The 110,445-nt window shown below is 64.8% G+C and carries 111 protein-coding genes, 2 tRNA genes and 2 pseudogenes (2 of these 115 cut by a window edge); 72 read left to right on the top strand and 43 right to left on the bottom strand.

The window, feature by feature from the left end; translation table 11 throughout:
- The 15 genes from bamA to ispD all read left to right on the top strand — a co-directional run.
- Nucleotides 1-1,950: the 3' portion of an outer membrane protein assembly factor BamA gene (bamA, locus tag E8F12_RS20575; RefSeq protein ID WP_280327029.1), read on the top strand. Its footprint begins 441 nt before the window's first position; the window shows 1,950 of its 2,391 coding nt (coding positions 442-2,391); its start codon lies off the left edge, out of view; it ends in the stop codon at nucleotides 1,948-1,950.
- Nucleotides 1,951-1,991: 41 nt separating this feature from the next.
- Nucleotides 1,992-2,495, top strand: a complete 504-nt coding sequence (locus E8F12_RS20570) for an OmpH family outer membrane protein (RefSeq protein WP_280287071.1) — start codon at nucleotides 1,992-1,994, stop codon at nucleotides 2,493-2,495.
- On the top strand, nucleotides 2,495-3,556 hold the full coding sequence (lpxD, locus tag E8F12_RS20565) for a UDP-3-O-(3-hydroxymyristoyl)glucosamine N-acyltransferase (protein ID WP_280327028.1): 1,062 nt from the start codon (nucleotides 2,495-2,497) through the stop codon (nucleotides 3,554-3,556). Before E8F12_RS20570 ends, lpxD begins: the two co-directional genes overlap by 1 nt.
- 48 nt (nucleotides 3,557-3,604) lie before the next feature.
- Nucleotides 3,605-4,045 (top strand): 3-hydroxyacyl-ACP dehydratase FabZ, encoded by a 441-nt coding sequence (gene fabZ, locus E8F12_RS20560; protein ID WP_280287073.1) that lies wholly within the window; start codon nucleotides 3,605-3,607, stop codon nucleotides 4,043-4,045.
- Nucleotides 4,042-4,818, top strand: coding sequence for an acyl-ACP--UDP-N-acetylglucosamine O-acyltransferase (lpxA, locus tag E8F12_RS20555; protein WP_280327027.1), 777 nt, complete (start codon nucleotides 4,042-4,044; stop codon nucleotides 4,816-4,818). Before fabZ ends, lpxA begins: the two co-directional genes overlap by 4 nt.
- Before the next feature lie 5 nt (nucleotides 4,819-4,823).
- Nucleotides 4,824-5,957: a lipid-A-disaccharide synthase gene (gene lpxB, locus E8F12_RS20550; protein ID WP_280327026.1), complete on the top strand. Its 1,134-nt coding sequence runs from the start codon at nucleotides 4,824-4,826 to the stop codon at nucleotides 5,955-5,957.
- Complete coding sequence (gene rnhB / locus E8F12_RS20545) at nucleotides 5,957-6,559, top strand: ribonuclease HII (RefSeq protein ID WP_280327025.1); 603 nt, start codon at nucleotides 5,957-5,959, stop codon at nucleotides 6,557-6,559. The genes lpxB and rnhB overlap by 1 nt, the downstream gene beginning before the upstream one ends.
- A gap of 136 nt (nucleotides 6,560-6,695) precedes the next feature.
- Nucleotides 6,696-10,220, top strand: coding sequence for a DNA polymerase III subunit alpha (dnaE, locus tag E8F12_RS20540; protein ID WP_280327024.1), 3,525 nt, complete (start codon nucleotides 6,696-6,698; stop codon nucleotides 10,218-10,220).
- Between the two features lie 127 nt (nucleotides 10,221-10,347).
- Nucleotides 10,348-11,298, top strand: a complete 951-nt coding sequence (gene accA / locus E8F12_RS20535; protein WP_280327023.1) for an acetyl-CoA carboxylase carboxyl transferase subunit alpha — start codon at nucleotides 10,348-10,350, stop codon at nucleotides 11,296-11,298.
- Nucleotides 11,299-11,372: 74 nt separating this feature from the next.
- Complete coding sequence (gene tilS / locus E8F12_RS20530; RefSeq protein WP_280327022.1) at nucleotides 11,373-12,689, top strand: tRNA lysidine(34) synthetase TilS; 1,317 nt, start codon at nucleotides 11,373-11,375, stop codon at nucleotides 12,687-12,689.
- Between the two features lie 171 nt (nucleotides 12,690-12,860).
- The gene (locus E8F12_RS20525; RefSeq protein ID WP_280327020.1) at nucleotides 12,861-14,492 is read left to right on the top strand and encodes a CTP synthase; all 1,632 of its coding nucleotides are present in this window, start codon (nucleotides 12,861-12,863) and stop codon (nucleotides 14,490-14,492) included.
- A gap of 3 nt (nucleotides 14,493-14,495) precedes the next feature.
- A complete protein-coding gene (kdsA, locus tag E8F12_RS20520; protein WP_280287081.1) occupies nucleotides 14,496-15,341 on the top strand; it encodes a 3-deoxy-8-phosphooctulonate synthase in 846 nt (281 codons plus the stop codon).
- Between the two features lie 145 nt (nucleotides 15,342-15,486).
- Complete coding sequence (eno, locus tag E8F12_RS20515; protein WP_280327018.1) at nucleotides 15,487-16,776, top strand: phosphopyruvate hydratase; 1,290 nt, start codon at nucleotides 15,487-15,489, stop codon at nucleotides 16,774-16,776.
- Nucleotides 16,777-16,959: 183 nt separating this feature from the next.
- Nucleotides 16,960-17,244: a cell division protein FtsB gene (gene ftsB / locus E8F12_RS20510; RefSeq protein WP_280327017.1), complete on the top strand. Its 285-nt coding sequence runs from the start codon at nucleotides 16,960-16,962 to the stop codon at nucleotides 17,242-17,244.
- Nucleotides 17,241-17,951 (top strand): 2-C-methyl-D-erythritol 4-phosphate cytidylyltransferase, encoded by a 711-nt coding sequence (gene ispD / locus E8F12_RS20505; RefSeq protein ID WP_280287084.1) that lies wholly within the window; start codon nucleotides 17,241-17,243, stop codon nucleotides 17,949-17,951. Before ftsB ends, ispD begins: the two co-directional genes overlap by 4 nt.
- Here the strand turns inward: ispD and E8F12_RS20500 are convergent.
- On the bottom strand, nucleotides 17,927-18,841 hold the full coding sequence (locus E8F12_RS20500) for a LysR substrate-binding domain-containing protein (RefSeq protein ID WP_280327016.1): 915 nt from the start codon (nucleotides 18,839-18,841) through the stop codon (nucleotides 17,927-17,929). The genes ispD and E8F12_RS20500 overlap by 25 nt on opposite strands.
- Before the next feature lie 102 nt (nucleotides 18,842-18,943).
- On the opposite strand from E8F12_RS20500, the gene E8F12_RS20495 reads away from it, so the two are divergent.
- The 8 genes from E8F12_RS20495 (at nucleotide 18,944) to rpoS (ending at nucleotide 26,150) form a co-directional block, all read left to right on the top strand.
- Nucleotides 18,944-20,056 carry an S-(hydroxymethyl)glutathione dehydrogenase/class III alcohol dehydrogenase gene (locus E8F12_RS20495; RefSeq protein ID WP_280327015.1) on the top strand — a complete coding sequence of 371 codons (1,113 nt, stop codon included), beginning with the start codon at nucleotides 18,944-18,946 and terminating at the stop codon, nucleotides 20,054-20,056.
- A gap of 106 nt (nucleotides 20,057-20,162) precedes the next feature.
- Nucleotides 20,163-21,008, top strand: coding sequence for an S-formylglutathione hydrolase (gene fghA, locus E8F12_RS20490; RefSeq protein WP_280327014.1), 846 nt, complete (start codon nucleotides 20,163-20,165; stop codon nucleotides 21,006-21,008).
- A gap of 55 nt (nucleotides 21,009-21,063) precedes the next feature.
- Entirely contained in the window at nucleotides 21,064-21,537 is a 474-nt protein-coding gene (gene ispF, locus E8F12_RS20485; protein ID WP_280327013.1) for a 2-C-methyl-D-erythritol 2,4-cyclodiphosphate synthase, read from the top strand.
- Nucleotides 21,534-22,592, top strand: coding sequence for a tRNA pseudouridine(13) synthase TruD (truD, locus tag E8F12_RS20480; protein ID WP_280327011.1), 1,059 nt, complete (start codon nucleotides 21,534-21,536; stop codon nucleotides 22,590-22,592). The genes ispF and truD overlap by 4 nt, the downstream gene beginning before the upstream one ends.
- Nucleotides 22,580-23,329, top strand: coding sequence for a 5'/3'-nucleotidase SurE (gene surE, locus E8F12_RS20475; RefSeq protein ID WP_280327010.1), 750 nt, complete (start codon nucleotides 22,580-22,582; stop codon nucleotides 23,327-23,329). The genes truD and surE overlap by 13 nt, the downstream gene beginning before the upstream one ends.
- A 41-nt stretch (nucleotides 23,330-23,370) precedes the next feature.
- Nucleotides 23,371-24,006 carry a protein-L-isoaspartate(D-aspartate) O-methyltransferase gene (locus E8F12_RS20470; RefSeq protein WP_280327111.1) on the top strand — a complete coding sequence of 212 codons (636 nt, stop codon included), beginning with the start codon at nucleotides 23,371-23,373 and terminating at the stop codon, nucleotides 24,004-24,006.
- Between the two features lie 160 nt (nucleotides 24,007-24,166).
- On the top strand, nucleotides 24,167-25,039 hold the full coding sequence (locus E8F12_RS20465; RefSeq protein ID WP_280327110.1) for a peptidoglycan DD-metalloendopeptidase family protein: 873 nt from the start codon (nucleotides 24,167-24,169) through the stop codon (nucleotides 25,037-25,039).
- A 106-nt stretch (nucleotides 25,040-25,145) separates the two neighbouring features.
- Nucleotides 25,146-26,150 (top strand): RNA polymerase sigma factor RpoS, encoded by a 1,005-nt coding sequence (gene rpoS / locus E8F12_RS20460; protein WP_120654884.1) that lies wholly within the window; start codon nucleotides 25,146-25,148, stop codon nucleotides 26,148-26,150.
- Nucleotides 26,151-26,591: 441 nt separating this feature from the next.
- Here rpoS and fdxA read toward each other — a convergent pair whose 3' ends face one another.
- Nucleotides 26,592-26,915 carry a ferredoxin FdxA gene (fdxA, locus tag E8F12_RS20455; RefSeq protein WP_069085297.1) on the bottom strand — a complete coding sequence of 108 codons (324 nt, stop codon included), beginning with the start codon at nucleotides 26,913-26,915 and terminating at the stop codon, nucleotides 26,592-26,594.
- Nucleotides 26,916-27,055: 140 nt separating this feature from the next.
- Nucleotides 27,056-29,623 carry a DNA mismatch repair protein MutS gene (gene mutS / locus E8F12_RS20450; RefSeq protein WP_280327009.1) on the bottom strand — a complete coding sequence of 856 codons (2,568 nt, stop codon included), beginning with the start codon at nucleotides 29,621-29,623 and terminating at the stop codon, nucleotides 27,056-27,058.
- Nucleotides 29,624-29,693: 70 nt separating this feature from the next.
- On the opposite strand from mutS, the gene E8F12_RS20445 reads away from it, so the two are divergent.
- From E8F12_RS20445 to recX, 3 genes are all read left to right on the top strand, one after another.
- Nucleotides 29,694-30,206, top strand: a complete 513-nt coding sequence (locus E8F12_RS20445; RefSeq protein ID WP_280327008.1) for a CinA family protein — start codon at nucleotides 29,694-29,696, stop codon at nucleotides 30,204-30,206.
- A gap of 87 nt (nucleotides 30,207-30,293) precedes the next feature.
- Entirely contained in the window at nucleotides 30,294-31,337 is a 1,044-nt protein-coding gene (gene recA, locus E8F12_RS20440) for a recombinase RecA (protein ID WP_280327007.1), read from the top strand.
- A gap of 7 nt (nucleotides 31,338-31,344) precedes the next feature.
- Nucleotides 31,345-31,809, top strand: coding sequence for a recombination regulator RecX (gene recX, locus E8F12_RS20435; RefSeq protein ID WP_280327006.1), 465 nt, complete (start codon nucleotides 31,345-31,347; stop codon nucleotides 31,807-31,809).
- Nucleotides 31,810-31,885: 76 nt separating this feature from the next.
- Here the strand turns inward: recX and E8F12_RS20430 are convergent, their stop codons facing one another.
- Complete coding sequence (locus E8F12_RS20430; protein WP_280327109.1) at nucleotides 31,886-32,965, bottom strand: LOG family protein; 1,080 nt, start codon at nucleotides 32,963-32,965, stop codon at nucleotides 31,886-31,888.
- Nucleotides 32,966-33,198: 233 nt separating this feature from the next.
- Between E8F12_RS20430 and E8F12_RS20425 the strand changes: the two genes are divergently transcribed.
- Nucleotides 33,199-33,381: a hypothetical protein gene (locus E8F12_RS20425; protein ID WP_280327005.1), complete on the top strand. Its 183-nt coding sequence runs from the start codon at nucleotides 33,199-33,201 to the stop codon at nucleotides 33,379-33,381.
- Between the two features lie 5 nt (nucleotides 33,382-33,386).
- Here E8F12_RS20425 and E8F12_RS20420 read toward each other — a convergent pair whose 3' ends face one another.
- Complete coding sequence (locus E8F12_RS20420; RefSeq protein ID WP_280327004.1) at nucleotides 33,387-33,800, bottom strand: quorum-sensing-regulated virulence factor family protein; 414 nt, start codon at nucleotides 33,798-33,800, stop codon at nucleotides 33,387-33,389.
- Between the two features lie 215 nt (nucleotides 33,801-34,015).
- Between E8F12_RS20420 and E8F12_RS20415 the strand changes: the two genes are divergently transcribed.
- A complete protein-coding gene (locus E8F12_RS20415) occupies nucleotides 34,016-34,726 on the top strand; it encodes a tRNA-uridine aminocarboxypropyltransferase (RefSeq protein ID WP_280327003.1) in 711 nt (236 codons plus the stop codon).
- On the opposite strand, the gene E8F12_RS20410 is transcribed toward E8F12_RS20415, so the two are convergent.
- Nucleotides 34,727-35,635, bottom strand: coding sequence for a DMT family transporter (locus tag E8F12_RS20410; RefSeq protein WP_280327002.1), 909 nt, complete (start codon nucleotides 35,633-35,635; stop codon nucleotides 34,727-34,729). It abuts the gene before it with no gap.
- 199 nt (nucleotides 35,636-35,834) lie between these two features.
- Between E8F12_RS20410 and erdR the strand changes: the two genes are divergently transcribed.
- Together erdR and E8F12_RS20400 are read left to right on the top strand one after the other, a co-directional pair.
- Nucleotides 35,835-36,485 carry a response regulator transcription factor ErdR gene (gene erdR / locus E8F12_RS20405; protein WP_280327000.1) on the top strand — a complete coding sequence of 217 codons (651 nt, stop codon included), beginning with the start codon at nucleotides 35,835-35,837 and terminating at the stop codon, nucleotides 36,483-36,485.
- A 72-nt stretch (nucleotides 36,486-36,557) separates the two neighbouring features.
- Nucleotides 36,558-36,923 (top strand): diacylglycerol kinase, encoded by a 366-nt coding sequence (locus E8F12_RS20400; RefSeq protein ID WP_280287101.1) that lies wholly within the window; start codon nucleotides 36,558-36,560, stop codon nucleotides 36,921-36,923.
- Between the two features lie 9 nt (nucleotides 36,924-36,932).
- Here the strand turns inward: E8F12_RS20400 and E8F12_RS20395 are convergent, their stop codons facing one another.
- Entirely contained in the window at nucleotides 36,933-37,859 is a 927-nt protein-coding gene (locus tag E8F12_RS20395) for a LysR family transcriptional regulator (protein WP_280287102.1), read from the bottom strand.
- A gap of 123 nt (nucleotides 37,860-37,982) precedes the next feature.
- Between E8F12_RS20395 and fpr the strand changes: the two genes are divergently transcribed.
- The gene (gene fpr, locus E8F12_RS20390; protein ID WP_280326999.1) at nucleotides 37,983-38,762 is read left to right on the top strand and encodes a ferredoxin-NADP reductase; all 780 of its coding nucleotides are present in this window, start codon (nucleotides 37,983-37,985) and stop codon (nucleotides 38,760-38,762) included.
- 47 nt (nucleotides 38,763-38,809) lie between these two features.
- On the opposite strand, the gene E8F12_RS20385 is transcribed toward fpr, so the two are convergent.
- A complete protein-coding gene (locus tag E8F12_RS20385) occupies nucleotides 38,810-39,223 on the bottom strand; it encodes a VOC family protein (RefSeq protein ID WP_280326998.1) in 414 nt (137 codons plus the stop codon).
- A gap of 60 nt (nucleotides 39,224-39,283) precedes the next feature.
- Between E8F12_RS20385 and E8F12_RS20380 the strand changes: the two genes are divergently transcribed.
- Nucleotides 39,284-39,586 (top strand): putative quinol monooxygenase, encoded by a 303-nt coding sequence (locus E8F12_RS20380; RefSeq protein WP_280326997.1) that lies wholly within the window; start codon nucleotides 39,284-39,286, stop codon nucleotides 39,584-39,586.
- A gap of 114 nt (nucleotides 39,587-39,700) precedes the next feature.
- On the opposite strand, the gene tsaA is transcribed toward E8F12_RS20380, so the two are convergent.
- The 8 genes from tsaA to rimO form a co-directional block, all read right to left on the bottom strand.
- Nucleotides 39,701-40,393, bottom strand: a complete 693-nt coding sequence (tsaA, locus tag E8F12_RS20375; RefSeq protein ID WP_280326996.1) for a tRNA (N6-threonylcarbamoyladenosine(37)-N6)-methyltransferase TrmO — start codon at nucleotides 40,391-40,393, stop codon at nucleotides 39,701-39,703.
- A 1-nt stretch (nucleotide 40,394) separates the two neighbouring features.
- Nucleotides 40,395-40,580, bottom strand: coding sequence for a hypothetical protein (locus E8F12_RS20370; RefSeq protein WP_280326995.1), 186 nt, complete (start codon nucleotides 40,578-40,580; stop codon nucleotides 40,395-40,397).
- 59 nt (nucleotides 40,581-40,639) lie between these two features.
- A complete protein-coding gene (locus tag E8F12_RS20365; protein ID WP_280326994.1) occupies nucleotides 40,640-41,440 on the bottom strand; it encodes a DUF2182 domain-containing protein in 801 nt (266 codons plus the stop codon).
- Entirely contained in the window at nucleotides 41,437-42,072 is a 636-nt protein-coding gene (locus E8F12_RS20360) for a DUF1326 domain-containing protein (protein ID WP_280326993.1), read from the bottom strand. Before E8F12_RS20360 ends, E8F12_RS20365 begins: the two co-directional genes overlap by 4 nt.
- 116 nt (nucleotides 42,073-42,188) lie before the next feature.
- Nucleotides 42,189-42,959, bottom strand: a complete 771-nt coding sequence (locus E8F12_RS20355; protein WP_280326992.1) for an SDR family oxidoreductase — start codon at nucleotides 42,957-42,959, stop codon at nucleotides 42,189-42,191.
- Nucleotides 42,960-43,054: 95 nt separating this feature from the next.
- On the bottom strand, nucleotides 43,055-43,687 hold the full coding sequence (locus E8F12_RS20350) for a glutathione S-transferase (RefSeq protein WP_280326991.1): 633 nt from the start codon (nucleotides 43,685-43,687) through the stop codon (nucleotides 43,055-43,057).
- A gap of 49 nt (nucleotides 43,688-43,736) precedes the next feature.
- On the bottom strand, nucleotides 43,737-44,087 hold the full coding sequence (locus E8F12_RS20345) for a DUF393 domain-containing protein (protein WP_280326990.1): 351 nt from the start codon (nucleotides 44,085-44,087) through the stop codon (nucleotides 43,737-43,739).
- 126 nt (nucleotides 44,088-44,213) lie between these two features.
- A complete protein-coding gene (rimO, locus tag E8F12_RS20340; protein WP_280326989.1) occupies nucleotides 44,214-45,536 on the bottom strand; it encodes a 30S ribosomal protein S12 methylthiotransferase RimO in 1,323 nt (440 codons plus the stop codon).
- Between the two features lie 208 nt (nucleotides 45,537-45,744).
- On the opposite strand from rimO, the gene E8F12_RS20335 reads away from it, so the two are divergent.
- Nucleotides 45,745-47,649 (top strand): potassium transporter Kup, encoded by a 1,905-nt coding sequence (locus E8F12_RS20335; RefSeq protein ID WP_280326988.1) that lies wholly within the window; start codon nucleotides 45,745-45,747, stop codon nucleotides 47,647-47,649.
- Between the two features lie 184 nt (nucleotides 47,650-47,833).
- Here E8F12_RS20335 and E8F12_RS20330 read toward each other — a convergent pair whose 3' ends face one another.
- From E8F12_RS20330 to mprF, 3 genes are all read right to left on the bottom strand, one after another.
- Entirely contained in the window at nucleotides 47,834-48,382 is a 549-nt protein-coding gene (locus tag E8F12_RS20330) for a cytochrome b (RefSeq protein ID WP_280326987.1), read from the bottom strand.
- A 79-nt stretch (nucleotides 48,383-48,461) separates the two neighbouring features.
- Entirely contained in the window at nucleotides 48,462-49,733 is a 1,272-nt protein-coding gene (locus tag E8F12_RS20325) for an AcvB/VirJ family lysyl-phosphatidylglycerol hydrolase (protein ID WP_280326986.1), read from the bottom strand.
- Nucleotides 49,734-49,740: 7 nt separating this feature from the next.
- Nucleotides 49,741-52,386 carry a bifunctional lysylphosphatidylglycerol flippase/synthetase MprF gene (gene mprF / locus E8F12_RS20320; RefSeq protein ID WP_280326985.1) on the bottom strand — a complete coding sequence of 882 codons (2,646 nt, stop codon included), beginning with the start codon at nucleotides 52,384-52,386 and terminating at the stop codon, nucleotides 49,741-49,743.
- 295 nt (nucleotides 52,387-52,681) lie between these two features.
- On the opposite strand from mprF, the gene E8F12_RS20315 reads away from it, so the two are divergent.
- From E8F12_RS20315 to E8F12_RS20305, 3 genes are all read left to right on the top strand, one after another.
- Nucleotides 52,682-54,004, top strand: a complete 1,323-nt coding sequence (locus E8F12_RS20315) for a C4-dicarboxylate transporter DctA (RefSeq protein ID WP_280326984.1) — start codon at nucleotides 52,682-52,684, stop codon at nucleotides 54,002-54,004.
- A 97-nt stretch (nucleotides 54,005-54,101) separates the two neighbouring features.
- A complete protein-coding gene (locus tag E8F12_RS20310; protein WP_280291813.1) occupies nucleotides 54,102-54,797 on the top strand; it encodes a FadR/GntR family transcriptional regulator in 696 nt (231 codons plus the stop codon).
- A gap of 20 nt (nucleotides 54,798-54,817) precedes the next feature.
- A complete protein-coding gene (locus tag E8F12_RS20305; RefSeq protein ID WP_280326983.1) occupies nucleotides 54,818-55,597 on the top strand; it encodes a GntR family transcriptional regulator in 780 nt (259 codons plus the stop codon).
- Here the strand turns inward: E8F12_RS20305 and E8F12_RS20300 are convergent.
- From E8F12_RS20300 to E8F12_RS20290, 3 genes are all read right to left on the bottom strand, one after another.
- Nucleotides 55,536-57,932, bottom strand: a complete 2,397-nt coding sequence (locus E8F12_RS20300) for an EAL domain-containing protein (RefSeq protein ID WP_280326982.1) — start codon at nucleotides 57,930-57,932, stop codon at nucleotides 55,536-55,538. The genes E8F12_RS20305 and E8F12_RS20300 overlap by 62 nt on opposite strands.
- A gap of 151 nt (nucleotides 57,933-58,083) precedes the next feature.
- A tRNA-Met gene (locus E8F12_RS20295) sits at nucleotides 58,084-58,160 on the bottom strand.
- 116 nt (nucleotides 58,161-58,276) lie between these two features.
- Nucleotides 58,277-58,353 (bottom strand) — tRNA-Met (locus tag E8F12_RS20290).
- A 219-nt stretch (nucleotides 58,354-58,572) separates the two neighbouring features.
- On the opposite strand from E8F12_RS20290, the gene dinB reads away from it, so the two are divergent.
- Nucleotides 58,573-59,628 carry a DNA polymerase IV gene (gene dinB, locus E8F12_RS20285; RefSeq protein WP_280326981.1) on the top strand — a complete coding sequence of 352 codons (1,056 nt, stop codon included), beginning with the start codon at nucleotides 58,573-58,575 and terminating at the stop codon, nucleotides 59,626-59,628.
- A gap of 132 nt (nucleotides 59,629-59,760) precedes the next feature.
- Here the strand turns inward: dinB and E8F12_RS20280 are convergent, their stop codons facing one another.
- From E8F12_RS20280 to E8F12_RS20265, 4 genes are read right to left on the bottom strand one after another with little or no spacing between them, the layout of a single operon-like run.
- Complete coding sequence (locus E8F12_RS20280; protein WP_280326980.1) at nucleotides 59,761-60,168, bottom strand: META domain-containing protein; 408 nt, start codon at nucleotides 60,166-60,168, stop codon at nucleotides 59,761-59,763.
- Nucleotides 60,165-60,605: a hypothetical protein gene (locus E8F12_RS20275; RefSeq protein ID WP_280326979.1), complete on the bottom strand. Its 441-nt coding sequence runs from the start codon at nucleotides 60,603-60,605 to the stop codon at nucleotides 60,165-60,167. Before E8F12_RS20275 ends, E8F12_RS20280 begins: the two co-directional genes overlap by 4 nt.
- 35 nt (nucleotides 60,606-60,640) lie before the next feature.
- Nucleotides 60,641-61,624: a 2-hydroxyacid dehydrogenase gene (locus E8F12_RS20270; RefSeq protein WP_280326978.1), complete on the bottom strand. Its 984-nt coding sequence runs from the start codon at nucleotides 61,622-61,624 to the stop codon at nucleotides 60,641-60,643.
- A gap of 60 nt (nucleotides 61,625-61,684) precedes the next feature.
- Nucleotides 61,685-64,447: a response regulator gene (locus tag E8F12_RS20265; RefSeq protein ID WP_280326977.1), complete on the bottom strand. Its 2,763-nt coding sequence runs from the start codon at nucleotides 64,445-64,447 to the stop codon at nucleotides 61,685-61,687.
- A 117-nt stretch (nucleotides 64,448-64,564) separates the two neighbouring features.
- Here E8F12_RS20265 and E8F12_RS20260 point away from each other — a divergent pair, with 117 nt between their 5' ends.
- The 11 genes and pseudogenes from E8F12_RS20260 to E8F12_RS20210 all read left to right on the top strand — a co-directional run bounded on the left by E8F12_RS20260 (nucleotide 64,565) and on the right by E8F12_RS20210 (nucleotide 77,484).
- Nucleotides 64,565-65,278 (top strand): response regulator transcription factor, encoded by a 714-nt coding sequence (locus E8F12_RS20260; RefSeq protein WP_280326976.1) that lies wholly within the window; start codon nucleotides 64,565-64,567, stop codon nucleotides 65,276-65,278.
- Nucleotides 65,275-66,627, top strand: coding sequence for a sensor histidine kinase (locus E8F12_RS20255; RefSeq protein ID WP_280326975.1), 1,353 nt, complete (start codon nucleotides 65,275-65,277; stop codon nucleotides 66,625-66,627). The genes E8F12_RS20260 and E8F12_RS20255 overlap by 4 nt, the downstream gene beginning before the upstream one ends.
- A gap of 189 nt (nucleotides 66,628-66,816) precedes the next feature.
- Nucleotides 66,817-69,074 (top strand): annotated as a pseudogene (locus E8F12_RS20250) (TonB-dependent siderophore receptor).
- Between the two features lie 13 nt (nucleotides 69,075-69,087).
- Nucleotides 69,088-69,393: an iron transporter gene (locus tag E8F12_RS20245; RefSeq protein WP_280326974.1), complete on the top strand. Its 306-nt coding sequence runs from the start codon at nucleotides 69,088-69,090 to the stop codon at nucleotides 69,391-69,393.
- A complete protein-coding gene (locus E8F12_RS20240) occupies nucleotides 69,390-70,922 on the top strand; it encodes a PepSY-associated TM helix domain-containing protein (protein WP_280326973.1) in 1,533 nt (510 codons plus the stop codon). Before E8F12_RS20245 ends, E8F12_RS20240 begins: the two co-directional genes overlap by 4 nt.
- A 1-nt stretch (nucleotide 70,923) precedes the next feature.
- Nucleotides 70,924-71,262, top strand: coding sequence for a DUF3325 domain-containing protein (locus E8F12_RS20235; protein ID WP_280326972.1), 339 nt, complete (start codon nucleotides 70,924-70,926; stop codon nucleotides 71,260-71,262).
- Between the two features lie 166 nt (nucleotides 71,263-71,428).
- Nucleotides 71,429-72,340, top strand: coding sequence for a cysteine synthase CysM (gene cysM / locus E8F12_RS20230; RefSeq protein ID WP_280326971.1), 912 nt, complete (start codon nucleotides 71,429-71,431; stop codon nucleotides 72,338-72,340).
- Nucleotides 72,327-73,679 (top strand): 23S rRNA (uracil(1939)-C(5))-methyltransferase RlmD, encoded by a 1,353-nt coding sequence (gene rlmD, locus E8F12_RS20225; protein ID WP_280326970.1) that lies wholly within the window; start codon nucleotides 72,327-72,329, stop codon nucleotides 73,677-73,679. The genes cysM and rlmD overlap by 14 nt, the downstream gene beginning before the upstream one ends.
- Nucleotides 73,680-73,762: 83 nt before the next feature.
- Entirely contained in the window at nucleotides 73,763-76,009 is a 2,247-nt protein-coding gene (gene relA / locus E8F12_RS20220) for a GTP diphosphokinase (RefSeq protein WP_280326969.1), read from the top strand.
- Between the two features lie 83 nt (nucleotides 76,010-76,092).
- Nucleotides 76,093-76,923 carry a nucleoside triphosphate pyrophosphohydrolase gene (mazG, locus tag E8F12_RS20215; protein ID WP_280326968.1) on the top strand — a complete coding sequence of 277 codons (831 nt, stop codon included), beginning with the start codon at nucleotides 76,093-76,095 and terminating at the stop codon, nucleotides 76,921-76,923.
- Nucleotides 76,924-76,944: 21 nt separating this feature from the next.
- Nucleotides 76,945-77,484: a DUF2058 domain-containing protein gene (locus E8F12_RS20210; RefSeq protein ID WP_280326967.1), complete on the top strand. Its 540-nt coding sequence runs from the start codon at nucleotides 76,945-76,947 to the stop codon at nucleotides 77,482-77,484.
- 198 nt (nucleotides 77,485-77,682) lie between these two features.
- Here the strand turns inward: E8F12_RS20210 and E8F12_RS20205 are convergent, their stop codons facing one another.
- The 4 genes from E8F12_RS20205 to purM form a co-directional block, all read right to left on the bottom strand.
- Nucleotides 77,683-77,958 carry a Rho-binding antiterminator gene (locus tag E8F12_RS20205; RefSeq protein ID WP_280326966.1) on the bottom strand — a complete coding sequence of 92 codons (276 nt, stop codon included), beginning with the start codon at nucleotides 77,956-77,958 and terminating at the stop codon, nucleotides 77,683-77,685.
- A 180-nt stretch (nucleotides 77,959-78,138) separates the two neighbouring features.
- Nucleotides 78,139-78,855 (bottom strand): DUF3108 domain-containing protein, encoded by a 717-nt coding sequence (locus tag E8F12_RS20200; protein WP_280326965.1) that lies wholly within the window; start codon nucleotides 78,853-78,855, stop codon nucleotides 78,139-78,141.
- Nucleotides 78,856-78,866: 11 nt separating this feature from the next.
- Complete coding sequence (gene purN, locus E8F12_RS20195; RefSeq protein ID WP_280326964.1) at nucleotides 78,867-79,517, bottom strand: phosphoribosylglycinamide formyltransferase; 651 nt, start codon at nucleotides 79,515-79,517, stop codon at nucleotides 78,867-78,869.
- On the bottom strand, nucleotides 79,517-80,575 hold the full coding sequence (gene purM, locus E8F12_RS20190; protein WP_280287938.1) for a phosphoribosylformylglycinamidine cyclo-ligase: 1,059 nt from the start codon (nucleotides 80,573-80,575) through the stop codon (nucleotides 79,517-79,519). The genes purN and purM overlap by 1 nt, the downstream gene beginning before the upstream one ends.
- A gap of 229 nt (nucleotides 80,576-80,804) precedes the next feature.
- Between purM and E8F12_RS20185 the strand changes: the two genes are divergently transcribed.
- Genes E8F12_RS20185 through hda form a run of 4 tightly spaced genes read left to right on the top strand, consistent with a single transcriptional unit; the run spans nucleotide 80,805 to nucleotide 84,226 of the window.
- The gene (locus E8F12_RS20185; protein WP_280326963.1) at nucleotides 80,805-81,842 is read left to right on the top strand and encodes a DUF2066 domain-containing protein; all 1,038 of its coding nucleotides are present in this window, start codon (nucleotides 80,805-80,807) and stop codon (nucleotides 81,840-81,842) included.
- A gap of 38 nt (nucleotides 81,843-81,880) precedes the next feature.
- Nucleotides 81,881-82,429 (top strand): CDP-diacylglycerol--glycerol-3-phosphate 3-phosphatidyltransferase, encoded by a 549-nt coding sequence (gene pgsA, locus E8F12_RS20180; RefSeq protein ID WP_280326962.1) that lies wholly within the window; start codon nucleotides 81,881-81,883, stop codon nucleotides 82,427-82,429.
- A 1-nt stretch (nucleotide 82,430) separates the two neighbouring features.
- Nucleotides 82,431-83,525, top strand: coding sequence for an AI-2E family transporter (locus E8F12_RS20175; RefSeq protein ID WP_280326961.1), 1,095 nt, complete (start codon nucleotides 82,431-82,433; stop codon nucleotides 83,523-83,525).
- A complete protein-coding gene (gene hda, locus E8F12_RS20170; protein ID WP_280287934.1) occupies nucleotides 83,522-84,226 on the top strand; it encodes a DnaA regulatory inactivator Hda in 705 nt (234 codons plus the stop codon). Before E8F12_RS20175 ends, hda begins: the two co-directional genes overlap by 4 nt.
- Before the next feature lie 136 nt (nucleotides 84,227-84,362).
- Here hda and E8F12_RS20165 read toward each other — a convergent pair whose 3' ends face one another.
- From E8F12_RS20165 to arsC, 3 genes are read right to left on the bottom strand one after another with little or no spacing between them, the layout of a single operon-like run.
- Nucleotides 84,363-84,770 carry a DUF2069 domain-containing protein gene (locus E8F12_RS20165; RefSeq protein ID WP_280326960.1) on the bottom strand — a complete coding sequence of 136 codons (408 nt, stop codon included), beginning with the start codon at nucleotides 84,768-84,770 and terminating at the stop codon, nucleotides 84,363-84,365.
- Nucleotides 84,763-85,368, bottom strand: coding sequence for an NAD(P)H:quinone oxidoreductase (gene wrbA / locus E8F12_RS20160; RefSeq protein WP_280326959.1), 606 nt, complete (start codon nucleotides 85,366-85,368; stop codon nucleotides 84,763-84,765). Before wrbA ends, E8F12_RS20165 begins: the two co-directional genes overlap by 8 nt.
- Nucleotides 85,365-85,718, bottom strand: coding sequence for an arsenate reductase (glutaredoxin) (gene arsC / locus E8F12_RS20155; protein WP_280326958.1), 354 nt, complete (start codon nucleotides 85,716-85,718; stop codon nucleotides 85,365-85,367). Before arsC ends, wrbA begins: the two co-directional genes overlap by 4 nt.
- A 124-nt stretch (nucleotides 85,719-85,842) precedes the next feature.
- On the opposite strand from arsC, the gene E8F12_RS20150 reads away from it, so the two are divergent.
- On the top strand, nucleotides 85,843-87,063 hold the full coding sequence (locus E8F12_RS20150) for a virulence factor BrkB family protein (RefSeq protein ID WP_280326957.1): 1,221 nt from the start codon (nucleotides 85,843-85,845) through the stop codon (nucleotides 87,061-87,063).
- A 136-nt stretch (nucleotides 87,064-87,199) separates the two neighbouring features.
- Nucleotides 87,200-87,394, top strand: a complete 195-nt coding sequence (locus E8F12_RS20145) for a hypothetical protein (protein ID WP_280326956.1) — start codon at nucleotides 87,200-87,202, stop codon at nucleotides 87,392-87,394.
- 5 nt (nucleotides 87,395-87,399) lie between these two features.
- Here E8F12_RS20145 and E8F12_RS20140 read toward each other — a convergent pair whose 3' ends face one another.
- Together E8F12_RS20140 and E8F12_RS20135 are read right to left on the bottom strand one after the other, a co-directional pair.
- Nucleotides 87,400-87,789 carry a hypothetical protein gene (locus E8F12_RS20140; protein ID WP_280326955.1) on the bottom strand — a complete coding sequence of 130 codons (390 nt, stop codon included), beginning with the start codon at nucleotides 87,787-87,789 and terminating at the stop codon, nucleotides 87,400-87,402.
- A 121-nt stretch (nucleotides 87,790-87,910) separates the two neighbouring features.
- Complete coding sequence (locus E8F12_RS20135; RefSeq protein ID WP_280326954.1) at nucleotides 87,911-89,317, bottom strand: PilZ domain-containing protein; 1,407 nt, start codon at nucleotides 89,315-89,317, stop codon at nucleotides 87,911-87,913.
- 30 nt (nucleotides 89,318-89,347) lie between these two features.
- Between E8F12_RS20135 and E8F12_RS20130 the strand changes: the two genes are divergently transcribed.
- Both E8F12_RS20130 and E8F12_RS20125 read left to right on the top strand, forming a co-directional pair.
- Nucleotides 89,348-89,827: a TlpA disulfide reductase family protein gene (locus E8F12_RS20130; protein ID WP_280326953.1), complete on the top strand. Its 480-nt coding sequence runs from the start codon at nucleotides 89,348-89,350 to the stop codon at nucleotides 89,825-89,827.
- A 4-nt stretch (nucleotides 89,828-89,831) separates the two neighbouring features.
- Nucleotides 89,832-90,107, top strand: coding sequence for an acylphosphatase (locus E8F12_RS20125; protein ID WP_280326952.1), 276 nt, complete (start codon nucleotides 89,832-89,834; stop codon nucleotides 90,105-90,107).
- Nucleotides 90,108-90,149: 42 nt separating this feature from the next.
- Here E8F12_RS20125 and E8F12_RS20120 read toward each other — a convergent pair whose 3' ends face one another.
- Both E8F12_RS20120 and E8F12_RS20115 read right to left on the bottom strand, forming a co-directional pair.
- Nucleotides 90,150-91,106 (bottom strand): hypothetical protein, encoded by a 957-nt coding sequence (locus E8F12_RS20120; protein WP_280326951.1) that lies wholly within the window; start codon nucleotides 91,104-91,106, stop codon nucleotides 90,150-90,152.
- Between the two features lie 7 nt (nucleotides 91,107-91,113).
- Complete coding sequence (locus tag E8F12_RS20115) at nucleotides 91,114-92,829, bottom strand: proline--tRNA ligase (protein ID WP_280326950.1); 1,716 nt, start codon at nucleotides 92,827-92,829, stop codon at nucleotides 91,114-91,116.
- 113 nt (nucleotides 92,830-92,942) lie between these two features.
- Between E8F12_RS20115 and E8F12_RS20110 the strand changes: the two genes are divergently transcribed.
- Nucleotides 92,943-93,356, top strand: a complete 414-nt coding sequence (locus E8F12_RS20110) for a PaaI family thioesterase (RefSeq protein ID WP_280327108.1) — start codon at nucleotides 92,943-92,945, stop codon at nucleotides 93,354-93,356.
- A 112-nt stretch (nucleotides 93,357-93,468) separates the two neighbouring features.
- Here the strand turns inward: E8F12_RS20110 and E8F12_RS20105 are convergent, their stop codons facing one another.
- The gene (locus E8F12_RS20105) at nucleotides 93,469-94,806 is read right to left on the bottom strand and encodes an OprD family porin (RefSeq protein WP_280326949.1); all 1,338 of its coding nucleotides are present in this window, start codon (nucleotides 94,804-94,806) and stop codon (nucleotides 93,469-93,471) included.
- Nucleotides 94,807-95,535: 729 nt separating this feature from the next.
- Between E8F12_RS20105 and E8F12_RS20100 the strand changes: the two genes are divergently transcribed.
- Entirely contained in the window at nucleotides 95,536-95,961 is a 426-nt protein-coding gene (locus E8F12_RS20100) for an HIT domain-containing protein (RefSeq protein ID WP_280326948.1), read from the top strand.
- A gap of 3 nt (nucleotides 95,962-95,964) precedes the next feature.
- Nucleotides 95,965-96,171 (top strand): SlyX family protein, encoded by a 207-nt coding sequence (locus E8F12_RS20095; protein WP_280326947.1) that lies wholly within the window; start codon nucleotides 95,965-95,967, stop codon nucleotides 96,169-96,171.
- A gap of 48 nt (nucleotides 96,172-96,219) precedes the next feature.
- Here the strand turns inward: E8F12_RS20095 and E8F12_RS20090 are convergent, their stop codons facing one another.
- From E8F12_RS20090 to E8F12_RS20070, 5 genes and pseudogenes are all read right to left on the bottom strand, one after another.
- Nucleotides 96,220-96,444 (bottom strand): cold-shock protein, encoded by a 225-nt coding sequence (locus E8F12_RS20090; protein WP_162945915.1) that lies wholly within the window; start codon nucleotides 96,442-96,444, stop codon nucleotides 96,220-96,222.
- A 54-nt stretch (nucleotides 96,445-96,498) separates the two neighbouring features.
- A pseudogene (locus E8F12_RS20085) lies at nucleotides 96,499-96,894 on the bottom strand (cold shock domain-containing protein membrane protein); the annotation flags it as partial.
- A 79-nt stretch (nucleotides 96,895-96,973) separates the two neighbouring features.
- Nucleotides 96,974-98,041 (bottom strand): GGDEF domain-containing protein, encoded by a 1,068-nt coding sequence (locus E8F12_RS20080; RefSeq protein ID WP_280326946.1) that lies wholly within the window; start codon nucleotides 98,039-98,041, stop codon nucleotides 96,974-96,976.
- Between the two features lie 106 nt (nucleotides 98,042-98,147).
- Nucleotides 98,148-98,618: a Dps family protein gene (locus E8F12_RS20075; RefSeq protein ID WP_280326945.1), complete on the bottom strand. Its 471-nt coding sequence runs from the start codon at nucleotides 98,616-98,618 to the stop codon at nucleotides 98,148-98,150.
- Between the two features lie 134 nt (nucleotides 98,619-98,752).
- Entirely contained in the window at nucleotides 98,753-99,571 is an 819-nt protein-coding gene (locus E8F12_RS20070; protein WP_280326944.1) for an SDR family oxidoreductase, read from the bottom strand.
- Nucleotides 99,572-99,840: 269 nt separating this feature from the next.
- Between E8F12_RS20070 and aspS the strand changes: the two genes are divergently transcribed.
- The 13 genes from aspS to queE form a co-directional block, all read left to right on the top strand.
- Nucleotides 99,841-101,616, top strand: coding sequence for an aspartate--tRNA ligase (gene aspS, locus E8F12_RS20065; RefSeq protein ID WP_280326943.1), 1,776 nt, complete (start codon nucleotides 99,841-99,843; stop codon nucleotides 101,614-101,616).
- A gap of 61 nt (nucleotides 101,617-101,677) precedes the next feature.
- On the top strand, nucleotides 101,678-102,427 hold the full coding sequence (locus E8F12_RS20060) for a YebC/PmpR family DNA-binding transcriptional regulator (protein WP_280326942.1): 750 nt from the start codon (nucleotides 101,678-101,680) through the stop codon (nucleotides 102,425-102,427).
- A 135-nt stretch (nucleotides 102,428-102,562) separates the two neighbouring features.
- Nucleotides 102,563-103,087, top strand: a complete 525-nt coding sequence (ruvC, locus tag E8F12_RS20055) for a crossover junction endodeoxyribonuclease RuvC (protein WP_280326941.1) — start codon at nucleotides 102,563-102,565, stop codon at nucleotides 103,085-103,087.
- Nucleotides 103,088-103,108: 21 nt separating this feature from the next.
- Nucleotides 103,109-103,714 carry a Holliday junction branch migration protein RuvA gene (gene ruvA / locus E8F12_RS20050; protein ID WP_280326940.1) on the top strand — a complete coding sequence of 202 codons (606 nt, stop codon included), beginning with the start codon at nucleotides 103,109-103,111 and terminating at the stop codon, nucleotides 103,712-103,714.
- 6 nt (nucleotides 103,715-103,720) lie between these two features.
- Nucleotides 103,721-104,773: a Holliday junction branch migration DNA helicase RuvB gene (gene ruvB, locus E8F12_RS20045; RefSeq protein ID WP_280326939.1), complete on the top strand. Its 1,053-nt coding sequence runs from the start codon at nucleotides 103,721-103,723 to the stop codon at nucleotides 104,771-104,773.
- A 92-nt stretch (nucleotides 104,774-104,865) separates the two neighbouring features.
- Nucleotides 104,866-105,312 (top strand): tol-pal system-associated acyl-CoA thioesterase, encoded by a 447-nt coding sequence (ybgC, locus tag E8F12_RS20040; protein WP_280287905.1) that lies wholly within the window; start codon nucleotides 104,866-104,868, stop codon nucleotides 105,310-105,312.
- Between the two features lie 2 nt (nucleotides 105,313-105,314).
- Nucleotides 105,315-106,010: a protein TolQ gene (gene tolQ, locus E8F12_RS20035; protein WP_280326938.1), complete on the top strand. Its 696-nt coding sequence runs from the start codon at nucleotides 105,315-105,317 to the stop codon at nucleotides 106,008-106,010.
- A gap of 34 nt (nucleotides 106,011-106,044) precedes the next feature.
- A complete protein-coding gene (tolR, locus tag E8F12_RS20030; RefSeq protein ID WP_280287903.1) occupies nucleotides 106,045-106,503 on the top strand; it encodes a protein TolR in 459 nt (152 codons plus the stop codon).
- Nucleotides 106,503-107,549, top strand: coding sequence for a cell envelope integrity protein TolA (gene tolA, locus E8F12_RS20025; protein ID WP_280326937.1), 1,047 nt, complete (start codon nucleotides 106,503-106,505; stop codon nucleotides 107,547-107,549). Before tolR ends, tolA begins: the two co-directional genes overlap by 1 nt.
- Nucleotides 107,546-108,850, top strand: a complete 1,305-nt coding sequence (gene tolB / locus E8F12_RS20020; RefSeq protein ID WP_280326936.1) for a Tol-Pal system beta propeller repeat protein TolB — start codon at nucleotides 107,546-107,548, stop codon at nucleotides 108,848-108,850. The genes tolA and tolB overlap by 4 nt, the downstream gene beginning before the upstream one ends.
- 57 nt (nucleotides 108,851-108,907) lie before the next feature.
- A complete protein-coding gene (pal, locus tag E8F12_RS20015; RefSeq protein ID WP_280326935.1) occupies nucleotides 108,908-109,405 on the top strand; it encodes a peptidoglycan-associated lipoprotein Pal in 498 nt (165 codons plus the stop codon).
- Nucleotides 109,406-109,411: 6 nt separating this feature from the next.
- The gene (gene ybgF, locus E8F12_RS20010) at nucleotides 109,412-110,236 is read left to right on the top strand and encodes a tol-pal system protein YbgF (protein ID WP_280326934.1); all 825 of its coding nucleotides are present in this window, start codon (nucleotides 109,412-109,414) and stop codon (nucleotides 110,234-110,236) included.
- Nucleotides 110,237-110,361: 125 nt separating this feature from the next.
- Nucleotides 110,362-110,445 carry the 5' portion of a 7-carboxy-7-deazaguanine synthase QueE gene (gene queE / locus E8F12_RS20005; protein WP_280326932.1) on the top strand. Its footprint extends 564 nt past the window's final position, so only the first 84 of its 648 coding nucleotides appear in the window; its start codon is at nucleotides 110,362-110,364; its stop codon lies off the right edge, out of view.

The following is a 110,445-nucleotide window of genomic DNA, read 5'->3' as shown; positions in this document are numbered from 1 at the left end:
GCCGAGATCGAAGCCGAAGTGATCCCGCAGCCGCGCAACCGCGTGGCGCTGAAGATCAACATCAACGAAGGTTCGGTTGCAGCCATCCAGCACATCAACGTGGTGGGCAACACCGTCTTCCCCGACGAAGACCTGATCGAGCTGTTCGAACTCAAGACCACCAATTGGCTGTCCTTCTTCAAGAACGACGACAAGTACGCCCGCGAGAAGCTCTCCGGTGACCTGGAGCGCCTGCGCTCCTACTACCTGGACCGCGGCTACATCAACATGGATATCTCGTCCACCCAGGTATCCATCACTCCGGACAAGAAGCACGTCTATATCACCGTCAACGTGGATGAAGGCGAGAAGTACACCGTCCGTGAAGTGAAACTCTCCGGTGACCTCAAGGTGCCCGAGGAGGACGTGAAGTCCCTGCTGCTGGTACAGGAAGGACAGGTCTTCTCGCGCAAGGTGATGACCACCACCTCCGAGCTGATCACCCGTCGCCTGGGCAACGAGGGCTACACCTTCGCCAACGTCAACGGCGTGCCGGAAGCCCATGACGAGGACAACACCGTTTCCATCACCTTCGTGGTGGACCCGGGCAAACGCGCCTACGTCAACCGCATCAACTTCCGCGGTAACACCAAGACCGAAGACGAAGTGCTGCGCCGCGAAATGCGCCAGATGGAAGGTGGCTGGGCCTCGACCTACCTGATCGACCAGTCCAAGACCCGACTGGAGCGCCTCGGCTTCTTCAAGGAAGTCAACGTCGAAACCCCGCAGGTGCCCGGCACCGACGACCAGGTGGACGTCAACTACAGCGTCGAAGAGCAGCCGTCCGGCTCTATCACCGCCAGCGTCGGCTTCGCCCAGAGCGCCGGCCTGATCCTCGGCGGCTCCATCAGCCAGAACAACTTCCTGGGTACCGGTAACAAGGTCAGCATCGGCCTGACCCGTTCCGAGTACCAGACCCGCTACAACTTCGGCTTCGTCGACCCCTACTGGACCGTCGACGGCGTCAGCCTGGGCTACAACGCCTTCTATCGCAGCACCGACTACGACGACCTCGACGTCGACGTATCCAGCTACGCGGTGGACAGCCTGGGCGCCGGCGTCAGCATCGGCTACCCGATCAGCGAGACCTCGCGCCTGACCTACGGTCTGACCCTGCAACAGGACAAGATCAACACCGGCATCTACACCGTCGACGAGATCTTCGACTTCATCGAAAACGAAGGCGACAACTACACCAACCTCAAGGCGTCCGTCGGCTGGTCCGATTCGACCCTGAACAAGGGTGTGCTGGCGACTCGCGGACACTCGCAGAGCCTGGTGCTGGAAAGCACCTTGCCGGGTAGCGACCTGTCGTTCTTCAAGCTCGACTACCGCGGCCAGCTGTTCACCCCGCTGACGCAGAACACCGCGCTGCGCTTCCACACCGAGCTGGGCTATGGCGACAGCTACGGCTCCACCTCCGAGCTGCCGTTCTACGAGCACTACTTCGCGGGCGGTTTCAACTCCGTACGCGGCTTCGAGGACAGCAGCCTCGGCCCGCGCAGTACGCCTAGTGTCGCGCGCGCTGCCGACGGCTCCGCGTTGCCGGCCGGCACCTGCGATGAAACCGGCCGCTGCACCGACCCGGACCAGGATCCGCTACCCTTCGGCGGCAACGTGTTGATCCAGGGCGGCGTCGAGCTGTTGTTCCCGCTGCCCTTCGTCAAGGACCAGCGCCAGCTGCGTACCGTGCTGTTCTGGGATGTGGGTAACGTGTTCGATACCAGCTGCGCCTCGTCGTCCCCGGACTGCAGCAGCATCAACGCCGGCGAACTGGCCAGCTCCGTTGGTGTGGGCCTGACCTGGATCACCGCGCTCGGGCCGTTGAGCTTCAGTCTGGGCATGCCGGTTAAGAAGCCGGACAATGCCGATACCCAGGTGTTCCAGTTCTCCCTGGGCCAGACTTTCTAATTGTTCACCAAGACAACAGTGTTTGTTGCAGGAGTTGCATCGTGCGTAAGTTGACTCAATTCGTTCTGGTTGCCGCTGCCATGCTGGCGACTCCGGCCTTCGCGGAAATGAAAATCGCGGTACTGAACTACCAGATGGCCCTGCTGGAATCCGACGCCGCCAAGAAGTACGCGGTCGACGCCGAGAAGAAGTTCGGTCCGCAGCTGAACAAGCTGAAGACCCTGGAAAGCGACGCCAAGCGCATCCAGGACCGCCTGGTCAAGGAAGGCGAGCGTATGCAGCAGGCCGAGCGTGAGCGCCTGGAACTCGAATTCAAGCAGAAGGCCCGCGACTTCCAGTTCCAGTCCAAGGAACTGAACGAAGCCAAGGCCGTTGCCGACCGCGACATGCTCAAGCAGCTCAAGCCGAAGCTGGACAAGGCGGTCGAGGAAGTCCTGAAGAAGGGTAGCTATGACCTGGTGCTGGAGCGTGGTGCGGTGGTCGACGTCAAGCCGCAGTACGACATCACCCGCCAGGTCATCGAGCGCATGAACCAGCAGCGTTGATGATGACTGCCCCGGTCTTCACCCTCGGCCAATTGGCCGAACGCCTCGGTGCCACCCTGCGTGGCGCCGAGGGCAAGGCGATCAGCGGCCTGGCCACCCTGCAGGAGGCCGGTCCCGGCCAGCTCAGCTTCCTGGCCAATCCGCAGTACCGCAAGTTCCTCGCCGACACCCGGGCCGCCGCCGTGCTGCTGACCCCGGCCGATGCCGAGGGCTATACCGGCGATGCCTTGGTGGTGGCCAATCCCTACCTGGCCTACGCCGAACTCTCCCATCTGTTCGATCGCAAGCCCAAGGCCCAGCCGGGCATTCATCAGACCGCCGTGGTCGCGGCCGACGCCAAGGTCGACCCGAGCGCCAGTGTCGGTGCCTATGTGGTGATCGAATCGGGCGCGCAGATCGGTCCCGGCGTGACCCTGGGTGCCCACTGCGTCGTCGGTGCGCGCACCTCGATCGGTGAAGGCGGCTGGCTGGCGCCCCGCGTGACCCTCTATCACGACGTGACGATCGGCAAGCGGGTAGTGATCCAGTCCGGCGCGGTAATCGGTGGCGAAGGCTTCGGCTTCGCCAACGAGAAGGGCGTCTGGCAGAAGATCGCGCAGATCGGTGGCGTGACCCTTGGCGACGACGTCGAAGTGGGGGCCAATACCACCATCGACCGTGGCGCCCTGGCCGACACCCAGATCGGCAACGGCGTGAAGCTGGACAATCAGATCATGATCGCGCACAACGTGCAGGTCGGCGACAACACCGCCATGGCCGGCTGCGTGGGCATTTCCGGTAGCACCAAGATTGGCCGCAACTGCATGATCGCAGGCGGCGTGGGCATGGTTGGCCATATCGAGGTGTGCGACAACGTGTTCGTCACCGGCATGACCATGGTGACCCGCAACATTACCGAACCGGGCGCCTATTCCTCCGGCACCGCGATGCAGACCGCCGCGGACTGGAAGAAGAGCGCTGCCCGGATCCGCCAGTTGGACGACATGGCGCGTCGTCTTCAGCAACTGGAAAAGCGCCTGGCGGCAGTGACCCCGGGCGGGGATGCTTCATCAGATGCGTGATTCACGCAGCGCCTTGCATCCCAAATCCTCTCAATAGGCTCCAGGAACATGATGGACATCAACGAGATTCGCGAATATCTGCCGCACCGCTACCCTTTCCTCCTGGTGGATCGCGTGGTGGACCTGGATGTTGAAGGCAAGCGCATTCGCGCCTACAAGAATGTCAGCATCAACGAGCCATTCTTCAACGGCCACTTCCCGCAGCATCCGATCATGCCGGGCGTGCTGATCATCGAAGCCATGGCCCAGGCGGCCGGCATCCTCGGCTTCAAGATGCTCGACGTGAAACCCGCTGACGGCACCCTCTACTACTTCGTGGGTTCCGACAAGCTGCGCTTCCGCCAGCCGGTCCTGCCGGGCGACCAACTGATCCTCAGTGCGCAGTTCCTCAGCGTCAAACGCGGTATCTGGAAGTTCGACTGCCACGCCAGCGTCGATGGCAAGGAAGTCTGCTCGGCCGAGATCATCTGTGCGGAACGCAAACTATGAGTTTGATTGACCCTCGCGCCATTATCGATCCGTCGGCAAAGCTGGTGGATGGTGTTCAGGTCGGCCCCTGGTCGATCATCGGACCCGATGTGGAAATTGGCGAGGGGACCGTGGTCGGACCCCATGTGGTCATCAAGGGGCCGACCCGTATCGGCAAGCACAACCGCATCTACCAGTTCTCTTCGGTTGGCGAGGACACGCCCGACCTGAAGTACAAGGGTGAACCCACCCGCCTGGTGATCGGCGACCACAATGTGATCCGCGAAGGCGTGACCATTCACCGTGGCACTGTGCAGGACCGCTCCGAGACCACCATTGGCGACCACAACCTGCTAATGGCCTATGTGCACATCGGTCATGACAGCGTGATCGCCAATCATTGCATCCTGGTGAACAACACCGCGCTGGCCGGCCATGTCCATGTAGACGATTGGGCCATTCTGTCCGGCTACACCCTGGTGCACCAGTTCTGCCGAATCGGCGCCCACAGCTTCTCCGGCATGGGCACCGCCATCGGCAAGGACGTGCCGGCTTATGTCACCGTCTTCGGCAACCCGGCCGAGGCCCGCAGCATGAACTTCGAGGGCATGCGCCGTCGCGGCTTCAGCGCCGAGGCGATCTCCGCCCTGCGACGCGCCTACAAAGTGGTCTACCGCCAGGGGCTGACCGTCGAGCAGGCCCTCGCCGATCTCGCCGAGTCCGCGGAACAGTTCCCTGAAGTGGCGGTTTTCCGCGACTCCATCCAGTCCTCGACCCGCGGCATTACTCGCTGATCCCCATGAATCGTCCTTTGCGCATCGCGCTGGTCGCCGGCGAGGCGTCCGGCGATATCCTCGGCTCCACCCTGATGCAGGCGCTCAAGGTGCGCCATCCCGACGCCGAATTCATCGGTGTCGGCGGCCCGCGCATGCAGGCCGAAGGGCTGAACCCCTACTTCCCCATGGAACGCCTGGCGGTCATGGGTCTGGTCGAAGTGCTAGGCCGCCTCCCCGAGCTGCTGGCCCGCCGCAAACGCCTGATCCAGACCCTGATAGCCGCGCGCCCGGATGTCTTCATCGGCATCGATGCGCCGGACTTCAACCTGGGCGTCGAACTCAAGCTCCGCCGTGCCGGGATCAAGACCGTGCACTACGTCAGCCCTTCGGTCTGGGCCTGGCGGCAGAAGCGCGTGCTGAAGATCCGCGAAGGCTGCGACCTGATGCTCACGCTCTTCCCCTTCGAAGCCCGCTTCTACGAGGAGCAGGGCGTGCCGGTGCGCTTCGTCGGCCATCCACTGGCCGATGCCATCCCGCTCGAGGCGGATCGGGCAGGCGCCCGCGCGGCGCTGGATCTCCCGCTCGATTCGCCTGTGGTGGCGCTGCTGCCGGGCAGCCGCGGCGGCGAAGTGGGCAAGTTGGGCGCGCTGTTCCTCGACGCTGCCGAACGCCTGCGCTCGGTTCGCCCCGGTATCCGCTTCGTCCTGCCCTGCGCCAGCCCGGAGCGACGGGTCCAGCTGGAGGCCATGCTGGCCGGCCGCGACCTGCCGCTGAAACTGCTCGACGGCCGCTCCCACGATGCCCTGGCAGCCTGCGATACGGTGCTGATCGCCTCCGGCACCGCCACTCTGGAGGCCTTGCTCTACAAGCGGCCGATGGTGGTGGCCTATAAGGTGGCGCCGCTTACCTATCGGATTCTCAAGCGTCTGGTGAAAAGTCCGTACGTGTCCCTGCCCAACCTGCTGGCCCAGCGCCTGCTGGTACCCGAGCTGCTGCAGGACGCCGCCACGCCCGATGCCCTGGCCCACGCCGTGGTGCCCTTGCTGGACGATGGCGAGATCCAGACCCACGGCTTCGACGTCATTCACCGCGCCTTGCGCCAGGACGCATCCGGCCAGGCGGCCGACGCCATCCTGCAATTGATCGGAGCACCTTGATGCAACTCGGCCTGGATTTCAGCCTGGTGGAAGAACTGGTGGCCGGCGTGGACGAAGTCGGTCGTGGCCCGCTTTGCGGTCCGGTGGTCACCGCCGCGGTGATCCTCGATCCCTCGCGGCCGATTCTCGGGCTGAACGACTCGAAGAAGCTCTCCGAAGCGCGCCGCGATGCGTTGTACGAGGAAATCCGCGAGAAGGCCTTGGCCTGGTGCATCGCCCGCGCCGACGTGCATGAGATCGACAGCCTCAATATCCTCCACGCCACCATGCTGGCCATGCAGCGCGCGGTGGAAGGGCTCAGCGTACAGCCCAGGCTGGCGCTGATCGACGGCAACCGCTGCCCCAAGCTCAACGTGCCCTGTGCTCCCGTGGTCAAGGGCGACAGCCAGGTGCCGGCCATCGCTGCAGCGTCCATCCTGGCCAAGGTCAGCCGCGACCGGGAGATGGCCGAACTCGATGCCGCCTATCCCGGCTACGGCATCGCCGGGCACAAGGGTTATCCCACCCCGGTGCACCTGGAAGCCCTGCGGCGTTTGGGGCCCACTCCCATCCATCGGCGCTCGTTCGGGCCGGTTCGGGCGCTCCTCGATAATTTTCGCTGAGGCGGCCGCCGGGTGATGAGCGGCTGCCGGCGCAGTCCGTTCTCCTGCGCGTTGGCGCTGCCTTCAGCCTGTAGCTTTGCACGAGGGCCCGGTACAATCCGGGCCTTGTCGTTTTCGCGTTTTGCATAGGACTTCCATGACCGCTTCTTTCGTCCATCTGCGTCTGCACACCGAATATTCCCTGGTAGACGGCCTGGTGCGGGTCAAGCCGCTGGTCAAGGCTGTCGCCGGGACGGGTATGCCGGCAGTGGCGGTCACTGACCAGAGCAACATGTGCTCGCTGGTGAAGTTCTACAAGACCGCCATGGGCGCAGGCATCAAGCCCATCTGCGGCGCTGATGTCTGGTTGTCCAGTCGCGATGAGGATGGCCCGCTGAGCCGCATGACCCTGCTGGCGATGAACGCCAAGGGCTACCGCAACCTCACCGAGCTGGTCTCCCGTGGCTGGTCCGAAGGTCAGAGCAACGACCTGGTGATCATCCAGCGTGACTGGGTGAAGCACGCCGCTGAAGGCCTGATCGCCCTGTCCGGCGCCAAAGAGGGCGAGATCGGCATGGCCCTGCTGAACGGCGACCAGGCCTCCGCCGAAGCGCTGCTGGCCGAGTGGCTGGCCGTGTTCCCCGACCGCTTCTACCTGGAGCTGCAGCGCACCGCCCGGGCCAACGACGAAGAGCACGTGCATGCCGCGGTCGCCCTGGCCGACCGTTGTGGCGCGCCGCTGGTGGCCACCAACGACGTGCGCTTCATCAAGCAGGGCGATTTTGAAGCCCACGAGACCCGCGTCTGCATCGGTGAGGGGCGTGTCCTCGATGACCCACGCCGGCCGCGCACCTATTCCGACCAGCAGTACCTCAAGTCCCCCGAGGAAATGGCGGAGCTGTTCAGCGACATTCCCGAGGCGCTGGAGAACACGGTCGAGATCGCCAAGCGTTGCAACATCGACGTGCAGCTGGGCAAGTACTTCCTCCCGGACTTCCCGACACCCAATGGCATGGGCATCGACGACTACCTGCGCCACGTTTCCCACGAGGGTCTCGAAGAGCGCCTGGCGGTGCTCTGGCCAAAAGAGACCACGCCGGACTACGAGGAAAAGCGCCAGATCTATCTGGACCGCTTGAAGTTCGAGCTGGATATCATCATCCAGATGGGTTTCCCCGGTTACTTCCTCATCGTGATGGACTTCATCAAGTGGGCGAAGAACAACGGCGTGCCCGTGGGCCCCGGCCGTGGATCGGGTGCCGGCTCGCTGGTCGCCTACGTGCTGAAGATCACCGACCTCGATCCGCTGGCCTATGACCTGCTGTTCGAGCGCTTCCTCAACCCCGAGCGGATCTCCATGCCCGACTTCGACGTCGACTTCTGCATGGACGGCCGCGACCGCGTCATCGACTACGTGGCCGACAAGTACGGGCGTAATGCGGTGAGCCAGATCATCACCTTCGGCTCCATGGCCGCCAAGGCGGTGGTGCGCGACGTGGCGCGGGTGCAGGGCAAGTCGTACGGCCTGGCCGATCGCCTGTCGAAGATGATCCCCTTCGAAGTGGGTATGACCCTGGAGAAGGCCTTCGAGCAGGAGGAAATGCTCCGCGACTTCCTCAAGGTCGACGAAGAGGCGGCGGAAATCTGGGACATGGCCCTCAAGCTCGAGGGCATCACCCGCGGTACCGGCAAACACGCCGGCGGCGTGGTGATCGCGCCGACCAAACTCACTGACTTCTCGCCCATCGCGTGCGACGAGGAGGGGGGCGGCCTGGTAACCCAGTTCGACAAGGACGACGTGGAAGCTGCCGGCCTGGTGAAGTTCGACTTCCTCGGCCTGCGTACGCTGACCATCATCAAGTGGGCGATGGAGACCATCAATCGCGAGCAGGCCAAGAAGGGCCTGCCCGACCTGAACATCGACTTCATCCCGCTGGACGACAAGAAGACCTACGACCTGCTGCAGAAGGCCGAGACCACTGCGGTGTTCCAGCTGGAATCCCGCGGCATGAAGGAGCTGATCAAGAAGCTCAAGCCCGACTGCCTGGAAGACCTCATCGCACTGGTGGCGCTGTTCCGTCCCGGCCCGCTGCAATCGGGCATGGTGGACGACTTCATCAACCGCAAACACGGCCGTGCGGAGCTGTCCTACCCGCACCCCGACTACCAGTACGCGGGCCTCGAGCCCGTGCTCAAGCCCACCTACGGCATCATCCTGTACCAGGAACAGGTGATGCAGATCGCCCAGGTCATGGCCGGTTACACCCTCGGTGGTGCCGACATGCTGCGTCGCGCCATGGGCAAGAAGAAGCCCGAGGAAATGGCCAAGCAGCGTGGTGGCTTCATCGAGGGCTGCGCCAACAACAATATCGACGCGAACCTCGCGGGCAACATCTTCGACCTGGTGGAAAAGTTCGCCGGCTACGGCTTCAACAAATCCCACTCGGCCGCCTATGGCCTGGTCTCCTACCAGACCGCCTGGCTCAAGACCCACTACCCGTCGCCCTTCATGGCCGCGGTGCTCTCGGCGGATATGCACAACACCGAGAAGGTCGTGACCCTGATCGAAGAGTGCCGCAGCATGAAGCTGCGCATCCTGGCCCCGGATGTGAACAACTCCGAGTTCATGTTCACCGTCGACGACGATGGCCGCATCGTCTACGGCCTGGGCGCCATCAAGGGCGTCGGCGAAGGCCCGGTCGAAGCCATCGTCGAATGCCGTGCCGAAGGCGGTCCCTTCAAGGACCTGTTCGACTTCTGCAACCGCGTCGACCTCAAGCGCATCAACAAACGCACCCTGGAAGCCCTGATCCGCGGTGGCGCCCTGGACCGCCTCGGCCCCTTCTTCAGCGACGAGGTCAAGGCCTACCAGGCCGGCGTCGATCGCAACCGAGCGGTGCTGCTGGCGGCCATGGAGGAAGCCATCCAGGCGGCCGAGCAGACCGCGCGCAGCCATGACAGCGGCCACATGGACCTCTTCGGCGGCCTGTTCGCCGAGCCCGAGGCGGACCTGTACGCGAACCATCGCAACGCCAAGGAAATGTCTCTCAAGGAACGCCTGAAGGGCGAGAAGGACACCCTGGGTCTCTACCTCACCGGTCACCCCATTGACGAGTACGAAGGCGAGGTCCGCCGCTTCGCCCGTCAGCGCATCGTCGAGCTGAAGCCTGCGCGGGACACCCAGATCATCGCCGGCCTGATCGTCAATCTGCGGGTGATGAAGAACAAGAAGGGCGACAAGATGGGCTTCATCACCCTGGACGACCGCTCCGGGCGCATCGAGGCCTCGCTTTTCGCCGATGCTTTCAACGCCGCACATGGCCTGCTGCAGACCGACACCCTGGTGGTGGTGGAAGGGGAGGTCAGCCACGACGACTTTTCCGGCGGCCTGCGCCTGCGCGCCAAGCGCGTGCTGAGCCTGGAGGAAGCGCGCACCGGCCTGGCGGAAAGTCTGCGCATGAAGGTCGATCACACGGCCCTGCACGGCGACCGGCTACGCTGGCTGGCCGAACTCTGCGGCCGCCACCGCGGCTCCTGCCCCCTGACCCTGGACTACAGCGGCAACGATGCGAAGGCCGTGCTGCAGTTCGGCGATCAGTGGCGAATCGCCCCGGCCGACGCATTGATTCAGGCATTGCGTGACCAGTTCGGGCGCGACAACGTCTTTCTGCACTACCGCTGATGCGAGCGTGATTTGGTAATTCGCATCGGCCCGACTCGTTTTGATCTCGACCCGAACGCGCCCGATCCCTTAAGGTAGGGCGCCAAATGGAACCAGCCGCCTGGCCCCAAGCGCACGACGGAAGCCTATGAACCCGAACTTTCTGGATTTCGAACAGCCCATCGCCGATCTGCAAGCCAAGATCGAGGAGCTGCGTCTGGTCGGTAACGACAACGCCCTGAACATCACCGACGAGATTTCTCGCCTGCAGGAGAAGAGCAGCACGCTCACCGAGAGCATCTTCGGCAACCTCTCCAGCTGGCAGATTGCTCAACTGGCGCGCCATCCGCGCCGGCCCTACACCCTCGACTACATCGAGCACATCTTCACCGAGTTCGACGAGCTGCATGGCGATCGCCACTTCTCCGACGACGCGGCCATCGTCGGTGGCGTCGCCCGCCTGAACGATGCACCGGTGATGGTCATCGGCCACCAGAAGGGTCGTGAGGTGCGCGAGAAGGTACGCCGCAACTTCGGCATGCCGCGCCCCGAGGGCTATCGCAAGGCCTGCCGCCTCATGGAAATGGCCGAGCGCTTCAAGATGCCGATCCTCACCTTCATCGACACCCCCGGCGCCTACCCGGGCATCGATGCCGAGGAGCGTGGCCAGAGCGAGGCAATCGCCTGGAACCTGCGCGTCATGGCACGGCTGAAGACCCCGATCATCGCCACCGTGATCGGCGAAGGCGGTTCCGGCGGCGCGTTGGCCATCGGCGTCTGCGATCGCCTGAACATGCTGCAGTACTCCACCTACGCGGTGATCTCGCCGGAAGGCTGCGCGTCCATCCTGTGGAAAACCGCCGAGAAGGCTCCGGACGCGGCCGAGGCCATGGGCATCACCGCCGAGCGCCTGAAGGGGCTGGGTATCGTCGACAAGGTGATCGCCGAGCCGTTGGGTGGCGCTCATCGCGACCCGGCGACTGCTGCCGAGTCCATCCGCAAGGAGCTCTCCGAGCAGCTGAAGTCGCTGCAGAAGCTCGGCACCGAGGACCTGCTGGCGCGCCGTTATGAGCGCCTGATGAGCTACGGCGTAGCCTGATCCTCCGCTCCAGGCTGCAGGTTTCGGGCCCCGGCTTTATGCTTGGGGTCCGAGCCAGCCGCCGAGCCCCCTTCATGTCCCTCGAAGCACGCCTGCTATCTGCCCTGGCCCCCTGGCGCCAAGCGCCAGCCTGGCATGTCGCTTTCTCCGGCGGGCTCGACTCCACCGTCCTGCTCCACCTGCTGGCTCACCTCGCTCGTCGCGAAGCCTTGCCGCCCCTCTCTGCCATCCACGTTCACCACGGCCTGCAGGCCGCGGCCGATGCCTGGCCGGCCCACTGCCAGAAGGTCTGTGGCGAGTTGGGAATTCCGCTGCGGGTGCTGCGGGTGAAGGTCGACTCCGGGCCCAGCCTGGAGCGGGCCGCTCGGGATGCGCGCTATGCCGCCTTCATCAGCCAGATGGCTGCCGGGGACGTGCTGTTCAGCGCTCAGCATCGAGACGACCAGGCCGAGACCCTGCTGTTCCGCTTGCTTCGCGGAGCTGGCGTGCGCGGGCTGACAGGCATGCCGGCAAGCCGGGCCTTGGGGCCGGGCACCCTGGTGCGGCCGCTGCTGCAGCTGTCCCGCGCCGAACTGGAAGCCTATGGCCGTGCCGAAGGGCTCTGCTGGGTGGAAGACCCGAGCAATGCTGACACTGCGCTGGCGCGCAATTTCCTGCGCCGCGACATACTGCCGGCCCTGCAGTCACGCTGGCCGCGGGCGGCAGAGAGCATGGCGCGCAGTGCCGCGCACCTGGCAGAGGCGGACGCCTTGCTGGGCGAGCTGGCCCAGAGCGATCTCCGGGACGCCAGGCGCTGCGACGAATATCCCTGGCTGCCGCTTCCCTCGCTGGATATGCACGCGCTCGGCGCCCTGAGCCCTGCCCGGCAGCGAAATGCCCTGCGCCACTGGCTGGCGCCGCTGACGCCGTTGCCGGACAGCGACCACTGGATCGGATGGGAGGACCTGCGCGATGCGGCGGTCGACGCGAAACCGGTCTGGCGCCTGGCCAATGGCGAGCTGCATCGCGCCGACGGACGGTTGTGGTGGCTGGCCGGTGACTGGCTCGCCGCACCCGCATCGAGCCCTGCGTGGACCGATCCGGGACAGCCGCTCGAACTGCCCGGCAATGGTCGGCTCGAACTGCTGGGTGCTCCCCCGGGTGGCCGGCTCGAAGTCCGCTACCGGCAGGGCGGGGAAGTGCTGGAAGTGCCGGGGCGGGGCCACCGTGACCTCAAGCGCTTGTTCAACGAGGCGCGCCTGCCGGCTTTCGTGCGCGGCCGATTGCCGCTTCTCGTGATCGACGGCAGGCTGTCGGCCCTGGCCAACCTGCCGGGGCTCGACGGCTCGCGGCAGGACGGCTGGCGGCTGCGCTGGACACCGCCGACGAATGACCAAGGTTTGAGCTGGTAGGGTCTTTCCGGTAGACTACGCTCCCGTCTTACATAGCTTCCGCTGATTCCTTCGGAATCGGCGGTTGTTGCTTTTGAAGCAGCGCCCTCGGCGCTCCATGGTTGAAGGCCTTTGCCCTTCATCGCTTTCCCCGGCGGCTTTCCGCCTAAACGCAGACTTCTAGGGTTTTTCATGACGCGCTACATCTTCGTCACGGGCGGTGTTGTTTCTTCATTGGGGAAAGGCATCGCCTCGGCATCCTTGGCCGCCATTCTGGAAGCGCGGGGACTGAAGGTCACCATGCTCAAGCTCGATCCGTACATCAACGTCGATCCGGGCACCATGAGTCCTTTCCAGCACGGTGAAGTCTTCGTGACCGAGGACGGCGCCGAAACCGACCTCGACCTGGGCCACTACGAGCGCTTCGTGCGCACCACCATGACCCAGAACAACAACTTCACCACCGGCCGCGTCTACGCCGATGTGCTGCGCAAGGAGCGCCGTGGTGACTATCTCGGCGCCACCATCCAGGTGATCCCGCACATCACCGACGAGATCAAGCACCGCATCATCAAGGGCGCCGCCGGCGCGGACGTGGCTCTGGTGGAAATCGGCGGCACCGTCGGTGACATCGAGTCCCAGCCCTTCCTCGAAGCCATCCGCCAGCTGCGCGTGGAAGTGGGCGCCAAGCGCGCCATGCTGATGCACCTGACCCTGGTGCCCTACATCGCCACCGCCGGCGAAACCAAGACCAAGCCGACCCAGCACTCGGTGAAGGAGCTGCGCTCCATCGGCCTGCAACCAGACGTGCTGATCTGCCGTTCCGACCATGAAGTCGACCTGTCCTCGCGCCGCAAGATCGCCCTCTTCACCAACGTGGAAGAGCGTGCGGTCATCGCCCTGCAGGATGTCGACACCATCTACAAGATCCCGTCCGTCCTGCATGCTCAGGGCCTGGACGACTTCGTCGTCGAGCGCTTCGGCCTGCAATGCGGCGGCGCCGATCTTTCCGAGTGGGACCGCGTGGTCGATGCCAAGCTGAACCCGACCGGTGAAGTCACCATCGCCATGGTCGGCAAGTACATGGAACTGCTGGATGCCTACAAGTCGCTGATCGAAGCGATGAGCCATGCCGGAATCCAGAACCGTACCAAGGTGAACCTGCGCTACATCGACTCCGAAGACATCGAAACCCAGGGCACCGGCCTGCTGGAAGGCGTCGACGCCATCCTGGTACCGGGCGGCTTCGGCTTGCGCGGCGTGGAAGGCAAGATCACCACCGTGCGCTACGCCCGCGAGAACAAGATCCCTTACCTTGGCATCTGCCTCGGCATGCAGGTGGCGGTGATCGAGTACGCCCGTAACGTGCTGGGCTGGAGCGACGCCAACTCCACCGAATTCGACAAGTCCAGCGGCCACCCCGTCGTGGGCCTGATCACCGAGTGGCAGGATTCCACCGGCGCCACCGAGCTCCGCACCGAAGCCTCCGACCTCGGCGGCACCATGCGCCTCGGCGCCCAGGCCTGCCAGCTGGAGAACGGTTCCCTGGTCCGCGGCTGCTACGGCAAGGACGAGATCGTCGAGCGTCACCGCCACCGCTACGAAGTGAACAACAACCTGCTGCCGCAACTGCAGGAAGCCGGCCTGAAGATCACCGGCCGCTCCGGCGACGGTGCCCTGGTGGAGGTGGTAGAGGCCCCGGACCATCCCTGGTTCGTCGCCTGCCAGTTCCATCCGGAGTTCACCTCCACCCCGCGTGACGGCCACCCGCTGTTCAGCGGCTTCGTCACTGCCGCCCTGGCGCAGAAAGCGAAGAAGGCCTGACCCATGGCGCAGAAGATCATCCGCGTCGGCAATATCGAGATCGCCAACGACAAGCCCTTCGTGCTGTTCGGCGGCATGAACGTGCTGGAATCCCGCGACCTGGCCCTGAAGGTCTGCGAAGAGTACGTACGGGTGACCGAGAAGCTCGGCATCCCCTACGTGTTCAAGGCCAGCTTCGACAAGGCCAACCGCTCCTCGATCAACTCCTTCCGCGGCCCGGGCCTGGAAGAGGGCATGAAGATCTTCGAGGAAGTGAAGAAGACCTTCGGCGTCCCGGTGATCACCGACGTCCACGAGCCGCACCAGGCGGCTCCCGTGGCCGAGGTCTGCGACATCATCCAGTTGCCGGCCTTCCTCTCGCGTCAGACCGACCTGGTCGTGGCGATGGCCAAGACCGGTGCGGTGATCAACATCAAGAAGGCCCAGTTCCTGGCACCCCAGGAGATGAAGCACATCCTCGCCAAGTGCGAGGAGGCCGGCAACGACCAACTGATCCTCTGCGAGCGCGGTTCGAGCTTCGGCTACAACAACCTGGTGGTGGACATGCTCGGCTTCGGCATCATGAAGCAGTTCCAGTACCCGGTGTTCTTCGACGTCACCCACGCCCTGCAGATGCCGGGCGGACGTGCCGACTCCGCCGGCGGCCGCCGCGCCCAGGTCACCGACCTGGCCAAGGCCGGCATGAGCCAGGGCCTGGCGGGCCTGTTCCTCGAGGCCCATCCGGACCCGGACAACGCCAAGTGCGATGGTCCCTGCGCCCTGCGCCTGAACAAACTCGAGCCCTTCCTGTCCCAGCTCAAGCAGCTGGATGACCTGGTCAAGAGTTTTCCGCCAATCGAGACTGCCTGAATCGGCCGTTCTCCGGTAAAGTGCCGCGTGGGCACAATCTGACTGATCGGTCAGGACATTCGCCGGGTCAGCCGACCCAGAGGCCCGGCGAGCCGCCTCACCTTCCGCTGCAGCGTTTTCGTCAACTTTTGGAGTGCTAACAACAATGGCAAAGATCGTCGACATCAAGGGCCGCGAGGTTCTGGACTCCCGTGGCAACCCCACCGTCGAAGCCGATGTGATCCTCGAGAACGGCATCATCGGCAGCGCTTGCGCGCCGTCCGGTGCATCCACCGGTTCCCGCGAGGCACTGGAGCTGCGTGATGGCGACAAGAGCCGTTACATGGGCAAGGGTGTGCTGAAAGCCGTGGCCAACATCAATGGCCCGATCCGCGACCTGCTGCTGGGCAAAGATGCTGCCGACCAGAAAGCCCTCGACCGCGCGATGATCGAACTGGACGGTACCGAGAACAAGGCCAAGCTGGGCGCCAACGCCATCCTCGCCGTGTCCCTGGCTGCCGCCAAGGCCGCTGCTCAGGCCAAGGGCATCCCGCTCTACGCCCACATCGCCGAACTGAACGGCACTCCGGGCCAGTACTCCATGCCGGTGCCGATGATGAATATCATCAACGGCGGCGAGCACGCCGATAACAACGTCGACATCCAGGAATTCATGGTGCAGCCGGTTGGCGCCAAGAACTTCGCCGATGCTCTGCGCATGGGCGCCGAGATCTTCCACCACCTGAAAGCCGTGCTGAAGGCCCGTGGCCTGAACACCGCCGTGGGCGACGAAGGTGGCTTCGCACCGAACCTGGCCTCCAACGAAGACGCCCTGGCCGCCATCGCCGAAGCCGTCGCCAATGCCGGCTACAAGCTGGGCACCGACGTGACCCTGGCCCTGGACTGCGCCTCCAGCGAATTCTTCAAGGACGGCAAGTACGACCTGTCCGGTGAAGGCAAGACCTTCGACGCCGCCGGTTTCGCCGACTACCTGGCCGGCCTGACCCAGCGCTACCCGATCATCTCCATCGAAGACGGCATGGACGAGTCCGACTGGGCCGGCTGGAAAGGCCTGACCGAGAAGATCGGCGCCAAGGTCCAACTGGTGGGCGACGACCTGTTCGTCACCAACACCAAGATCCTCAAGGAAGGCATCGAGAAGAGCATCGGCAACTCGATCCTGATCAAGTTCAACCAGATCGGCTCCCTGACCGAGACCCTGGAAGCCATCCAGATGGCCAAGGCCGCCGGCTACACCGCGGTGATCTCGCACCGTTCCGGTGAAACCGAGGACAACACCATCGCCGACCTGGCCGTAGGCACCGCCGCCGGCCAGATCAAGACCGGCTCCCTGTGCCGTTCCGACCGCGTGTCCAAGTACAACCAGCTGTTGCGTATCGAAGAGCAACTGGGCGAGAAGGCACCGTACCGCGGCCGCGCCGAGTTCCGCGGCTGATCGGAGGCGGTGGTCCATGTTGAAATCAGGCGCTGAATGCATCTTTACTTCATGTAAACTTCGCACCTTCACCTGATTTCTCCCGGCCGGTCGTCACCCGCCGCACGGCAGCGACGCAATCCGGTCAGGAATGGTAAAAGGGCAGCGCAAGCTGCCCTTTTCGCATGGATACTCCCAGGCAAAATGACTCGCCCAAACACTTACTGGTTGTTCGTCGTCCTGATCCTGCTGCTGGCTGGCCTGCAGTATCGTCTCTGGGTGGGTGACGGCAGCCTGGCGCAGGTCACCGAACTGCAGCAACAGATCGCCGAGCAGAAGGGCGAGAACGAGCGCCTGCTGGAGCGCAACCGCATCCTCGAGGCGGAAGTGCTGGAGCTGAAAAAAGGCATGGAAACCGTCGAAGAGCGTGCCCGCCACGAGCTGGGCATGGTCAAGGACGGCGAAACCCTCTACCAGATTGCCGAATGAACCACGCCGATACTCCCTTCTTCTGGGCGGTGATACCCGCCGCCGGCGTCGGTGCCCGCATGCGCGCCGACCGCCCCAAGCAGTACCTCGAACTGGCCGGTCGCAGCATCCTCGAACACAGCCTCGACTGCTTCCTCGACCACCCGCAACTGAAGCGGCTGGTGATCAGCCTGTCGGTGGATGATCCCTACTGGCCGGCACTGCCCTGCGCCGGCGACGAGCGCATCATCCGCGCTGATGGCGGCAAGGAGCGCGCCGACTCGGTGTTGAGTTCGCTGCTGCGCCTTGCCGAGCATGGCGCGCGGCCCAACGACTGGGTGCTTGTCCACGACGCGGCGCGGCCGAACCTGTCGCGCTTCGATCTCGACCTGCTGCTAGCCGAACTGGCGGATGATCCGGTTGGCGGCCTGCTCGCCGTGCCGGCTCGGGATACCTTGAAGCGCGTCGGCGCCGACGGCCGGGTGGCGGAAACCGTCGACCGGAGCCTGATCTGGCAGGCCTACACGCCGCAGATGTTCCGTTTCGGCGCCCTGCACCGGGCGCTGGCCGACGCCCTGGTGGCGGGCGTCGCCATCACCGACGAAGCCTCCGCCATGGAGTGGGCCGGTTATGCGCCCAAGCTGGTGGAAGGCCGCGCCGACAACCTCAAGATCACCCGCCCCGAAGACCTCGACTGGCTGCGTCAGCGCTGGTCGGCGCGCGGCTGAGTCGCGGCGTACTCCGGCCGCCCGGCCAGGCCTTCCTTCAGCAGGTCCACCAGCTGCCGTACCTTCGGTGAGAGATGTCGCTGCTGTGGATAAAGCGCCCAGACCGCGGTGTTCGGCGGCCTGTGCTGTTCCAGCAGGGAAACCAGGGCGCCGCTGCGCAGGTGTTCGAGCACGTAGTAGTCGGGCAGCTGGCACAGGCCGAAGCCACGGAGCGCCGCATCCAGCACCGCCTGGCCGCTGTTGCAGCGCCAGTTGCCCTGGACCCGGATGGCATGCTCGCGCCCCTGCTCCAGAAAGTCCCAATGGTCCGAGCTGCCGATCAGGCAGTTGTGTCGCGCCAGCTCCGACAGGCTATGGGGCCGGCCATAGCGTTCCAGGTAGCTGGGCGCCGCGCACAGGTACATGACCCGTGGCGCCAGGCGGGTGGCCACCAGCCGCGAGTCCTGCAGGCGGCCCAGGCGGATCGCCAGGTCCAACCCTTCGTGCACCAGGTCCAGGGCGCGGTTGCTGAGTTCGACATCCACCCGAAGCTGTGGATGACGAGCCATGAACTCATTGACCAGCGGCACGATGAAGCGCTCGCCGTAGGCCACGGCGCAGGTCATGCGCAGCAATCCCTTGGGCTCGCTGGTCAGGTCGCTCACCGCGCGCAAGGCTTCTTCGCGGGCGTCGAGCAGGCGCTGGCAATGCTGCAGGAAGGTCTGACCGGCTTCGGTCAGGGCCACCTTGCGCGTGCTGCGATAGAACAGCCGCGTTTGCAGGCGCTCTTCGAGCCGGGCGACCTGTCGGCTGACATGGGACGACGATACGCCCAGGCGCTCGGCGGCGGCAGTGAACTGGCCCGATTCGGCCACGGCAACGAATTCGTCCAGGCCTTCCCAGCGACTCATGGATTATCCCTCAACAGCAATAAATATTTGCGCTTAAGCGGATTATTTACCAAAAGCAGGTCAACTACACTCTCGGCCACTTAAATCCGCTGGAGAGTCACCATGATCAAGTCCCGTGCAGCGGTCGCCTTTGCGGCCAACCAACCCTTGGAAATCGTCGAAGTGGACGTGGCGCCGCCCAAGGCCGGCGAGGTGCTGGTGCGGATCGTGGCGACCGGCGTCTGCCACACCGACGCCTACACCCTGTCCGGCGCGGACTCCGAAGGCGTGTTTCCCTGCATCCTCGGCCACGAGGGCGGCGGCATCGTCGAAGCGGTGGGCGAGGGCGTTACCTCGGTGGCGGTGGGCGACCACGTGATTCCGCTCTATACCCCCGAATGCGGCGAGTGCAAGTTCTGCAAGTCCGGCAAGACCAACCTCTGCCAGAAGATCCGCGCCACCCAGGGCAAGGGCCTGATGCCCGACGGCACCACCCGTTTCTCCTACAAGGGCCAGCCGATCTACCACTACATGGGCACCTCGACTTTCTCCGAATACACCGTGCTGCCGGAAATCTCCCTGGCCAAGGTGCCCAAGGACGCGCCGCTGGAGAAGGTCTGCCTGCTCGGTTGCGGCGTGACCACCGGCATCGGCGCCGTGCTCAACACCGCCAAGGTGGAGGAGGGCGCCACCGTCGCCATCTTCGGCCTCGGCGGCATCGGCCTGGCAGCGATCATCGGCGCAAAGATGGCCAAGGCCAGCCGCATCATCGCCATCGACATCAACCCGGCCAAGTTCGAGATCGCCAAGCAGTTGGGTGCTACCGATTTCGTCAATCCCAAGGACCACGGCAAGCCTATCCAGGAGGTCATAGTCGAATTGACCGATGGCGGCGTGGACTACTCCTTCGAGTGCGTCGGCAATGTCCAGCTGATGCGTGCGGCGCTGGAATGCGCGCACAAGGGCTGGGGCGAGTCGGTGATCATCGGCGTCGCCGGTGCCGGCCAGGAGATCAGCACCCGTCCGTTCCAACTGGTGACCGGCCGCGTCTGGCGTGGTTCGGCCTTCGGTGGCGTCAAGGGCCGCAGCGAGCTGCCGAGCTATGTGGACAAGGCGCAGAAAGGCGAAATACCGCTGGATACCTTCATCACCCACACCATGGGTCTGGATGACATCAACAAGGCCTTCGACCTGATGCATGAAGGCAAGAGCATCCGTTCGGTCATTCACTACTGAGGCGAGGCCGGATGGATGCCGCGGCGCCATCCGGAATTCTCCTAGGGTGCGCCGTGCGCACCGCAAACCCATCGGTGCGCCTGGCGCACCCTACGGAGATTGCTCCATGACCCTTGAAATCGTCTCCAGCAACAAGAGCTTCGGCGGCTGGCACAAGCGTTATCGGCACCGTTCCACCAGTCTCAACTGCGACATGGTGTTCGCCGTCTACCTGCCGCCCCAGGCCGAGCAGGGGGAGAAACTGCCGGTGCTCTACTGGCTGTCGGGGCTGACCTGCACCGACGAGAACTTCATGCAGAAGGCCGGCGCGCATCGCCTTGCGGCGGAGCTGGGGCTGATCATAGTCGCGCCGGACACCAGTCCGCGTGGCCCCGAGGTGCCGGGCGACCCAGATGGTGCCTGGGACTTCGGCCTGGGTGCCGGCTTCTACCTGAACGCCACTCAGGAACCCTATGCCCGGCACTACCGCATGCACGACTATGTGGTGCACGAGCTGCCCGCGCTGATCGAGGCCAACTTCCCGGTGTCGCAAAAACGCGGTATCAGCGGCCACTCCATGGGCGGCCACGGCGCGCTGGTCTGTGCGCTGCGCAATCCGGGTCGCTACCAGTCGCTGTCGGCCTTCGCGCCCATCAGCAATCCCATGGCCTGCCCCTGGGGTGAGAAAGCCTTCAGCCGTTACCTGGGCGAGGACCGCTCGCGCTGGCGCGAGTGGGATGCCAGCGTGTTGCTGGCCGATGCCGAAGAGCGGCTGCCGATCCTGGTGGACCAGGGGGACCGCGATGACTTCCTCGCCAACCAGCTCAAGCCCGAGACCCTGCAGTCGGCGGCCAAGGCGGCGGGCCACCCGCTGACCCTGCGCCTGCAGCCGGGGTACGACCACAGCTACTACTTCATCGGCAGTTTCATTGATGACCATCTGCGACATCACGCTGAGACCCTGAAGGGCTAAGCCGCCGCAAAGCGGGTAGAATCACGCCCTGACTTTTCAGGGCGTTCTTCTGATCATGCGAATTGGCCACGGCTACGACGTACACCGCTTCGGCGAGGGCGATTTCATCACCCTCGGCGGCGTGCGCATCCCTCACAAGTTCGGGCTCGTCGCCCATTCCGACGGCGACGTGCTGCTGCACGCGCTCGCCGACGCGTTGCTCGGCGCAGCCGCGCTAGGTGATATCGGCAGGCATTTCCCGGATACCGACCCGAAGTTCAAGGGTGCGGACAGCCGCGTGTTGCTCCGTCACGTGCTGGCCCAGGTGAAGGCCAAGGGCTGGAAGGTCGGCAACGTCGACGGGACCATAGTCGCCCAGGCGCCGAAGATGGCTCCGCACATCGAGGCGATGCGCGCCCATATCGCCGCGGACCTCGAGGTCGAGCTGGACCAGGTCAATGTCAAGGCCACCACGACTGAGAAGCTCGGCTTCACTGGTCGCGAGGAGGGCATCGCCGTGCATGCGGTCGCCCTGTTACTGCCCGCATGAACGAACTCGAACTGCTCGGTCCACGCGCCCATGGCGAGCCCCTTGGCAAGGCGCAATTGAAAGCCACGGCCGAAGATTTCCAGGTCGATGAAGTGCTGGATATTCCGCTCGCCGGCGAGGGCGAGCACCTTTGGCTCTGGGTGGAGAAGCGCGAGCTGAACACCGAGGAAGCGGCGCGGCGCATCGCCCGGGCCGCAGGTGTGCCGCTGCGGGTAGTCAGCTATGCCGGGCTCAAGGATCGTCAGGCGCTGACCCGCCAATGGTTCAGCCTGCACCTGCCGGGCAAGGCCGATCCGGATCTCGCTGCCGCGGAGAACGCCAACTTGCGCATCCTCCGGCGCGAGCGCCACAAGCGCAAACTGCAGCGCGGCGCCCATTCGGCCAATGGATTCACCTTGCGCCTTACCCGCCTGCAGGCCGACCACGCAGCCCTGGAGCAGCGCCTCCAGCGCCTGGCGGAGGCTGGCGTGCCCAATTATTTCGGCCTGCAGCGTTTCGGTCACGGCGGCGGCAATGTGCAGGATGCCCGCGCCTTCGCCGAGCGCAAGGAGTTGCCGGTGCAGCGCAATGTGCGTTCGCGTTTGCTGTCGGCGGGCCGCAGCTTCCTGTTCAACCGGGTGCTGGCCGAACGGGTCGCCTCCGGCACCTGGAACCAGGCCCAGGTCGGTGACCTGCTGGCCTTCACCGACAGTCGCAGCTTCTTCGCCGCCGGAACGGCAGAATGCAGCGATCCGCGCCTGGCACAACTCGACCTGCATCCCACCGGACCGCTCTGGGGGGCGGGCGAATCACCCGCCGCAGGCCACAGCCAAACGCTGGAGCGGGGCGTTGCCGATGCCGATCCGGCTCTGCGCGACTGGCTCGCCGAAGCGGGACTGGCGCACGAACGGCGCATCCTGCGCCTCCCCATCGGCGGCCTGACGTGGCATTATCCCGAGCCTGACGTTCTGCAACTGGAATTCGTCCTGCCGGCTGGATGCTTCGCCACCGCAGTGGTGCGTGAGCTCGTCGATCTGCTGCCGGCAGGGCAGACGGAAAACCCATGCGCATTCTGATTTCCAACGACGACGGGGTGACTGCCCCCGGGCTCGCCGCTCTGCATGGTGCGCTCAAGGATTACGCCGACTGTGTGGTCATCGCACCGGACCAGGATAAAAGTGGCGCCAGCAGTTCCCTGACCCTGGACCGCCCGCTTCACCCCTGCACGCTGGAGAACGGCTTCATCAGCCTCAACGGCACGCCGACCGATTGCGTCCACCTGGGCCTCAATGGCTTGCTGGAGCAGCTTCCGGACCTGGTGGTCTCGGGCATCAACCTGGGCGCCAACCTGGGTGATGACGTGCTCTATTCCGGTACGGTGGCCGCGGCCCTGGAAGGACGATTCCTCGCCCTGCCAGCGTTCGCCTTCTCGTTGCTGTCGCGGCAGGCGGACAACCTGCCGACCGCCGCCCATATCGCTCGGCGACTCGTGGCCGCTCACGACAGGCTCGACCTGCCGCCGCGCACCGTGCTCAACGTGAACATCCCCAACCTGCCGCTGGATCAGATCCGCGGTATCCAGCTCACCCGGCTCGGCCATCGTGCCCGGGCCGCGGCGCCGGTGAAGGTAGTCAATCCACGGGGCAAGGAGGGATACTGGATATCCGCAGCCGGCGACGCCGAGGACGGCGGGCCGGGGACGGACTTCCATGCGGTGATGCAGGGTTATGTGTCCATCACGCCCCTGCAGCTCGATCGCACCTTCAACGAGGCATTCAACTGCCTCGGAAGCTGGCTGGAGGACCTGCTCTGATGTCCCGGGAACAGGATGACCTGATGCGCCGCGGGATCGGCATGACGTCCCAGAGAACCCGCGAGCGCCTTATCCAGCGCCTCTACGAGGAAGGGCTGTCCAACGCCCATGTACTCGAGGCGATTCGCCGGACGCCGCGTCACCTGTTCGTCGACGAGGCCCTGGCCCATCGGGCCTATGAAGACACCGCGTTACCCATCGGCCACAACCAGACCATCTCCCAGCCTTATATGGTTGCCCGGATGACCGAGTTGCTGCTGGCCGCCGGACCGCTGGACAAGGTGCTGGAGATCGGCACCGGCTCCGGCTACCAGACGGCGATCCTCGCCCAGCTGGTGGAGCGGGTGTTCTCCGTGGAGCGCATCCAAGTGCTGCAGGACAAGGCCAAGGAGCGCCTGGCCGTGCTCAACCTGCGCAATGTGGTGTTCCGCTGGGGGGATGGCTGGGAGGGTTGGTCCGCGCTGGCGCCCTACAACGGCATCATTGTGACCGCGGCGGCGGCGGATGTCCCGCAGGCCTTGCTCGACCAATTGGCGCCCGGCGGGCGCCTGGTGATTCCGGTCGGAGCCGGCGACGTCCAGCAACTGATGCTGATCGTTCGCGAAGAACAGGGCTTCACCCGCCACGTGCTCGATGCGGTGCGCTTCGTCCCTCTGCTCAGCGGCCCGCTGGCCTGAGACCGGACCAAGGGAACCTGCGCCGCGGGCAACTTTCTGATGCACCGCCAAGCTATCGTCCTGCTGTACTTTGTGCGGCAGGCGGCTGGCTCGTTCGGATATTTCCGGCACAATAACTACGATCTTGGAACGTTGGGAAAAGGGGACAAGAGTGAGCCTGATGGCCATTCGGCAGAGGATTCGCATTGGGAAGGGGCTCACCTGGTTGCCCGCTATCGCCGTTGGCATCTTGCTGGCCGGCTGCTCCAGCACCCAGCGCGATGGTGTCAGCGTCGTCGACCGCAATCACCAGGGAGCGGCATCCTCCACGAAACGGCAACCCGTCACCAGCGGCCAGTACCGGGTCCAGCGCGGTGACACCCTCTATTCCATCGCCTTCCGCTTCGGCTGGGACTGGAAAGCCCTGGCCGCGCGCAACGGTATTCCGGCGCCCTATGTAATCCGCCCTGGCCAGATAATTCGCTTCGACGTTCAGCCCGGTCAGACACGCCCGACGGCAATTTCCACTACCCCTGTGGTCAAAAATCCTAAGACTGCCAACAGCGTTTCCAGCCGGCCGCCCGTACCGGCCCAGCAACCGGCTGTCCGTCCCCAACCGCCGTCGCCGGCACCGGTGGCGACCGCCCCCGTGAGCACGCCGAACACGTCTAGCACGCGGTCTGCAGCCGGTTGGTCCTGGCCCGCGAGCGGCCCTCTGATCGGCCGTTTTTCCTCAAACGGCAGTTTGAATAAAGGGATTGATATAGCTGGGGAATTAGGCCAGCCTGTCTTGGCTGCGTCAGATGGTTCAGTTGTTTATGCCGGAAGTGGATTACGGGGCTACGGTGAACTGATCATCATCAAACACAGCGATACCTACGTAAGCGCCTATGGTCATAACCGCAGGCTGTTGGTGCGGGAGGGACAGCAGGTCAAAGTCGGGCAGACAATTGCCGAGATGGGCTCAACGGGGACTGACCGGGTGAAGCTTCATTTTGAGATTCGCCGTCAAGGAAAGCCTGTAGACCCACTGCAATACCTGCCGCGTCGTTGACCCGTTTTTCAGCCCGTTCCACCACGTGGTAAGGACGGGCTCGGGCGGCGCCAGGGAAGAAGGCATCGCCGGGGCTTGTTGTCGAACTCAGCAAGGGACAACAACAATGGCACTCAATAAAGAAGCGCCGGAGTTTGACGTCGATGACGAGCTGCTCCTTCTGGAGCCGGGCGTCATATTGGACGATGCGTTGAGCGAGGAGAACGACGCGCCTCTACCCACCGCCAAATCCAGACACTCAACCTCACCCAAGCAACACAAGTACATCGACTACACCCGCGCGCTCGATGCGACCCAGCTGTATCTTAACGAGATCGGCTTTTCCCCCCTGCTAACCCCGGAAGAGGAAGTGCACTTCGCGCGCCTTGCTCAGCGCGGAGATCCTGCCGGGCGCAAGCGAATGATCGAAAGCAACCTCCGACTCGTGGTGAAGATCGCGCGACGTTACGTGAATCGCGGGCTTTCGCTGCTCGACCTGATCGAAGAGGGCAACCTCGGCCTGATCAGGGCGGTGGAGAAGTTCGATCCGGAGCGGGGCTTCCGCTTCTCCACCTACGCGACCTGGTGGATCCGTCAGACCATCGAACGGGCCATCATGAACCAGACCCGGACCATCCGCCTGCCCATCCATGTGGTCAAGGAGCTCAACGTCTACCTGCGGGCGGCGCGTGAGCTGACCCACAAGCTCGACCATGAGCCTTCACCGGAAGAAATCGCCAACCTGCTGGAAAAGCCGGTTGACGAGGTCAAGCGCATGCTCGGCCTCAATGAGCGGGTGACTTCGGTGGACGTTTCCCTGGGGCCGGACTCCGACAAGACTCTGCTGGACACACTGACCGACGACCGTCCGACCGATCCCTGCGAACTGCTGCAGGATGACGACCTCTCGCAAAGTATCGATCAGTGGCTTTCCGAACTGACCGACAAGCAGCGCGAAGTGGTCGTGCGACGCTTTGGCCTGCGTGGTCACGAAAGCTGCACCCTCGAGGAGGTGGGTCAGGAGATCGGCCTGACCCGTGAGCGGGTGCGGCAGATCCAGGTCGAAGCGCTGAAGCGTCTTCGGGAAATCCTGGAGAAGAACGGGCTGTCCAGCGATGCGCTATTCCAGTAGCGCGTCGTCCGACTGAAAAAACCCGGCTTCGGCCGGGTTTTTTTATGCGCTGCCATGTAGGTGATTGCTTACACGCGTTGTACGTGATCGCTGGAAGTTCCTGCTCGTCAACAGCGGAATTCGGTCGACGCAAATGTGTAACGCATTGATATTAATGAATTTAATTTTAAGAGTACGACGCGCTTTGCTCTTCGATCGGCTAATTCACCCGCTTGCCCGGCGCTCCTGGATCGCTAATATCACACCTGCGTACAGGATGTATGCGGGCTGATAAGGATGTTGGCCAGGACATCGCCGGAGGCGATTCATCAGGACGATGAGCAAGGACTACAGGGAATAGGGACAAAAGAGTGGGCGGGTAATCCCCGCCCCTTTTTTTTGCCCGCAGAAAAACAAAAGGCCCGCAGATGAGCAGGCCTTTTTGCGTTAGGGCGCAGTGACTCAGCGCTCCAGGTGCTCCAGCTTGCCTTTGACGCCGTCCCACTCTTCGGCGTCGGGCAGTGAATCCTTCTTCTCGGTGATGTTGGGCCAGACCTCGGCCAGATCACGGTTCAGCTCGGTGAACTCCTGCATGTCCTCAGGCACTTCATCCTCGGAGAAGATGGCTTGCGCCGGGCATTCAGGCTCGCAGAGCGCGCAGTCGATGCACTCGTCCGGGTGAATGACCAGGAAGTTCGGGCCTTCGTAGAAGCAGTCCACCGGACAGACTTCCACACAGTCGGTGTATTTGCATTTGATGCAGTTGTCGGTGACGACGAAGGTCATTTCTATTCTTCTCCTCAAGCGGCGGCTCGGAAGCCTTCTATGTCAGGCTTCTCGGCTCAAGAACTCACGGCGTCGGGCAGGCTGTTTCCCGGCTGCATTCCAGAGCGCGCGGGATTCTAGCAGCTTGTGCGCCCAAGGCGTTAGATGCGTGACGTCAGTGTATATAACAGCTCCAGTGCGCGCCGGGGCGTCAGATCATCCGGGTTGATCTTCGCCAATTCGTCCAGCACCGGATGCGGCAGGCTGGCGAACAGGTCGCTCTGCATGGGCGCGCAGGGCTGGCCGGGAGCCGGACGCGGGTTTTCGTGGGGCAGGCTGGTGGTTTCCAATCGCGCCAGGTGTTCGCGGGCCCGCTGGATCACGCCGCCCGGAACCCCCGCCAGCTGCGCCACCGCCAGGCCGTAGCTCTGGCTGGCCGGCCCGGGCAGCACGTGGTGCAGGAAGACGATTCGTTCGTTGTGCTCGGTAGCGTTCAGGTGGACGTTGGCCACCACCGGTTCGCTTTCCGGCAGTACGGTCAGCTCGAAGTAGTGGGTGGCGAACAGGGTGAATGCGCGCAGGCGGGCCAGGTGCTCGGCGGCTGCCCAGGCCAGCGACAGGCCGTCGAAGGTGCTGGTGCCGCGGCCCACTTCGTCCATCAGCACCAGGCTGCTGGCGCTGGCATTGTGCAGGATGTTGGCAGTCTCGCTCATCTCCACCATGAAGGTGGAGCGGCCGCCGGCCAGGTCGTCGCTGGAGCCTATACGGGTGAAGATGCGGTCCACGAGCGACAGCTCGCAGCTTGCCGCCGGAACGAAGCAGCCGATATGGGCGAGCAGGACGATCAAGGCGGTCTGGCGCATATAGGTCGACTTACCGCCCATGTTCGGGCCGGTAATGATCAGCATGCGGGTGGCGTCGTCCAGGGCCAGGTCGTTGGCCACGAACGGCGTATCCAGCACCTGCTCTACCACCGGGTGGCGGCCCTGGTCGATGCGCATGCAGGGCTCGTCGACGAAGCGTGGGCGATTCAGGTCGAGGTTCAGCGCACGCTCGGCGAAGTTGCTCAGCACGTCCAGTTCAGCCAGGGCGGCGGCGGTGTCCTGCAGCGGCGCCAGTTGCTCTATCAGCAGCTCCAGCAGTTCGTCGTAGAGGAGCTTCTCCCGCGCCAGGGCGCGGCTCTTGGCCGACAGCGCCTTGTCTTCGAAGGCCTTCAGCTCCGGGGTGATGAAGCGCTCGGCGCCCTTGAGCGTCTGGCGGCGGATGTAATCCGCCGGCGCCTGCTCGGCCTGCACGCGGGGCAGTTCGATGTAATAACCGTGGATGCGGTTGTAGCCGACCTTGAGGTTGGGCAGGCCGGTGCGGGCCTTCTCCCGGGTTTCCAGGTCCATCAGGTACTGGCCGGCGTTCTCGCTCAGGGCCTGCAGCTCATCCAGCTCGGCGTCGTAGCCGGTCTTGATCACCCCGCCTTCACGGATCACCGCAGGTGGGTTGTCGATGATGGCGCGGGCGAGCAGGTCGGCCAGTTCCGGATAGGTGCGGATGTTTTCGGCCAGGGTCTGCAGATGCGGCACCTCCAGTTCGGTCATGGCGCCCTGGAGTTGGGGTAGGGCGGCGAGCGCATCGCGCAGGCGCGCCAGGTCGCGTGGCCGGGCGTTACGCAGGCCGATGCGCGCGAGGATGCGCTCCACATCGCCGATTTCCTTCAGCTGCGGCTGCAGGGATTCGAAGCGGTAGCGGTCCAGCAGGCAGTCGATGGCGTCCTGGCGAGCTTCCAGTACGGCACGGTCGCGCAGCGGGCGATTCAGCCAGCGGCTCAGCAGGCGGCTGCCCATGGCGGTCTGGCAGCGGTCGATGACCGATTGCAGGGTGTTGTCGCGGCCGCCGGAAAGATTGACATCCAGCTCCAGGTTACGGCGGCTGGCGGCATCGAGGATCACCGTATCGTCGATGCGCTCATGGCGCAGGCTACGCAGGTGGGGCAGGGCCGTGCGCTGGGTCTCCTTGGCATAGCCCAGCAGGCAGCCGGCGGAGCCGATGGCCAGGGTCAGGGTTTCGCAGCCGAAGCCCTTGAGGTCCTGCACCCCGAACTGCTGGCACAGGCTCTTCTTCGCCGAGTCCCGGTCGAAATCCCAGGGTGCGCGGCGGCGCACGCCCCGACGCTTCTCGGCGGGCAGGCCCTGGGGCCAGTCGTCCGGGATCAGCAGCTCGGCCGGGTTGAGGCGTTCCAGTTCGGCCAGGAGATTTTCCCAGCCTTTGATCTCCTGAACGCTGAAGCGGCCGCTGGTGATGTCCAGTACCGCCAGGCCGAACAGGCGCTCGTCGCCCAGCACCGCGGTCAACAGGTTGTCGCGGCGCTCGTCGAGCAGCGCTTCGTCGCTGATGGTGCCGGGCGTGATGATGCGCACCACCTGGCGCTCCACCGGCCCTTTGCTGGTGGCCGGGTCGCCGATCTGCTCGCAGATCACCACCGACTCGCCCAGCTTGACCAGCTTGGCCAGGTAACCTTCCACCGAGTGGAAGGGGATGCCGGCCATGGGAATGGCCTTGCCCGCCGATTGGCCCCGGGAGGTCAGGGTGATGTCGAGGAGCTTGGCGGCCTTCTTGGCGTCCTCGTAGAAGATCTCGTAGAAGTCGCCCATGCGGTAGAACATCAGCTGGTCCGGATGCTGGTTCTTCAGCCTCCAGTACTGCGCCATCATGGGTGTGTGTTCGCTGAGATCGCTCATTGCCTGGCCTTGCGTGCAAAAGGCGCTAGTGTACGGTATCCCGTTGGCCCGCTTTAACCCCGGAGTGCACATGTCCGTTACCGAAGATGAGCTGACGCTGCTGGCCGCCCGGCTCGGCGAGAAACTCAAGGCGCGCGGCGAGCTGGTGAGCACTGCAGAATCCTGCACTGGTGGCGGTATCGCCGAAGCCATCACACGGATTCCCGGCAGCTCGGCCTGGTTCGAAGCCGGCTATATCACTTATTCCAACCAGCAGAAGACCGAGCAGTTGGCGGTGCCTGCGGAGCTGTTCCCGCAGGTGGGGGCGGTCAGTCGCGAGGTGGTCGAGGCCATGGTGCGTGGCGCCCAGCAACGCAGTGGTGCGCGTTTCGCCGTGGCCGTCAGTGGTGTGGCTGGTCCCGATGGCGGCTCCACGCAGAAACCGGTGGGCACTGTCTGGCTGGCCTGGGGCGATGGCGCCCAGATCGAGGCCGTGCGCCGCCAGTTCCCGGGCGATCGCCTGGCGGTTCGTCGGCAAGCGGTCGCCGACGCCCTCCAGGGTTTGATCCGACTAGCTGCAGGAGAAAAAGCCGGGCAGGGGTAGGCGAGCGACTTGCCCTATGGAATAATACTGTCTACTTATACAGTTATTGGTGGCCGCCAGGCCCTCTTGATTTTAGTGAGGACTTCAATGGACGAGAACAAGAAGCGCGCCTTGGCTGCTGCCCTGGGCCAGATCGAAAAGCAGTTCGGCAAGGGTGCGGTAATGCGCATGGGCGACCATGACCGCCAGGCCATCCCGGCCATTTCCACCGGTTCCCTGGGCCTGGACATCGCCCTCGGCATCGGCGGCCTGCCAAAAGGCCGCATCGTCGAGATCTACGGTCCCGAATCCTCCGGTAAGACCACCCTGACCCTTTCCGTCATCGCCGAAGCCCAGAAGATGGGCGCCACTTGCGCCTTCGTCGACGCCGAACACGCCCTGGACCCGGACTACGCCGGCAAGCTGGGTGTGAACGTCGACGACCTGCTGGTTTCCCAGCCGGATACCGGCGAGCAGGCCCTGGAAATCACCGACATGCTGGTGCGCTCCAACGCCGTCGACGTGATCATCGTCGACTCGGTAGCGGCCCTGGTGCCCAAGGCCGAGATCGAAGGCGAGATGGGCGACTCCCACGTCGGCCTGCAGGCGCGCCTGATGTCCCAGGCACTGCGCAAGATCACCGGCAACATCAAGAACGCCAACTGCCTGGTCATCTTCATCAACCAGATCCGCATGAAGATCGGCGTGATGTTCGGCAACCCGGAAACCACCACCGGTGGTAACGCCCTGAAGTTCTACGCGTCCGTGCGCCTCGACATCCGCCGTACCGGCGCGGTGAAGGAAGGCGAGGAAGTGGTGGGCAGCGAAACCCGTGTCAAGGTGGTGAAGAACAAGGTGGCCCCGCCCTTCCGCCAGGCCGAGTTCCAGATCATGTACGGCAAGGGTATCTACCGCACCGGCGAGATCATCGACCTGGGCGTGCAGCAGGGCCTGGTGGAGAAATCCGGCGCCTGGTACAGCTACCAGGGCAACAAGATCGGCCAGGGCAAGGCCAATGCCGCCAAGTACCTGGAAGACAACCCTGAAACCGGCAGCGCCATCGAGAAGATCATTCGCGAGAGGCTGCTGGTGGATTCGACTGCCAGCAAGTCGGCCGCCACCGCTGACGACCTGGCCGACGTAGACCTCTGATCCTCCCATGCCCGTCGTGCTTGATAGCCCCGCCGCGGTGCGGCGGGCCGCCATGGACCTGCTGGCGCAGCGCGAACACGGGCGAGTCGAGCTGACGCGCAAGCTGCGTCAGCGCGGCGCCCCTTCCGAGTTGATCGACAGCGCCCTCGACCGCCTGGCGGAAGAGGGGCTGCTCTGTGAGTCCCGCTATCTGGAAAGCTTCATCGCCAGCCGCGCCCGTGGCGGCTATGGGCCGCAGCGAATCCGTGAGGAGCTGGCGCAACGCGGACTGCCGCGTGGCGACATCGACCAGGCCCTGCGCGAGGCCGACGTCGACTGGAGCGAACAGCTGCGCGATGTCTGGTGCCGCAAGTTCAGCGGCCGATTGCCCCAGGATGCCCGCGAACGCGCCCAGCAGGGCCGTTTCCTGGCCTACCGCGGCTACTCCATGGAAATGATTGGCCGTCTCCTGCGCGGCAACCCCGACGACTGAAATTCCGTGCAGCCTTAAGCCACGCGCTGATGCGCATGGCTGGTTGCTGTGGGGAAGTTGCGTCCGGCGAACCGGGTCAGGCCTTGGCGGCCCAGTGTTGCGGCAGGTTGATGAAATCGATGAGTTCACGCAGACGGCCATGGTCGCGGCCGTTGAAGCGGAATGCCAGGCGGATCAGCTCGCTGAACTCCGGCTCGTCCCGCTCCGACTCCGAGTAGGGCTGCTGGCTGAAATCACCTTCCAGGCAGAGGTCGGCGAACTGTTCCTGGATCTGGCCCAGTGCCTTTTCGCCGAGAGAGTGGTTCATGCGAATCACGAAGCTGTTCTTCAGCCAGCGGCTGGAGTGGTAGTTGCGATAGAACTGGGCGATCTCGGCGGCCGCCTCGTCGGCGCTGCGCACCAGGCGCATCAGGTTCATGTCGCTGGGCAGTATGTAGCGATTGCGTTCCAGCTGCTCGTGGAGGAAGCCGACGGCGTCTTCCCAGTAGCTGCCGTCCGGTTCGTCCAGCAGTACCACGGGCACCACTGGGCTCTTGCCGGTCTGGATCAGGGTCAGGACCTCAAGGGCTTCGTCCAGGGTGCCGAAGCCGCCCGGGCAGAGCACCAGCGCGTCGGCCTCCTTGACGAAGAACAGCTTGCGCACGAAGAAGAAGTGGAACGACAGCAGGTGTTCGGTGTTGTCCACTGTGGTGTTGGCGTGCTGCTCGAAGGGCAGGGTGATGTTCAGTCCAAGGCTGTTCTCCAGCCCCGCGCCTTCATGGGCTGCGGCCATGATGCCGCCGCCGGCACCGGTGATCACCATCAGGTCGCGCTTGGCCAACTCGGCGCCCAGTTGCCGGGCCAGTGTGTAGATGGGGTGGCCCTCCGGAGTGCGGGCCGAACCGAAGACCGTCACCTTGCGGCGCCGCTTGAACTGTTCCAGGACGCTGAAGGCGTGCTCCATTTCGCGTAGCGTCTGCAGCATGATCTTGGCGTCCCAGCGATTGCGGTCGGCTTGGGACATGCGCACCACGGTGATCAGCATTTCACGGTAGAGCGCGAGGTTGGGACTGCCGCTCGGAACCGTGAGGTTGATCAGTTCGTCGACCTTCTGGGTGAGGTCGATGCCACTGGTTTGAAAGTGCCGGGAAAGATAGTCGTCCGGGTCATAGGGCATAGCGTTCTCCTTGCTCATCAACAACTCAGAGCGTGCTCTGCTGGCCGGGTCCGGAATCCGGGCGACCCAGTCGAGCCGCTCAGCTACAGCTTGCGGCAGGGACCGGATCTTTTCCAGTTCGCCGGCAAGTAATTGGAGCCCGCCGAGGTGTCCGGAATATTGCGCCCGGGAGGTCGGCACTGGCCTATGCTGCCGGAAACCGGAAGGACGAGCGCGTGCCAGGAGGTGCAGCAATGCCCAGGCTTGAAGTGGAAATCGACGCGGAGCACTACGGGTTATTGCTGGAGGCGGCGCAAAGAAACGGTCTGTCGCTGGAGGAGGAGTGCCGGCGCCGCCTGGAAGCCGGGTTGCGGCGCTCCCCCTATATGGAAGCGCTGCTCGCCGAATTGCGCGCAGCGGAAGAGCCGCCGCGCTGACGGAATCAGTTGGCTTTGGCTTTCAGGCCGCAGTCCTTGGCGCTGAAGCGTTCGGACGTCACCGGGCGGTTGGTCTTGTACTCGCTGAACTCGTAGCGCAGACCGGCGCCGCGGGCCAGCAGTTGGCGGTAGCCGGTGTTGCGGCAGACGCTGGCGCCCAGTTGGGCGCGTACCGCATCCGGGTTGGCGCGCATTTGCGCGGCGTGGGCCTCGCGCACGCTGAGGTGATTCACCAGGTCGTTGCCATCCACCGTGTAGCCCTGGTCGAGGATGTCCTCGTTGATCGCCCGTGGCGTACCGGCGCTGCTTTCCTGGGCGACTTTCTCGAGCATCTTGGTCAGCTCGTAGTCCTTGAGCGAAGCGGCCTGGGCACAGAACGGCAGGGTCGCGCAGAGGGCGAGGGCGGTGAGGCGCAGCATGGAGATCTCCTAACGAAAAGAAGCTGTTTGACCAGCGCGGCAATTGTGCGTTCGCAGGCAAGGCTTGTCGCGTGAAAATTCTGCTCCAGGCGGTCAGCGGCGTCGCACCACGGCTCTGGTAAAATCGCCCGATCCTTCTCGCCATCACTGAACGGGCCGCCCGCCGCCGACAAGGCAGACGCCGGTACCTCGTTGTCGTACTGGAACCAAGCTCGATGAGTCACGCTGTTTTTCGCCTGCGCGCCGAATGCCTTGCGCGCAGTACCCGCCCCTTCGTCGCCCGTGGATCGCGGTCGCCGCGCTGCCCGGAGTGCCGGGTTGCGTTCGACTATTGCTTCTGCGCCTGGCGTCCCGAGGTTCCCGTACAGTCGGGCGTGTGCCTGCTGATGTACTACTCCGAACCCATGAAGCCGAGCAATACTGGCTGGCTGATCGCCGACCTCGTCCCCGACACCTGGGCCTTCGGCTGGTCGCGCACCGAGATGGACGAGGCGTTGTTGGCCCTGCTGGAGGATCCGCAGTGGCAGCCCTACCTGGTGTTCCCCGGCGAGTATGCGGAGCCGGCGCGGGTGGTGGACCGGGTGGAAAGCGCCGCGGGCAAGCGGCCGCTGTTCATCCTGCTGGATGCGACCTGGACCGAGGCGCGCAAGATGTTCCGCAAGAGCCCCTACCTCGACCGGTTCCCGGTGCTCAGCCTGACCCCCGAACAGATCTCCCGTTACCGCTTGCGCCGCTCGACCCGCGAGGAACACCTGTGCACGGCCGAGGTGGCCGCCCTGTGCCTGGAGCTGGCCGGCGACGAGCAGGCGGGAGGTGCGCTGAATGCCTACCTGGACGTTTTCACCGAGCGCTACATAGGCGCCAAGCGGGCGCTGCCCCTGGACGAGGCGAGCCCGGCGCACCTGGCGCTGCGCGAATTCCTCTGATCAGGCCTCGGCTTCCTTGACGGTGGCCGCCGGCGCTGCGTGCTTTTGCGGCCAGAGTTGGGCGATCAGCATGCCGGCGAACATCAGGGCGCAACCGATATAGCCGCGCGCATGCAGGGATTCGTCCAGCAGCAGAGCGCCGGCGATGGCGGCGAATACTGCTTCCAGGGACAGGATGATGGCCGCGTGGGAGGCAATGGCGTGTCGCTGTGCTACCACTTGCAGCGTGTAGCCGATGGCCACGGCGATCACGCCGCCATAGAGGATCGCTGGGCCGGCCTGGAGAATCGCATCCAGCCTTATTTCCTCGAACACCAGGGCCAGGATCAGGCTGAACACGGCGCACACGGCGAATTGCAGGACGGCCAGGCGGATCGGGTCATAGCGGCTGGCGAAGAAACCCACCAACAGCACATGCACGCCCCAGACGCAGGCGCCGGCCAGTTGCAGCCAGTCGCCGGGGGCGACCTGGAAGCCCTCGCCGACGCTGAGCAGGAACATCCCCAGCACCGCCAGGCAAGCGCCCATCCAAGTGCCGAGGCCGGTGCGGTGACCGATGAAGAGGCCCAGCAACGGCACTATGATGACGTACAGGCCGGTGATGAAGCCGGAGTTGGTGACGCTGGTGAACAGCAGGCCCACTTGCTGCAAGTTGATCCCCACCGTCAGGGCCAGGCCCATCAGCAGGCCTCCCAGCAGCAGGCCTCGGTTGAGCGGTTGCTTGACCGCGGGCTTGGGCAGTACCAGCAGCAGGGGCAGGAGGATGAGGGCGCCGAGGGCGAAGCGCAGGCCGGTATAGAGGAAGGGGCCGATCGCATCCATGCCCAGGCGTTGGGCGACGAAGGCCGCACCCCAGATGGCGGCGGTGATCAGCATCAGAACATCGGCGCGCAGTGCTTGGCTTCGCATGGTGGTTCTCGACGGGAAAAGCCTGGAACTTTGCCGTAAAGCGATTGACTTGACCACCCCGCCCCGGCTCGGCATGCTGAGCGCCGCTTTACGGCCTGCCCGTATCGACTTTGGGCCTGGCCGGCGTACCCCGTCGTGCCGAAGCGCCTCTCTCACCCCTGGGAGGCGTGTCTGGGCCCATTACAAAAAGGACATGCCCATGGCCTCATATGAAATCCTCATTGCCGATGACCACCCGCTGTTCCGCAGCGCCTTGCACCAGGCCCTGACCCTGGGCCTGGGCCCCGACGTGCGCCTGGTGGAAGCGGCGAGCATCGCCGAGCTGGAGTCTCGTCTTGCCGAGCGCGCCGACTGGGATCTGGTCCTGCTCGACCTGAACATGCCCGGCGCCTATGGCTTCTCCGGCCTGGTGCTGCTGCGTGGCCAGTACCCGCAAATCCCGGTAGTGATGATCTCGGCACAGGAAGAGGCGGCGGTGGTCGCCCGCTCCCGCGAATTCGGTGCCAGCGGCTTCATTCCCAAGTCCAGTCCGCTGGAGGTCATCCAGGACGCAGTGCGCGCGGTGCTCGACGGCGATACCTGGTGGCCGCCGCAGGTAGACGAAGCCCCGGCCCTGTCCGCAGAGGCCAAGGCCGCCAGCGAAGGCCTGGCCAGCCTCACGCCGCAGCAGTTCCGGGTGCTGACCATGGTCTGCGAAGGCTTGCTGAACAAGCAGATCGCCTTCGAGCTGCATGTCTCCGAAGCCACGGTAAAGGCCCATGTGACCGCCATCTTCCGCAAGCTCAACGTGCGCACGCGCACCCAGGCGGCGCTGCTGTTGCAACAGATGGAATCGATTCCCTCGGCCTGAACCAGGTCATTTCACGCAAATTTGAAGCGCGTTGCGTTAGGCTGCGCGCTCCTTTCATCAGTCCCTTCCGATATGTCGCCATTCAAAGGCCAGACCGGCCTAAAACGGGTCCTCAATGCCGCCGGCTACTCGCTCGACGGCCTGCGTGCCGCCTTTACCGGCGAAGCCGCCTTCCGCCAACTGGTATTGCTCAATGCGGTGCTGATTCCGCTGTCATTCTTCCTCGATGTCAGCCGCGGTGAACGCGCGTTGATGATCGGCGCCTGCCTGCTGGCGCTGATTGTCGAACTGCTGAATTCCGCGGTGGAGGCGGCCATCGACCGCATCTCCCTCGAACGCCATCCGCTGTCGAAGAACGCCAAGGACATGGGCAGCGCCGCGCAATTCACCGCACTGACCCTGATCACCGCAGTGTGGGCCGTGATCCTGCTGGGTTGAGCGGAACCCTCAGGCGATCGGCGGCAGTACGATCTCGTCGCTCCGGGCGACTCCGGCGGTCAATGCCCGGCACTGGTCGAGGAACTCGCGCATGGCGGCGGTCTGGTACTTCTGCCGGTGCCAGATGAAGTAGAACTGCCGGCGCAGGTCGATCCCCGGTGTTTCCAGCGGCACCAGGCTGCCGCGGCGGAAGGCGTCGCGCAGCGCCAGGCGCGAGATGCAGCTGATGCCCAGGCCCGACTCCACCGCACGCTTGATCGCCTCGGTGTGCTCCAGTTCCAGGCGGATGTTCAGCGGGGTAGGGTGGTGGCGCATGGCCTGGTCGAAGGTCAGCCGCGTGCCCGAGCCGCGTTCGCGGAGGATCCAGGCTTCCCGGCTCAATTCCTCCAGGCTGGCCTGGCCGAGTGACGCCAATGGATGCTGGGGCGCGCAGAACACCACCAACTCGTCTTCCACCCAGGGCAGGACTTCTATATCCGGGTGCTGGCAATCGCCTTCGATTAGACCCAGATCAAGTTCGTGGAGGGCGATCTGCTGGACGATATTCGCCGTGTTCTGCACATGCAGGCTCACCCGGCATTCGGGGTGGCGCTGCATGAAAGATCCGATCAACAAGGTGGCGAGGTAGTTGCCCACGGTCAGGGTGGCGCCGACGTCCAGCGAGCCGAAGCCGGTCTTGCCATTGAGCAGGTCTTCGATCGCGCGGGCCTGGTCCAGCAGGGCCACGGCCTGGGGTAGCAGTTGCCGGGCCAGCGCGTTGAGGCTCAGGCGCTTGCCGGCGCGGTCGAACAACTGGCAGCCGGACTGTCGCTCCAGTTCGGTCAGCGAAGTGCTGGTCGCCGACTGCGACAGGGACAGCTGTTCGGCGGCACGGGACACGCTTTCCTGCTGGGCGACGGCAACGAATACCTGGAGCTGACGGAGAGTAAATCGCATATCTATATAACCGATAACCTATATCTTGATAATTCAGTTAACAGATATTGTGGCTGTCACTACAATGGCGCGCAATTGCGCCCATTGGCGCTGGCGAATTCCAAACTTTCGGAGCCCCCGTAAATGAGCAACCTCAACTCCGAACGCATCCTCAGCGTTCATCACTGGAACGACACGCTGTTCAGCTTCAAGTGCACCCGTGATCCGGGCCTGCGCTTCGAAAACGGCCAGTTCGTGATGATCGGCCTGCAGCAGGAAAGCGGCCGTCCGCTGATGCGCGCCTACTCCATCGCCAGTCCGAACTGGGAAGAGCACCTGGAATTCTTCAGCATCAAGGTGCCGGACGGTCCGCTGACCTCCCAGCTGCAGCACCTCAAGGAAGGCGACGAGATCATCATCAGCAAGAAGCCCACCGGCACCCTGGTTCTCGACGACCTGAACCCGGGCAAGCACCTCTACCTGCTGAGCACCGGCACCGGTCTCGCGCCCTTCATGAGCGTGATCCAGGACCCGGAAACCTACGAGCGCTTCGAGAAGATCATCCTGGTCCATGGCGTGCGCTACGTGAACGAAGTGGCCTACCGCGAGTTCATCACCGAGCATCTGCCGAAGAACGAATTCTTCGGTGAGGCGGTCAAGGACAAGCTGATCTACTACCCCACCGTGACCCGCGAACCGTTCGAGAACCAGGGCCGCCTGACCGACCTGATGCGCAGCGGCAAGCTGTTCGAGGACATCGGCCTGCCGCCGATCAACCCGCAGGACGACCGCGCCATGATCTGCGGCAGCCCGAGCATGCTCGACGAGACCAGCGAGGTCCTCGACAGCTTCGGCCTGAAGATCTCTCCGCGCATGCGCGAGCCGGGCGACTACCTGATCGAGCGCGCCTTCGTCGAGAAGTAAGCGCAAAGTTGCAACACGAAGCCCGCCAATTGGCGGGCTTTGTCGTTTCAGACCGGGGAGCTGAAGCGTTGCCCCGAGATCGCCGGGTGGTAAATCGGCTGGATCTTGTTGCCCGCCGGGTCGAGCACGTGGAAGCTGTGGGCGCCGTCGCCATGGGCGAAGGGACGGTCGAGCATGGTCACGCCGCGGGCCTTGAGGTACTGGTACCAGGCTTCCAGCTCCTCCAGGCTGTCCACCACGAAGCCGTAGTGGTCCACCGCCTGTACGCCGCTGCTGGGGGCGAATGCGCGACCGAGGGAGAGGTTGTCGTTGCCGCAGGTCAGGTAGACCAAGTCTTCGTTGGCGCGGTTGAGCAGTTCCATGCCCAGGACATCCACATAGAAACGTTCGCACTCTTCCAGGTTGGGCACGAGGATAGCGATATGGCGCAGGCCATTGAGGCGGCCGGGACGGCTGGGCATTTCCTGAACTCCAGTTTTGTATACAATTTGCGTGAAATATAAGACAAAAAGGAGTTCGACGTGTACTGCCTTCTACTCAAGACCCGCCTGCGCCCCGGAAGCCTGGATGCCTTCATGGACGCCATGCGCGTAAACGCCGCCGCCTCGGTGCGCGATGAGCCAGGCTGCCTGGTGTTCGATGTGTTGCAGGACCGCAGCGATCCCGACCTGGTCTGGCTCTATGAGGTCTACACCGACGAAGCTGCCTTCGAGGCCCATATGCGCACCCCGCATTTCTTCGCCAGCCGGCCGCTGGTGGAGCCGCTGATTCTCGAACAGGACGCCATCGAGGCCGACTCCCTGGCGCTCAACTCTTCCCGCTAGCTCGCCCTGTAGGGTGGAAATCGCTCTTCATCTCCACCATCTTCGCCAAGGTCGAGCGCCATTGGTGGATCGGTGAAGCGTGATCCACCGTACGGGAAAGCGGTCATCCGCGGTTCAGGCCCGCGCGATCTCCAGCACGCGAATCAGACCAGGTTCCGGGTAGTGCCAGCGCACATCCACGTCCCACAGGCGTGCGCCATAGCGTCGCTCGGGTTCGGGTTTCTGGTAGGCGGGTCGTGGGTCCTGGGCCAGACACTGTTCGACGAGTTCGGCCAGGGGTTCGCCGAGACGCTGGCCGTGCTCGCGGGCCTGGAGCAGGGCGGCAGGTTCCCATTCCACGGGAATCAGTTCGGGCGCGGCATCGGCTATGGCGTTCAACGCGCCGTCCTGGCGGTCGGCATAGGGTACATAGGGCTTGATATCCAGCACCGGGGTGCCGTCCAGCAGGTCGATACCTGAGAGCCAGAGGCGCCCGGCTTCCACCTTGTCTAGCTTCACCACCGACTGGCCGATGCCATTCGGCCGGTGGGTCGAGCGGCTGGCGAAGACGCCGATGGACTGGTTGCCGCCCAGGCGCGGCGGGCGCACCTTGAGACGCGGCTTGTCTTCCAGCGCCTGATGGAAGAGGAACAGCAGCCAGACGTGACTGACTTGCTCCAGGCCGGCCACGGCATCGCCCGTGTCGAAGGGTGGCAGCAGTTCCAGCACACCACGGGCGGCGGGCGCCAGGTGCGGCTGGCGGGGGATGGCGAATTTCTCCTTGAAGCAGGAGCGGACGTAGCCGACCGGGGAGACGCTGTGTTGCATATCAGTAAGGCACGCGGCAGCCGGCGTCGCGGAAGGACCCGCCCAGGCGCAACCAACCTTCTCCAGGGCTGGTCTGGGCACAGGTCAGCCCACCATCCAGCTTGCTCTGCCAGAGGTAGAAGGGCGCCGGCGCGGCGAAGCCGGGGGCGGAAAGGGCGAACAGCAGCGTGAGCAGGGCGAGGCGCATCGGCAGGTGATCAAGTGGGTGGCGCGGCTACCCTAGCGCTCCCCCCGGCGCCGTGCAAGTCAGGCGCCGTGCAGCACCAGCAATCCCCAGAGGATCAAGGCCACGCCTCCGGCCTTGCTCAGCCACTGGCCGCCGGGCAGGTACTTCTCCAGCAGCACATAGGCGCCCAGCAGCGCGACCCACAGCAGGTTCATCAAGCCCCCTACGAATAGCAGCCCCATCAGGGCCCAGCAGCAGCCCAGGCAGTACAGGCCATGGGCCATGCCCATGCGCCAGGCTCCGGCCGGTCCCGGCCGCCAGTAGCCGAGCAGGAACTGCAGGGGGGAACGGCAGCGTTGCAGGCAGGCCTGCTTGGCCGGGAAAAACTGGTAGAGCCCGGCACCCAACAGCAGGCTGGCGGCCAGCCACAGGCTCTGGCTGCGCATCTCGAAGTCGAGCAGGGCGAACTGGTCCAGCAGCCATTGCAGCAGGGTCGCGGCCAGGCTGAACAGGCTCCAGACCAGCACATAGGCGCTGCAGAACAGCCCCGTCGCCAGGCTGCGCTGTCCTTCGGGCAGGCGCCTGCCCAGCGTCTTCTGGTACAGCAGCATCATCGGCAGCGCGCTGGGCAGCATCATGCCGACCATCATCACGCTCCACATCGCGAAACTCAGCAGCGCATCGCGAAGGGTCCAGGGCATCGGCATGCCCTCCATGGCCATCTCCAGCATACCGCCGGGCGCATCCATGCGCCGCGCCAGGTCGATGAGGAAGAGCCAGGACAGGCCGGTCAGCGCCACCAGGCAGAAGGGCAGGAGCAACTGCTGCCGCCCCAGCCACCTGAACGCTCCCTCGACCTGGCCGGGGACGGACAGCCTCATCGCACCACGCCACGTCCGGTGAAGTGCAACCGGGCGAAATGCCCGTGTCCGCCCTGGGATTCGATCTTGATATCGCCCTGGGTCCGATAGCTGCCGCTGGCCATTTCGGCCTCGGTGAACTCGAAACCGTCGGGCAGCACCAGCCGCGCCCGCTGGGGCTCACCGGTGACCGGGTTGCGGATGGGCTCGCCGGTCACTTCCAGCACGCCGGGTATAAGGGTGTGGGCAGTGCGGCCGTCCACATCGACGCTGAATTCGATGGGCAGGAAGCGCGGTTCGAACACCTCGCTGAGGGTGGTGCTGAATACCTGGAACACCGTGGCGCCCGGATCGGTCTCGCCGCCCGAGAGAATGGTCAGCAACGCGTTGCGCTGCGCCTCGCTGGCGCGTTCTTCGATGAACACCTGGCAGCGGCCGTTGCCCTCATGGATGGCGCCGGGCCAGGCGAAGGTGGCGACCCAGCAGAGGCCATCCAGCACAATGTCCTCCAGGTGTCCCTTGTCGACGCGCATGCTCACCACGGCCTCGCAGTGGCCGTGGGTAGGCCGGGAGCTGAACTGGCAGGGGCAGCCCCAGTTGCAATTGCAGCTCGTGAATTCGACGCCCTGAAGGCGCCACTCAGCCATGCCCATGGCCTCACCTCCTTTCCACCCTTGCAGTGGAATAGCCGTTGCACCTGATAGACAACGCTAGCAGAAGCCTCCGGGGGGAGCAGGTGGCCGCCGACCAGGGGCCGGCGTTTCCCGGCTCAGAGGTGGAAGCCGCCGTCGATGGGGATGATGTTGCCGGTCATGTAGGCGCCCGCCGTGCTAGCCAGGCTGATGGCCAGGGCGGCCATCTCTTCGCCGCGGCCCCAGCGCTTCATCGGGATCAACGCGGTGTCGCGGGCCATGGCCTCCGGGTCATTGGCGATGAAACGGGTCATCTTGCTGGGGAAACGGCCGGGGGCGATCACGTTGACGTTGATATGCTCGCCCACCAGCTCCCGCGCCAGCAGCCGCGACAACTGGTGCAGCGCCGCCTTGCTCGGTCCATAGGCATAGGCTTCTTCGCCATGGGAGCTGATGCCGGCCACCGAGCCGATATTGATGATCCGCGCCGGGCTGGCGTCGTTGCCCGCCTTGCGCAGCAGCGGCAGCAATTGCTGGATGCAACTGAAGACCGAGGTCACGTTGAGCTGCATGACCTTCTCCCAGCCCTTCACCGGATAGCTCTCCAGGGGCGCGCCCCAGGTCGTGCCCGCGTTGTTCACCAGGATGTCCAGCTGCTCGATGCGCTGCTCCAGCGCCCGGGCCAGGGCCATGGCGCCTTCTTCGCTGGAGAGGTCGGCGGAGAGGGCGTGGCACTCGCCGAAGGCGGACAGTTCGACGGCGGATTCGCGGCAGGCTTCGGCATCGCGGGCGCAGATGAAGACCCGCGCGCCGGCTTCGAGGAAGCCCTGGGCGATCATCCGGCCGATGCCGCGGGTGCCGCCGGTGACCAGGGCGGTGCGGTCCTGGAGACTGAAGTAGGGGTGCATTGCGAACCTCGCAAGTGAGCCTGGGGAGGCCCATACCCTAGCCCCGGCGCAGCCGGGGCGGGGGCATTATCGAGGCGGGGAATACAGCGGCATTGTCAGGCCTGGGCGGCGGCCAGCTCCGCGTCCTTGGCCAGGGCGCGGTTGTAGGCTGGACGCTTGATGAAGCGGGCGATGTATTCCTTGATCACCGGAGCCTCCGGGATCAGCCCGAACTGGGTAGTCCAGTTCAGCGCGCAGCCCCAGAGCACGTCGGCGGCGGTGAACTGCTCGCCGAGTAGCCAGGGGCCTTGCTGCAACTGGCTGACCAGGGTCCTCATCACGCTGTCGAAGTCGCCGTAGGGCGAACGCGCCTCGGGAATGGGTTCGCGCTTCTGCACGCGGTCCACCACCGCCGGTTCGAAACAGGAGCCGTAGAACACCATCCAGCGCAGGTAGGGGCCGCGCAGCGGATCGCCCAGCGGCGGCGCCAGCCTGGCTTCGGGATAGAGGTCAGCAAGATAGAGATAGACGGAAACCTGTTCGGTGACCACCGCATCGCCGTGGGTCAGCGTGGGCACCTTGCCCATGGGGTTGATGGCGAGGAACGCCGGCTTGCGTTGCTCGCCGGCCTTCATGTTCATCACATGGAGCTGGTAGTCGGCGCCGAGTTCTTCCAGCAGGGTCAGGGCGCCAGTGGAGCGGGTGTAGGGGCAGTGGTAGAGGGTTACCTGGCGGTTCTGGTTGGTCATTGTCATGGTTCCGCTTGGGCCTTGGATGGAGCGAGTCTAGCCCCTGCCTCTAGAGCCTGCCGCTGCGGCGCAGACGACGAAGAACCCATTGGCGATAGGCATGCGACAGGAGTGGTTTGAGCAGGGGCAGGCCAACCAGCCAGGCGAGCGGGGCCAGCCTGGGCACGCGGGACAACAGGAGGATGTAAGCGTCCAGTTCGCGGTGGATATGACCGGATTCGTCCTGGACGTGGAGTTCGGTAAGGGCCAGGTAGGGGTCGATGCCAAGGGCGCGCAGCTCGGCGTCGCGGCCGGTGATGTCGATCCATTCCACGCCCTCGGCGGCGCGGGGGAGGGATTCGTACCAGCGTCGGTCGGCGATGCAGCGGGGGCAGGCGCCGTCGTAGTAGACCTTGAGCATGGCCGGGCTCCGGTGATGGGTATCGCTGCGCTCGCGGAACGCCTCCCGACCCATACTACGACCGGACGCTTTGGGGGCCAATGAAAGAGCCCCGCAATCGCGGGGCTCTTTCATTCAGCTATCGACTCAGACCAGCTCGGCCCACATGTCGTACTCATCGGCGTCGACGATGCGCACGCGCACCTTGTCGCCCGGCTTCACATTGGTGGATTCGATGAACACGCTGCCGTCGATCTCCGGCGCGTCCGCCCAGGAGCGGGCCACGGCGCCTTCTTCGTCCACTTCGTCGATCAGCACGTCCATTTCACGGCCGATCTTCAGTTGCAGGCGTGCGGTGGAGATTGCCTGCTGGTGCGCCATGAAGCGCTCCCAGCGGTCCTGCTTGACGTCGTCCGGCACCGGCTCCAGGCCCAGGTCGTTGGCCGGGGCGCCGTCCACGGGGGAGTACTGGAAGCAGCCGACGCGGTCGAGCTGGGCTTCGGTCAGCCAATCCAGCAGGTACTGGAAGTCTTCCTCGGTCTCGCCGGGGAAGCCGACGATGAAGGTGGAGCGAATGGTCAGGTCCGGGCAGATTTCGCGCCAATTCTTGATACGAGCCAGGGTCTTGTCTTCGAAGGCCGGGCGCTTCATGGACTTGAGCACCTTCGGGCTGGCGTGCTGGAAGGGGATGTCGAGGTAGGGCAGGAGCTTGCCTTCGGCCATCAGCGGGATCACGTCATCCACGTTCGGGTAGGGATAGACGTAGTGCAGGCGCACCCATACGCCCATGGCGGACAGGGCTTCGCACAGCTCCAGCATGCGGGTCTTCACCGGCTGGCCGTTCCAGAAGTCCAGCTTGTACTTGAGGTCGACGCCGTAGGCGCTGGTGTCCTGGGAGATCACAAGCAGCTCCTTCACGCCGGCCTTGACCAGGCGCTCGGCCTCGGAGAGCACATCACCCACCGGGCGGCTGACCAGCTTGCCGCGCATGGAGGGGATGATGCAGAAGCTGCAGCTGTGGTTGCAGCCTTCGGATATCTTCAGGTAGGCGTAGTGGCGCGGGGTCAGCTTGATGCCCTGCGGGGGGACCAGGTCAACGAAGGGGTCGTGGGTGGCGGACGGCGGCACCACTTCGTGCACGGCACTGACCACCTGCTCGTACTGCTGCGGGCCGGTGACGGCCAGCACGCTGGGGTGCACGTCGCGGATGGCGTCTTCGGACACACCCATGCAGCCGGTGACGATCACCTTGCCGTTTTCGGCGATGGCCTCACCGATGGCGTCCAGGGATTCGGCCTTGGCGCTGTCGATGAAACCGCAGGTATTGACCACCACCACATCGGCATCCTGGTAGGTCGGCACGATCTCGTAACCTTCCATGCGCAGCTGGGTGAGGATGCGTTCGGAGTCGACTGTGGCCTTCGGGCAACCCAGGCTGACGAATCCGACTTTGGGGGTGGCGGTGGACATTGCGGCTAACCTCGATGGGCGCTCGGAAGGGCGCCTCTGATCAAAAAGTGCGCAATTCTAGCGGCAGACGCCAGCCATTTCCAGCCTCATCTGAGGCCTTGGGGCGGCTAGTCTGTAGGAATCTGCCTAGGCTAGTCCGAGACGCCTTCGCCTGGCAGGGGCTCTTTTTCGAAGGTGCGCGCCAATTTTCATCTACAGGAAGGTCTGGATGAGCGAGAGCATCACGCAACCCGCCGAACAGCACAGCGGACATACGGCATCCGGACTCGGTCTGCTGGTGGCCGCGGCAGGGGTGGTCTACGGCGACATCGGCACCAGCCCGCTGTACACCCTCAAGGAAGTCTTCTCCGAGCAGTACGGGGTTCAGGTCAACCATGACGGGGTCCTGGGGGTGCTTTCGCTGATCTTCTGGTCGCTGGTCTGGGTGGTCTCGATCAAGTACATGCTGTTCGTGCTGCGCGCCGACAACGACGGCGAAGGCGGAGCCATGGCCCTGACCGCCCTGGCGCAGCGCGCCGCCAGGTCCTACCCACGGCTCAAGATGGCGATTGTCCTGCTCGGGCTGTTCGGCACTGCATTGTTCTACGGCGACAGCATGATCACCCCGGCGATCTCGGTGCTTTCGGCCATCGAGGGCCTGGACCTGGCGTTCGAGGGCATCAGCCACTGGGTGGTGCCGCTCTCGCTGATCGTGCTGGTGGGGCTGTTTCTGATCCAGAAGCACGGCACCGCGCGAATCGGCATTCTCTTCGGGCCCGTCATGGTGCTCTGGTTCAGTGTGCTGGGTGCCCTCGGGGTCTATGGAATCCTCCAGCAGCCGGAGGTACTCAAGGCGCTCAACCCCTATTGGTGCGTGCACTTCTTCATCACTCACCCGGGCATCGGCGTAATCATCCTCGGGGCGGTGGTGCTGGCGTTGACCGGTGCCGAGGCACTCTATGCCGACATGGGCCACTTTGGGCGCAAGCCCATCGCCCGCGCCTGGTTCTTCCTGGTCCTGCCAGGCCTGGTGCTGAACTACTTCGGCCAGGGTGCCGCCATCCTCGGAGATCCGGAAGCGGCCCGTAACCCCTTCTACCTGCTGGCGCCGGCCTGGGCGCTGCTGCCCATGGTGCTGTTGTCCACCCTGGCCACCGTGATCGCTTCCCAGGCGGTGATTTCCGGCGCCTTCTCCCTGACCCACCAGGCCATGCAGCTCGGCTACATTCCGCGCATGTTCGTCCAGCACACCTCCCACCAGGAGCAGGGGCAGATCTACATTGGCGCGGTGAACTGGGCGCTGATGGTCGGTGTGGTGCTGCTGGTCATTGGCTTTGAGTCCTCCGGCGCCCTGGCCTCGGCCTACGGTGTGGCGGTAACCGGCACTATGCTGATCACCACCCTGATGGTGTCGGTGGTGATGCTGCTGTTGTGGAAGACCCCGCGTTGGCTGGCGATTCCAGTGCTGCTGGGCTTTCTCTTCGTCGACAGCCTGTTCTTCGCCGCCACCGCGCCGAAGATCTTCCAGGGAGGCGCCTTCCCGGTGCTGGCAGGCATCGCCCTGTTTGTCCTGATGAGCACTTGGAAACGCGGCAAGCAGATAGTGGTGGAACGCCTGGACGAAACGGCGCTACCGCTGCCGTTGTTCATCGGCAGCATCCGGGCGCAGCCGCCGCATCGGGTGCAGGGCACCGCGGTGTTCCTCACCGCCCGGCCGGACGCCGTGCCCCATGCGCTGCTACACAACATGTTGCACAACCAGGTGCTGCACGAGCAGGTGGTATTGCTCACGGTGGTCAGCGAAGACACCCCCAGGGTGCCGGCGGAGCGGCGCTTCGAAGTGGAATCCTATGGCGATGGCTTCTTCCGGGTGATCCTGCATTTCGGCTTCATCGAGGAGCCGGACGTGCCGGCGGCGCTGAAACTCTGCCACCTCAGCGATCTGGACTTCAGTCCGATGAGCACCACCTACTTCCTCAGCCGCGAGACGGTGATCCCTACCAAGCGTATCGGCATGGCGCGCTGGCGCGAGGCGCTATTCGCCTTCCTGCTGAAGAACGCCAACAGCAACCTGAAGTTCTTCAATCTGCCGCTCAACCGGGTAATCGAACTGGGGACGCAGGTGGAGATTTGAACGGGAGCGACGGCCTTTGTAGGTTGGGCTGAGTTCGACGAAGCCCAACGTGCGGGATTGCCCCATGGAGTCGTTGGGCTTCGCTTGGCTCAGCCCAACCTACGGAATCCGGGGGCACAGGTGCACGTTCAAGTGGCGCAACCCTCTCGCTGAAGGGAGAGGGCTCAGTACATCAACTAGACACTCAGCTGCGCCCGGGCAACATCCTCACCAGCGTGTTATCCCGGCTGACGAAGTGGTGAAACAGCCCTGCAACAGCGTGCAGGCCGATCAGCCAGTAGCCGGCGGTGCCCGCCAGCTCGTGCAGTTCCTTGATCTGCCCGGCAAGATCCGGGTTCTTGTCGATCAGCGGCGGCAGTTCCAGGCCGAAGAAGGGAACGGGCTTGCCGGCGGCGCTGAGGATCAGCCAGCCGGCCAGGGGAGCGCCGATCATCAGCGCGTAGAGCGCCAGGTGCATCAGCTTGGCCAGGGCGTTCTGCCAGGTGGCCGGAGCCGGTGCTATCGGCGGAGTGGGGGCCAGCAGGCGGCCGATCAGGCGCAGCCAGACCAGGGCGAAGATGGCCATGCCGAGCATGAAGTGCCACTGCTTGAGCAGTTCGCGGGTTTCGCTGCCCTTGGGAAAGTTGCCCTTGAGTTCGATGCAGGCGTAAACGGCTGCGATCAGCACCAGCATCAGCCAGTGCAGGGCGATGGACAGGCTTCCATAGCGGGAGGGGGTACTTTTCAGACTCATTACGGTTCCTCGTTCCGCACCTTGTGGCGGATTCGCCCGGCAGGATAACCCCACTCCCTTAACGGAATCTGAATCCGGGTCAAGACTTCGTCTGTTCGCCCTGGCGTTTTTCAACCGCTTTCAGCAATTTCTCCGCCAATGCCGGGTAGTTCTCGTCGTAATGGTGGCCGCCGGGCAGTTCCAGATGTTCGCCCACGGCGCCTTCCTGGGTGCAGCCGCTTTCCGTCGCCTCTTCCTTGCCGAACACGCAGAGCACCTTTGCCGCGGGCAGCCTGGCCAGTTCAGGACCGGTGGCGGCTTCCTGGCCGGCCTTGCCGAGCCAGCCCTGCACCTCGATCTCGAAGCTTCCGCTGCGGGCCAGGGCCAGGAGCAGGATGGCGTCCACCTGCTCCTGGTCCGTCCTGGGCAGGCGATTGTAGAACGCCGGCAGCACGTCGGCGCCGAAGGAGTAGCCGGCCAGCACGAAGCGCCTGGCGCCCCATTTCTCGCGATAGTCCTGCATCAGCCGGCTGAGGTCGGCAGCGCCTTGTTCAGGGCTCTTGTGCTGCCAGAAGTAGCGCAGGGCGTCGATGCCGACCACCGGGTAGTCGCGCTTGGCCATCTCGGCGGCCACGGCGCGGTCAAGGTCGCGCCAGCCGCCGTCGCCGGAATAGAACAGGGTGATGGTATCTGCCGGCCTGGCGGCGGGCACTTCCACCACGGGCAAGGGCTCGCTCTGGCCTTGCAGCAGGCCCAGCAGGCGCTGGCGCAGCAGCTGCTCCAGGCTGGCGTCGTAGTCGCCGATCAGGGTATCGGCGTTGGCCTGGCTACGGGCGAAGGCGGCGCTCAGGTCGTCCGGGTTGTCGTTCCACGCGGCCAGCCAGTGGCCGTGGGGGGCCTTCTGTGGCAGCGCGGCGGGGCAGTCCGGGGTGTCCAGGTTGAAGTCGACGGACAGGGCTTGGGCGTTGTCGTCGCCCTGGCCGGCCAGCCAGCGCCAGGCGAAGGCTGCGGCCGGACCTACGCCTGCCACCAGGGTGGGTGCGCCGCCCAGGGTCTCGCTGACCTGCTGCAGGCGTTGCTGTTGGGCTGTGCAGTCCTGGGCCGGCAGCTCCACCTGCAGGAGCCGGGCGTTGCCATTGCGGGCCAGGGCTAGCAGATCGGCGTCGGCCAGGCGCTGGTTTCCGCTGGCCATAAGCAGGACGCGGTGCTGCACCGAGCCGCGGGGGCTGGCCAGGGTCATGGGGCTCCCGTCGGACAGTTTCAGGTGATCCAGCTGCGCCTGGGGCGCGGGCCGGCTCCAGAACAGCAGGACCGCGCCCACCAGGATGAGGATCAGGATCAGCAGCAGGTGCCGCCATTTGCGCTTGAGCATGGACACCTCAACGTTTGACCAGGCCGGTGAAACCGCCGGCAATCAGCGCCGCCGTATCGGCCAGGGCCACCAGCGGGTCGAGGCCGGCGGGCACCGCCATGTAGCGCGGCTCCCAGTCGGGCTGGAACTTTTCCTTGAAACGGCGCAGCCCCTGGAAGTTATAGAACTGTTCGCCACGGCGGAAAACCAGCGCGCCCAGGCGCTGGGTCAGCGGTGCGCCGCGACGCGGCTGCAGGCCCGCCAGCGGCACCATGCCCAGGCTGAAGCGCGCATGGCCGCGCTCCTTGTAATGCAGCAGCAGGCTGAGCATGAGGAACTCCATGGTCAGCTTAGGCGCGTGGGGGTGAACCCGCATCAGGTCGATGCTGGACAGGGCGTTGCCGGCGGTTTCCAGCAGGTTGGCGAAGGCCACCGGCTTACCCTCGAACTGGATGGTGGCAATGCGGAAATGGCGCAGGTAGTCCGGGTCGAAACGGCCGAGTGAGAAGCCCTTTTCGCGCGCCTGCTTGCCCTGCATCCAGGCTTCGGAAATGGCCTGCAAACGCTCCAGGGGAGCGGTGCCAGCCTCGTAGATCTGCAGGCTGAGGCCGTCGCGCTGGCCCCGGCTGAGGGTGTAGCGCAGGTCCTTCATGGTCTTGCTCTTGCCCTCCAGGTCGAAGCGGGTGAGGTCGACCCGCGCCTCCTCGCCCAGCTTCAGGGCGGTCAGGCCGATGTCCATGTAGTAGGGCAGGTTCTCCGCACGCACCTGGTAGAACACCGGCCGCGCCCGGTGGAAGTCGCAGAGGTCGCGGAACTGCCAGATCAGCTCGGCGCGGCGGGCGGTCGGGCCTATGGGGTCGAACAGTGCCACGAGGCTGCGGCCGCGGCGTGCATACATCAGGAAGGCGTCGCCGCGGGGATGGAATAGCAGGGCCTTGTCGCCGGTCAGCACCAGGCCGCCATCCGGCTGGTCGGAGCCGCGGATCACTTCGGCGGCGCGCTGCAGTTCTTCTTCTGTGGGCTCGTGAATGGTCGGCGGCACCGGCCGCAGCAGCCAGGCCAGGGCTATGCCGGCCAGCAGCAGACCGCTCGCCAGGGACGCGCGCAGGGCGCGCGGGGCGTCGCCATCCACCTCGAACTGCCACCAGAGTTCATGGCTGTAGGGCACGTTCTGGAAGGCGAAGAACATCAGCCAGACTGCTGCCAGCAGCACGCAGGCGCTGGCCGCCAGGTTGAGCGGCGAGAAGGGCACTTCCAGCAGGCGGCTGGGGCGATAGAAGGCCCTGCGGAAAATCGCCAGCAGTACGGCGGTCAGGGTCAGCAGGCTGGCCTCTTCCCAGTCGAACCCCTTGAGCAGGGACAGCCCGGCGCCCGCCAGCAGCAACACCACCGTCAGCGCCCAGGCCGCCGACAGGCGATGGCGCAGGCCGTGGGCCAGCAGCAGGCAGAGCACCCCTACCAGGCTGGCCGCCAGGTGCGAGGCGTCGATCAACCGGTGCGGAATCAGGAAGCTCATGTGCTCCAGACGGGTGTCCACCGCCGGGGTGACGCCGGAAAACAGCAGCACCACGCCAGCGAGGAACACCAGCAGCGAGAGCACCGGCGCTGCCAGGCCGGAGGCGGCGCGCAGGGCCTGGCGGCCGGCCGGGAACAGGCGCTGGGCCTCGTTGGCCAGCAGCAGCAGGCAGGCCAGCACCAGGGGTAGGCCGATATAGATCAGGCGGTAGAGCAGCAGGGCCGCAGCGAGCGGTGCGGCGCCCAGCTGACCGGCGAAGGCGGCCAGCAGCACGGCCTCGAACACACCGACACCACCAGGCACATGGCTGAGAACACCGGCAGCGAGGGCCAGCAGGTAGACCAGCAGGAAGGCGCCCAGGGGCGGCGCTTCGGGCAGCAGCACATAGAGCACGCAGGCGGCGGCGCAGACATCGACCAAGGTGATCAGCAGCTGCAACGCCGCCAGGCGCAGGCCGGGCAGGCGCACGCTGCGATTGCCCAGCGGGAAGTCGATGCAGCCGGGCACCGGCGCGTCCGGCGCGCGCTGGCGCGAAATCCAGACGATCAGCAAGGCGCCGGCCAGCAGCACGGCTGCGGCGAGGGTTGTCACCAGGCTTTCCGGCAGGCCGAGGGCAAGGGACGCGGCGGCCGGCGCGCTCAGCGCCGCCAGGGCCGCCAGCAGCGGCAGGGCCGAACCCAGGGCCAGGCTGGCGAACAGGGTGATGCGGGCGATATCGCCGGCGCCCAGCTTGTCGCGCCCGTAAAGACGGAAACGCACCGAGCCGCCGGTGAGCATTGACAGACCCACTGCGTTGCCGATGCCGGAGGCGCAGAAGCTGCCCAGGGCCATGCGCCGCAGCGGCAGGTGCACGCCGGCGAAGCGGCAGCCCGACCACTCGTAGCCCACGTAGGCGATGTAGCTGAGCAGGGTCGCGCCCAGGGCGAGCAGCAGGCTGCTGCCGGGGACGTTGTGGACGGCAGTGCGCAGGGCGTCGGGATCGAGCTCGCGCAGCAGGTGCCAGCAGGCCAGCAGGCCGAGGACGAAAACCAGCAGGGTAAAGGCGATGACTATCCACTGGCGGTAGGCCGTGAGGCGGTCGAGCCAGCGCAGTGGGGCGGGTTCTTCGTTGAGCGGGCCGTTGGCCGGATTTTCCACTGGCGGGGTGTTGGCGCGCATTGAGCACCTCTGGGCAATGTGCGCCACTGAGTGTGGGCGCTGGCAGCAAGTTCCAAGGGCCAGGCCGATTTTTTTCTCGCGGACCTCCAGGTCCGCGCTGGGCGGAGGCTGCCTGGCTGCTCCGGCGAGCTTAGCCTGCCCATTCGTCGCGGGTTGCGCGAAGAGGGGCTTGCCAGTTCCGCAAGCTGGGCATAGGCTGCACTGGTCTGACCGGTAATACCACAACAATTAAGCGGTCGTCCGACCCCCGGAATCGACGGAGGCGGACAGTCGCACCGACTGGAGACCTCCCGCAATGCTCTGGAAACTCTGCACTCGCTCGATCTTCCTGCAAGTCATGATTGGCCTCGTGCTCGGCGTCTTGTGCGGCATCGCCCTGCCTGAATTGTCCACTCAACTGAAACCTCTCGGCGATGGTTTCATCAAGCTGATCAAGATGCTGATCGCCCTGATCGTCTTCTGCGTGGTGGTCAATGGCATGTCCGGCGCCGGCGACCTGAAGAAGGTCGGGCGCATTGGCCTGAAGTCGGTGATCTATTTCGAGGTGCTGACCACCTTCGCCCTGGTCATCGGCCTGGTGGTCGCCTACGGCATCGGCCTGGGCGATGGCGCCAGCATCGACCTGAACGACCTTTCGGCCAGCGATGCGGCCATCTACAGCGGCGGGACCCAGGCGATGCACGGGCCGGTGGCCTTCCTGCTGGGGTTGATTCCGTCCTCGGTGTTCAGTGCGTTCGCCCAGAACGACATCCTCCAGGTCCTGCTGTTCTCAGTGCTGTTCGGCAGCGCCCTGAACCTGGTGGGCGAACAGGCCAGCGGTGTCGCCCGGCTGGTCAACGAGTTCAGCCACGTGATCTTTCGCATCATGGCTATGATCGTGCGCCTCGCGCCCCTGGGCGTTTTTGGTGCGGTGGCCTTCACCACCAGCAAGTACGGCCTCGAATCCCTCAGCCACCTCGGTGCGCTGGTGGTAGTGTTCTACCTCACCTGCGCGCTCTTCGTGCTGGCGGTGCTCGGTAGCGTACTGCGTCTGTGCGGGGTGCGCCTGCTGCCGTTCCTGCGTTATTTCCGCGAGGAGCTGCTGATCGTCGCCGGCACCGCGTCGTCCGATGCGGTGCTGCCCCAGGTCATGCGCAAGCTGGAGCACCTGGGCATCCGCAGTTCCACCGTCGGCCTGGTGATTCCCACCGGCTATTCGTTCAACCTCGACGGTTTTTCCATCTACCTGACCCTGGCGGTAGTGTTCATCGCCCATGCCACCGGCACGCCGCTGGCGATGAGCGACCTGCTTACCATCCTGCTGGTGTCCCTGGTTACCTCGAAGGGCGCCCACGGGATCCCGGGCTCGGCGCTGGTGATTCTCGCCGCGACCCTCACCGCAGTGCCTGCCATTCCGGCGGCCGGCCTGGTGCTGGTGCTGTCGGTCGATTGGTTCATGGGCATCGGCCGTGCGCTGACCAACCTGATCGGCAACTGCGTGGCCACCGTGGCCATCGCCCGCTGGGAGAACGATATCGATGTCGGCCGTGCGCAGTCCCTGCTGGACGGCCGTAAGGCGCCCGTGGCCGCGGGCGGTGCACAGCTGCGCACGGCAGCGGAAAGCGAGGCCGGCCGTTGATGACAGCGCCGCTCGGCTCTGCTCTCATCGCAGGCCACGGGCGGTGCGGCCGCGCCGTGGGTGCTGCAACGGGAAATCTTCAAATAGGGAGGGATAGATGTTCTCTTCGTCCAAGCTGATCGATTCGGTGGTCAAGAAACTGCTCGAACCCATCGAGCAGGGCCAGTGGGCGGCGGGCCAGATGCTGCCGGGCCAGCGTGAGCTGGCCGAGCGGCTGGAGGTCAGCCGTCCGAGCCTGCGCGAGGCGATCACCGTGCTGGAAACCCTCGGCGTGGTGCGCTCGCTTCCGGGCAAGGGGGTGATGGTGCTGGAGCGCCAGGGCAAGGCCCTGGCGGAAGTCCGCGCGCCCGGGGCGAGCCTGGAGGATGTGCTGCAGCTGCGCTACGCGCTGGAGCCCTTCACCGCCGGGCTGGTGGCTCAGACGGCGGCCAGCGCCGACCTGAGCCAGCTGCGCCTGCTGCTGCTGGACATGCGCGAGGCGGTGGAGGATCGCAACCCTTCGCTTCTCGCAGGGGCCTATACCGCCTTCCACCGGCAGCTGGTCGCGCTCAGCTCCAACCCGATCTTCCTCAGTGTTTCCCGGCAGATCGGTGATGCGCTGGAGCAGAGCGACGCGCTGATGACACGCAACGCGGAGTACGCCGAGGAGGTACTGCAGGAACACGAAACCATCCTGCGCGCCATCCGCAACCACGACAGCGAGCAAGCCAGCCGCGCGATGCGCCAGCACATCCTCAATGAAGGCGTGCGTTTGAACATCAACTTGCGTCTGCCGCCGGATATCGGCGGCTAGTCATCCAGGCAGGTGTGACCATGATCGGAACCCATACTCAGATGGCGACGGTGAAGTCGGTACAGTCCGCGTCCAGCCGATTCGTCTACGACAGCATCTATACGGCGATCCTCGAGAAGCGCCTGGCGCCCACCACTCGGTTGAACAAGGAAACCCTGGGACGGATCTTTCAGGTCAGCGCCTCGACCATCCAGCGTGCGCTGAGCCGACTGGCCGAGGAGGGTGCGGTGGTCATGGAGCCGAACCAGATCGCCAGCATCGCCCGGCCGACCGAGTGCCAGGCCAGGCAGGTACTGGAAGCACGGATTCTCATCGAGTCCGAGGTGATCCGCTTGGTGGGCCCGCGGCTCGGACGCGAGCAGTTCGCCGAATTGCGCGGGCTGGTGGCGGAGCAGCGCCGCTGCCTCGCGGCGGGGGATCGCGCCGGCCTGACGGAGGGTTCCGCGCGATTCCATCTGCTGCTGGCGGAATACGCCGGCAACCCGCTGCTGCTCAAGTTCCTCCGCGGCCTGTTGTCGCGCGCTTCGCTGACCATCGCGCTGAACAAGGAGGAAGTCCTGTCCGCGGGTGCCTGTGACGAGCAGCTGAACCTGCTGGCGGCTCTCGAGGCAGGTGATACGCAGGCCGCGACCGAACGGCTGATCGGCCATCTCAACACCATGTTCGAGCGGATGCGCTTCGCGCCACCGCCCACCACCGACCTGCGCACGGCGTTCGAAGGGTGGCTCAAGCGACCGGTCAATGCCAGGTCGAGCGGGACTCCCAGTCGCGGAACTGCTCGGCGGGGATCGGCTGGCTGATCTTGTAGCCCTGGGCGATATCGCAGCCGTACTGGCCGAGCTGGTTGAAGGTCAGCTGGTCCTCAACGCCTTCGGCGACCACGGTCAGGTCCAGGTTGTGGGCCAGTTCGATGATGGAGCGGACTATCTGGGCCGAGCCGTCGTTGCTGGTCATGCGGGTGACGAAGGACTGGTCGATCTTCAGCGAGTCCACCGGCAGTTTCTGCAGGTAGGCCAGGGACGAGTAGCCCGTCCCGAAGTCGTCGATGGTCAGGTGGGCGTCGAGTTTCTTCAGCGCGGTGAGGGTCTGCATCGAGGCCACCGGATCTTCCATGAGCGCGCTTTCGGTCAGCTCGAATTCGATCCAGTGGGGCTTGGCGCCCCAGGTGGCGAAGGAGCCCTGGATGCGCTCCAGGAGCCTCGGGTCTCGCAGGTCATGGGCCGAAAGGTTGACCGAGATGGGGCGCTCATCGCCCTCTTCGTGCCAGGCGTAGCGCTGGCCCAGGGCGGTATCCAGCACCCAGAGGGTGAGCGGGGTGATCAGCCCTGTGTTCTCCGCCAGCTTGACGAACTCGTCCGGCGGCAGCATGCCGTGCTGCGGATGGCGCCACCGCACCAGGGCCTCGGTGCCGCAAACCTTGTTGCTGGCGATCTCCACCTTGGGCTGGTAATAGAGCAGCAGCTCGTTGCGGTCGATGGCGCGGCGCAAGTCGCCCATCAGCGTCAGGTGCTGGGCGCATTCCTGGTCGAGGCCGCCCTGGAATACCGCGAAGCCGGCGTTGGAGCGCTTGGCCTGCTCCATGGCGCTGCCGGCGCGACGGATCAGGGCCTCCGGCGCAGTTCCGTGGCCGGGGTAGAGGGCGATGCCGATGCTCGCCCGCGCTTCCAGGTAGAGGCCGGACAGTTCCACCGGGTCGTATAGCGCCGTGAGGATCTGCTTGGCCAGTTGCGTAGCCTGTTCGGAGCCACCGTTGGGCATGAGCACGGCGAACTCGCACTCGCCCATCCGCGCTACGGTGCGCTCCGCGCCCACCACCTGGTTCAGGCGCGCGGCGATCTCAACCTGCAGGCGGTCGCCCTCGCGGTAGCCGAGGGTTTCATTGATTTCCTGGTTGCGGGCGATTTCCAGATGCAGCAGGCCGAAGGCACGTCGATCCTGGCGGGCGGTGGAAATGGCGGTTTCCAGCAGTTCGCGCAGGCGCAATCTGTTGGGCAGCCCGGTCAGAGTATCGGTGTAGGCCATCTGGCGGATGGTCGCTTCCGCCTCGATCGCCCGGGCGCGGGTGCGCAGGGTGGAGATGCCGAAGCCCAGGTCATTGGCCATGGCCAGCAGCAGCTCCACTTCCTTCTCGTCGAAGGCGTCGGCCTTGGCGGCCATGATCACCAGCATGCCGATAGGGGCTTCCTCGACTTGTAGCGGCAGCACCAGGGCTGCTGCGAAACCCTGTTCGCGGGCCGTTTCGCGCAGGCCTGCGGCCGAACCGTTGAGCAGGTCCCGCAGCACCAGCGGGCGGCCTTCGGTCATAGCCCGCGCCAGGTCGTCATGGAGTTCGTCGTCGGCGTCCCAGCCCTTGCAGACCCCGTCGGCCGCGTGGCAGGCCATCACCTTGTACGTCTGCCCCGGGTCATCCAGGCAATAGTCGACCCAGGCCTGGCGGTAGCCGCATTCGTCTGCCAGCACCCGACAGATTTCTGCCAGCAGCGGCGCTTCTCGCGTGGCATGGATTACCGCGTGGTTGACTGCCACTCGGGTGGAAAGGGCGCGGTTCAGGGCTTCCACCTGCTGTTCCGCCTGCCGACGCCTGGCCTTGCCGCGCAGGGCCTGGAGGCCGAAGGCGAGATCGTCGGCGGCTTCGCTGAGCAGCTCCAGCTCGCGCTCGCCGAAGGCATCCGGCTCCTTGGCGCAGATGGCGAGCGCGCCGAACACCTGCCCCTCCACCCGCAAGGGCAGGGACAGTACCGAGGCGATACCGTGGGTGATGGCGCTTTCTCGCCATGGGCTGAGTCTGGGGTCGGTGAGGACATTGCGCGTGATGGTAGGGGTGCCGGTGCGGATGGTCGTGCCGGTGGTGCCGCGTCCCCGCTCGCGGTCAGCCCAGGTTATCTTCAACGACTCCACGTAGGCCTCGTCGAGGCCGACATGGGCCACGGGCGTTACGGTCTGCCCCTCGTCCTGCTCGGCGCGGCCGACCCAGGCCATGCGATAGCCGCCTTCCTCCACCACCACGCGGCAGATTTCCTGGAACAGGAAGCCTTCGTCTTCAGCACGCAGCAGGGCGCGATTGCAGCCGCTGAGTGTTCGCAGGGCGCGGTTCAGGTATTCGAGTTCCTCGCTGGAGGCACATTGCATGGGCATGGCCAACCTCCACCTGGTGGATGGGTGCGCTTCAAGTATAGAGGTCGAGGTATTTCCGAACGGGCAGCGGTCGGGTAGCCCGGATGGGCGGGAGGGAAAAGACAGGGCGGAAACGAAAAAGGCCACTCGATCGAGTGGCCTTTTCGTGAATTGGTTGCGGGAGCTGGATTTGAACCAACGACCTTCGGGTTATGAGCCCGACGAGCTACCAGACTGCTCCATCCCGCGTCGGCAATTCTACATTTCTACGGAGGGCTGTCAATTGGTTTCTGCTATTTAAATCAAATACTTATTTTCTGGCCAAACGAAAAAGGCCACTCCGAAGAGTGGCCTTTTCCTGATGTTGGTTGCGGGAGCTGGATTTGAACCAACGACCTTCGGGTTATGAGCCCGACGAGCTACCAGACTGCTCCATCCCGCGACGGCTATTCTACATTTCTACGAATTCCTGTCAAACGATATTTAAGAAAAAATCTTTTTCTCTCAAATATTTAGCAACGCAGAGCCTCACAGCAGCGCTATACGGCGGGGTGTTCGAGCCGAATACCCCGGGCTGGAGGCCGCCTGCGGCTGCGGTATCATGGACTGGTCCGCGGCCTCGTCCGGCGCTGCACATCCTTCCTCGCCTGCCACAGCTGCCATGCCGCAACGAAAAATCATCCACATTGACTGCGATTGCTTCTATGCCGCCATCGAGATGCGCGACGACCCCAGCCTGGCGGGCAAGCCGCTGGCGGTGGGGGGCTCGCCGGACAAGCGTGGGGTGGTCGCTACTTGCAACTACGACGCGCGGGCCTATGGGGTGCACTCGGCGATGCCGATGCGCACGGCGGTCAAGCTCTGCCCGGACCTGACCATCGTCCGGCCGCGGATGGACGTCTATAAAAGCGTCTCGCGGCAGATCCACCAGATTTTCCGCGACTACACCGAGATCATCGAGCCGCTGTCCTTGGACGAGGCCTATCTGGATGTGTCCGCCAGCCCTCACTTCGATGGCAGCGCCACGCGCATCGCCCAGGACATCCGTCGGCGGGTGGCGATGGAGCTGCACATCACGGTGTCCGCCGGGGTGGCGCCGAACAAGTTCATCGCCAAGATCGCCAGCGACTGGCGCAAGCCCGACGGTCTGTTCGTGGTCACGCCCGACCAGGTGGACGAGTTCGTCGCCGCGTTGCCGGTGAGCAAGCTGCACGGAGTGGGCAAGGTGACGGCGGAGAAACTCGCCCGCCTCGGTGTCCGCAGCTGCGCCGACCTGCGGGACTGGAACAAGCTGGCACTGGCCAGGGAGTTCGGCAGTTTCGGCGAGCGCCTCTACAACCTCGCCCGCGGCCAGGATGATCGTGTGGTGCAGGTGGATAGCCGGCGCCAGTCCATCAGTGTCGAGAACACCTACGACCACGACCTGCCCAATCTCGATGCCTGCCTGGCGCAACTGCCGGCCCTACTGGACGAACTGCGCGGGCGCATGGCACGGCTGGACAGCAGCTATCGGCCGGACAAACCCTTTGTGAAGCTGAAGTTCCACGACTTCACCCAGACCACCCTGGAACAGGCCGGCGCCCGCCGTGACCTGGGCAGTTATCGACAGCTGCTCAGTGCGGCATTCGCCCGTGGCGACAAACCGGTGCGCCTGATCGGGGTAGGGGTGAGGCTGCAGGACCTGCGTGGCGCGCACGAGCAACTGACGCTCTTCTAGGCACGGGATGGCTTTTCTGTGGGGGCGAATTCATTCGCTGAGGGCTGCGAAGCAGCCCCTTGGGAGCGGGAAGGGCAGGCCTGCGGCCTACTTAGCGAATGAATTCGCCCCCACAAGAACACGGAGGCCGCTTCAGCCTTCCACCGGCCACAGCCGGATCGGCTTGCCTTCGACCGGCCACAGGCGCAGCTGGTCGATGGGGGAGATGTCCCAGCGCTGCACCTTGCCCAGCGCGTCGAGGAAGCGTTGTTCCTGCTCCATCAGCGCGGGTGCGCACATCTTGCGGGTGCTGCCGGCGGCGCCGAAGCTGAGCGTGTCGCCTTCCAGGCTGTAGGACGCGAACCAGTGGTTGCAGCCGCCGTTGCCGTAGGCGCGGTTGTCGTCGCCCAGGGTGATGGTCAGGTGGCTGCGGTCGATCAGCGGACGTTCGCCTATCCACTCCACCTGATAGGTCTTGCCGGTCTCCAGATGCGGCTTGTCGGTCGCGCAGCCAACAAGGGCGGCGGCCAGTGCGGCCAGCAGCAGAGCGTTCCTGGTCATTCTGCGTCCTCCTGACGACAGTTCGGGCAGTAGTGCTTGCCGGCGCGGCTGTGCCAGCCCAACTCGGCGATGCGTGCTTCCGCCGCAGGTGCCTGGGCCTGTTTGCCTAGGCCGCCGTCGACGGCGAATTCGAAGTCCAGGTGGGCGCCGCAAGCATCGCAATCGACCTTCCAGTTGTGAATGGAAAGCTCCTTGAACACCGGGCCCTTGGCCACCGCCAGCCATTGGCCGGGCGGGTTGATCAGGTGGCGAACCTTGTCCACGGTGAGATGCATGCTGAGGTCGCGGCTGCCCTTGAGGGTGACCAGCAGGGTGTCGCCGGCCTGGATCGAGCCGCCGGTGCCGGTCACCTGGTAGAGGCCCGGGGAGAGGGCGCGGCATTCGTTCAGGGTGTGAGCGGGATTGAGCAGGGTGTAGCGGAAATCGTGTTCGGCCATGGGTCCTCCGGAAATGGTGCGAATGCTACCACGGCCTATGCGTCTACCAGATTGCACGGCCGCCCTGCGGCCCAGGCGGCGATGTTGTCCAGAGTAGTGCGGGCGATGGCGGCCAGCGCTTCGCGGGTGAGGAAGGCCTGGTGGGCGGTGACTATCACGTTGGGGAAGGTCAGCAGGCGCGCCAGCACATCGTCCTGGAGGGGCAGGTCGGAGCGGTCCTCGAAGAACAGGTTGGCTTCCTCTTCGTAGACGTCCAGGCCCAGGTAGCCGAGCTGGCCGGACTTGAGCGCATCGATCAGGGCCGGGGTATCCACCAGGGCGCCGCGACCAGTGTTGATCAGCATGGCCCCGGGCTTCATCCGCTCCAGGCTCTGGGCATTGATCATGTGCCGGGTGTCGTCGGTCAGCGGGCAGTGCAGGCTGACGATGTCGCTGCCGGCGAGCAATTCCGCCAGGTCGACATAGACTGCCCCCAGCGCTTCCACGCTGGGATTGCGCTGCGGGTCGAAGGCCAGCAGGCCGCAGCCGAAGCCCGCCAGGATGCGGGCGAAGGTGGCACCGATCTGACCAGTGCCGACCACGCCCACTGTCTTTCCCACCAGGTCGAAACCGGTCAGCCCGTGGAGCGTGAAGTCGCCTTCGCGGGTACGGTTGTAGGCGCGGTGCAGGCGGCGGTTGAGGGCGAGGATCAGCGCCACCGCGTGTTCGGCCACGGCGTGGGGCGAGTAGGCCGGAACCCGCGCCACGGTCAGACCCAGGCGCTTGGCGGCGGCCAGGTCGACATGGTTGTAGCCGGCCGAGCGCAGGGCGATCATCCGGGTGCCGCCGCTGGCCAGGCGTTCTAGCACGGCGGCGGAAAGGTCGTCATTGATGAAGGCGCAGACCACGTCGAAGCCATTGGCCAGGGCTGTGGTGTCGAGGGTCAGCCGCGTTTGCTGGAAGTGCAGCTCGAAGGCCGGGCTGGCACCGAGGAAGCTTTCACGGTCATAGGCCTGGCTGCTGAACAGAATGGCGCGCATGTGGACTCCTTTGTTGATCAGCAGCATAGCTGGCATACGGCCACTGCGAGTTGCCCTGGATCAGGCCTCTAACCTGGCCGCCTCCGCCAGGCGGGTGATCGCGGCATCCAGTTCCTCCAGGGCCCGCTCGGCGGCCGGATCGTTCTGCTTGAGCAGGGTTTCGCTGCGCTGGCATGCCGCGCGCAGCTGGGGCACGCCGCAGTAGCGGGTGGCGCCGTGGAGGCGGTGGACCCGTTCCAGCAAGGTGTTGCGGTCCCCGTTCTGCGCGGCCTGCTGGATGGCTTCTCGGTCGGCGTCAAGGGAGGCCAGCAGCATGGACAGCATGTCGGCGGCCAGGTCGGCCTTGCCGGCGGCCAGGCGCAGGCCTTCCTCCGGGTCCAGCACGTCCAGGCCGTTCTCCTCGCGGTCCTCGCGGCCATGACCCTGGCGCTGGGCGGGCTGGCCGCCGAGGCTGAGACCGCTCCACTTCAGTACCACCTGAGTCAGTTGGCGCTCGCCAATGGGTTTGGTCAGGTAGTCATCCATGCCGCCCTGGAGCAGCGCGCGTTTCTCGTTGGCCAGGGCATGGGCGGTAAGGGCGACTATGGGTACCGGGTCGATGCGCTGTTCGCTTTCCCAGCGGCGGATCGCCTCGGTGGCCTGGGTGCCGTCCATGCCGGGCATCTGCACATCCATCAGCACCAGGTCGAAACGTTCGCGCTGCACCGCTTCAACGGCGGCAAAGCCGCTGTCGACGGCGCGCACCTCGGCGCCCATGTCGCTCAACAGGGTCTGCACCAGCAACAGGTTGGCCGGGTTGTCGTCGACGCAGAGCAGCTTGGGTGCGCGGCTGTTGTTCCGCGGCCGCGTTTCCACGCGTGGCTGGCGCGGGCTGAGCAGGCCGACGAGTGCCTGTTGCAGCTTGCGCGTGCACGCCGGCTTGGCCTGCAGCTGGCTATGACTCTCCGGCAGGGCGCGGTGGTAGAGCGCCTGCTCGGTGGTGGGGCAGAGCACCAGGCTCTTGCAGCCCAGTTGCTCCAGGTCCCAGACGCGCTGGCCGAGCTGTTCCGGCGAAAGCGCCTGGACGTCGGCGCCTATCACTGCCAGGCCGATAGGTCGGTGGCTGAGGCGGCGGGCGGCCACTTCGTCCACCAGCTTGTCGATGCTGGGGAACTCCAGCACTTCCAGGCCGCAATCCTCCAGTTGGTGGTTGAGCGCCTGGCGAGTCAGCTCCTGGGGTTCGAGCACCGCCACGCGGCGCCCGCCGAGGCTTGGCAGAAGGGCGTCCTCGATCTCGTCCAGGGCCTTGGGCAGGCTGAGGCTGATCCAGAATTCCGAACCCACTCCCGGCGTGCTGCTGACGCCGATCTCGCCGCCCATCTGCTCGATCAGGCGCTTGGAAATCACCAGTCCGAGACCCGTGCCGCCAGCCTGGCGCGAGAGCGAGTTGTCGGCCTGGGTGAAGGCCTGGAATAGGGCGCGCAGGTCGGCATCGGACAGGCCGATGCCGGTGTCCTGCACGCTGATGCGTAGCTGCACCAGTTCGTCGTCGCTGTCGTCTTCGAGCATGGCACGCACGGCGATGGTGCCTTCGCGGGTGAACTTGATGGCGTTGCTCACCAGGTTGGTCAGCACCTGCTTCAGCCGCAGCGGGTCGCCAAGCAGCTGCAGCGGGGTGTCGCGGTAGACCAGGCTGACCAGCTCCAGGCGCTTCTCGTGGGCTGCCGGGGCGAGGATGGTGAGGGTGTCCTGGATCAGGTCGCGGAGGTTGAAAGGGATGCTTTCCAGCACGAGCTTGCCGGCTTCGATCTTCGAGAAGTCGAGCACCTCGTTGATGATGCCGAGCAGGCTGTCGGCGGATTTCTCGATGGTGGCCAGGTAGTCCTGCTGTCGCGAGGTGAGGTCGCTTTTCTTCAACAGGTTGGTGAAGCCGAGGATGCCATTGAGCGGGGTGCGGATCTCGTGGCTCATGTTGGCGAGGAATTCGGACTTGATGCGGCTGGCCTCCAGGGCCTCCTTGCGCGCCAGGTCCAGCTCGATGTTCTGGATCTCGATGGTCTCGAGGTTCTGGCGCACATCCTCGGTGGCCTGGTCGATGTTGTGCTGCAGCTCTTCCTGGGCGGTCTGCAGGGCCTCGGCCATGCGGTTGATGCCCGAGGCCAGTTCGTCCAGCTCATGGCTGCCCAGGGGCGGCAGGCGGGTTTCCAGACGGCCTTCCTTGAGCAGTGCCACGCCCTGCTTGATGCGTCGCAGAGGCTCGTTGATGGCGCGGCTCATGCGCAGGGCGAGCAGGGCGGTGACGCCGAGGCCGGTGGCGATCAGCAGCAGGCTGGCGAGCAGGCTGCGGTAGCCGCGCAGCAGGGTGCCCTGGTGGGACATCTCCAGTTCCACCCAGCCCAGCAGGTTGTCGTTGTGTTGCGCTGACTTGTCGCCGGAGAGCACGCGGTGGCGCTCGAACACCGGCTGCAGGAAGCGGGTGGCCTCGGTGTTGCTCTTCAGGGAGAGGATTTCGCCCTCGCCATCGGGGGTTTCGTTGAGCATGCGCGGGCCTGCGTGGGCGAGGCGCTTGTGGTCGGCGCCGATGAAGCTCACCGCGCGCACATCCGCCTGATCGAGGGCATGGTCGGCGATGCGCTCCAGTAGTACGGCATCACCGCGGATCAGGGCTGGAGCGGCGAGGGGAGCAAGGTGCTCGGCGATCATCTGGCCGCGTTGCAGCAGCTGTGCCTGCATGTCGGCTTGCTGCACCCAGGTGAAATAGCCGCCCAGCACCAGGGCCAGCAGGCTGGTGGGCAGCAGCGTCAGCATGAGCACGCGGCCCTTGATACCCAGATCCTTGTACACGCCCGTCCTCCCCATGTGCTTTGTGCGCAGTTTAGCGACTCATTGGGTGGGAATCCTCAGGCAGTTTTGTAGAATTGCAGCGCATAACGAAATAGTTCCTATTTGCAGGTATGTCCCATGCAAGGTTTCCATCGCGCTCCCGCCCGCATCCTGGCCATCGAGAACGACCCGCTGCTGGCCGCCCACCTGCATGACCACCTGCGGAACAAGGGCTTTGACGTCACCCTGCGGCAAGACGGCGAGGAGGGCCTGGCGCTGGCCCGCGAGGAGGATTTCGACCTGATCCTGATGGACATCCTGCTGCCCGGCCGCAATGGCCTGGACGTGCTCGCCAGCCTGCGCCGCGAGCGCAAGTTGCCGGTGATCCTCATGTCCGCCCTGGGCGCCGAGCAGGACCGTATCGCCGGCTTCAGCCAGGGTGCCGACGACTACCTGCCCAAGCCTTTCAGCATGGGCGAGATGGAAGTGCGTATCGAAGCTGTGCTGCGCCGCGTGGCCTATGAGAGGGACGAGGTGCAGGCGGAGCGACCCCAGGACCCGCAGCTGGAGTTCGTCGAGGGCCGCAACGATGTGCGTCTGGGCGAGCAATGGGCGGGGCTCACGCCGACCGAGTGCCGACTGTTCGAGCTGCTGTCGCGCAATGCCGAAGAGGTGCTCAGCAAACCCTTCCTCTACCAGCAGGTGCTGCACCGCGCCTTCTCCCAGCATGACCGGGTGCTCGATATGCATGTCAGTCACATCCGCCGCAAATTGCAGGCCGTGGGGTACACCGCCGGCCGCCTGGAAACGGTGTGGGGCAAGGGCTACCTGCTGACCCGCCAGCAGCCATGAAACTGCCCGGGCGTCACTCGCTCTTCTGGAAACTGGCGGTCCTGCTCGTCGCCTTCTGCCTTCTGGTGCTCTGGCTCAGCCGCTCCTGGGGCAACTATGTGGAGCTGCGCAGCTACCGCCTGACCCAGGATGCCCGCGAGCAGCTGAGCGCTTACGCCCATGAGGCGGAAGTGGCCTGGATGCGCGGTGGCGCCGCCGGGGTGGATGCCTGGATTGCCGACATGGCGAGTCGCGAGACCAGCTGGGTGGCGGTAATCGGCAGCGACCTGCAGCCGCTCGGCAGTCGCCCGCTGACCCCGGAAGAGCGCGCTCGCCTGACCTTCATGCGGCGCCTCGACTGGCCCATGAGCAAGCGCCAGGATGGCCTGCCGCATGTCAGCCTGCCCTTTCCCGGCAATCCGGAAGCCGGCCAGCTGGTGATCGAACTGCCCGAGCGCTATCTGCCGAGCGGTTTCGGCATGGCCTGGCCGCTGCTGATCCATGGGGTGGTGCCGGGAGCCCTCGCATTGCTGCTTTGTGTCCTGCTCTACCGTCTGCTCATTTCGCCGTTGGCGCACCTGCGCGAACAGGCCAACGCCCTGCGTGGTGATCGCCTGGGAACGCGGGTGGCGCCGGTGGTCAGCCAGCGGAAGGATGAGCTGGGCGAACTGGGGCGGGCCTTCGACCATATGGCCGGCCGCCTGGAAAACACGGTTGCCTACCAGCGCCAGCTGCTGCGCGACCTGTCCCATGAATTGCGCACGCCCTTGAGCCGCCTACGGGTCGCCGGCGAGGGCGCCGCGGACCTGGAGGCACTGCGCCAGCGCCTGGAGCGCGAGGTCCGCAGCATGGAAAGCCTGGTCAACGACACCCTCGAACTGGTCTGGCTGGATACTGACCGCCCGCGCCTGCCCCTGGAGGAGGTGGCGGTGGCGTCCCTCTGGGAGGTGTTGCGGGAGAACGCCTCCTTCGAGACCGGCTGGGACATCGCGCGCATGCCCTGCGAATTGGGGCCGGACTGCCGAGTGCGCGGCCACCTCAACGGTCTGGCCCAGGCCCTGGAAAACATCCTGCGCAATGCCATCCGCCATTCCCCTGAGGGCGGCCGGGTCCGGCTGGGCGGACGGCGCGAACAGGGCTGCTGGCATCTCTGGGTGGATGACGAGGGACCGGGGGTGGCCGAAAGCCAGTTGGAGACCATCTTCATGCCGTTCACTCGCCTGGCTGTCGAACGTCCCGGCGGTGACGGCTTCGGCCTCGGCCTGACCATCGCCCGCAGCATGGTACGCCTGCAGGGTGGCGAGCTCTGGGCGGAGAACCGCGACGGCGGCCTGCGGATGAACCTGCGGCTGCAAATGTATAGTTTGTAAATTGGATTTACTATCAAATAGGAATGAATAGCATTTGCCGCCACTTCCCGTGCCGATAACGGGGCTGGCCGGCAAGTTCCGGCCTGGCAGGGCGCCGAGCCATGTCCTGATCCATATGCCCCGAGTGCTGCCAGTCCTCGCTGTGCCACGTCCTTCGGTCCGGGTTCATCCGCATGAAGGAGATGGGACATGCAACCGCGTTTCAAATTCAGCCACCTGACCTTGGCCCTGCTGGCGATGTCCGCCCCGGCGCAGGTTTCGCAGCCACTCTGGAAATCGAGGGCGACGAAGTACCGGTGGAGGCCACCGACTTGCCGGTCGCCGGCAGCAAGCAGGCCATGGAACTGGAAGAGACTCGCGTGCTCGGCACAGCCGAAGAGGAGCTGAAGCAGGCGCCGGGCGTGTCCATCATCACCGCCGACGACATCAAGAAGCGTCCGCCGGCCAACGACCTATCCGAGATCATTCGCCGCGAGCCGGGGGTCAACCTGACCGGCAACAGCACCAGTGGCAACCGTGGCAACAACCGCCAGATCGACCTGCGCGGCATGGGCCCGGAGAACACCCTGATCCTCATCGACGGCAAGCCGTCTACCTCGCGCAACGCCGTGCGTTACGGCTGGAATGGCGACCGCGATACCCGTGGCGAAACCAACTGGGTGCCGGCCGAGGAAGTCGAGCGCATCGAAATCCTCCGTGGCCCGGCAGCGGCCCGATACGGCTCCGGCGCCATGGGCGGCGTGGTGAACATCATCACCAAGCGACCGACCAAGGATCTGCGCGGTTCGGTCACGGCCTTCACCTCGTTGCCCGAGGACGACGCCGAGGGCATGAGCAAGCGCACCAACTTCAGCCTCAGCGGCCCGCTCACCGAGCAGCTGTCCTTCCGCGTCTACGGCGGCCTGAGCAAGACCGACGCCGATGACGCCGATATCAACGCCAGTCACCAGGCAACCCCGGACTCCTTCGTCGCCGGCCGCGAGGGCGTGCGTAACAAGGACGTCAGCGGCATGCTCAGCTGGCAGCTGACCCCCGAGCAGAGTCTGGACCTCGACGCCAGCTACAGTCGCCAGGGCAACATCTTCGCCGGCGACACCATGCTCAACAACGGCGGGGCCTTCGTCGACAGCCTGGTGGGTTCGGAAACCAACGTCATCCAGCGCAGCGCCTATTCCATCACCCACAACGGCGACTTCGAGTGGGGCACCAGCAAGGCCAGCCTGGGCTATGACTACACCCGCAACTGGCGCCTCAACGAAGGCCTGGCCGGTTCCACCGAGGGTGCGCCGTCCGAAGGCTCCGGCAGCTTCATGTCGCGCCTGCGCAACACCCGCGCCAGCGCCGAGGTGAACCTGCCGCTGAGCGCCGGCTTCGAGCAGGTGCTGACCCTTGGCACCGAATACCTCTACGAGTCCCTCAACGATCCGGGTTCACTGCGTTCCCAGAGCTTCGACCCGGGTACCGGCGGCGTACCGGCCCTGCCGGGCTTCGAGCGCAGCAACACCAAGACCTCGGCCCACAGCTACGCCTTCTACGCCGAAGACAACATCGAGCTGGGGCCGGACACCATAGTCACCCCCGGCCTGCGCTACGACAATCACCAGGACTTCGGCCCCAACTGGAGCCCCAGCCTGAACGCGTCGCACCAGCTGACCGACGAGCTGACGCTCAAAGGCGGTATTGCCCGCGCCTACAAGACGCCCAACCTGTACCAGTCCAACCCCAACTACCTGCTTTTCAGCCGTGGCAATGGCTGCAACGCCAACGAAGCCAACAGCGGCGGCTGCTACCTGGTGGGCAACCCGGATCTGGAACCGGAAACCAGCATCAACAAGGAAATCGGCCTGGCGCTGGACAAGGGCACCTGGCGCACCAGCGCCACCTACTTCCGCAACGACTACAAGAACAAGATCATCGGCAGCAACGACTTCGCCTTCCGACTCTCCAACGGCCGCCGCGTGCAGCAGTGGGAAAACGCCGGCAAGGCGGTGGTCGAGGGGGTCGAGGGCAACCTCTTCGTCGCACTGGCGCCGAACGTGGACTGGAACACCAACTTTACCTACATGATCGAGTCCGAGGACCGCGATACAGGCGAACCACTGAGCGTCATCCCCGAGTACACCCTCAACACCGCGCTGGACTGGTACGCCACCCCGCAGTTGTCCTTCCAGGTCAATGCGACCCATTACGGCAAGCAGGAGGCGCCCAAGCTGAACCTGCGAACCGATCGGCCGTTCGACGCCAGCGCCAACAAGGACGTGGATCCTTACTCCCTGGTGGGGGTCAGTGCCGGCTACGCCTTCAATAAGAACTTCAGTGTGCGGGCGGGCGTGAACAACCTGTTCGACAAGCGCATTTTCCGCGAGGGCAATGCCAGTGACGCCGGCGCCATGACCTACAACGAACCGGGGCGCGCGTACTTCGCCTCCCTCACCACCACCTTCTGACGTGGGGGAGCCCATGATCGCCAGGTTGTTCGCCTGGGCCGCGCCAGCCTGGCTGGCGGTGCTGTCCCGCAGCGCCGCCGCCCTGCTCGGCGGCTATCTGTTCAGCTATGCCTTCACCGCCGCCCTGGCCCGGCTGTTGCCACTGGGCAGGGCGGATGCGGTGATAGTGGCCACCTTGCCGTCCTTCGCCCTGTTCACCCTCGCCATTCTCTGGGCCTTCGCCGCGCGCAGCGCCTGGTGGGCCTGGCTGCCGGCCGCCCTGGCGCTGCCGCTGGCGGCCATCGGCTTCTGGCCGCAACTGCTGGAGGTGCTGATATGAAAAAGACCTTCACCCAATCCATGGCCTGGCTGCACACCTGGGGTGGGCTGTTGTTCGGCTGGTTGCTGTTCGCCATCTTCCTCACCGGCACCCTGGCGGTGTTCGACCAGGAAATCGATCGCTGGATGCGCCCGGAAGTCCCGGTGCGCGATGTCCCCCAGGCCCAGGCCGTCGAACACGCGCTGGCCTGGCTCGGCGAGCACAAGGCCGGCGAGCAGCCCTGGAGCATCAGCCTGCCCACCGATCGCTCGCCGGAGCTGGTGGTGTCCACCGGCGACCGGCGCCATGGTGGTGGCCAGCACCTCGACCCGGCCAGCGGCGAACCCCTGGAGGTGCGCGATACGGCCGGCGGGCTGTTCTTCTTCCGCTTCCACTTCACCCTCGACCTGCCGCGCGACATCGGCATCTGGGTGGTGGGACTGGCCGCCATGGCGATACTGGCGGCGCTGGTCTCCGGCATCGTGATCCACAAGAAGATCTTCAAGGAGTTCTTCACCTTCCGGCCCGGCAAGGGCCAGCGTTCCTGGCTGGACGCCCACAATGCCAGCGCGGTGCTGCTGCTGCCCTTCCACCTGATGATCAGCTACACCGGGCTGGTGATCTTCTTCCTCATCTATATGCCCGCCGCCCTGAATGCCCTGTTCGATGGCGACTTCCGCGCTTACGCCGAGGCCCAGCACGGCCATGCCGAGGAACGCCGAGCCCCTGTCGCGGCCACGGCGGCGCCGTTGGTGGCCATGGCGCCGATCCTGGCCGAGGCACAACGGCAGATGGGGCCGGTGGGCGGGCTGGTTATCCACAACCCGGGGCGCAGCGACGCGCGCATCGAGGTGCGGCGGGTGCTGGGCAACCGCATCGCCCTGACCAAGGGGCAGAACATGGTGTTCCATGGCGTCACCGGCGAGATGCTGGAAGGTCCGCCGCAGATGCGTGCCAGCCAGCTCACCCAGCGGGTGATGGCCGGACTCCATTTCGCCCAGTTTGGCGGATATCCGATGCGCTGGCTCTACTTCCTCTGCGGTCTGGCCAGTTGCGCGATGATCGCTACCGGCCTGCTGCTGTTCACCGTCAAACGGCGTCGACGGCCCGAGGCTGAAGGCGCCGTGGCGGCGGCCACCTATCGTTTCGCCGAGCGTGCCAATGTCGCGGTGATCGCCGGCCTGGTGCTGGCGGCCGTGGCCTATCTCTGGGGCAATCGTCTGTTGCCGGCGGAGTTGGCCCAGCGTCGCGCCTGGGAGGTGCGGCTGTTCTTCCTGGTCTGGGCGCTCAGCCTGCTCCATGCCTGGCTGCGGCCCTGGCGCCGGGCCTGGCGCGAGCAGCTCTGGTCGGCGGCTGCACTCTGCGCGGCCTTGCCGTTGCTCAGTGCCCTGAGCCTGGAACAACCCTGGAACGACACGACCCGTGTGCTGCTGGAGCTGACCTCGGTGGCCATGGCCCTGGCGCTGGGCTGGACCGCCTGGCGCAGCGACCGCCCGACGCCGGCCAGGGCCTCGCTCAAGGCTTCTTCCGAACTGCTGGAGGCGAACTGAAATGGCGGCTGCCTTTCTCGCCGGCCTGGTGCTGGCCTACGGGGGAATGCTGGCGCTCTGCCTGGGGCTGGAGCGTCACTATAAACAGGTTTGGCAGCGCCTCCCGGCACCCAGCCTGCGCCGTGCGTTGCGAAGCGGTGGCTGGCTGGCATTGGGCGCCAGCCTGGCCGCCTGTGTCGCCGCCTGGGGTTGGGCCATGGGGCCGGTGGGCTGGTTCGGCCTGATGTCGCTGGCGGGCTTCGGACTGGTGCTGTTGCTGCCCTATCGGCCGCTCCTGGCGGTGTATTTGCCCCTGGGCTTGGCGCCCCTGGTCATCCTGATAGTGGCGTCGGGCGTTTAGCCGGGCAGCGGCCTGCGGGTCAGGCGAGCGCATGCAGATCCGGGTTCATGCCATCCAGCTATTTATATATAGCTGCACGCCATAAGCCGAAATGCTCGCGCGATATGGCGCCGCACGGTTTGCCGCTATCATATGCACCCCCTGCGTCTGGATTGCGAAGCCCGCCATGACCCTGCAGTACCCCACCATCGCCGATTGCATCGGCCACACCCCGCTGGTTCGTCTGCAGCGCCTGGCCGGCGAAACCAGCAACACCCTCCTGGTGAAGCTCGAAGGCAACAACCCGGCCGGTTCGGTCAAGGATCGCCCGGCCCTGTCGATGATCAACCGCGCCGAGCTGCGCGGCGACATCAAGCCCGGCGACACCCTGATCGAAGCCACTTCCGGCAATACCGGTATCGCCCTGGCCATGGCCGCCGCCATCAAGGGCTACAAGATGATGCTGATCATGCCCGACAACATGAGCGCCGAACGCAAGGCCGCCATGACCGCCTACGGCGCCGAGCTGATCCTGGTGAGCCGTGAAGAGGGCATGGAAGGGGCCCGCGACCTGGCCGAAAGCCTGCAGCGCGGCGGTCGTGGCAAGGTGCTGGACCAGTTCGCCAATGGCGACAACCCGGAGGCCCACTACGTCGGCACCGGTCCGGAAATCTGGCAGCAGACCCAGGGCACCATCACCCATTTCATCAGCTCCATGGGTACCACCGGCACCATCATGGGCGTGTCGCGCTACCTCAAGGAGCAGAACGAGAAGATCCAGATCGTTGGCCTGCAACCCCAGGAAGGCTCGGCGATTCCCGGCATCCGCCGCTGGCCCCAGGAATACCTGCCGAAGATCTACCAGGCCGACCGTGTCGACCGGGTGATCGACATGGCCCAGAGCGAGGCCGAGGACACCATGCGCCGCCTGGCCCGTGAAGAGGGCATCTTCTGCGGCGTGTCGTCCGGCGGCGCTGTGGCGGCGATGCTGCGTCTGTCCCGCGAAGTGGAGAACGCCACCCTGGTGGCGATCATCTGCGATCGCGGTGATCGATACCTCTCTACCGGTATTTACGAAGACCCCAATGTCCCGGCGTAACACTGGCTTGCGCTTCCAGCCCAGCGGCGGAGCGCGGACCACTCAGATCCCGGTGGGCAAGAAGCAGCGGCTCACCATCGAGCGGCTGGCCCATGACGGCCGCGGCATCGCCTTCGTGGAAGGGCGTACCTGGTTCGTCGCCGGCGCCCTGCCGGAGGAGCAGGTGGAGGCGCGCGTGCTCGCCGCGCGCAGCCAAGTGGTGGAAGCCCGCACCGAACGGGTGCTGGTGCCCAGCCCGCTGCGCCTGGTGCCGCCTTGCGCCCATGCCGGCCACTGCGGCGGCTGCACCCTGCAGCACCTGCCCCATGCCGAGCAGCTCGCCCTGAAACAGCGCACCCTGGCCGAACAGCTGGCGCGTTTCGCCGACCTCGAGCCGCAGGCCTGGGCAGCCCCACTTGTGGGGGCCGAATTCGGTTATCGGCGCCGCGCCCGCATCGCCGTGCGCTGGGATGCCAAGGCGCGCCAGCTGGAAGTGGGATTCCGCGCGGCTTCCAGCCAGGCCATTGTCGGCATCAAGGATTGCCAGGTACTGGTACAGCCCTTGCAAAGCTTGATGAGAGCGTTGCCCGAGCTGCTGCGTGGCCTGGCAAAGCCGCAGGCAATCGGGCATGTCGAGCTGTTCCATGGCACCGCTTCGGCGTTGCTGCTGCGTCATACCCAAGCGCTGGGCGAGGCCGACCTGAATCGCCTGCGCGAATTCTGTGCGGCGCACCAGGCGCAGCTCTGGCTGCACGGCGACGGCGAGCCCCGGCCGGACTCGCCCGACGCACGTCTGGGCTACCGTCTGGAACGCTGGAACCTCGAGCTAGAATACCGTCCCGGCGACTTCGTGCAGGTCAATGCGGCGGTCAATGAGGCAATGGTGGCGCAGGCGCTAGACTGGATGAAGCCGCAGCCGGACGAGCGGGTGCTGGACCTGTTCTGCGGGCTCGGTAATTTCGCCCTGCCGCTGGCGCGCCAGGTGCGCGAGGTGGTGGCGGTGGAAGGCGTGGAGGCCATGGTGGAACGGGCGCGCGGCAATGCCGCCGCCAACGGCCTGGAGAATGTGCACTTCTTCCAGGCCGACCTGTCGAGTCCTCTGGCCGGCGCGGCCTGGGTCGGGCAGGGCTTCGATGCGGTGCTCCTCGATCCGCCACGCGATGGCGCGTTCGAAGCCGTTCGGCAGATCGCTGCAACCGGTGCGCAACGAGTGGTCTATGTATCCTGCAACCCAGCGACCCTGGCGCGCGACAGCGCCGAACTGGTCAAGCAGGGATACCAGCTGAAGAAGGCCGGGATTCTCGACATGTTTCCTCAGACGGCCCATGTCGAGGCCATGGCGTTATTCGAGGCGGGCTAGGAAGCCCGCGTAATCCGACCGGCACGACAGAGGCTGGCGACAATTCGACGTGAAGGGTTCACGTCGTCGAGAAGGTAGGCAAGATGGTACAGGTGAGAGCGCAACAGCCGGTCAATACGGACGGCAGCATCAACCTCGAGGCGTGGCTGGACCATGTCATCAGCCTCGACCCGGTGCTCGACCGCGCGGTACTCAAGGAGGCGTGCGAGTTCGCCCGCGACGCCGAACAGCAGGCCATAGCCGCGCAGAACCGCTGGGCCGAGGGTAACTCCAGCTTCCAGACCGGCCTGGAGATCGCCGAGATACTGGCGGACCTCAAGCTGGACCAGGAGTCCCTGGTGGCCGCGGTGATCTACCGTGGCGTGCGCGAGGGCAAGATCCAGCTGCAGGACGTACAGCAGCGCTTCGGCCCGGTCGTGGCCAAGCTGATCGAAGGCGTGCTGCGCATGGCCGCCATCAGCGCCAGCCTCAACCCCCGGCAGTCTATGGTGCTCGGCACCCAGGCGCAGGTGGAGAACCTGCGCAAGATGCTGGTGGCCATGGTCGACGACGTGCGCGTGGCCCTGATCAAGCTGGCCGAGCGTACCTGCGCCATCCGTGAAGTGAAGAACGCCGACGAGGAGAAGCGCCACCGCGTCGCCCGCGAAGTCTTCGACATCTATGCGCCCCTGGCCCATCGCCTCGGCATCGGCCATATCAAGTGGGAGCTGGAGGACCTGTCCTTCCGCTACCTGGAACCCGATCAGTACAAGCAGATCGCCAAGCTGCTCCACGAGCGCCGCCTGGACCGCGAGCAGTACATCGCCGACGTGATGAAGCAGCTGCGCGAGGAACTGGCCGCCACCGGCATCAAGGCCGACATCAGCGGCCGTGCCAAGCACATCTACTCGATCTGGCGGAAGATGCAGCGCAAGGGCCTGCAGTTCAGCCAGATCTACGACGTGCGCGCCGTACGCGTGCTGGTGCCGGAGGTGCGCGATTGCTACACCGCACTTGGCATCGTGCACACCCTCTGGCGGCACATTCCCAAGGAATTCGACGACTACGTCGCCAACCCCAAGGAGAACGGCTACCGCTCGCTGCACACCGCGGTGATCGGCCCGGACGGCAAGGTGCTGGAGGTGCAGATCCGCACCCACGCCATGCACGAGGAGGCCGAGCTGGGGGTCTGCGCCCACTGGCGCTACAAGGGCACCGACGTCAAGTCGCGCTCCGACCACTACGAAGAAAAGATCGCCTGGCTGCGCCAGGTGCTCGAATGGCACGAGGAACTGGGCGACATCGGCGGCCTGGCCGAGCAACTGCGGGTGGATATCGAGCCGGACCGGGTCTACGTCTTCACGCCCGACGGCCATGCCATCGACCTGCCCAAGGGGGCCACGCCGCTCGACTTCGCCTACCGGGTGCACACCGAGATCGGCCACAACTGCCGCGGCGCCAAGATCAACGGCCGCATCGTGCCGCTGAACTACAGCCTGCAGACCGGCGAGCAGGTGGAAATCATCACCGGCAAGCAGGGCTCGCCCAGCCGCGACTGGCTCAACCCCAACCTGGGCTACATCACCACCTCGCGGGCGCGGGCGAAGATCGTCCACTGGTTCAAGCTGCAGGCCCGCGACCAGAACGTCGCCGCCGGCAAGGCCATGCTCGAGCGCGAGCTGTCGCGCCTGGCACTGCCGCCGGTGGACTTCGAGAAGCTGGCCGAGAAGTGCAACCTGCGTTCGGCCGAGGACATGCACGCGGCGCTGGGCGCCGGCGACCTGCGCCTGGCCCATGTGGTCAATTGCGCCCAGGCCCTGGTGGAACCGGAGCGGGGCGCCAGCGAGCAGCTGGAGCTGATTCCGCGGCGGATCTCGCACCACAAGCCGGGCAAGCGCGGCGACGTGCAGATCCAGGGCGTGGGCAACCTGCTGACGCAGATGGCCGGCTGCTGTCAGCCGCTACCGGGCGACCCGATCGTCGGCTACATCACCCTTGGTCGTGGCGTCAGCATCCACCGCCAGGACTGCGCCTCGGCCCTGCAACTGGCCGGCCGCGAGCCCGAGCGGATGATCCAGGTCAGCTGGGGACCGGCACCGGTGCAGACCTACCCGGTGGACATCGTGATCCGCGCCTACGACCGTTCCGGCCTGCTGCGCGACGTGTCCCAGGTCTTGCTCAACGAGCGCATCAACGTATTGGCGGTCAACACCCGCTCCAACAAGGAAGACAACACCGCCTCCATGCTGCTGACCATCGAGATTCCCGGCCTGGACGCCCTGGGGCGGCTGCTCGCGCGGATCGCGCAGTTGCCGAATATAATCGAAGCACGCCGCAACCGGGCCGCCTGAGCTACTGCGCTCGTGACGCTCAGGAAGCGTAGGGTGGGCTTCAGCCCACCAACCGGGCTTCAGGAAATGACCACGGACCTGCCATGTACCAACTGAACGACCTGCTGCATCTCATGGCCCGGCTGCGCGACCCGCAGTACGGCTGCCCCTGGGACTTGAAGCAGGACTACGCGAGCATAGTCCCGCACACTATCGAAGAAGCCTACGAGGTGGCCGACGCCATCGAGCGCGGCGACTTCGATCATCTGCCGGGCGAGCTCGGCGACTTGCTGTTCCAGGTGGTCTATTACGCCCAGCTGGCCCAGGAGGAGGGGCGCTTCGATTTCGCCGGGGTGGTGGATGCCATCACCCGCAAGCTGGTCCGCCGCCATCCCCATGTGTTCCCCGATGGCGATCTCTATGGCGCGCCGGACATGGCTAGGCTGGAGGAAGCGGCGATCAAGCAGCGCTGGGAAGAGATCAAGGCCGAGGAACGAGCGGAGAAGGCCGCCGCGCCCGAGCAGCTGTCGTTGCTGGACGACGTGCCCACCGCGCTGCCGGCCCTGAGCCGCGCAGCCAAGCTGCAGAAGCGTGCAGCCCAGGTGGGCTTCGACTGGCCCGAGGCGCTGCCGGTGATCGACAAGCTGCGCGAGGAGCTGGACGAGGTGCTGGAGGCCATGTCCGAGAATGACCCGCAGGCCATTGCCGACGAGGTGGGCGACCTCCTGTTCGTGGTGGTCAATCTGGCGCGGCACCTGAAGCTCGACCCGGAAACCGCCCTGCGCAGCGCCAATGGAAAGTTCGAGCGACGCTTCCGTTTCATCGAGCAGGCATTGCGCGAGGCGGGGCGTCCCATTGAAGATTGCACCCTGGAAGAACTGGATGCCCTGTGGGGCGAAGCCAAGAAACAGGAAAAACTCAGCCTTGGCTGTTAACTCGAGAGACTGAATCCCGACATGAGCCTTTCCCTCCGCGACCAGCTGCTGAAAGCCGGGCTGGTGAACGAAAAGCAGGCCAAGCAGGCCGGCAAGCAACAGCAGAAGCAACAACGCCTGGAGAAGAAGAACCAGGTCGAGAAGGATGACTCCCTGCGCCAAGCCGCCCTCCAGGCCCAGGCCGAGAAGGCAGCGCGCGACCAGGAGTTGAACCGCCAGCAGCAGGAAAAGGCCGAGCAGAAGGCCAAGGCGGCGCAGGTCAAGCAGCTGATCGAAAGCTCCCGCCTGCCCAAGTTGACCACCGACGACTACTACAACTTCGTCGACGAGAAGAAGGTCAAGCGCATCGCCGTCAACGCCATGCTGCGCGACAAGCTGAGCCGCGGCTCGCTGGCCATCGTCCGTCATGGCGGCGGTTACGAAGTGATCCCGCGCGACGCCGCGCTGCGCATTCAGGAGCGCGATCCGCGCCGTATAGTGCTGCTCAATATCCAGACCGAGGAGCCGGATGCCGACGATCCGTACGCGGCGTACAAGGTGCCGGATGATCTGATGTGGTGATGAAGAAGCCGGGCGAAAGCCCGGTTTTTTCTTGGCGTGGTGGTTTGGTTCATTGCCGAGCGGATTTGGGCTCTCTGATTCGCCTGTCGGCAAACGTCGAAATGCCGCCCCCAGCCTGGTAGCCCGGATGCAATCCGGGAAGGGAGGCGCGGGGATTCACTGATACGACCGGGAGGGCGCCTTACCAACACCCCGCGCTCAACAGATCTGATTCCCCAGCAGCACCCGCCCGAAACTCGCCCCTTCGGTCAGCGGCGTGATGGCGATGATCTGGTCCAGGCGCAGACGTTCCTGCCCGCCCTCGTTCTGCACGATAAGGAACTCTTCCTTGTCCCGGGTCGTCAGTGTGGTCATGGCGCGAGCGTCCAGGCGGCCGCCGCCGACCAGTTCGATATGCAACTGGTAGCGATGCAGGCAGGCGATCTCGATGTAGTCGTAGAGGTCGCAGGATAGCGGCAGGTATTCCTCGGTCATGGCGATTTCCTCCGCGGCGCGGGCGCAGGCTCTGACTGGACAGCATAGGCCCGCCGTCGCGACTTGCGTTTCTTTCAAGTATCGACCTGTTTCTGACGGCCGGGGCCCGACTAATGTTCGGCCCGGAATCACGCAGGTAAAAAAACCGGGCGCTGGGCCCGGTTTCTTGTAGGGGAGGCATTACTCCGGCAGACCTTGCACCTGTTTGCCGTCAACCTCGCCCTCCTTGAGCATGATCTGGTACTCCTTGCCGTCCTTCTCCACCTGATGCAGGCGCACCAGCAGGAAGTCCCAGTCCTTGGCGAACCAGAGCACGGTCTTGCGGCTGCTCTGGGTGGGGTCACGCACGCGCTCGACCTTGATCGCGTCCACCAGGCCGGCCTCGGTTTGCACGCGCTCTTCGCCCAGAACGCGGAAGTCGTAGGTCTCGATCTCGTCGCCGTCGATCACCTGGTAGCTCATGCTCTTCTTGCCGTCGGCGACGTCATGCTGGAGCACCAGCTGGTAGGTGGACTTGTCCTGCAGGCCACGATTCAGCGGCAGGCGCACCTGGTTGCCGCGGTCGGTGCCGATGATCTGCTTCTGGGCCCAGTCGAAGTCGAATTCCACCTGCTTGCTCTTGCCCAGGCCGCTGCGGCTGAAGCGGTAGGTCAGGGGCAGGAAGGCGTTACTCTCGACGCGGAAGGTGCTCACTTCGCTCAGGCTGGCCACCAGCATGGACGCTTCGAAGTCCAGTTCCCAGCGGCCGTTGTCGAGCTGTTTCAGGCTGCGGCCGGCGGTCCCGCTGACGGGCAACTGTTTCCAGTCCGCGGTGTAGCTGGCCGAGAAGGGCTTCAGCTCCGCAGCCATGGCGGGCAGGCTGAAGGCGGCGAGGAGCAACAGCAAGGCGCGACGCATTGGCGAATCTCCTAGTTATGCAGTTGTTGCCCGCAGGGGGGCAACGCTTGTCCATCCAGTTCGGCGCCGTTCGGGCCCAGGCGCAGTCTGCCCTCGGCAAACCAGCGCATGGCCAACGGGTAGATATGGTGTTCCTGCACATGAACCCGCTGGGCCAGGCTTTCCGGCGTGTCGTGCGACTTTACCGGGATCAGGGCCTGCACCACCAGTGGGCCGCCATCGAGTTCCTCGGTGACGAAGTGCACGCTGCAGCCATGTTCCGTATCGCCGGCTTCCAGCGCGCGCTGGTGGGTATGCAAACCCTTGTACTTGGGCAACAGCGACGGGTGAATGTTCAGCAGGCGCCCCTGATAGTGGCGCACGAAGCCCGGCGTGAGGATGCGCATGAATCCCGCCAGCACCACGAGGTGTGGGGAGAAACCATCGATGGCCTCGATCAGCGCGCCGTCGAAGGCTTCACGGTCGGCGTAGGCCTTGTGATCGAGCACCCGAGTGTCGATGCCGGCCTTCCTGGCCCGTTCCAGGCCATAGGCATCGGCGCGGTTGGAAATCACCGCGCGGATGCGTGCCGGATGGTCGTCACCGGTGATGCTGTCGATCAGCGCCTGGAGGTTGCTGCCGGAGCCGGAGATCAGCACCACCACATCACAGCGTGCGACCATCAGTGGTTTTTCAGGTTGTTCAGCACGACGCGCGGTGCGCCTTCGGCGGCCGCGGCGATATTACCGATGACCCAGGGTTGCTCGCCGGCGGCGCGCAGAACCTTGAGCGAGGCTTCGGCCTGCTCCGGCGCTACACAAATGACCATGCCGACGCCACAGTTCAGTACGCGGTGCATCTCGGTCTCGTCGACGTTGCCTTGTTCCTGCAGCCAGTCGAACACCGCCGGACGCTGCCAGCTGGCTACGTCGATCACGGCTTGTGCGTTGTCCGGCAGGACGCGCGGGATGTTATCCAGCAGGCCGCCGCCGGTGATGTGGGCCATAGCCTTCACCGCACCGGTTTCCTTGATCAGCTGCAGCAGCGGCTTGACGTAGATGCGGGTCGGCGCCATCAGCAGGTCGGCCAGGGGTTTGCCGTCGAGCTGGACCTGCTCGATGTCGGCGCCGCTGACTTCGATGATCTTGCGGATCAGCGAGTAGCCGTTGGAGTGCGGGCCGGAGGAGGGCAGGGCGATCAGGGTGTCGCCAGTGCTCACCTTGGAGCCGTCGATGATCTCGGCCTTTTCCACCACGCCGACGCAGAAGCCGGCCAGGTCGTAGTCTTCGCCTTCGTACATGCCGGGCATTTCAGCGGTTTCACCGCCCACCAGGGAGCAGCCGGCCAGTTCGCAGCCGGCGCCGATGCCGGTGACCACGGTGGCGGCCACGTCGACGTTGAGCTTGCCGGTGGCGTAGTAGTCGAGGAAGAACAGCGGTTCGGCGCCGCAGACCACCAGGTCATTGACGCACATGGCGACCAGGTCCTGGCCGATGCTGTCGTGTTTGTTCAGGTTCAGGGCCAGACGCAGCTTGGTGCCGACGCCGTCGGTGCCGGACACCAGTACCGGCTGCTTGTAGCCGGCCGGGATTTCGCAAAGGGCGCCGAAGCCGCCCAGGCCGCCCATCACTTCCGGGCGTGCGGTGCGCTTGGCCACGCCTTTGATGCGTTCGACCAGGGCTTCACCAGCGTCGATGTCTACACCGGCGTCCTTGTAGCTCAGGGAGGGTTGCTTGCTCATAAATCCAGGCCTATAGGGGGAAATTCGAGGATCGACCGGCAAGTCTGGCTGCCGGTTTGCGAAGGCGCGCGATTTTATCAGGCTTGCCCGGCAGCGGCCATCGGCAGCGGTCGGCCTTGGCGAAAACGCTGGAAAAACCGCATGCGTTGCCCCGGGGCAGGCGGCTGTTTAAGGTATAGCCCTTCGATTGCGGCCTATGCTGCACCTGTTCGTCCACAGAGAGTCCGTCATGCGCCTGATCGCTTCCATGTTCCTGCTCTGTCTGTCGTTGCTCGGCCTGCCGGCCCAGGCCGAAACGGTCAATGACCTCTACCAGGTACGCGAACCCGTCGCCTCGCAGCAGCCGGAAGAGCGCAACCAGGCGCTGGTACGCGCCCTGGATACCCTGGTGGTGCGCCTTTCCGGCGACCCCAAGGCCGTGCAGAACCCGGCCCTGGAGGCGCTGCGCAAGGACCCGCAGCAGCTCATCAGTCAGTACGGCTACGAAGGCCAGACCCTGGTGGTGGACTTCGACCCGGTGACCACCGAGCGCACCCTGCGCCAGGCCGGCGTGCCGCTGTGGAGCGCCAACCGACCGGCCATCCTCGCCTGGTGGCTGAACCGATCCGCGGAGGGAGCCAGCCTGGTGGGGGACGGCCAGGAGGCCGCCGCGCCCCTGAATCAGGCCGCGCAGAATCGTGGCCTGCCATTGCGTCTGCCGCTGGCTGACCTCGAAGAGCAACTGCTGGCGACCCCCGAGCAGCTCACTTCCGCCCAGCCCGGCGCGCTGGCCCAGGCCTCCGAGCGCTATGGCGCCGATGCCCTGCTGGCGGTGGATGCCAGCGAAGCCGACGGCAAGTGGCAGGCGCAGTGGCGCCTGTGGCTCGGTGACAGCCGCGAGCAGGGCACCGCGGAAGCGGTCGACAATGCCGCCCTCGCCGATGCCGTGCTGGCCGAGGTGAGCCAGCGCCTGGCGCCGCGCTTCGTGGTGGCGCCCGGTGCCGGGCAGGACCTGGAGCTGGAAGTGCAGGGCGCGGACCTGGCCCGATACGCCGAGCTGTCGCGCCTGCTGGAGCCCTTTGGCGCGCGCCTGCTCAAGGTCGAGGGCGATCGCCTGGAGTACCGCGTCAACGCCAGCCCCGAGCAGCTGCGTGCCCAGCTTGCCCTGGCCGGGTTGCAGGAGTCTCCGCCGGAAGCCCCTGCCGCTCCGGCTCCGTCCTCCGATCCGCAGGCCGCGCCGGCGCCGCAGATCGTACCGCGCAGCAACCTGCTGCGTTTCCACTGGTAGCGGGGGTACACTGCGGGCCTGCCCGGGACGGGGATGCCATGCACCAGTTGCCCAACCTGTTGACCCTGCTGCGCCTGGCACTGGTTCTTCCCATTGCCGGGCTGCTGCTGTCCGATCGACATGCCCTGGCCCTGCTGCTGTTCGCCGTGGCGGGCTTCTCCGACGCCCTGGACGGGTTCCTCGCCCGGCGATTCGGCTGGACCAGCCGCTTCGGCTCGCTCTTCGATCCCTTGGCCGACAAGCTCCTGCTGGTGACCAGCTTCATCTGCCTGACCGTCACTCAGGTCTTGCCGCTCTGGCTGACCCTGGTGGTCCTGTTGCGGGATGCGCTGATCCTGCTGGGAGCCGGGTTGTTCCGCATGCTGGCCGGGCCGGCGGAGTTCTCGCCGAGTCGGCTGGGCAAGCTGAGCACCTTGCTGCAGATGGTCCTAGTGCTTTGCCTGCTGCTGGAGCTGAGCCTGGCACCGGCCTTCGGCCAGGTGCGCTGGCCGCTGACCTGGCTGGTGCTGGTGGTGACGCTGTGCAGTGGGGCCCAGTACGTCTGGGAGTGGGGACGGAAATTCCGCTATGCAAGGATGAGGGCCTGAAATGACCGATTCGCGCCGCTGGCTGTGGCTGGGTGGCTTCCTCCTGCTGGGCTGGCTGCTCTATCAGCTGCACCCGGTACTTTCACCTTTCCTGGTGGGAATGTTGCTCGCCTACCTGGGCGACCCGCTGGTGGACCGCCTGGAGCGCCTCGGCCTGTCGCGCACCTGGGGTGTGGTCCTCGTTTTCAGCCTGTTTGGGCTGATCCTGCTGGCCTTGCTTCTGGTGCTGCTGCCAATGCTCGGGCGTCAGCTCCTGCGCCTGTACGAGGTGGCGCCGCAGATGCTCGACTGGCTGCAGCACAGCGCCTTGCCCTGGGCCCAGGTCAAGTTGGGGCTGCCGGGGGACTTCTGGCGCTTCGACAGGCTCAAGGCGATGCTCAGTGGCCACCTCGGCCAGACCACCGACATCGCCGGCACCCTGCTGGCCAGCGTCACGGCCTCTGGCCTGGCAGTGCTGGCCTGGCTGGGCAACTTCCTGCTGATCCCGGTGGTGGGCTTCTACCTGCTGCGCGACTGGGACCTGATGGTCGGCAAACTGCGTGGCCTGCTGCCGCGCAGTCGCGAGTCCTACGTCGTCGGGCTGGTGGGCGAATGCCATGAAGTTCTGGGCGCCTTCCTGCGTGGCCAGTTGCTGGTCATGCTGGCCCTAGGGGTGATCTACGCCGCCGGCTTGATGTTGGTGGGGCTGGACTTGGGGCTGCTGATCGGCCTGCTGGCGGGGCTGGCCAGTATCGTGCCCTACATGGGGTTCGTGGTCGGTTTTGGTGCCGCCGTGATGGCTGCTCTGTTCCAGTTTGGCGGCTTCGAATTCTATTCGCTGATCGGCGTAGTGGCCGTGTTCACCGTGGGGCAATTGCTCGAAGGCATGCTCTTGACGCCGCTGCTGGTCGGCGACCGCATTGGCCTGCACCCGGTGGCGGTTATCTTTGCGATACTTGCCGGCGGGCAGCTGTTCGGCTTCACTGGCGTGCTGCTGGCCCTGCCTGTTGCAGCGATCATCATGGTTTTGCTGCGCCATGCGCATGATTTCTATAAACTTTCCGATCTTTACGGACAGTCCAGCAGCGGTCCAGGCGACCCTCCCAGTACGGCATGACACCGATCCAGCTTCCCCTGAGTGTGCGTTTGCGTGACGACGCCACCTTTGCCAACTTCTATCCCGGCGCCAACGCCGCGGCTCTCGGCTATGTCGAGCGCCTGTGCGAAGCCGATGCCGGCTGGACCGAGAGCCTGATCTACCTCTGGGGTGGAGAGGGTGTCGGACGTAGCCATCTGCTGCAGGCAGCCTGCCTGCGCTTCGCGCAGCGCGGCGAGCAGGCGATCTACCTGCCGATGGACGAGCTGGTGCACTACGGCCCCGAAGTCTTCGACAATCTCGAGCAGGCCGAACTGGTCTGCCTCGACGACCTGGGCGCGCTGGCCGGGCGTCCCGAGTGGGAAGAGGGGATGTTCCACCTGTTCAACCGCCTGCGCGATGCCGGCCGCAAGCTGCTGCTGTCGGCCAACAAATCGCCTCGCGAACTGGGTGTGAAGCTGCCGGATCTCAAGTCTCGCCTGACCCTGGCGCTGGTGTTCCAGCTGCACGGCCTGTCGGACGAGGACAAACTGCGTGCGCTGCAACTGCGGGCCTCGCGCCGTGGCCTGCACCTGACCGACGAAGTGGGACGCTTCATCCTCACTCGTGGCCCGCGCAGCATGAACCTGCTGTTCGACCTGCTGGACATCCTCGACCAGGCCTCGCTGCAGGCCCAACGCAAGCTGACCATCCCTTTCCTCAAGGAAATCTTCGGCTGGTAGCAGGGGATGGGCGCTTGTCGGGTGAAAATCCGCGTGGCGGATTTCCACCGCAATAGCGGATAGGAAAGCGCTATCCACACTACCCAGACGAAAAAGCCCGGACACATGTCCGGGCTTTTTCATTTCGGGCCGGGGATCATTCCCCCGCCAGCTTGCGGTTGTACTGGAAGCGCCAGCGTGTATAGAGCAGCGCGGCGCAGAACAGCAGCAGGCTGAGCCCGGCTTCCAGCCAGCCGAACAGCTCACGAGCTGGATCGATGGCGGCCAATACGCCCTGGATGAAGTAGAGGTTCACCACGAAGCAGGCCCAGGCGTGGACCCGGGCGTTGCCCAGGATCATGCCGGGGGCGAGCAGCGCCAGGGGCACCAGTTCGATGGTCAGGATGACCCAGGGGCGGGCGCCGTGCAGGTCGGCGAAGAACAGGGTGTGCGTGGCCAGCAACAGGGCCAGGGCGAGAAAGCTCACCAGGCTGACGACGCGGCTGGCGGTCATGCGCGGCGCCAGCCAGGCCAGCTCGGGGAGTTGCTTGGGTTTTCTAGCCACGCGGCGTCTCCAGGCGTTGGGCGATCTGCGCCAGGCGTTGGCCCAGGGCGCGGCAGAGGATGGTCTCGTGTTCGTCCAGCGGGCGCTTGCCATCGGACCCGGCATGGTGGCTGGCGCCGTAGGGGGTGCCGCCGCCACGCGTTGCCAGAAGCGCCGGCTCACTGTAGGGCAGGCCGACGGCCAGCATGCCGTGATGCAGCAGGGGAAGCAGCATGGAGATCTGGGTGGTCTCCTGGCCGCCATGCAGGCTGGCGGTGGAGGTGAATACCGCCGCCGGCTTGTCCACCAGCTCGCCAGTCAGCCAGAGGCTGCTGGTGCCATCGAGGAAGTACTTCAGGGGGGCGGCCATGTTGCCGAAGCGGGTGGGGCTGCCCAGGGCCAGACCGGCGCAATGGCGCAGGTCGTCCAGGGTGGCGTAGAGGGCGCCGTCGGCGGGGATGTCGGGCGCCACCGCTTCGCACTCGGTGGATACCGCCGGTACGGTGCGCAGCCGCGCTTCCAGGCCGCCCAGTTCGACGCCGCGGGCTATTTGCCGGGCCATTTCGGCGGTGGCGCCGTGGCGGCTGTAGTAGAGGACCAGGATATAGGGCGCGCTCAAGGAAGAATCTCCAGGACCTTCTCAGGTGGACGGCCGACCACGGCCTTGTCGCCGGCGATCAGGATGGGGCGTTCGATCAGCTTGGGATGGGCCACCATGGCGGCGATCAGTTGCTCTTCCGAGAGGCTGGGGTCGTCCAGGTTCAGCGCCTTGTACTCGTCTTCGCCGCTGCGCAGCAGCTGCCGGGCGGAAAGGCCCAGCTTGGCGAGCAGCGCACGCAGTTCGGCGGCGCTGGGCGGGGTTTCCAGGTAGCGCACTATGGTCGGCGCCAGGCCGCGGGCCTCGAGAAGTTCCAGGGCACCGCGGGATTTGGAGCAGCGCGGGTTGTGGTAGAGGGTCAGTTCGGTCATGTCGGGGGTCGCATGGGCTTGGTCGAGGCGGCTATTCTAACCGCGTCGTGGCGCCGTCCTGAACCGTGCGCCGCGGTTTCGGTCTGCTGAGCCAGCCCGGGCCGATCAGAATCAAGGAGTAGGAATGCGCCAACGCCTCACCGACGTCATGGAATTCTGGCGCTTCCTGTTGCAGCGGTTCGTGGCCGATCGCGGAACCAACAGTGCCGCGGCCCTGACCTACACCAGCCTGTTCGCGGTGGTGCCGATGATGACGGTGACCTTCACCATGCTCTCGGCCATCCCGGCCTTCCAGGGCACGGGCGAGCAGATCCAGAGCTTCATCTTCCGCAACTTCGTGCCGTCCACGGGGGAAACCCTGCAGGAATACCTGCGCGGCTTCACCGTGCAGGCCAGGCACCTGACCTGGGTCGGTGTCGGGCTGCTGGTGGTGACCGCCTTCATGATGCTGGTGACCATCGAGAAAGCCTTCAACACCATCTGGCGGGTGCGCCAGCCGCGCCGCGGCGTATCCAGTTTCCTGCTCTACTGGGCGATCCTCAGCCTCGGTCCGCTGTTGCTGGGCGCCGGCTTCGCGGTGAGCACCTACATCACCTCGCTGTCACTGATTTCCGGCCCGGATGCGCTCTACGGCGCCAAGACCCTGCTGGGCTTTATGCCGCTGTTGTCCAGCATCGCAGCCTTTACCCTGATCTATGCGGCGGTGCCCAATGCCCGAGTGCCGCTGCGTCACGCGCTGGTGGGGGGCGCCTTCACCGCCCTGCTGTTCGAGGCGGCCAAGGCGCTGTTCGGCCTCTATGTGAGCTTCTTCCCTGGCTACCAGCTGATCTACGGCGCTTTCGCCACGGTGCCGCTGTTCCTGCTCTGGATCTATCTGTCCTGGGTCATCGTGCTGTTCGGCGCCGAACTGGTTTGTAATTTGTCCACCCCTTGGCACTGGCGTCGACGCGCGTTGCCGCGCTTGCTGGTGCTGCTGGGCATCCTGCGGGTGTTCCATGACCGGCAGCTGCGCGGCATGCCGGTGCGTCACCTGGACGTGCAGCGGGCCGGCTGGCACCTGCCGGAGGACGAATGGCTGGAGATGCTGGAGCTGCTGGAAAGGCAGCACCTGGTCTGCCGCGCCAGTGGTGGCAACTGGGTGCTCTGCCGCGATTTGAGTAGCTACAGCCTTTACCAGTTGATCAGCCACATGCCCTGGCCGTTGCCGCAGCCGAACCAGTTGCCGCAGCATCTGGATGAAGAGTGGTATCCGCCGTTGCACAAGGCGCTGCAGCTGCTGCAGGAAGAGCAGCAGGCGTTGTTCGGCGGCAGTCTGGCGCAATGGCTCAAGCCGGGGAACGAATGACGCAAATCGTCAGTTTGCGGCAGGCAGCAGCCGCAAGCCGTCGCCTGGGAGCGCCTGATGGCGTGCCGCGGCGGTTGGCATGTTTATGGCACTACAGGGAAGGGGCCATCGCGCCGGTGGCCAGGGGATGAAGGCAATGGGTAGCGCGAAAGACAAACTGATCCAGCTGCATGAGCACGTACCGCAACAGGCGCTGGAGGGGCTGAACAGGGTCACCGGCCTGAGGTTCCGCCATTGGCCGGAATCCCTGGCGCCATCGGCAGTGCCATTCGGCGAGCGCGAGTTGAAGCTGTCGTCGGTGGTGGAAGGTAATCGGGCGCTACCGGGTTGAGGCCCTCAGGCGCGCACCTGCTGGTTGGCGGGTTCGGCCTGCTCCACCGCCTGCACGAACAGTTCGTCCACCAGCAGTCCCTTGATGGGCACGGCGGAGCGCAGGCGCACCTGCATCTGCTCGATCTTCTGCTTGAACGGCAAGCGGGCGATGCCGGCCAGGAGTATCTTGCCCTTGGGGTTCAGCCTGCCGTGATCCACCGCGACCTCGCGACGCTGCCCGCCATCCGTGTAGCTCACCAGCAAGGAGACCGGCAGCTCGCTCATGCCTGGCAGGTGCAGCCAGGCCGCTACGTTGAAATCGGCCACCCGGCCTTCATAAGGCGTGAGGGAGGAGCGGGCGACTTCGACGATGCGCGCTGGCACCGGGCCGATCAGGCTGTCTTGGTGTTGCATGGGGCGTCCAGGCTGGTAAAGGTACGCGCGTACCGATGTGCCGGGATTATATGCAGCCATTACGCCGCGAAACTGTGCGCCTAGGCCGCTGGCCGCGTGACTCGCCTCGCAGTTTGACGACTCAGGCAAGTTGCAGCGGATAACGCGCGACCAGTGAGCTGCAGAGGTTGGGTGCAGGAAGCCGCACTATGGCCTGGTTGTGCACGCTGGCCAGTTGCAGCCAGAGGTTCTCCCCTTCGGCGAACTGCTTGCACGGCAACCAGAGGCCATGATGCCAGCCGCTGCCGGGGGCGGGAGTGCTTTGCAGCACGCCGGGATGGGTTTGCGCGCTGGGTGCGCGGCGTAGCCATACCGGACGCGGCAATCCTTTGAGGTAACGCAAGCCGAGGTGCAGGCCTTCGCTGTTCTGGTAGCGCCAGCGCACCAGGGCAAGCACCGGGCTGCCCTGGGTCTGTACCAGCGTCAGTTGTCCCACCGGCAGCTGGCTGCCCAGATCGCCGTGGCAGAGCAGGCGGGCGCCCCCGGGGCTGGCGTCGAGCATCTGCGCTTCGCAGCGGCCGGGATGCTTCGCCAGCAGGTCGGCATGAATGGCCGGAAGGCCCATCACCAGTTGACAGCTGCCCGAGTGCTCGGTGCGCGGGTGGCGGCGTTGCTGACGCCCGAGCCAGTGTTGGCGAACCTTCTCCAGCAACTGATGCTCGCTTTCGCTGCGCAGGGGCGCCGGTTCGTGCAGGGCGATCAGCAGGGCGCCCAATTCAAAGCGGCGCAGGTAGGTTGCCTCGCCCTCCGGGCGCTGGTCCTGGGGCAGGCAGGGCTGGGACTCAGTGAGGTCGACGGTGGGGCTGCCGTTGTCATCGTCTTCGTCCCAAGGCAGAAGGCGTGCCAAGCCGGCCAGTGGGGCGAGGGCTCCGAAGAGTAGGGGGCACTCGCCTTCGCTGAGGTGAAAAGGGTTGCTCAGTGCCAGCAGGAGCATTTGCTGGTAGAGCCCGCGCAGGGTATTCGCCGGGGTAGGTCGGAAGGCCGCAGCTACCGGCTCGTCCAGGCAATTCTGGTGCTCGCCTATCCAGTACAGCAGGTGGCTGTCGCGCCAGAGCCGCGCCGTGGGTTCCTGATAGAGCTGGTAGTGGCGCAGTTGGGTCTGGGCGAGGAAGTGCTGAGCCATGTACAGGCACCAGGCCAGGTGCGGACGCGACGGCTGATGGCCCTGGAGTATCTGCAGCAGCAGGCGCTTGAATCCGCAGGCCAGCTCGTCGCAGAGTTTGACGAAGAGGGTGGGGGGCACAGCCCGGTCCTGGTAAGCCCGGGAAATTTGGCGGTACTCCTCGCTGAAGCTTTGCAGCACGCGCTGCCTTTCGAGTAAGGTCAGGGCGCTGCGATTGAGCCTGAACAAGAGTCCCAGGACCTTTTGCAAGGCACTATCCTGAGGGAGTTGGCGAGCCTCTGCGAGGAGCGCCGGCACGCTTGCCAACGGAGTGCTGTTTTCTTCCAGGATGTCCGGCACTTCCAGGCGCAAGGCATCCAAGGTCATATCAACCCCGCGTACACGAGGACCGAATGCATGGGATCGCGACTCCAGGCTGTAATAGGGCTATTCGCGCTGATGAGCGCCGGACTGCTCCTTGCCGGCTGCTCGGACGACGCAGGAGTTGATCAGCATGGACAGAAGGTAGCGGTTGAACGACTTGAAGGCCAGTGGCTGGTGATCAATTACTGGGCCGAGTGGTGCGCTCCCTGCCGCACCGAAATACCCGAGCTCAACGCCTTCGCCGAGCAGCAGCAGGACAAGGGGGTGAAGGTGCTGGGGGTCAATTTCGACGGCCTGCAGGGCGAGGAGCTCGGTCAGGCTGTGCAGAAGATGGGCATCCGCTTCACCGTGCTGGCCGAGGACCCGTCCAAACGGTACGACCTGCCACGCAGCGAAGCATTGCCTGTCACCTACATCATCGATGCTCAGGGCAAGCTGCGCGAACGCCTGCTGGGTGAGCAGAACGCCGCAGGCCTGACCGCGCGGCTCGACGAACTGCGCAAGGGGGGGTAGGGCAATGGCGCGAATCTGTCTGCATGGCTATGTCAGCGGCAAGGTGCAGGGGGTCTACTACCGGCAGTCGACCCAGGACCAGGCGGACCGCCTGGAGTTGGACGGCTGGGTGCGAAACGTCGCCGATGGCCGTGTCGAGGTGCTGGTGGAGGGCGAGGAAGGGGCCGTGCGCGAACTGGCAGCCTGGCTGGAGCAAGGCCCGGCCGACGCAGAGGTAACCGAGGTGGATCTGCAGGAGCAGCCGCTGCAAGGGATTACCGGCTTCATCGTGCGGCGCTGAACGCCAGGATCGGGGAGCGATCCGGGTCCGCTCCCTCGTGGGTCAGTCCGATTCGCCGGGGTCCGCCGCCAGGCGGCCGGCGTCCTTCATCAGCGACTTGAGGAGTTCCTGCTGCAGCTCCGGATCGTTGCGGGTTAGCTCGATCAGACTCTGCTCCAGCTCGCTGGCTTCCTCCTCCATACCCAGCTCCGACAGGCGCTTGACCCGGTGCACCCATTGCGGCACCTCGTCGTCTTCGAGGTCCTCGAAGATCAACGCGTGGGCTTCCGCCAGCTTGCCGCGCAGGTTGTGGCTGACACCCAGGGTGGCATCGGCGCGAGCATTGTCGAGAGGGTCCTCGACATGCAAACGGAGCGTGCCGATGCGGCTGATGTCCTGATCGGCGAATGGGCCATCCAGCAGGTTGAGACGCAGGATGCCATTGCGGTCGGTGAGCAGCTCGTGGGTCTTGCTGCCAGCATTCACCAGCACGGGGCGTTCGGCCCAGGGCAGGCTGGAGTATTCCATGCGCTTGTCCAGTTGCTTCTCGTCGATACCGGCCAGGTTCTGCTCGGAGCGGCCGTTGGACTCGACGTTCATCGCCGGATTGAGGCCGGCGAAGCCGTAGCTGATCCAGTCCTTGGTGGCGGTATCTGGCAGGCTGCCGAGCAGCGCCACGTTAAGCACGTTGGCGCCGACGCCAGCGACCACGGCCACCGCACCCAGCGGCACTTCGTAGAGTTCCCGCCAAGGCTGGTACGGGGTGTAGCGGTCGTAGTGACGGCTCACCTCGAACTCGGTGACCTCGAAGGTCTTCTGCTCGTTGATGCGGATGCGTCGTTGCGGGAGTTCCAGCACCTGTGGGTCGCCCACGTCGATCTGCAGGCTGTGGTTGAGCAGTTTGCGCTCGACACGTTCTTCGTGTTCGCTGCGCTGCGGCAAATGGTTGGCGCAGCCGCTGACGAAGAGGGCGCCGCACAAGGCGGCGCCGGCGAAGTGATAGGAACTACGCTTGGACATTTTTCGATCAGCGATTCACGCGGGCGGTGATGAAGGAAAGAACCTCTGAGACCGGTACAGCCTGGCTGTCGGCTTCGCGGCGGTTCTTGTATTCCAGGTTGCCATCGGACAGGCCACGCTCGCTTACGACGATGCGGTGCGGAATGCCGATCAGCTCCATGTCGGCGAATTTGACGCCGGGGCTGGTCTTCTTGTCACGGTCGTCCAGCAGCACCTCGACGCCCGCCGCACGCAGCTCGGCATAGAGCTTGTCGGTGGCTTCCTTGACGGCCGGGGTCTCGTACTTCAGCGGCACCAGGGCAACCTGGAAGGGAGCCAGGGCCTGGGGCCAGAGAATCCCGCGATCGTCGTAGTTCTGCTCGATGGCGGCAGCCACCACACGGGATACGCCGATACCGTAGCAACCCATGATCAGGGTCACCGGCTTGCCTTGCTCGCTGAGTACGTTCAGCTTCATGGCTTCGCTGTACTTGGTGCCCAGCTGGAAGATATGTCCGACTTCAATGCCACGTTTGATCACCAGGGTGCCCTTGCCGTCCGGGCTCGGGTCGCCGGCCACCACGTTACGGAGGTCCGCGACTTCCGGTAGCGGCAGGTCGCGCTCCCAGTTCACGCCGAAGTAGTGCTTGTCATCGATGTTGGCACCGATGGCGAAGTCGTTCATCAGGGCGACGGAGCGGTCCACCACGCAGGGCAGCGGCAGGTTCAGCGGGCCAAGGGAGCCGGCGCCGGCGCCGATTGCCTGGCGCAGTTCGGCCTCGCTGGCGAATACCAGCGGGCTGGCGACCTGGGCCAGGTTGGCGGCCTTGATTTCGTTCAGCTCGTGGTCGCCGCGGACGATCAGGGCGACCAGGGTGCCTTCTTCGGCGCCATGGACCACCAGGGTCTTGATGGTCTTCTCGATCGCCAGGCCGAACTTCTCCACCAGATCAGCGATGGTCTTGGTGTCAGGGGTGTCGACCAGTTGCAGCGCCTGGCTCGGAGCGTGACGCTCGGTCTCGCGGGGCAGGGCCTCGGCCTTTTCGATGTTGGCGGCGTAATCGGAACTGTCGCTGAAGGCGATGTCGTCTTCGCCCGACTCGGCCAGCACGTGGAATTCATGGGAACCGGTGCCGCCGATGGAGCCGGTATCGGCCAGTACCGGACGGAAATCCAGGCCCAGGCGGCTGAACACGTTGCAGTACGCCTGGTGCATGCGGTCGTAGGTTTCCTGCAGCGAATCCTGGCTCATATGGAAGGAGTAGGCGTCCTTCATGGTGAACTCGCGGCCGCGCATCAGGCCGAAGCGCGGACGGATCTCGTCGCGGAACTTGGTCTGGATCTGGTAGAAGTTGATCGGCAGCTGCTTGTAGCTGTTCAGCTCGTTGCGCGCGAGATCGGTGATGACTTCCTCGTGGGTCGGGCCGACGCAGAATTCGCGCTCATGGCGGTCGTGCAGGCGCAGCAGCTCGGGGCCGTACTGCTCCCAGCGGCCGGATTCCTGCCACAGCTCGGCCGGCTGCACGGCAGGCATCAGCACTTCCAGCGCACCAGCGGCGTTCATCTCTTCACGAACCACCGCCTCGACCTTGCGCAACACCCGCAGGCCCATCGGCAGCCAGGTGTAGAGACCGGAGGCAAGCTTGCGGATCATGCCGGCGCGCAGCAGTAGCTGGTGGCTGATCACCACGGCATCGGAGGGGGTTTCCTTGAGGGTAGACAGCAGGTACTGACTGGTACGCATGATTGGCCGTTTTGTCGGTTGCGATGGGTTTGAATGGCTCGGCATTGTACGGCCCTGATCAAGTGGCGTACAGGATTGCGGTCCGGTAGACGGAGGAGGGCGACGTGATGGGGCTGACGGCGGAACAGGTGGAGGCGCTGATACGTGGCGGCGTGCCGATGGCGGACGATATCGGCTTGCGAATCGAGCGGCTGGATGCGCAAGGAGCGCTAGCGCGAGTGCCATTCCAGTCCAAGTTGGTGCGTCCGGGCGGGACACTTTCCGGCCCCACGATAATGGCGTTGGCCGATGCGGCCATGTATGCGGTGGTACTGGGGCGGCTGGGCAAAGTTGAAATGGCGGTGACGTCCAACTTGAATATCAACTTCCTGTCCAGGCCCAAACCGGTCGATCTATATGCAGAGGCGCGGATACTTAAACTTGGTCGGCGTCAAGCCGTCTGTGAAGTGTCTCTCTATTCGCAGAACGAGGAAGATGATCTCGTTGCTCATGTGACCGGTACTTATGCCTTGCCCCTGGGTGATTAAAGTTTGAACAGGTGTTGATTGAATTTTGATCAACTCTTTGGTCAGGTTCTGACCAAAAAGAAACCCGGCCTAGGCCGGGTTTCTTTTATCACTTACGCGAACACGAAGGATATTACAGGATATCCAGCGGGTACTCGGTGATCACGCGGATTTCGTCGTTGGCAGTGCCGCCAGCGGAGCCGAAGAAGGCCATATCGCTGTTGGCGCGCCAGCTGGCGTGACGAATACGGATCGACAGGTCTTTGGCAGCACCTTCCTGAACCACGTACTTCGCTTCGATGTTACGTTCCCATTCCTTGCCGTCTTCGCCGATCGCGCCAGCGAAGGCGCCGTTCGGGTCGGCCTTGGTGCCGTCGACGTCGTCACCGGTGATGTAGCGAGCCATGAAGCTCAGCCCCGGTACGCCGTACTCTGCCATGTTCAGGTCGTAGCGAGCCTGGATGGACTTCTCGTTCGGGCCGTTGAAGTCGGAGTACTGGACGGAGTTGGCCAGGAAGATGGAGTCGCCGGAGTTCTGGCCGTCCATCGAGATGTAGTCGAAGGGCTCGTCGCCATTCACTTTCTGGTAGGCCAGGGTGAATTTGTGCGCGCCGATGGAGTAGGCGGCGGCGGCGGACCAGGCGGTGCTCTCGAGCTCGCCGGCCAGGGCCTTGCCTTCGTCCAGGGTGCGGTAGACGTTGAAGTCCAGGTTCAGGGCTTGGCTGTCGCTGAACGGGATGTTCCAGTTCAGGTTGCCGTAGTACTGGCGCCAAATGTCTTCCAGCTCGGAACCGTACAGGCTGGCGCTGACGTTGTCGCCGAAGGCGTAGGAGCCGCCCACGTAGTCGGCGGTGTCACTGGCGATGCCGGTGTAGGTGGTGGTGATTTCGCCGTGGCGGTTGGTGGAGGCGCTGCCGTCACGGATGGAGGTGAAGTGGCCGGCGTCGATGTTCAGGCCTTCGATCTCGCTGCTCAGCAGCTGGAAGCCTTCAGCCGAGCCCGGGAACAGGCGAGCGGTACCGGTGGCGAAGACCGGAGCGGTCGGGAACAGGTTGCCGTACTTCAGCTGGGTGTTGGAGATCTGCGCTTTGACAGCGCCGCCAGCGTAAGAGTAATCGTCCTGGGAACGGCCGTCGGAGCCGGTCGGCAGCAGGCCGGTACCGTTGGTGCCGTTGCCGCTGTCCAGTTTCAGGCCCAGCATGGCATGGGCGTCAACGCCGAAACCAACGGTGCCTTGGGTAAAGCCGGACTCGTACATGGCGCTGATGCCGTGAGCCCATTCTTTGCGGTAGTTCTGGCTGGTAGAGGGGTTGTTACGGAAGTCGCGGTAGAAGAAGAAGTTCTTGTTCAGCAGCGTCAGGTTGCTGTCTTCTACGAAGCCCTTGGACTCTTCCTGGGCGCTGGCGAATGCCAACTGCATGCTACCGGCGGTCACGGCCAGAGCCAGTGCGCTCCACTTCATCACTTGCATTGTGATTGCTCCTTTGGTTTTGAAGATTCTCGCCGCTTTCTTATTCAACTGAAGGCGGTTCTTTCTTTTTGTGTCGGCGCTAACTTATAGCACGGCGACAATTATGGCGATAGTTGAAACCTAGTCCTTACGATTTCTTCACAGTGCTGTCGCAAATCGAGAAGAACTGTGTCGCATATCTATAGGTTTTGCCTTGCATCCCTTCATCCCCTATGTATCCGGGGCACTTTGCGGGTGGGCTTCCATTGGATTTATTCCCGATCCCGCCTGTGACCTGGCAGGTGATAAGCAACAAACGTGCACAATCGCAGGGAGGCCAGGCGAAATTTGTCCCTGCCCATGTGGATCGGTCGTTCCAGACGTCAGAACCCATTGCCTGCATGGTCGATAGAGGAATCTGCTGCCCCGATATGAGGCGTTTTGCGTATTGAGTGGCTATTGACAGTCAGTGGTGGGGAAGCATGTAGCGGTCGCGGCTAGTGCGAATGCTGGGCAGTCGTAACCCGGGTGTTGCGAGCGGTAACGAAAAATGCTGCCTGCATGGTTTTGGTGCGCGCGGTAACGCTGTCGACGCTTTGCCTGGTCTTCCTTATATAAAGGAAGGGCGGCGAGTTTCGTTGTGATCGCTCCTTGGATATGCTGCGTGCCCTTCTCCGCCACTCGGCGCTGGGCCGGTGAGTGGGGGGAGGGTTAAGCTCAGTTATCCATAGTCGAACAGGAGAGGTCAGTATGTTCACCCTGGACCCGAGACTTCAGCAGGACACCCTGCCGATAGGTGATTTCCCCCTGTGCCGGCTGCTGTTGATGAACGATGCGCAGTATCCCTGGTTCATCCTGGTGCCGCGCCGTGAGGAAGTCAGTGAGCTATTCCAGCTCGGTGCCGAGGAGCAGCGTCAGCTGTGGCAGGAGACCAGCTTTCTGGCGGAGACACTCAAGGACGCCTTTGGCGCCGACAAGATGAATGTCGCCACCCTGGGTAATGTGGTCAGCCAGTTGCACATGCATGTGATCATCCGCCGTCGCGACGATGCGGCCTGGCCGGCTCCGGTCTGGGGGCGCCTTCCCGCGGTTCCTTATTCGACGGAACAGGTGGCCGCCATCCGTGACCGGCTGCGCCTGGTGCTGGCCGATGATTTCCGCTTCGTGGAGCAATGAATCATGAGTCTGGAGATGCGCATCGCCGACCTCGAGAGTCGCCTGGCCTTCCAGGACGACACCATTCAGACCCTCAACGATGTACTGGTGGGGCAGCAGCGGGTAGTGGAGCGCCTGCAGTTGCAGCTGGCGGCCCTGGCCAGGCGCCAGGAAGAGTTGCTCAGCCAGTTCGGTTCCAGTGAGGATGAGGCGCCGCCGCCCCATTACTGATCCGCATGAAAAAAGCCCGCCGATTGGCGGGCTTTTCAATTGGGCGTGTCAGCGTCTGCTGGGGAGCGCGGCGATCACGTCTTCGGCCTGCAGGCCCTTGTCACGCTGGATAACCGAGAACTCCACACGCTGGCCTTCGATCAATACCCGGTGGCCTTCGCCACGGATGGCGCGGAAGTGCACGAAGATGTCATCCCCCGAGTCGCGGGAGATGAAGCCGAAGCCCTTGGATGTGTTGAACCACTTCACGGTGCCGGTTTCGCGGTTGGACATGTCCTGGGGCAGGGGTGGTGCCTGGGTGACCTTGCGCAGGTTGATGGCCAGGTGCAGGGCGACGGCCAGGATCAGGGCAAAGAGGCTGATCAGGATGGCGGGGTGCTCGCCAATGACCGGCAATGGCGCGAGGAGGATCAGCGTCTGCAGGATCACCGCCAGGACCAGCAGCGCGGATACCAGGCTCTGCAACTGGTTGCGCAGGCCCTTGGTCCAGGCCGGAACGACTGGGGCCAGCAGCAGGTTGAGCAGGCCGCAGAAGGCCAGGTAGAGAGCATCGGGTTGTTGCAGGTAGGGCAGGGCGTCGGCGCGCAGGCTCGGAATGAATGACAATAGCAATGCGGCAGCGCCCGTCAGCAGATGGACGATTTTCAGTATGTTCAATGGATTCACCTTGGAAACGGAATCTCTAACGGAAGAGCCGGGCCGCGCGGGATGAAAAGGGCGCATGCTCCGGCCTATGCCGCACGACCGGGCAAGGGCGTGCGGCACGGGCTGTATTTAACAGCAAAGGGCGGGGCTTCTCAAATCAAGCGGTTAGCGCAGGTTCAGGGGCTGGCGGATGCACCTGGTTGCGGCCGTTGCGCTTGGCCTGGTAAAGCGCGTCGTCAGCGCGGGTGATCAGGCTTTCCAGGCTGTCGCCGGGTTCTGCCAGGGCCAGGCCGAAGCTGGCGGTGATGGTGTCGAGGACCTGGTCGGTACGCCGTACCTTGACCCGCAGCGCCTGCATCTTGCTGCGCAGTTGCTCGGCGAAGGCGCGTGCCGTGTCGAGGTTCTGGCAGTCGCGCAGCACCACGCAGAATTCCTCGCCGCCGTAGCGCGCCGCCATCGCGCGCGGGGGCAGCAGTTCCCGCAGCAACTGGCCCACGTGCTGGAGCACGCGATCTCCCAGTGGGTGGCCGAACTGGTCGTTGAACTGCTTGAAATGGTCGATATCCAGCATCACCAGGGCCAGGCCTTCCTGGCCATTCTTCAGGGATTGCTCGAGCAGGCGGGTGAAGGCCTGGCGGTTGAACACCTGGGTCAGGCCGTCGAGGGTAGCAGCCAGTTGGGCCCGTTCCAGCTGGCTGCGCAGTTGCTGGATTTCCGACTGTGCGGTGCGCAGGCGGTAAAGGAATTGTTCCTGCTGTTCCTGCATCAGCTGGGTGCTTTCCTGGAGATGGTTCAGCACACTGGGCAGGTCGTCGATGATGGGCTCGTGCAGGGCGGCAAGGCCCGCCGTCAGGCTGCTCTGGTAGGCCTGGCTGCCGGTGACACTGCGGCTGACATCGCCTTCGATGTCGTCCACCAGTTCGATGACTTGTTGCTGGCCCTGGCGCGCCTCTTCCAGTTCGCCGCGGATGATGTAGTCGCGAAACAGCTTGATGGCCGATTCCGGCGGGAAGACATCGAAGTCCTTGGTGATCTTGTCCAGGCGGCGGTTGAGATCGGGCTCCACTCCCTTGCTGTAGGTGTACCAGAGGGCGTAATGCACCGGGTTCGGCGGAATGGCATGGCGCACCATGTGGGGGACGGCCTGCTTCAGCAGGTCGGCGGCCTCACGGGTTTCTTCGGGGTAGAGCTCAAGCAGCGACGTTGGTTTCGGAGGCTGGCTCATGCATTTCACTGTGGCGAAATATCGAATTGCCAGAGCATAGAGCAGGCCGGCTGCGACGCCTAGCAAAAGGCCCGGTTTCCCGGGCCTTTTTGCTTGATGCCGGAGGTCAGGCGGCGAGCAGGCTGCGCAGCATCCAGGCGGTCTTTTCGTGGATCTGCATGCGCTGGGTGAGCAGGTCGGCGGTAGGTTCGTCGCTGACCTTGTCCAGCAGCGGGAAAATACCGCGTGCGGTGCGCACTACCGCTTCCTGGCCCTGGATCAGTTGCTTGATCATGTCCTCGGCTGTCGGCACGCCTTCCTCTTCCTTGATCGAGGACAGGCGGGCGTAGGCGGCGTAGGTGCCGGGCGCCGGGAAGCCCAGGGCGCGGATACGCTCGGCGATGGCGTCGACCGCCAGGGCCAGTTCGGTGTACTGCCCTTCGAACATCAGGTGCAGGGTGTTGAACATGGGGCCGGTGACGTTCCAGTGGAAGTTGTGGGTCTTCAGGTAGAGGGTGTAGGTGTCGGCCAGCAGGCGGGACAGACCCTCCGCGATGGCTGCGCGATCCTGTTCGGCGATTCCGATGTTGATTTCCATACCAGTTCTCCTCTCGGTAGCGTGGGGCCCGTATCGACCCCGTGATGGGCAGAGCCTATCACGGGGCAGGCCGGACCCTGCCTTGTCTTCTATCAATGAAAGCGATGGTTAGAAGTCATTGGCCCCTGTGCGGTTCAGCCCTTATTCAGCAGTTTGCCCAGCAGGCGGGGATAGCTGGCCGGCAGCAGGCGCTGCAGGTGGTCGAGGAAGCGCGCGTCAGCGCCGACCAGGATGCGCGGCCGGCCCGCCTGTATGCCGTCGATGATGATGCGCGCGGCCTGCTCGGCGGAGGTGCGCGCCAGCCTGTCGAAGCGAGCGGCCGCCTTGCTGGCGTCGCGTTTGCCGTCGACGCCCTGATAGAAGCGCGCCGATCGGGCGATATTGGTGCGGATGCCCCCGGGGTGGACGCAGCTCACCCTGATCGGCGTCCCGCTCAGCTCCTGGCGCAGCGCTTCGGTGAAGCCGCGCACCGCGAACTTGCTGGCGTTGTAGGCGCCCTGGGTGGGCACGCTGACGATGCCGAAAATGCTCGAGAGATTGACGATATGGCCTTCGCCCTGCTCAAGCAGGTGCGGCAGGAAGGCCTTGGTGCCATGCACCACGCCCCAGAAATTGATGCCCATCAGCCACTCGAAGTCGTCGTAGCGCAGCTCCGCGATGGTCTGGGACACCGCCACGCCGGCATTGTTGATCACCAGGTGGGCGCTGCCGTGGTGGGCCAGGACGGCGCCAGCGAAGGCGTGCACGGCATCGCGGTCGGCGACGTCGAGGGTATGGGTGGACAGCCGCAGGCCTTCCTGGCGCAGTGGCGCGGCGGTGGCTTCGAGGCTGGCGGCGTCGATGTCGGCGAGGGCCAGGTGGCAGCCGTGTGCCGAGAGCTGGCTGGCCAGGGCGCGGCCGATGCCGGAGCCTGCGCCAGTGATGACCGCGACCTTTCCTGCTAGCGGTTGCATGTCCACTCCTTGTGTGTCGCGTGTCCGTCCGTCGGGCGAGTGCAGGCGAGCTTAGTCACTGCGATCCAGCCCAGCAAGCGAACCGGCTCTCGCCTGCGGCTTCCGGGGCCTTCGGGCGGGCGGCTGCGCGGTGGCAATTTACGCTATATAATCCCGCTCTTTGCCGCGAGCCCCGGCCAGTCCGGCAGGGGGTTGCACCGCCGCCGGATGCTCCGCCGCCCCGTGGGTGGCCGGACGAATTCAAGACTCAAGAGAAGCGAAACACGACCATGATGCGCAGCCACTATTGCGGCCAACTGAACGAGAGCCTGGATGGCCAGGAAGTCACCCTCTGCGGTTGGGTACACCGTCGCCGTGACCACGGCGGGGTCATTTTCCTCGATATCCGTGACCGCGAAGGCCTGGCCCAGGTGGTGTTCGACCCGGATCGCGAAGAGACCTTCGCCCGCGCCGACCGCGTGCGCAGCGAATACGTGGTGAAGATCGTCGGCAAGGTGCGCAAGCGTCCTGCCGGTGCGGTCAACCCGAACATGGCCTCTGGTGGCATCGAGGTGCTGGGCTACGAGCTGGAAGTGCTGAACCAGGCCGAGACTCCGCCGTTCCCGCTGGACGAATATTCCGACGTAGGCGAGGAAACCCGCCTGCGCTATCGCTTCATCGACCTGCGCCGTCCGGAAATGGCGGCCAAGCTGAAACTGCGTTCCAGCATCACCAGCAGCATCCGTCGCTACCTGGACGAGAACGGCTTCCTCGACGTCGAGACCCCGATCCTGACCCGCGCCACCCCGGAAGGCGCTCGCGACTACCTGGTGCCGAGCCGTACCCACGCCGGCAGCTTCTTCGCCCTGCCGCAATCGCCCCAGCTGTTCAAGCAGCTGCTGATGGTGGCCGGCTTCGACCGCTACTACCAGATCGCCAAATGCTTCCGTGACGAAGACCTGCGTGCTGACCGCCAGCCGGAATTCACCCAGATCGACATCGAGACCAGCTTCCTCGATGAAAGCGACATCATGGGCATTACCGAGAACATGATTCGCAAGCTGTTCAAGGAAGTGCTGGACCTGGAATTCGACGAATTCCCCCACATGACCTTCGAAGAAGCCATGCGCCGCTACGGTTCCGACAAGCCGGACCTGCGCATCCCGCTGGAGCTGGTGGATGTCGCCGACCAGCTCAAGGAAGTGGAATTCAAGGTGTTCAGCGGCCCGGCCAACGATCCGAAGGGCCGCGTCGCCGCCCTGCGCGTACCGGGTGCCGCGAGCATGCCGCGCAGCCAGATCGACGACTACACCAAGTTCGTCGGCATCTACGGCGCCAAGGGCCTGGCCTACATCAAGGTCAACGAGCGCGCCAAGGGCGTCGAGGGCCTGCAGTCGCCCATCGTCAAGTTCATCCCCGAGGACAACCTGAACGTGATCCTCGATCGCGTGGGCGCCCAGGATGGCGACATCGTGTTCTTCGGCGCCGACCGCGCCAAGGTCGTCAGCGAGGCCCTGGGCGCGCTGCGTATCAAAGTCGGCCATGACCTCAAGCTGCTCACCAAGGAGTGGGCGCCGATGTGGGTCGTGGACTTCCCGATGTTCGAAGAGAACGACGACGGCAGCCTGACCTCACTGCACCACCCCTTCACTTCGCCCAAGTGCACTCCGGAAGAGCTGGAGGCCAACCCGGCCGCGACGCTGTCCCGCGCCTACGACATGGTGCTGAACGGAACCGAGCTGGGCGGTGGTTCCATCCGTATCCACGACAAGGGCATGCAGCAGGCGGTGTTCCGCGTGCTCGGCATCAGCGAAGAAGAGCAGGAAGAGAAGTTTGGCTTCCTCCTCGATGCCCTGAAGTTCGGTGCTCCGCCCCATGGCGGCCTGGCCTTCGGCCTGGACCGTCTGGTAATGCTGATGACCGGCGCCTCGTCGATCCGTGAAGTGATCGCCTTCCCGAAAACCCAGAGCGCGGCTTGCGTCATGACCCAGGCGCCGGGCGCCGTGGATGCCAAGGCCCTGCGCGAGCTGCACATCCGTCTGCGCGAGCAGCCGAAAGCCGAGTAAGTCGAACCAACCCGCGGCGGCGCCAGGCGGCGCCGCCCGTTCAGAAAATACGGAGTGAGTTATGGCTGGTCATTCCAAATGGGCCAACATCAAGCACCGCAAAGAACGCCAGGATGCCAAGCGCGGCAAGATCTTCACCAAGCTCATCCGTGAGCTGACTGTGGCCGCCAAGCACGGCGGCGGCAACCCCGCGGACAACCCACGTCTGCGCCTCGCCGTGGACAAGGCGCTGACCGCGAACATGACCCGCGACACCATCGACCGCGCCATCGCCCGCGGTGCCGGCTCCAGCGATGCCGACAACATGGTGGAGCTGAGCTACGAAGGCTATGCGCCGAGCGGCGTGGCCATCATCGTCGAAGCCATGACCGACAACCGCAACCGCACCGCGGCCGAAGTGCGCCATGCTTTCAGTAAGTGCGGTGGCAACCTGGGTACCGACGGTTCGGTTTCCTACATGTTCGACCGCAAGGGCCAGATCAGCTACGCCCCTGGCGTGAACGAAGAAGCCCTGATGGAAGCTGCGTTGGAAGCCGGCGCCGACGACGTGGTGGCGGAAGAAGACGGCTCGGTGGAGGTCTACACCACCTTCGCCGATTTCCTCTCGGTAAACGAGGCCCTGACCGCTGCCGGTTTCAAGGGTGATGAGGCCGAAGTGGCGATGATCCCGTCCATCTCTGCGCCCATCGCCGATCTGGAAACTGCGCAGAAAGTGCTGAAGCTGATCGACATGCTGGAAGACCTGGACGACGTCCAGAACGTCTACCACAACGCCGAGATCCCCGACGAGATCATGGAGCAGCTCGGCTGAGCGCTGGCGTGATTGCGAAGCCGGAAGTCGCCAAGTGCGCTTCCGGCTTTTTTGTTGGCGGGCAGGTCCGTATACTCGCGGCTGGATAAATAGACAGTATGCCGACCCCGGTCGGCTCCTGGAGCGCACGGCGGCATGACCCTGATTCTTGGTATCGACCCCGGCTCCCGCATCACCGGCTACGGCGTGGTGCGTGACACCGGGCGTGGCTGCGAGTACATCGCTTCCGGCTGCATCCGCACCGGCGCCGGCGTGCTGCACGAACGCCTGCAGATCGTGTTTCGAGGTGTGAGCGAGGTGATTCGCACCTACGGGCCGGTGACCATGGGTATCGAACAGGTGTTCATGGCGCGCAACGCCGACTCCGCGCTCAAGTTGGGCCAGGCCCGTGGCGCGGCCATAGTCGCCGCGGCCGAAGCGGGGCTGGAAATCGCCGAATACACCGCCAGCCAGGTCAAGCAGGCCATCGCCGGTACCGGCGGCGCCGACAAGCAGCAGGTGCAGATGATGGTCATGCACCTGCTCAAGTTGGTGCAGAAACCCCAGGTCGACGCCTCCGACGCCCTGGCCATCGCCCTGTGCCATGCCCACCATCGGCAGAGCCTGATCCCCCACGGTTTGGCGACCGCCAAGCGCCGTGGCGGCCGGCTCCGTTTGTAACCTATTCAAAGGACGTTATTCGTGATTGGACGCCTACGCGGCAACCTGGCGGAGAAACAACCGCCGCACCTGATACTCGACGTCAACGGCGTGGGCTACGAGATGGAAGTACCCATGACCACCCTCTATCGCCTGCCGTCGGTGGGTGAGCCGGTGACCTTGCACACCCATCTGGTGGTGCGCGAAGACGCCCACCTGCTCTATGGCTTCTTCGAAAAACGCGATCGCGAGCTGTTCCGCGAGCTGATCCGCCTCAACGGCGTGGGACCGAAACTGGCCCTGGCGCTGATGTCTGGCCTGGAGGTGGACGAACTGGTGCGTTGCGTACAGGCCCAGGACACCTCGACCCTGGTGAAGATTCCTGGTGTCGGCAAGAAGACCGCCGAGCGCCTGCTAGTGGAGCTCAAGGACCGCTTCAAGGCCTGGGAAAGCATGCCGGCCATCTCCACCCTGGTGGTCGAACCCCGGGTGGGTATGGCAGTCTCCAGTGCGGAGCATGACGCCCTGAGCGCACTGATCGCCCTCGGCTTCAAACCCCAGGAGGCCAGCCGCGCGGTGTCCGCCATCAAGGAAGATGGGCTGTCCAGCGAAGAAATGATCCGCCGCGCCCTGAAAGGAATGGTGTAACTCCGCATGATCGAAGCCGACCGCCTGATCACCGCCAGCAGCCGCGACCGCGACGAGCAGCTGGACCGTGCCATCCGCCCGCTGCGGCTCACCGACTACATCGGCCAGCCCGTTGTGCGCGAACAGATGGAACTGTTCATCCAGGCTGCCAAGGGACGGAGCGAGGCCCTCGACCATACGCTGATCTTCGGCCCGCCGGGCTTGGGCAAGACTACCCTGGCGAATATCATCGCCAGCGAGATGGGCGTGTCCATCAAGAGCACCTCCGGCCCCGTGCTGGAGCGCCCGGGCGACCTGGCGGCGCTGCTCACCAACCTGGAAGCCGGCGACGTGCTTTTCGTCGACGAAATCCACCGCCTCTCGCCGATAGTCGAGGAAGTGCTCTATCCGGCGATGGAAGATTTCCAGCTCGACATCATGATCGGTGAAGGCCCGGCCGCGCGTTCCATCAAGCTGGATCTGCCGCCCTTCACCCTGGTTGGCGCCACCACGCGCGCCGGCATGCTCACCAACCCCCTGCGCGACCGCTTCGGCATAGTCCAGCGCCTGGAGTTCTACAGTACCCAGGACCTGACCACCATCGTCAGCCGTTCCGCCGGCATTCTCGGCCTGCACATCGAGCCCGAAGGCGCGTTCGAGATCGCCCGCCGTGCCCGTGGCACGCCGCGTATCGCCAACCGCCTGCTGCGGCGGGTGCGCGACTTCGCCGAAGTGCGGGGGCAGGGCCAGATCACCCGCCCCATCGCCGACCAGGCGCTGAACCTGCTGGATGTCGACGAACGTGGCTTCGACCACCAGGACCGGCGTCTACTGCTGACCATGATCGACAAGTTCGATGGCGGTCCGGTTGGCATCGACAACCTGGCAGCGGCCATCAGCGAAGAGCGCCACACCATCGAGGACGTGCTCGAGCCCTACCTGATCCAGCAGGGCTATATCATGCGCACGCCACGGGGGAGGGTAGTGACCCGGCATGCCTACCTGCATTTCGGGATCAATTTGCCCAAACGCATGGCTGACAGTCCGACCGCTGATCTGTTCGGCGCGGGTGACGAATAGCCGGATCCGTGGTCGAAGCGCTCGGCAGGGATGAACCGACGAAAAAACAGTTGTCTGGCCGGATTGGCAACCTTAGGAGTAAGCACTAGAGTATGCGCGCGCAAAATGGGGCCCAGCCTTTCCAGCATCGTTGTCGTGTTTATTACGAAGACACCGATGCCGGTGGCATCGTCTACTACGTCAATTACCTCAAGTTCATGGAGCGGGCTCGAACCGAGCGCCTGCGCAGTCTGGGCTTTGCCCAGTCGGAGCTGGCCGGGGAGAACCTGCTGTTCGTCGTTCATTCGGCCGAAGCGCGTTATGTCGCGCCGGCCAGGCTGGACGACGTGCTGAACGTCAGTGCCGAGGTAATGGAGTTGAACCGTGCCAGCCTGCGGTTTCGTCAACAGGTGCGAAGAGCCGCCGATGACGCATTGCTATGCGAAGGGCAGTTCCTGGTGGCCTGTGTGCGTGCGGACAGTTTGAAACCCCGGGCGATCCCCGAAGCGCTGCGTTCAGCCTTCGCCGCCGACCCGGGTCTATTCCCTGCAGGAGATTAAGCGTGGAAGCCAACGTCGTCGACCATACCTCCATGTGGAGCCTGATCAGCAACGCCAGTATCGTGGTGCAGCTGGTCATGCTGACCCTGGTGGCCGCCTCGGTCACCTCCTGGATCATGATTTTCCAGCGCAGCAATATGCTGCGCGCCGCCAAGAAGTCCCTGGAAACCTTCGAAGAGCGTTTCTGGTCGGGCATCGACCTGTCCAAGCTGTATCGCCAGGCCGGCAGCAACCCGGACCCGGACTGCGGCGTCGAGCAGATCTTCCGTGCCGGCTTCAAGGAATTCTCCCGTCTGCGCCAGCAGGCCGGCGTCGACCCGGACGCGGTGATGGAAGGTGTGGCCCGTGCCATGCGCGTTGCCATTTCCCGTGAAGAAGAAAAGCTCGAGCAGAGCCTGCCCTTCCTCGCCACCGTCGGTTCCACCAGTCCCTACATCGGCCTGTTCGGTACCGTATGGGGCATCATGAACTCCTTCCGTGGCCTGGCCCAGGTCCAGCAGGCGACCCTGGCCACCGTCGCCCCCGGCATCGCCGAAGCGCTGATTGCCACCGCGATCGGCCTGTTCGCCGCGATCCCGGCCGTTATCGCCTACAACCGCTTCGCCGCGCGTGGCGAGACCCTGATCGGCCGCTACTACACCTTCGCCGACGAGTTCCAGGCCATCCTGCACCGCAAGGTGCACACCAGCGACGAGTAAGCCGTCGGGACCCCAAGAGGAAAGGTTTCAAGTCATGGCCAGAATCCGCCACAAACGCAAACCGGTCGCCGAGATGAACGTCGTGCCTTACATCGACGTCATGCTCGTGCTGCTGGTGATCTTCATGGTCACCGCGCCCATGCTCAACCAGGGCGTCAAGGTCGACCTGCCGAAGGTCTCCAGCGAGGCCCTGCCGCAGGACAACAACGCCCGTGTCCTGACCATCTCGATCAAGTCCGACAAGTCCTATTTCTGGAACATGGGCGAGGAGGTCGATACCGACCAGGGCAAGAACAGCGAGACCTCGGTCTCCCTGGACCAGCTGGTTACCGCTGCGTCTGGCATCATGGCCGAGAACAGCCGCCAGGGTAAGACCGTGCAAGTCTTCGTCCGCGGCGACAAGTCGGTCGACTACGGTGCCGTGATGGCGGTGATGGGCGGCCTGCAGAAGGCCGGCGTGGCCAACGTCGGGCTGATCACCGAGGCGCCCTGATGCAGCAACAGAGCGAACGCTCCTCCTCGGAAAGCTACTTCTGGCCGACCGTCTGGGCCGTGGCCCTGCACGTCTTGATGTTCGGCATGCTGTTCGTCAGCTTCGCCTTCACCCCGGAACTCCCGCCTTCCCGGCCGATCGTGCAGGCCACCCTCTACCAGCTGAAATCCCAGAGCCAGGCCACCACCCAGACCAACCAGAAGATCGCCGGCGAGAAGAAGAAGACTACTGCGCCACAGTTCGAGACCGAACAGCTGGAGCAGAAGAAGGCTGACGAGCAGAAGGTGGCGGCGGCCAAGGCGGCGGAACAAAAGAAAGCCGAGGAAGCTCGAAAGGCCGAAGAGGTAGCTGAGAAGGCTGAGAAGGCCGAGGCGGCCAAGCAGGCGGCGGAAGTCAAGAAGGCTGCCGAGGCGAAGAAGGCCGAAGAGAAGAAACTGGCCGACATCGCCAAGAAGAAAACGGAAGAGGAAGCCAAGAAACAGGCGGCCGAAGACGCCAAGAAGAAAGCCGCTGAACAGGCCAAGAAAAAGGCCGCGGAAGACGCCAAGAAGAAGGCGGCAGCCGAAGCAGCCAAGAAAAAGGCTGCGGAAGATGCCAAGAAGAAGGCCACTGCTGATGCCGCGAAGAAGAAAGCGGCGGAGGAGGCCAAGCGCAAGGCCGCCGAGGACAAGAAGGCTGCGGCCCTGGCCGAGCTGCTGTCCGAGGATGTCGGTCGCCAGCAGGCGCTTGCCGACGAGGTGGGCGACCAGGTCGCCGGCAGCCTCGATGACCTGATCATCAAGCTGGTCAGCGAGCAGTGGCGCCGCCCGCCATCGGCGCGTAACGGCATGAGCGTAGAAGTACTGATCGAGATGCTGCCCGATGGCACCATCACCAACGCCAGTGTCACCCGCTCCAGCGGCGATTCGCCCTTCGACAGTTCCGCCGTGAGCGCGGTCCGCAGCGTTGGGCGCATCCCCGAGATGCAACAATTGGATCGCGCTACCTTTGACCAGATGTACAGGCAGCGCCGCATCATCTTCAAACCGGAGGATTTAGGTCTGTGAATACCCTGATTCGTATCGTCCTGCTCGGAGTGGCCATGCTGGTCGGCTCCGTCCAGGCCGCCGACCCGCTGGTGATCACCAGCGGTACCGACCGGGCGACCCCGATCGCCGTGGTGCCCTTTGGCTGGCAGGGCGGCACCGTGCTGCCCACCGAGATGTCTGAAGTCGTCGGCGGCGACCTGCGCAACTCCGGCTACTTCGAGCCGATTCCGCGGCAGAACATGATCAGCCTGCCGACCCAGGCCAGCGAAGTCATCTATCGCGACTGGAAGGCCCTGGGCGCCCAGTACGTGCTGGTGGGCAATATCGTCCCGGCCGGCGGCCGCCTGCAGGTGCAGTTCGCCCTGTTCAACGTCACCACCGAGCAGCAGGTCATGGCCGGCAACGTCAGCGGCTCCACCGACCAGCTGCGTGACATGGCGCACTACATCGCCGACCAGTCCTTCGAGAAGCTTACCGGCGTCAAGGGCGCCTTCTCGACCCGCATGCTCTACGTCACCGCAGAGCGCTTCTCGGTGAACAACACCCGCTACACCCTGCAGCGCTCTGACTACGACGGCCAGCGCGCCGTGACCCTGCTGCAGTCCCGCGAGCCCATCCTGTCGCCGCGTTATGCGCCAGACGGCCGCCGCATCGCCTATGTGTCCTTCGAGCAGAAGCGTCCGCGCATCTTCATCCAGCACATCGACACCGGCCGCCGTGAGCAGATCACCAACTTCGAAGGCCTGAACGGCGCGCCGGCCTGGTCGCCGGAAGGCAATCGCCTGGCCTTCGTGCTGTCCCGCGACGGCAACCCGGAGATCTACGTGATGGACCTGGGCAGCCGCCAGCTGCGCCGCGTGACCAATAACATGGCGATCGATACCGAACCCTTCTGGGGCGCGGACGGCCAGACCATCTATTTCACCTCGGATCGTGCCGGCAAGCCGCAGATCTACAAGACCAGTATCGGTGGTGGCGAACCGCAGCGGGTTACCTTCGCCGGCAACTACAACGCCAACCCGAAACTCTCGGCTGACGAGAAGATGCTGGTGATGATCCATCGCCAGGATGGCTTCACCAACTTCAAGGTGGCGGCCCAGGATCTGACCCGCGCAGGATCGGCTCCGCGCATCCTTTCCGGTACTTCGTTGGACGACTCGCCCACTGTTGCGCCTAATGGCACCATGCTAATCTACGCAACTCGCCAGCAGGGGGGCGGCGTACTGATGCTCGTGTCTACAAACGGGCGCGTACGGGTCCCGATTCCCACAGTTCAGGGCGACATTCGCGAACCTTCCTGGTCGCCGTACCTGAATTGAAGCGGTCATAAAAAATACCTTTGCTAAACACACCTGGGGTTCATTAGGAGTTACATGATGGAAATGCTGAAATTCGGCAAGTTTGCCGCTCTTGCTCTGGCCATGGCCGTGGCGGTTGGTTGCTCGTCCAAAGGCGGCGAAGGCACTGGTGAAGGCGCTGTAGACCCGAATGCCGGCTACAACGCCGGTGGCAGCGGTGTGGACGGCAGCATGAGCGAAGAAGCCGCTCTGCGCGCTATCACCACCTTCTACTTCGAGTACGACAGCTCCGACCTGAAGCCGGAAGCCATGCGCGCTCTGGACGTACACGCCAAGGACCTGAAAGCCAACGGCGCCCGCGTCGTTCTGGAAGGCCACACCGACGAGCGCGGCACCCGCGAGTACAACATGGCTCTGGGCGAGCGTCGTGCCAAGGCCGTTCAGCGTTACCTGGTTCTGCAGGGCGTTTCCCCGGCTCAGCTGGAACTGGTTTCCTACGGCGAAGAGCGTCCGGTTGCCACTGGCAACGACGAGCAGTCCTGGGCGCAAAACCGCCGCGTAGAACTGCGCAAGTAATTTGCCATGCGTAAGTGCCGTCGTGCTTTGACCCTCTTGGCCCTCTCCAGCCTGTCGTTCGCGGCGCTGGCAGAGGTTCCCGTGGTGGATAACAGCGCCGGATATGGCGGCAGTTTCCCGCCGGCCGGTTACGGCACGACTGGCGCCTACGTCGCGACGGGGGCTGCTCCATCGGCCCCCGTTTCGGCGCAGGGCGAGCTGTTCATGCAGCTTCAGCAGATGCAGGAAGAGATCACTCGCCTGCGTGGCATGGTCGAGGAGCAGCAGTACGAGATCCAGCGTCTGAAACAGGAAAGCCTGGAGCGTTACCAGGACCTCGATCGCCGTCTTTCCGGTGGTGCCGCCGCAGGCGCACCGGCTACCCAGAATTCCCCTGCCGCTGGCGCACCTGCCGCCAACGGTGCCCAGGGCGCTCCCGCGCAGCAACCCGCTGCGAGCAGCGAGCCGGGCGACCCCGCGAAGGAAAAGCTCTACTACGATGCCGCCTTCGACCTGATCAAGGCCAAGGACTTCGACAAGGCCAGTCAGGCCTTCAACGCCTTCCTGCGCAAGTACCCCAACAGCCAGTACGCCGGCAATGCGCAGTACTGGCTGGGTGAGGTGAACCTGGCCAAGGGTGACCTGCAAGGCGCCAGCCAGGCTTTCGCCCGCGTCGGCCAGGCCTACCCGCAGCATCCCAAGGTGCCCGACTCCCTGTACAAGCTGGCGGATGTCGAGCAGCGCATGGGCAACACCGACAAGGCCAGGACCATCCTCCAGCAGGTCATCGCCCAGTTCCCGGGCAGCTCAGCGGCCCAGCTGGCGCAACGCGACCTGCAGCGTCTGCCCTGATTCCTGAACCCAGGATCAAGAAAACCCGCGCCAGTCGCGGGTTTTTTCGTTAGAATCGCCGCCCCGAACCTTCTTTCCCGCAACGGAGGCGGATGGCCTGTTTCGCCGTCACGCCCGTGGCTGATATGCATCAAACCCTGCGAATCACCGAGATTTTCTACTCGTTGCAGGGGGAAACACGTACCGCCGGCCTGCCGACGGTCTTCGTG

This window comes from Pseudomonas sp. BN102, from assembly GCF_029871245.1.
Taxonomy (GTDB): Bacteria; Pseudomonadota; Gammaproteobacteria; order Pseudomonadales; family Pseudomonadaceae; genus Metapseudomonas.
The sequence above is the reverse complement of the archived record's forward strand: the minus strand, read 5'-3'. Positions and strand labels throughout refer to the sequence as shown.

Coding starts and splice junctions, on each gene's coding strand:
- E8F12_RS20150 (WP_280326957.1), top strand. CDS start 85,843: ATGCGCCAACGCCTCACCGACGTCATGGAATTCTGGCGCTTCCTGTTG.
- purM (WP_280287938.1), bottom strand. CDS start 80,575: ATGAGCAAGCAACCCTCCCTGAGCTACAAGGACGCCGGTGTAGACATC.
- E8F12_RS20090 (WP_162945915.1), bottom strand. CDS start 96,444: ATGTCCAACCGCGAAACCGGCACCGTGAAGTGGTTCAACACATCCAAG.
- kdsA (WP_280287081.1), top strand. CDS start 14,496: ATGGCGCAGAAGATCATCCGCGTCGGCAATATCGAGATCGCCAACGAC.
- E8F12_RS20270 (WP_280326978.1), bottom strand. CDS start 61,624: ATGCGCGCCATTCTGTTCAGCAGCCAGGCCTATGACCGTGAAAGCTTC.
- E8F12_RS20300 (WP_280326982.1), bottom strand. CDS start 57,932: ATGCCCATGCAATGTGCCTCCAGCGAGGAACTCGAATACCTGAACCGC.
- E8F12_RS20200 (WP_280326965.1), bottom strand. CDS start 78,855: ATGCGTCGCGCCTTGCTGTTGCTCCTCGCCGCCTTCAGCCTGCCCGCC.
- fpr (WP_280326999.1), top strand. CDS start 37,983: ATGAGCAACCTCAACTCCGAACGCATCCTCAGCGTTCATCACTGGAAC.
- E8F12_RS20305 (WP_280326983.1), top strand. CDS start 54,818: ATGATCGGAACCCATACTCAGATGGCGACGGTGAAGTCGGTACAGTCC.
- mprF (WP_280326985.1), bottom strand. CDS start 52,386: ATGCGCGCCAACACCCCGCCAGTGGAAAATCCGGCCAACGGCCCGCTC.
- E8F12_RS20075 (WP_280326945.1), bottom strand. CDS start 98,618: ATGGAAATCAACATCGGAATCGCCGAACAGGATCGCGCAGCCATCGCG.
- E8F12_RS20310 (WP_280291813.1), top strand. CDS start 54,102: ATGTTCTCTTCGTCCAAGCTGATCGATTCGGTGGTCAAGAAACTGCTC.
- fabZ (WP_280287073.1), top strand. CDS start 3,605: ATGATGGACATCAACGAGATTCGCGAATATCTGCCGCACCGCTACCCT.
- recX (WP_280327006.1), top strand. CDS start 31,345: ATGCCCGTCGTGCTTGATAGCCCCGCCGCGGTGCGGCGGGCCGCCATG.
- rlmD (WP_280326970.1), top strand. CDS start 72,327: ATGTCCCGGCGTAACACTGGCTTGCGCTTCCAGCCCAGCGGCGGAGCG.
- E8F12_RS20330 (WP_280326987.1), bottom strand. CDS start 48,382: ATGAGTCTGAAAAGTACCCCCTCCCGCTATGGAAGCCTGTCCATCGCC.
- E8F12_RS20350 (WP_280326991.1), bottom strand. CDS start 43,687: ATGACCAACCAGAACCGCCAGGTAACCCTCTACCACTGCCCCTACACC.
- E8F12_RS20145 (WP_280326956.1), top strand. CDS start 87,200: ATGGGTAGCGCGAAAGACAAACTGATCCAGCTGCATGAGCACGTACCG.
- E8F12_RS20140 (WP_280326955.1), bottom strand. CDS start 87,789: ATGCAACACCAAGACAGCCTGATCGGCCCGGTGCCAGCGCGCATCGTC.
- E8F12_RS20210 (WP_280326967.1), top strand. CDS start 76,945: ATGAGCCTTTCCCTCCGCGACCAGCTGCTGAAAGCCGGGCTGGTGAAC.
- E8F12_RS20115 (WP_280326950.1), bottom strand. CDS start 92,829: ATGCGTACCAGTCAGTACCTGCTGTCTACCCTCAAGGAAACCCCCTCC.
- ruvB (WP_280326939.1), top strand. CDS start 103,721: ATGATCGAAGCCGACCGCCTGATCACCGCCAGCAGCCGCGACCGCGAC.
- rpoS (WP_120654884.1), top strand. CDS start 25,146: ATGGCACTCAATAAAGAAGCGCCGGAGTTTGACGTCGATGACGAGCTG.
- dinB (WP_280326981.1), top strand. CDS start 58,573: ATGCCGCAACGAAAAATCATCCACATTGACTGCGATTGCTTCTATGCC.
- E8F12_RS20135 (WP_280326954.1), bottom strand. CDS start 89,317: ATGACCTTGGATGCCTTGCGCCTGGAAGTGCCGGACATCCTGGAAGAA.
- E8F12_RS20345 (WP_280326990.1), bottom strand. CDS start 44,087: ATGCTCAAGGTCTACTACGACGGCGCCTGCCCCCGCTGCATCGCCGAC.
- tolA (WP_280326937.1), top strand. CDS start 106,503: ATGCAGCAACAGAGCGAACGCTCCTCCTCGGAAAGCTACTTCTGGCCG.
- E8F12_RS20500 (WP_280327016.1), bottom strand. CDS start 18,841: ATGAGTCGCTGGGAAGGCCTGGACGAATTCGTTGCCGTGGCCGAATCG.
- relA (WP_280326969.1), top strand. CDS start 73,763: ATGGTACAGGTGAGAGCGCAACAGCCGGTCAATACGGACGGCAGCATC.
- E8F12_RS20105 (WP_280326949.1), bottom strand. CDS start 94,806: ATGCAAGTGATGAAGTGGAGCGCACTGGCTCTGGCCGTGACCGCCGGT.
- ybgC (WP_280287905.1), top strand. CDS start 104,866: ATGCGCGCGCAAAATGGGGCCCAGCCTTTCCAGCATCGTTGTCGTGTT.
- E8F12_RS20395 (WP_280287102.1), bottom strand. CDS start 37,859: ATGCGATTTACTCTCCGTCAGCTCCAGGTATTCGTTGCCGTCGCCCAG.
- E8F12_RS20080 (WP_280326946.1), bottom strand. CDS start 98,041: ATGAGCCAGCCTCCGAAACCAACGTCGCTGCTTGAGCTCTACCCCGAA.
- E8F12_RS20430 (WP_280327109.1), bottom strand. CDS start 32,965: ATGCCCTATGACCCGGACGACTATCTTTCCCGGCACTTTCAAACCAGT.
- E8F12_RS20260 (WP_280326976.1), top strand. CDS start 64,565: ATGCAAGGTTTCCATCGCGCTCCCGCCCGCATCCTGGCCATCGAGAAC.
- E8F12_RS20420 (WP_280327004.1), bottom strand. CDS start 33,800: ATGCTGCGCCTCACCGCCCTCGCCCTCTGCGCGACCCTGCCGTTCTGT.
- E8F12_RS20365 (WP_280326994.1), bottom strand. CDS start 41,440: ATGAGGCTGTCCGTCCCCGGCCAGGTCGAGGGAGCGTTCAGGTGGCTG.
- lpxB (WP_280327026.1), top strand. CDS start 4,824: ATGAATCGTCCTTTGCGCATCGCGCTGGTCGCCGGCGAGGCGTCCGGC.
- hda (WP_280287934.1), top strand. CDS start 83,522: ATGACACCGATCCAGCTTCCCCTGAGTGTGCGTTTGCGTGACGACGCC.
- E8F12_RS20255 (WP_280326975.1), top strand. CDS start 65,275: ATGAAACTGCCCGGGCGTCACTCGCTCTTCTGGAAACTGGCGGTCCTG.
- tilS (WP_280327022.1), top strand. CDS start 11,373: ATGTCCCTCGAAGCACGCCTGCTATCTGCCCTGGCCCCCTGGCGCCAA.
- E8F12_RS20100 (WP_280326948.1), top strand. CDS start 95,536: ATGTTCACCCTGGACCCGAGACTTCAGCAGGACACCCTGCCGATAGGT.
- mutS (WP_280327009.1), bottom strand. CDS start 29,623: ATGAGCGATCTCAGCGAACACACACCCATGATGGCGCAGTACTGGAGG.
- eno (WP_280327018.1), top strand. CDS start 15,487: ATGGCAAAGATCGTCGACATCAAGGGCCGCGAGGTTCTGGACTCCCGT.
- E8F12_RS20445 (WP_280327008.1), top strand. CDS start 29,694: ATGTCCGTTACCGAAGATGAGCTGACGCTGCTGGCCGCCCGGCTCGGC.
- purN (WP_280326964.1), bottom strand. CDS start 79,517: ATGGTCGCACGCTGTGATGTGGTGGTGCTGATCTCCGGCTCCGGCAGC.
- pgsA (WP_280326962.1), top strand. CDS start 81,881: ATGCACCAGTTGCCCAACCTGTTGACCCTGCTGCGCCTGGCACTGGTT.
- rimO (WP_280326989.1), bottom strand. CDS start 45,536: ATGTCCACCGCCACCCCCAAAGTCGGATTCGTCAGCCTGGGTTGCCCG.
- accA (WP_280327023.1), top strand. CDS start 10,348: ATGAACCCGAACTTTCTGGATTTCGAACAGCCCATCGCCGATCTGCAA.
- E8F12_RS20205 (WP_280326966.1), bottom strand. CDS start 77,958: ATGACCGAGGAATACCTGCCGCTATCCTGCGACCTCTACGACTACATC.
- E8F12_RS20245 (WP_280326974.1), top strand. CDS start 69,088: ATGATCGCCAGGTTGTTCGCCTGGGCCGCGCCAGCCTGGCTGGCGGTG.
- rnhB (WP_280327025.1), top strand. CDS start 5,957: ATGCAACTCGGCCTGGATTTCAGCCTGGTGGAAGAACTGGTGGCCGGC.
- E8F12_RS20175 (WP_280326961.1), top strand. CDS start 82,431: ATGACCGATTCGCGCCGCTGGCTGTGGCTGGGTGGCTTCCTCCTGCTG.
- E8F12_RS20280 (WP_280326980.1), bottom strand. CDS start 60,168: ATGACCAGGAACGCTCTGCTGCTGGCCGCACTGGCCGCCGCCCTTGTT.
- tolR (WP_280287903.1), top strand. CDS start 106,045: ATGGCCAGAATCCGCCACAAACGCAAACCGGTCGCCGAGATGAACGTC.
- E8F12_RS20400 (WP_280287101.1), top strand. CDS start 36,558: ATGTCGCCATTCAAAGGCCAGACCGGCCTAAAACGGGTCCTCAATGCC.
- E8F12_RS20325 (WP_280326986.1), bottom strand. CDS start 49,733: ATGCTCAAGCGCAAATGGCGGCACCTGCTGCTGATCCTGATCCTCATC.
- E8F12_RS20370 (WP_280326995.1), bottom strand. CDS start 40,580: ATGCGCCTCGCCCTGCTCACGCTGCTGTTCGCCCTTTCCGCCCCCGGC.
- E8F12_RS20525 (WP_280327020.1), top strand. CDS start 12,861: ATGACGCGCTACATCTTCGTCACGGGCGGTGTTGTTTCTTCATTGGGG.
- fghA (WP_280327014.1), top strand. CDS start 20,163: ATGACCCTTGAAATCGTCTCCAGCAACAAGAGCTTCGGCGGCTGGCAC.
- ybgF (WP_280326934.1), top strand. CDS start 109,412: ATGCGTAAGTGCCGTCGTGCTTTGACCCTCTTGGCCCTCTCCAGCCTG.
- erdR (WP_280327000.1), top strand. CDS start 35,835: ATGGCCTCATATGAAATCCTCATTGCCGATGACCACCCGCTGTTCCGC.
- fdxA (WP_069085297.1), bottom strand. CDS start 26,915: ATGACCTTCGTCGTCACCGACAACTGCATCAAATGCAAATACACCGAC.
- E8F12_RS20185 (WP_280326963.1), top strand. CDS start 80,805: ATGCGCCTGATCGCTTCCATGTTCCTGCTCTGTCTGTCGTTGCTCGGC.
- E8F12_RS20355 (WP_280326992.1), bottom strand. CDS start 42,959: ATGCACCCCTACTTCAGTCTCCAGGACCGCACCGCCCTGGTCACCGGC.
- pal (WP_280326935.1), top strand. CDS start 108,908: ATGGAAATGCTGAAATTCGGCAAGTTTGCCGCTCTTGCTCTGGCCATG.
- mazG (WP_280326968.1), top strand. CDS start 76,093: ATGTACCAACTGAACGACCTGCTGCATCTCATGGCCCGGCTGCGCGAC.
- E8F12_RS20120 (WP_280326951.1), bottom strand. CDS start 91,106: ATGTCCAAGCGTAGTTCCTATCACTTCGCCGGCGCCGCCTTGTGCGGC.
- E8F12_RS20360 (WP_280326993.1), bottom strand. CDS start 42,072: ATGGGCATGGCTGAGTGGCGCCTTCAGGGCGTCGAATTCACGAGCTGC.
- lpxA (WP_280327027.1), top strand. CDS start 4,042: ATGAGTTTGATTGACCCTCGCGCCATTATCGATCCGTCGGCAAAGCTG.
- aspS (WP_280326943.1), top strand. CDS start 99,841: ATGATGCGCAGCCACTATTGCGGCCAACTGAACGAGAGCCTGGATGGC.
- ftsB (WP_280327017.1), top strand. CDS start 16,960: ATGACTCGCCCAAACACTTACTGGTTGTTCGTCGTCCTGATCCTGCTG.
- E8F12_RS20130 (WP_280326953.1), top strand. CDS start 89,348: ATGGGATCGCGACTCCAGGCTGTAATAGGGCTATTCGCGCTGATGAGC.
- E8F12_RS20060 (WP_280326942.1), top strand. CDS start 101,678: ATGGCTGGTCATTCCAAATGGGCCAACATCAAGCACCGCAAAGAACGC.
- E8F12_RS20415 (WP_280327003.1), top strand. CDS start 34,016: ATGAGTCACGCTGTTTTTCGCCTGCGCGCCGAATGCCTTGCGCGCAGT.
- E8F12_RS20410 (WP_280327002.1), bottom strand. CDS start 35,635: ATGCGAAGCCAAGCACTGCGCGCCGATGTTCTGATGCTGATCACCGCC.
- E8F12_RS20315 (WP_280326984.1), top strand. CDS start 52,682: ATGCTCTGGAAACTCTGCACTCGCTCGATCTTCCTGCAAGTCATGATT.
- ispF (WP_280327013.1), top strand. CDS start 21,064: ATGCGAATTGGCCACGGCTACGACGTACACCGCTTCGGCGAGGGCGAT.
- dnaE (WP_280327024.1), top strand. CDS start 6,696: ATGACCGCTTCTTTCGTCCATCTGCGTCTGCACACCGAATATTCCCTG.
- tsaA (WP_280326996.1), bottom strand. CDS start 40,393: ATGCAACACAGCGTCTCCCCGGTCGGCTACGTCCGCTCCTGCTTCAAG.
- E8F12_RS20125 (WP_280326952.1), top strand. CDS start 89,832: ATGGCGCGAATCTGTCTGCATGGCTATGTCAGCGGCAAGGTGCAGGGG.
- recA (WP_280327007.1), top strand. CDS start 30,294: ATGGACGAGAACAAGAAGCGCGCCTTGGCTGCTGCCCTGGGCCAGATC.
- E8F12_RS20495 (WP_280327015.1), top strand. CDS start 18,944: ATGATCAAGTCCCGTGCAGCGGTCGCCTTTGCGGCCAACCAACCCTTG.
- E8F12_RS20465 (WP_280327110.1), top strand. CDS start 24,167: ATGGCCATTCGGCAGAGGATTCGCATTGGGAAGGGGCTCACCTGGTTG.
- E8F12_RS20275 (WP_280326979.1), bottom strand. CDS start 60,605: ATGGCCGAACACGATTTCCGCTACACCCTGCTCAATCCCGCTCACACC.
- E8F12_RS20470 (WP_280327111.1), top strand. CDS start 23,371: ATGACGTCCCAGAGAACCCGCGAGCGCCTTATCCAGCGCCTCTACGAG.
- E8F12_RS20235 (WP_280326972.1), top strand. CDS start 70,924: ATGGCGGCTGCCTTTCTCGCCGGCCTGGTGCTGGCCTACGGGGGAATG.
- E8F12_RS20385 (WP_280326998.1), bottom strand. CDS start 39,223: ATGCCCAGCCGTCCCGGCCGCCTCAATGGCCTGCGCCATATCGCTATC.
- lpxD (WP_280327028.1), top strand. CDS start 2,495: ATGATGACTGCCCCGGTCTTCACCCTCGGCCAATTGGCCGAACGCCTC.
- ruvC (WP_280326941.1), top strand. CDS start 102,563: ATGACCCTGATTCTTGGTATCGACCCCGGCTCCCGCATCACCGGCTAC.
- ispD (WP_280287084.1), top strand. CDS start 17,241: ATGAACCACGCCGATACTCCCTTCTTCTGGGCGGTGATACCCGCCGCC.
- E8F12_RS20095 (WP_280326947.1), top strand. CDS start 95,965: ATGAGTCTGGAGATGCGCATCGCCGACCTCGAGAGTCGCCTGGCCTTC.
- E8F12_RS20425 (WP_280327005.1), top strand. CDS start 33,199: ATGCCCAGGCTTGAAGTGGAAATCGACGCGGAGCACTACGGGTTATTG.
- E8F12_RS20335 (WP_280326988.1), top strand. CDS start 45,745: ATGAGCGAGAGCATCACGCAACCCGCCGAACAGCACAGCGGACATACG.
- E8F12_RS20240 (WP_280326973.1), top strand. CDS start 69,390: ATGAAAAAGACCTTCACCCAATCCATGGCCTGGCTGCACACCTGGGGT.
- surE (WP_280327010.1), top strand. CDS start 22,580: ATGCGCATTCTGATTTCCAACGACGACGGGGTGACTGCCCCCGGGCTC.
- arsC (WP_280326958.1), bottom strand. CDS start 85,718: ATGACCGAACTGACCCTCTACCACAACCCGCGCTGCTCCAAATCCCGC.
- E8F12_RS20070 (WP_280326944.1), bottom strand. CDS start 99,571: ATGCAACCGCTAGCAGGAAAGGTCGCGGTCATCACTGGCGCAGGCTCC.
- truD (WP_280327011.1), top strand. CDS start 21,534: ATGAACGAACTCGAACTGCTCGGTCCACGCGCCCATGGCGAGCCCCTT.
- cysM (WP_280326971.1), top strand. CDS start 71,429: ATGACCCTGCAGTACCCCACCATCGCCGATTGCATCGGCCACACCCCG.